Here is a 115343-nt window from a genome sequence, read left to right as displayed (position 1 = left end):
CAGTGGATAACCAGCATCTCTGGCAAGAATCAGCATTTTACGCATAAAATCTTTTCCATTCAGATCATCACGGGGGTCCGGCTCTGTATAACCTTTATCCTGAGCTTCTTTTACAATCTCATGAAAAAGGACATCGTCTTTAAAATTATTAAAGATAAAAGAGATCGTGCCTGACAGAATAGCTTCGATACTAAAGATATTATCACCACTCAGCATCAAATCTTTAAGTGTACGGATAATCGGAAGCCCTGCTCCTACATTTGTCTCATAATGAAAATCTACTCCATATTTACGAGCTGCTGTTTTAAAAGCATCATACTGCGCATATTCTGCAGAATTCCCGATTTTATTACAGGTAACCAGCGAAATACTGGACTCCAGGATCTCCTGATAAAAGTCTACCGGGCTGGCACTTGCAGTATTATCTACAAATACACAGTTAGGCAGGTTCATTGCTTTCATCTGCTTTACAAATAAGGCCAGATCTGCTTTTTCGGCATTGGTATTTAATTCATTTTCCCAGTCAGCAAGATTCATTGCTGTCTTACTCACATACATCTGACGTGAATTACTGATTCCCATCACTTTAACTTCGAGATCATTATTTTTAGCCAGAAGCGGACTTTGAACCAGTAACTGACGGAACAATGTTTTACCAATATTCCCTGTACCCAGACAAAACACATGGAGTGTTTTTTTCAGATCCTCAAAGAAAGCATCATGTACGGCATTTACTGCTTTTGAAAGATCAGTTTTTGATAAAATAACTGATATATTATATTCTGAAGATCCTTGTGCAATTGCCCGCACATTAACTCCGTTTCTACCCAGGGCATGAAATAATTTACCGGACATGCCTGGGGTATGTTTCATATTTTCGCCTACAATGGCCAGTACGGCCAATCCATTCTCCACTTGTGGATACTCCAGCTTTTTAGCCTGTAATTCCAGCTCAAATTCTTTACTGATAATCGCCAGTGCGCTTAAAGCATCTGCAGGTTTTACAGCGAACGTGATACTGTGTTCTGAAGATGACTGGGTAATCAATACTACATTAATCTGTTCTCTTGACAAAAGAGAAAATAACCTGCCGCTAAAACCAGCTTTTCCAACCATCCCGCTTCCGGACAGATTCAGAATACTGATTTCATCAATAGATGAAATCCCTTTAATAGGTAATGCTGAAGTATCTACCCCATGACGGATATAAGTCCCTTTAAAATCTTTATTGAAGGTATTCTTAATCACAATAGGAATCTTCTTTAGAAATGCCGGAGTCATGGTTGGGGGATAGATAACTTTTGCCCCAAAGTAAGACAGCTCCATTGCTTCAGTATAACTCAGCTCAGGTAACGAAAATGCTTTTTCTACCATCCTGGGATCGGCAGTTAACATTCCGTCTACATCAGTCCATATTTCAATCTCATTTACATTCAATGCAGAACCCCAGATTGCAGCTGTAAAATCGCTGCCACCGCGTCCCAAAGTTGTGGTTCTACCTTCGGCATTGCTGGCTATAAATCCGGTAACAAATAATAGTTTATCTCTATTATCTTCATAGAAATCCTGAATAAGGCTTTCTGTCAATGGTGTATTTACTTTTGCCTGTCCAAAATTACTGTCAGTCTTAATCAGTTCAGCTCCATCTACACACAATGCATCTGGAAAATCCTGTCTGGCAATATGACTAATCATAAAAGCAGAACAGCGTTCTCCAAAACTCAGGATTAAATCTCTGGTCTGAGGACTTAATTCTTTTAGATGATAGACAGATTGCAGGATATCCTCCAGTTCATTGAAGTATATTTTCAACCTGGTAAATACAGGATTTTGGGCAGAAGCAGGAAGCAGGGCTTTAATAACCCCGAAGTGCTTTTCTTCAATTTCCTTTAGCTCTGCAGCATATTCTTCTGCTACCTTTGCTTTTTCTGCCATGGTCTGAAGCAGATTGGTTACTCCGCTCATTGCTGAAAGTACAACTACCGGGTATTCACCCTGTTCCCTTTCTCTGAGAATACTGATCAGGGTTCGGATACCTGATGCTGAACCTACTGAAGTACCGCCGAATTTTAGAATGTTCATAGTTTTCAATTATTGGTCTAACGTTTCTTAGTCATATAGTTTTCGTATGAGCCTCTGAAAATTTCAGTTTTACCAGACACATACAGGTTTAGGCAAAAAAAAAGCGCCTTCCGGTTTAGAGGAAGGCGCTTTTTTATGGTTTCTTATTTTTCTTAATATACCAATATACACCTGCCTCCGGCTTTCCCGGTGGTGGTAATAATAATGGATGTAAGGGTTGAATTATTTATCATATGTCCATAGCAATATTGCTTCTTTATCGCTATGCCATAAAGTAAAGTTATATTTTCCTAATAAGCAAGTGAATGAGAAAAAAAAATATCTGAACGGCTTTTAAAGCTCTTTTAACCAACATCATTATCATAAAAAAAGAACGACATCAAGCCGGCAATTGTTAACCACCGTTAAACAGTGTTAACAAATGTTAATCCTTGTTAAAAATAGTTAAATAACATGTCCTTTATTTAAATTAATTATTAAACAATATACCTTGTATTACCAATTTAACATCCGATGAAAAGAAACACCAGCTTTTTCCATCAAACTGGGCTGTTAGTGCTGATCAGCATAACCACTACAGCAAATCTATTTGCCCGGCCAACCAGTCGTCAGGTAAGAAACATTGAAGCTTTTACAAGGTTATATGGATATGTACAGTATTTTCATCCCAGTGATGAAGCACCACAGGACTGGGCACTGGTTGCAATTTATGGTCACAGGAAAATGCTGACTATAAAAGATGATGATGAATTACTAAGTGAATTAAAAAATATATTTCACCCTATTGCACCTGCTGTTAAAGTATTCTTTAACAGCGAACCGGAATATTTTTCGCTCCGGGAACTTACCCCGGGAAATCCGGAATACTATCAAACCATAACCTGGCAGCATCTTGGATTCGGACTGCCAATGTATAATAACATCTATAAAAGCGTCCGTACAAACAGAAGTTCAGAAAAAAAAGTCCATCCGGGTGATGATATATTCAAAAAACAGGCTGTAGTTGGCGAGTTTCTCCAAAAACAAATTACTTCCGGAATTTCCTGTATTGTACCTTATGCTTTATACACAACCAGAGAAGGTACTTACCCTAAAGCGGACACGGTATCAACCAAACGGCTAACCGCAGCTATAAATAATGGTTTACCCAAAGATTTAAGCGGGAATCTAAAAATAAGCGGGGACAGCCTGGTCGTCAGACTGGCGGATATTACCATTGCCTGGAATATCTTAAAACATTCTTTTCCCTACTGGGAAGATGCTTCAAAACCTGCAGGGGATATTTTAACAGATGCTATTCAGCGTGCTTTTACAGATCAAACTACCGGCGATTTTTTAAATACACTGAAGTTAATGTGCGCCCCTTTAAATGATGGTCATCTATTTATTGAACTATCTGATGGAAGTGATCATACAAATGATGCTTCTGCTCCGTTGATTCTTACTAAAGCTGAAGGCAAAATTGTTGTAAAAGAAGTCCTGGATACCAATCTGGTCAAAGAGATATCAAAAGGTGATATTATAGATTCCATAGATTACCAGTCATCCCACAACGCACTACTATCCAGGGAAGGACTTTTATCAGGATCTGCACAATGGAAAGAATATAAAGGATTAACTACTTTATTGAATGGGCCCGGACAGACAACTATCAATTTAGTACTTAGTAGCAAAAGAGGCAGAAAATCCTTGAACATCTCCAGAAGTATTAAAGGAACCGGATATAGAAACGGCTCATTTAAAACCAAACCGGTACCTGCGGGCTGGATAGAACCGCATATATATTACATCAATTTATCAGAGGATTCTATCAGTGATATTCAATATAAAGTTGCACTGACCAGTGCCAGGGCTATTATATTTGATCTGAGGGGCTATCCTTTGAATGATAATGCTTTTAATGTGATCTCTCATTTACTGAAGAAATCAGTGAAAACAAATACTTTCTTTACTCCGGAAATTATCTATCCCGATTTTGAGAAGATCACTTATCAATCAAACGCTGAACAAATAAATCCTCTCTTACCACATTTAAATGCAAAGATCTACTTCCTCACCGATGCCAGTGCACAAAGTGCATCAGAAACACTGCTCAGTTCGATAAAAGATTTCAAACTCGCAACCATTATCGGACAACCAACTTCCGGAACAAATGGAAATATCAATATGATTTATCTGCCGGGGCGCTATCAGATAGGTTATACGGGACTGCTAACAAAAAATAATGACGGGAGTAAACACCATCTGGCTGGTATTATTCCTGATGTTATCGTTAACCCTACATGTAATGGTATCGGTATGGGAAAAGATGAAATTCTGGAGCAGGCTCTAAGAATGGCCAGATAGGAGACAGCGATACTAAATACCCTGATCTATATTTGATTCGCAGATAAGATGCCAGTATTACCTATACTTGCATTTATTTAATCTTACAATTAAATCCCGAATCAACATGAGAAAAAAATTACTATATCTTACAGTTTTACTACTATGTGGTTATTCTACCGTTTATGCGCAAAATCCTATATTCATATGGGGCCCGGGACTCGATGGATCTGATTTTCAAAAAACGGGCATATTTTCTGATGCTACGAACGGGCTGTTTTTTGAAGCTCCACAGGCGCCCAGCGGGTTAAAACTACCTATAGTATTTAGCTGGCGCGGTGGTGGACTTTCGGCTTTAAGAATACTCCCAAATGGCAACATTGGAATTGGTAATGAGAATCCTCAGGCCAAACTGGATGTTACTGGTGATATCAACAGTTATTATGTAGGGTTTGGTCAGAATGATTATAATACCAGCAGTAAAAACTTTGTCAATTTCAGCTCCAACAACCACGGATCTGTTTTGATCTCATCTAATTTATATTTTAAAGGAGATGATACCTTTTTAATTGCAAAATCACATCCTTCAATGGCAGGAGCCTCTATATTGATCCCTGGCAATTCCAGGGCAAATCAGGGAGGAATTTTATTTTACACCAACCGGCCCGCAATAGCAGTGGCAGATGCGAATTTCACAGGTAAACTAGCCATGTTAATTAAAAATGATGGAAACGTTGGTATCGGCACAGAAGAGCCCGGCGATTACAGACTGGCTGTTAACGGAAAAATACGGGCTAAAGAGATCAGGGTAGATACAGAATGGTCTGATTTTGTATTTAACGACACCTATCCGCTCAGAACTCTTTCGGACGTTGAGCTTTATATAAAAAAAAACAAACATCTACCCGATATTCCATCAGAAAAAGAAGTTAAGGAAAACGGTATTCCTTTAGGTGAGATGAACGCCAGGTTACTGCAAAAAATTGAAGAACTCACACTTTATATGATTGAGATGAAAAAAGAGAACATAATTCTAAAAGAAGAAATAAAAGATATCAGACAAACAATTAAGAAATAAGTATAAATACCAGGAAGATAAGATTCAGGAGTCTGCCACAATTTTAAGCACCCTCCTGTTTTTTATCTATCTTTACTGCGTAAATTATGCAGGGACTAGTAATAAAATCAACAGGTAGCTGGTATTTGGTTCATGGAGAAGATGGCCATGATTATCAATGCAGGATTAAAGGGAAATTCCGGATCAAAGGAATTCAAACCACCAATCCTATTGCAGTTGGAGATCAGGTAGACTTCGAAATGGAGCCTAATTCTGAGAATGGAGTTATTTATAATCTTCATCCAAGGAAGAATTATATTATCAGAAAATCAATCAACTTATCAAAACAGGCGCAGATCATCGCAGCCAATATTGATGAAGCTTTTCTGGTAGTAACACTCGCTTCGCCACGTACTTCATTAGGTTTTATAGACCGTTTTTTAGTGACTGCAGAAGCTTATAGTATCCCAGCGGTACTGATATTCAATAAACTGGACTTATACAATGAAGACGGACTTGAAGTACTGGCAGAGTATAAAAACATTTATGAACGTCTGGGCTATCCATGTTATGAAGTTTCCGCGATTGAAGGGACCAACATGCCGATGATTGAAAACCTGTTAAAAGATAAAACAACACTATTTTCAGGTCATTCGGGGGTAGGAAAATCCAGCCTGATCAACGTGCTTTTACCAGGCCGGAGTATTAAAACCGGAGAAATATCTGAAGCCAGTGATAAAGGCCAGCATACCACCACATTTGCTGAAATGCATACACTACCTTTTGGGGGCTACCTGATAGATAGTCCGGGAATCAGAGAATTGGGCATTTATGATATCAAACCGGAAGAGCTGGGACACTATTTCAGAGAAATACGTGACCTGATGCATAGCTGCAAATTTCATAACTGCCGTCATATTAATGAGCCTAGCTGTGCAGTTCTCGAAGCTGTTAAAACAGGAGAAATAGAAAGCAGCCGTTACGAAAGTTATCTGAGTATATATCACGGCAATGAAACTAGAGCTTAAAGATTTATGAGAGCAGTTATACAAAGAGTAACATCGGCCAGCTGCCAGGTCGATAACAACATAACTGGTGCTATTGAAAATGGATTACTGGTTTTACTGGGTATTGAAGATGCTGATGAACAGGAAGATGTTGAATGGCTGGCTGCCAAAATATTCAACATCAGAATTTTCAGTGATGAAAATGGCTTAATGAATAAATCTCTTGCGGATATTGGCGGCAATATTTTACTGATCAGCCAGTTTACGCTGTTTGCTGCAACAAAAAAAGGAAACAGACCTGGCTTTACCAGGGCGGCAAGACCAGATAAAGCAATTCCACTATACCAGGATATGATTAAACAATTGACTATGTTGCTGAATAAACCTGTACAAACAGGGATTTTTGGAGCTGACATGAAGATCAGTTTAATTAACGACGGACCGGTTACGATATTAATAGATACTAAAAATAAAGAATAAATGACTATACAGGAAGCACAGGACACGGTTGACCAATGGATAAATACAACCGGAGTCCGTTATTTCAGTGAATTAACAAATACGGCGATTTTAATGGAAGAAGTTGGCGAGGTAGCCCGTATTATGTCCCGCAAATACGGAGAACAATCTTTCAAAAAAAGTGACGAAGCTGTAGATCTTGGTGATGAAATGGCTGATGTATTATTTGTTTTAATCTGCCTGGCCAACCAGACTGGTATCAACCTTACTGAAGCTATGGAGAAAAACCTGATTAAAAAGAGTATCAGAGATGCCGACAGACATAAAAATAATGAAAAGCTAAAATAGCAAAAGAGCCAGTCTGAACTGGCTCATATATTTACAATTGTGCTTTAATTTTGAGTGCTGCTTCCTGCAGCTCTTCCTGTGTTGGGCTTAGCTTCGCTTTATTGAAGTTCATATCTCCAACAGCATTCATAGGAATCAGATGGATGTGTACGTGGGGTACTTCCAGGCCAATAACAGCCATTCCTACCTTGATACATGGAAAAGCCTTCTTTACTGCCACTGCTACTATCTTAGCAAATAAAGTAAGTCCGAAATAACTTTCTTCGTCCATATCAAATATATAATCAATTTCCTTTTTAGGGATTACCAGTACATGACCCATTGTTAAAGGACTAACATCTAAAAACGCCAGAAACTCTGTCGTTTCGGCAACTACATGTGCGGGAATTTCTCCTGCTACGATCTTAGAAAATATACTTGACATATAAAATGATTATCTGGTGATTTCCAATATTTCAAATTCAATTTTTCCAGCAGGAACTTCAATTTCCGTTTTGTCACCTACTGACTTACCGAGTAAGCCTTGTGCAATCGGTGATTTAACAGAAATTTTTCCGGTCTTAAGATCAGCTTCACTTTCAGCAACCAGCTGATAGGTCATTGTCGCACCGTTTTTGATATTCTTTATTTTAACAATCGACAGTGCCAGCACCTTGGTCAGGTCTAATTTCGATTCATCAATTAATCTTGCAGATGCAAGTGTACTTTTTAATTTAGATATTTTTGCCTCGTGCAGACCTTGTGCTTCTTTAGCAGCATCGTATTCTGCATTTTCGGACAGATCGCCTTTATCTCTTGCTTCAGCTATAGCTTTGGAGATCAATTGTCTCCCTGTAGTAGTTAAGTAATGTACCTCTTCCTTTAGCTTATCTAATCCTTCCTGAGTGTAATATGTTACCTCTGTCATAGCTTAATTTATTATTTGTAAAACCTTTAAAATACAAACAAGACTATATCGGCACTTAAGCCCACATAGTCTTGCTTCAATTAAAACGAAGATAACAGGCTATTCTTACAAAAGCAAATCTTTTGATTTGAATTGTTTGGAAACACCCTGATGCCTGTTTTAAATTCATTCAATAACTTGTTTAAAGACGTAAAACAATTACTTTTGAACGCCTGCACGCCAGGCATCATAAAAAAAATAGCTCCATAGCCACTAAAAAAATAGATGATGATGAAAAAAAACATTTTCAAAATAGCTGCCTTATTTTTAATGGGAACCGTTACTGCACAGGCCCAGGAATTGTATATGCCAAGAAATATCAAAACAGCATATGATAACGGCACGCGCTCAATGGATGGTAAACCCGGAAAAAAATACTGGCAGAACAAAGGGAAATATAACATGACTATCACAGTCACTCCCAATGACAAACTGGTTAAAGGAACAGAAACTATAACCTATACCAATAATAGTCCCGACACCCTTCATAAAGTTACCATACGATTTGTCAATAATATTCATAAACCCGAAGCGCCAAGAGCAGGTTATGTAAATAAAGACTTTTTAACCTCCGGTCTGGACATCAATTTATTTACTGTAGATGGTCAGTCTTACAATATGGACACCCGTGACTGGGGTACTACAGCAGATATTAAACTGAATAATGCGATAGCTCCTGGTAAATCAGCTTCTTTTAAGATCAACTGGAGTTATCCGCTGTCAAAATTAAGTGGCAGAGAGGGCCAGATTGACAGCACAACATTCTTCGTAGCCTATGCTTTCCCAAGAGTATCAGTTTATGATGACTATAACGGATGGGACAAAATACCGCATATGGACAGAGTGGAATTCTATAACGATTTCAATGATTACCTTCTTACAGTTAAAGCGCCTAAAAACTATGTAGTATGGGCTACAGGCGATTTATTGAACCCTGATGAAGTGTTACAACCAAAATTCGCCGAGAAGCTTAAAAAGTCTTATATCAGCGATGAGGTAGTTTCTATTGCAAATGCAAAGGAAATGACCAATGGCGAAGTAACCAGACAAAATGAATGGAATACCTGGAAATTCAAAGCTGATCATATCACCGACGTGACTTTTGCAATGAGTAACCATTATCTGTGGGATGCGGGAAGTGTAGTGGTTGATTCCAAAACAAAGAGAAGAACCAGCGTACAATCTGCCTATGATAGCAAGGCCGAAGATTTCTCACATGCGGCAACCTGGACCAGACAAGCTTTAGACTGGTTTTCTAATAACTGGCCGGGGGTACCTTATCCATTTTCTAAAATGACCGCAGTACAGGGTTTCGCTGATATGGAGTTTCCAATGATGGTCAATGATTCGAGTACTCCTGACCTGGAATTCAGTCAGTTTGTACTGAACCATGAAATTGCACATACTTACTTCCCTTTTTATATGGGCACAAATGAAACCCGTTATGCGCATATGGACGAAGGATGGGCAACTACACTGGAATACCTGATTGGACAGCAGCAGCTTGGAAAAGCCAAAGCGGATGAAAACTATAAAAAGTTCAGAGTAGAGAGATGGATAAAAGATCCTTCTACTGAAGAAGACCAGCCTGTTATTACTTTATCTACTCAGGTTTCAGGTTCGGGATATGGCAACAACGCTTATGTTAAACCTTCGCTGGCTTACCTTGCGCTAAAAGATATGTTCGGAGATGTATTATTCAAGAAATATCTGCACGCCTATATGGATCGCTGGAACGGCAAACATCCTATTCCATGGGATTTCTTTAATACTATCAATGATGTTTCCGGACAGAACCTGAACTGGTACTGGAATAACTGGTTTTTCAGCAATAATTATATAGATCTGGCTATTGATAAAGTAACCATCAAAGGGCTTACTTATAGTGTTTCGATCAGGAATACCGGTGGTTTCGCCATTCCTTTTGATATCAGGGTTACTTATGCTGATGGCACAACTGAAGTAATCCATGAAACTCCTCAGATATGGAAATTCAATCAGAAAGCAATCAATATTCAATTTGCAGCCAAGAAAATTGTTTCTTCTATTGTACTGGACGGTGGTATCTATATGGATGCCAAACCAGTAGATAACAACTGGAATAAATAAGTTTAAAACACAGAGAATCCCCGCTTTTAAAATCAGCGGGGATTTTCTTTATCTTCCCTTTTACCTACTTCCTGCGTCATTCTGAAAGTCAGAAAACCTAACAAGGCAGCAACTATGGCAATAGCAACCCATATCAGCCATCCGGGAATCAGCTCTTCTTTTACTCTCTTTTTAGTTACTGTCTGTTTGTAAAGCGGATTCTGGGAAATCGCTCCATGATCCAGTTGTTTTAAATCGCGCCGCAGGCTGTCTCCAAAAAATTTAAGGTCATAATCAGGTGTAATAGCATCCTTATCACCAAACAGAAGCACATAATCCTGTCCTTTTTCCAGATAGCTGATCAGGGACTGATTTAGTTGATAGGCAATTACTCCGTCAAATACCAGAGGGGGATTATCACCGTTTAGAATTTCCAGCTCCAGATACCGGGTTTTAGACGAAAAATATAGCTCCGGCTTTGCAGAAGAGCTGATTACAGTATCAGTAATCAATGTCTTTCCCTGGCAGGTAATCGCATAAACCCTTATATTTCGTTTATAAAATTTCTGTCCGGCTATTATCGGATGCAGCTTATTAACCTGGTAATTATCATTCAGACGGATTACAATACGACTTACCTGCGCACTGTCTTTCTGCTTAATCACTGCATCCTGAAGTTTCACATAAACCGCAGGAGTAAATTGCTGCTTGTAAATACCAGCCTGCAAAATAGCCACCGGTTCTTTATTTTCATTATTGATCTTTATTTTAAAATAACGGTAAGAACTGGAAGGAAAATTCAGCTGCTGCTGATAAGTTTCGTTATTGGTGTTTCCAGAACCTGCTGCTTCTAATAAAATATTTTCTTTAACAGCATACCACTTATTTAAATCATCACTTCCCGATAAATTTACTACCCGCTTAACAGAGGTATTACGCAATTGAAGACTTAACTGATTAATAATCAGACGAGCGGTATTTTCTGCGATGAAAGTAGTCACGGTATCTTCTGCTGCATCAATTTTTAATTTCGGAAAAGCAATAAAACTCTGCAGATCTTTAAAGACCAGTTGATTCCCAAAAATATAGGGAGAGAACTGCTTCTTTTGATTCAAGATCCTGATATCGTTCAGATTCACTGCGGATTTTGCAATAAGTTCCGGTTTTAAATCAATCCGGTAAAATCCATCTGCGTCAACCTTTGGCAATGCTGCCTGGTATCTGAATGTCTGCTGTGCAAATAAACAAGACAGACTTAATACCAGTATTACAGTTAAAAAGGCTTTCTTATTTTTCTTGAGTAGGTTCATCTGCTACAATTATTTTTTTAACTTTTTGATACATAAATGAAATGATGAGCAGCAATACACCCAGGAAAAAGAAAGCTGCAATTTTACCTGCAGGCGGAATATTGCGGATATCAAATATAAACAGCTTTAACAGTGTAACAGAAAACAGTGTCAGCGATATAATCCTTAGCGTAAGGAACTTATAACGCATCCCTAACCACATCATTGCAAAAGATAATAATCCCCATAAAACCGGAAGACCTGTCTTGATATAGATAGTTTCGACATAACTTACCGGGCTCGATGCCGAATAAAATAAGGCATTGCTGACTAAGCTGATTTCCAGACTTAAAAACAAGACAACAGCGCCTGACAATGCCCAGCTTGCCATTTTCCGCAGGGTTTCTGGTAATGATATTCTGGCTATCTGAATTAACTCATAAAATAAAACAGCTATAAATACTGCTCCTACCCAGTGAGCGATAAAATGAAAGGGCGCAACTCCATGATTCACCAGTATAGCTTCCTGAACATCAAAAAATTCAGTCATAAAGAACAGATAAACTGCGATACAAGCTGTAATCAGAGCAGCAGACACTCTCCAGTCCAGGCGAATACTCTCAAATCTTTTCGACAACAGAAGGAAAAGATAAATGAATACAGCAGCATAAAGTATGACATAAAGACTGTTTAAAGAAGTATGTGGAAAGTGATTGGAGAACTGATGATTAATCTCCAGCAATCCGCTTAGAAACAACAGTATTATTGCGGTATACTTAATAAACACCGGATTCAGTATATCTCCTTTGAGCGTATTATCTGTTCTTTCTTTAGTATACAGAACATATAACAGAAAGGTACTTACAGCAGTAAACAAGGTGGTAATAAATCCTTTATTTAAAAGAATATTCACTGCTATCGCCGAGTCTCCATAAATATTTGACCAGTCCATAAAAAGACTCAGTAACATTGCCGCCCACACTAACTGGGAAGCTAACTGCATCAGGTAAATACCGGATTTTTTATAAAGCCAGTACAGCAGCACAGTTTCTGCTGCCCAGAACAAGGTAATATAATGACCGTATAATTGTATAGGCCCTGCAACTGATATAAAAGTCAGTGTAATGCCTATCAGAAGATAAAGCACATTGGTATCGACTTTTTTATTTCTAAAAAGCAAATAGGATAAAAATAAATTGATTACTGCCAGACTTACGGTAAAAAGGCCCCGGAACTGCTCCAGATGCAATAAAGTAAGCAGGTATAATCCGGCACCAAAATACAAAGCAGTATTAGCCAGTAAGATGGTAAAATCAGATCCGATAAATGTTTTGTTTTCCCTGACATTATAAGCCACATTGATTCCAAAGAAAAGCAGGTACAAAATACTCGCATATAAAAACCCGATCCCGGAACTGGCAGCCGGCATGGTAAATAAACTTGCCGAGAACATCAGTACGGTCAAAACAAATGTTGAAATATTAAGTATACGCCATGATTTACGATAAGCAATGAATAGTAAGCCTGCATTTAAAATTACCAGGTACGTAAACAGACCATGATAATTGGCATGCCCGGTGCTCACCATTAAGGGACTGGTTAAACCACCTACCAAAGCTATTATAGCTACTTCCTGCCGGTCATAGAGCAGTGAAAGTGCTACGGCAAAACAGGTAATTCCAATAAGAATAAAAAAAGATGTTGTCTGATTAAACAGGTGAAACTGATGAAATGCCAGGGTAATGGTGAAATATAAGACGGCAATTCCTCCACCTACTAAAACAGAACTGAATGCTTTGTATGAATTACGCAACCGATGGGCAATACCTACCAGAATACCCCCGCAAAGTACACCAATTCCAACGCGTCCCACAGGGCCTATCCAGTTACTATCTATTGCAAATTTCACAAAATAACCAATAGCGAGTACCAAAATGGCAATACCAATCTTATTGATCAGATTCTCACCGATAAATTTTTCCAGGTCAGGATGTTTCTCAAAAAAAGACAACTCAGGTTCTGCGGGCTCCTGTTGAACCTGCTCTGCTCCTTTTTCTTCGGCAAGCAATTCAGTGTAAATCTTATCCTGAACAGGAAAAACTGTTTCAGGTTTTACAGTATTTTCAGGAGCAGTAGTCTCAGGAGACTCTTCTTTTACCGGACGGGGAATAAAATCAGGTACGGGATCCGGATTAAGATCGACCCTGGTTTTATAAGGAGGCGGAACAAAGGCCGGTGCAGGTGTTTGAGGAGCCTCAGTTTTCCAGGAGGCTGGTGGCATCCCGGGAACTTGCTGTTCATCTGCAGATGTACCAGGGGGTATATAACCAGGTCTGCTTTGTTTCAATAGTTCCTGAAATTCAAAAATCCGGTACTCAAGTCTTCCGATTCTTTCATTTATACTGCTTTTGGCAGTTGCAATCAAAATGATGATTACACCCAGTAATAAGATGTAGAGAAATTCCATTAGATATAGGTTTACCTATAAAGATAATTTTAATTTCCATGTACACTCATAAACAAAACTTATTCGAAGCACAAATTAACTGGATGTAATTCAAAACAGCTGATAACAAAAATGCCGCTCATAAATATGAGCGGCATTTTTGTTATTTATTTTAGCAGTTAAAGCTGTTCCAGTTTATCTGCAAGCACTTCTGAAATTTTCCTGTACGAATCAAAAGTCCAGCCTCCGACATGCGGTGTCAGGATTACTTTAGGTGATTCTTTCAGTTCAGGATACCAGGATTGTTCAGCCAGATTCGGGAACTTTTCTGCCTCCAGCACATCCAGTCCTGCTCCCAGTATTTTTCCTGAATTAATAGCAGCCAGTATAGCTTTGGTATTTACAATTTCTCCGCGCGCCGTATTGATAAAGAAAATATTCTTTTTGAAATGATACAGATATTCTTCATCCACCATTTGTCTGGTTTCTGAAGTAAGCGGAATATGCAAACTCAATACATCACTATGTTTAACAATCTCTTCCATGCTGCACTCTTGCGCATAAGCATCAGAGAAACCCGTTTTATATTTATCGTAGGCAATTACCTTCACGTCAAAACCCGAAAGTTTTTTAGCCATGCTGCTGCCCATAAAACCATAGCCAATGATTCCTACTGTTTTTCCTTTAAGCTCCCATCCACGGTTTCCCTCACGATCCCATATACCATTTCTGATCTCAATATCAGCCTTACGATGGTTGTTAATCAGTGAAAGAAGCATGCCCATAGCATGTTCTCCTACAGCATCCCTGTTTCCTTCCGGAGCATTGAGCAAGCGGATATGACGTTCTTTAGCGTATGCTTCATCAATATTATCCAGACCGGCACCTGCTCTGGCAACAAACTTAAGTCCTGGTGCGGCTTCCATCAACTCCCTGTCAATCTTAAATTTTGTCCGCACTGCAATACCATCATATTCAGCTATAACTGCCAGCGTTTCTGCCCTGGTAATTTCAGGACGGTCATCAACCTGATAACCTAATTGTTCTGCCCTGTTTTTAAATACAGGATGTAAGTCATCAACAATTAAAATTTTACCGCTCATTTGTCTTTATAATTATAACGCCAGCTTAGTTACCAGCTGCGTAAGGGTAATAAAATCTTCTACACTCAATTGCTCCGCTCTCTTTTCAAAATAGATATTATCATCCATTTTAACTTTAGGCAATACACCCGACAGGGCATTTCTTAATGTCTTTCTGCGCTGATTAAATCCTGCTTTAACTACAGCCCAGAACAGCTTTTCATCACAAGGCAAAGTTCCCCTGTCATTTCTGCTCAGACGGATCACACCCGAATTCACTTTAGGTGGCGGATTAAAAGTTCCTGGTTTTACAGTAAACAAATAATCAATATTATAATAAGCCTGGATCAGTACACTAAGAATTCCATACTCCTTGGTTCCGCTTTTAGATGCACAACGCTCGGCAACTTCTTTTTGAAACATCCCAACCATTTCCACCACATTCTCTCTGTGTTCCAATATCTTAAATAAAATCTGCGAAGAAATATTATAGGGGAAATTACCAATAACAGCAAATTTACCAGGAAACACTTTTCTAAGATCAAGCGCAAGGAAATCACCATTAATCAGCCTTTCACCCATTTGCGGATACTTATCCTTTAAGAAATTATAAGATTCCACATCAATGTCTATCATAAAAGTTTCCAGGTTTTCTCTTTCCAGCAGAATATCTGAAAGAATTCCCATCCCTGGTCCTACTTCGAGCACCTGACGATATTGATCGGTATGGATAAGACCGTCTACAATTTTTGCCGCTATTTTTTTATCGGTCAAAAAATGTTGTCCTAAATGTTTTTTCGCCCTTACCAAACTCATATGATTACTGTTATATTTTGTTAACCTGAAGAAGCCTGAGCTTCTAAAAGGTGCAAAATAACTAAAGTTTTATGAGTAAAGATCAACTTTTAGAAATCCAGTCAGATTAATTGGTTATAAAACGCCCGTTTTTACCTTAATGAGTTCAATAAAGTTGATTATCTTTAAATATCTAAAACAGCATCATGAAAAATATCTGTAAAATTTTATCGTTGCTTTTATTACTCTCTTCCTGTAAATCCACACAGAAATTATTTGATAAAGGTGAATACAGTAAAGCCTATTATGCAGCTGTTAATGATTTAAAAAAAGACCCTTCTAATGCAATTGCTTTAGGAATTCTACCGGTTTCCTACAGAGAAGCAGCTTCAAAATATGAACAGGATATAACCCTTGCAAAAAACAGCAAGGGTAAAAAGGGAGAAATTCTTGACCAGATATATCATGGCTATGAATCCTTACAGAAAATGTATGAGGCAGTAATAAATGCCAAAATTCAAACCAGTTCTTTCAGCCCGAAAGATTATAGTCCAGAATTAAATGCGGTTGCAACTGCTGCTGCTGCTGCCAATTATAACAGAGGGATAATTTTATTACAGCATCAGAATGATAAAACAAGTGCAAGAAAAGCATACGAGAGTTTCAAAACAGCAGACACTTATGTCCCCGGTTATAAAGACGTCATAGAGAAAAAACAACAGGCATACGATGCTGCCATTACCAATGTAGTGGTTAACAGACTCGATCAGCGCTTTGGATACTATACTATCAATGGTAATTTCCTGGAAAGCGATATTATCTGGAATCTCAATTCCATCGGGGACAGAAATTTTTACAAATTTTACAGCATAAATTCCGGGCAGCAAGCCGGTATGAAAGTAGATCAGTATATGGATATCAACATGTATGATATATGGTTCAGTAATCTGGCTACCAATACTTATTCTTATACCACCTCCAAAAATATCCCCGTAAAAAGTGATAAAATGGCTGGCAGCACAAGTAGTAAAACTATTTCGGCAACCGTTTATGTAACCAGACGTATTATTAATTCAAGGGCAGTAATGGATTACCGGATAACAGATGCTGCCTCACAAAAAATAATAGCTTCAGACCGTATTCCGGCCCAATACACCTGGGAAAGTCTTACTGGCAGATATACAGGTGATCCTGCAGCATTAAACGCAAGAGACCTCGCTGTTATAAATGGTGTGGCAGGTAACAGACCAGATTATAATGAGCTTTACAGAGAGCTGACCAGGCAAATCATGACGCAATTTAATTTCGCAATGCGCGACATCTATCGTTAAATCAGCCTTTCTGATCTCCATCCCCTTCAAAAACACCTTTTTTGCTAAGAAACGGTTGAAATTCTGTATTTTGCGCAAATTTTCATTTGAGCATGAGCAATAAAATCAAAATAGGTATCAGTATAGGTGATGTAAATGGCATTGGTTTAGAGGTCATTCTGAAAACCCTGGCTAATAATAGCATCCTTGATTACTGTACTCCTATCGTTTATGGACATACAAAAGTAGCATCTTATCATAGAAAGGCATTGGGTCTTGGAGATTTCAGTTTTAACGTCATCAATGATGCCGAAGCTGCTAATCCTAAAAAAGCAAATATGATCAACTGCTGGGAAGAGGATGTAAAAATTGAACTGGGTGTATCCAATGAAACTGGTGGAAAATACGCACTGTTATCTCTGGAAAGAGCAACAGAAGATCTGATCAGTGGAAATATCGATGCTTTAGTTACCGCTCCGATTAATAAACATAATATACAATCCGAGAATTTTAAATTCCCGGGTCATACAGAATATCTGCAGGAACGTACCGGAAGTTCCGATGTGCTGATGTTTTTATTAAGTGAAGATATCCGTGTTGGTGTGGTTACCGGTCATATTCCAGTTTCAAAGATTGCAGAAAGCATTACCAAAGAAAGTATCGTTAAAAAACTACTCCTGATCAATAAAAGTCTGAAAAAAGACTTCTGGATTGAGAAACCAAAAATCGCTGTACTGGGCTTAAATCCACATGCCGGTGATAATGGTCTGTTAGGTAGTGAGGAACAGGATATTATTATGCCAGCCATCCAGGAAGCATTTGATTCCGGGGTAATTTGTTTTGGTCCTTACCCGGCCGATGGATTTTTCGGTAAAGGTGCGTATAAACAATTTGATGCTGTCCTGGCGATGTATCATGACCAGGGTCTGATTCCATTCAAAACTATAGCTTTTGGAACGGGCGTAAATTATACTGCAGGAATGAAGTACGTACGTACCTCACCTGACCATGGTACCGGATTCGATATAGCTGGAAAAGACCTTGCAGATCCTTCATCTTTTATAGAGGCAGTTTTTGCAGCAACACATATTGTAAAACACAGACGTGAGCAGGATGATCTGTTAAGCAACCAGTTAAGAAGCGGTGGAAAAATTATCGAAACTGCAGCGGATGTGAAGGATGATGCAAACTAACGACAATAATATTTCTAAAACATTTCAGAAATATCAAATTAATTCATACATTTGCGGGCTAAAATTTTGTTACAATTGAAACCTTTAAAACAATTTTCAATCCCTTTTACCGGCTTAAAAATTGGCAAGCATCAATTTGATTTTGAGATTGATAACAGCTTTTTTGACGCATTCGAGTATTCTTTAGTAAAAAAAGGAGACCTGAAAGTAACTGTAGAATTGGATAAACAGGAGACAATGCTAATCTTAAAGATTCGTATTGCCGGAACAATAAAACTTGATTGTGATAAATGTTTAGCAGAATTTGATGCCCCTCTGGATATTTCAGAAAGGCAGATTGTAAAGTTCGCTGAAGACGACCTGGAGAGTGATGATTTAGAGATCATCATCCTGAATAAAAAAGAAAGTAGCATCGATATTGCTGAGATTCTTTATGAATTTATCACGGTATCGGTTCCTTACATAAAGATTTGTGAGCAGAATGGCATCAGTGGTGCCACATGCGACAAAGAGATGATTGACAGACTGGAAAGTCTGGCTAACCCATCTCAGCAAGAAGAGAATACAACAAGTGCTGACCCGCGTTGGGAAGCATTAAAAAAATTAAAATAATAATTAAATAAATCAGCAATGGCACATCCAAAACGCAAGATCTCTAAAAGTAGAAGAGATAAAAGAAGAACACACTATAAAGCGGTAGCTCCTTCTTTGGCTACTTGTCAAACTACTGGTGCAATCCACGTTCCTCACCACGCATACAACGTTGACGGTAATTTGTACTACAACGGTAAACTGGTTATTGAAAACACCACTATAGGTTAATTTTTTCGGAGAAATTGTTTGTGTTTTCAGCCTCATTAAGTTTAACTTAGGCGCTTGAAAAAAAGGCAATAATGCTTTACTCACAAACTGATTTTTTACTATGAAAATAGGTCTCGATATAATGGGCGGAGACTATGCTCCCAAAGCTAACGTTTTGGGAGCTATAGCAGCTCATGAGTTATTATCTCCAAACGAGCATTTAGTGCTAATTGGGGATACGCAGCAAATTAAACCTTTGCTCGCTGAAAACGGGTTTAATCCCGATCACTTTGAATATGTTCATACCGAAGAGGTAATTGGTATGGGCGAACATCCCACAAGAGCAATTGCTCAAAAACCAAATTCAAGTATTTCTCTTGGTTTCTCAATGTTAAAAAATGGGGAAATCGACGCATTTGTTGGCGCAGGTAATTCTGGTGCAATGATGGTTGGGGCTGTTTTTAGTGTAAAAACTGTTCCTGGCATTATCAGACCTTGTCTGTGTACAATTGTACCCAAGCTTGACGGAGGAAGAGGTTTAATGCTTGACGTTGGTGCAAATGCCGACTGTAAGCCTGATACTTTACTCCAGTTCGGAGTTTTAGGTAGTTTATATGCTGAGAATGTCATGCAGATAAATAATCCTAAAGTCGGTCTGATCAATATTGGCGAAGAAGATGAGAAAGGAAATATGCTGAGTCTGGCGACGTTCCCTTTAATGAAAGAATGTAATCTCTTTAACTTTATTGGAAATATTGAGGGAAGAGATTTATTCAATGAAAAAGCAGATGTAATTGTATGTGACGGGTTTACCGGAAACATTATGCTTAAATTGGCTGAATCGTTTTACATAATGACCATTAAAAAAGGGCTTAAAGATGAGTTCTTTGACAGGTTCAATTATGAGAATTACGGTGGAAGTCCGGTTCTTGGAGTAAATGCACCTGTGATCATAGGTCATGGAATCTCCTCGCCTACCGCTGTTAAAAACATGATCTTTCAGGCGAGAGACATGATCAATACAGGTCTGGTTGGAAAAATACAAGATGCATTTAAATAAAATCTGACAACAAATGAGTAAAATTCACGCTGCAATTACTGCGGTTCAAGGTTATGTTCCTGATTATGTCCTTTCTAATAAAGAATTAGAAACGATAGTTGACACAACAGATGAATGGATCACCTCACGAACGGGTATAAAAGAGCGAAGAATATTAAAAGGTGAAGGATTAGGTACTTCTGATATGGCGGTTCATGCTGTTAATGGCCTGTTGAAAAAAAGAGGTATTACTGCAGAAGAAGTCGATCTGATTATCTTTTGTACAACTACTCCTGATATGCCTTTCCCGGCCACTGCAAACATATTAGCTGATAAAATCGGTGCAAAAAATGCATGGGGTTTTGATTTACAGGCTGCTTGTTCTGGATTTATCTATGGGATTTCTACTGCTTCGCAATTTATTGAATCTGGAAAACATCAGAAAGTACTGGTAGTTGGTGGCGATAAAATGTCGTCTATCATAGATTATACAGACAGAACAACCTGCATCATTTTTGGTGACGGATGTGGTGCTGTATTACTGGAACCTAATGAAGAAGGTAACGGAATCATTGACTCTGTACTAAAGTCGGATGGTGCCGGAAGACAATTCCTGCATCAGAAAGCAGGTGGATCTGTAAAACCAGCTTCATATGAAACCATTGACCATCGGGAACACTTTGTTTACCAGGAAGGAAAAGCTGTTTTTAAATTTGCAGTTACCAATATGGCAGATGTTGCTGCCGAAATCATGGAACGGAATCAGCTTAGTGCTGAAGATGTAACGTGGTTGGTTCCACATCAGGCCAATAAAAGAATTATTGACGCTACGGCATCGAGAATGGGTGTAGGATCTGAAAAAGTAATGATCAATATCGAGCGTTACGGTAATACTACCAATGGAACTATCCCCCTGTGTTTGTGGGAATGGGAAGATAAACTTAAAAAAGGCGATAATATTATTCTTGCTGCTTTTGGAGGTGGATTTACCTGGGGATCAGTATACATAAAGTGGGCTTACTAACTTTATACAAATAAAATATTAACTTAGAGTCTTTAAAAGACCAATATCTTTTCAACAAAACACCAAAAAATGGATATCAAACAAATTCAGGAACTCATTAAATTTGTTTCTCGTTCGGGCGTCAATGAAGTTGCAATAGAACAAAAGGACTTCAAAATAACTATTAAAACTAATCAGACCCCAACAGTTATTACTACAACAGTTCCTGCTCAGGCAGTAGCCCCTCAGGTGTTGCCATCTGCTCCGGCAGTACAACCTGTTGCTGTAACAGCAAATAATGCTTCTGCTGCAGAAGCTGATGATTCTAAATATATTACCATCAAATCTCCAATGATCGGAACTTTTTACCGTTCATCAAGCCCTGACAAACCTTCTTTTGTCAATGTTGGTGATGAAATTGCTCCTGGTAAAGTTATCTGTATCATTGAGGCAATGAAGTTATTCAACGAAATTGAAAGTGAAGTTTCTGGAAGAATAGTTAAAGTACTGGTTGATAACTCATCACCAGTAGAATACGACCAACCATTATTTTTAGTAGAACCTATGTAATATTTGCTTCTGGCAAATTATCATCTTATCAATTATATGTTTAAAAAAATACTAATTGCCAACAGGGGCGAAATTGCGTTGCGTATTATTCGTACCTGTAAGGAAATGGGCATTAAAACTGTTGCGGTTTATTCAACTGCTGACAGGGAAAGTCTCCATGTTCGTTTCGCGGATGAAGCTGTTTGTATAGGCCCTCCTCCGAGTAAAGATTCATATTTAAGTATCCCGAATATTATATCCGCTGCAGAATTAACCAATGCTGATGCAATTCATCCTGGCTACGGATTTTTATCTGAGAATGCTAAATTCTCTTCTGTTTGCAGAGACTATGGAATTAAGTTCATTGGTGCTACACCTGAGCAAATCAATTCCATGGGTGATAAAGCTTCAGCTAAAGAGACAATGAAAAAAGCTGGCGTTCCTACTATTCCAGGTTCTGAAGGATTGCTGGAAAGCGTAAAAGAAGGTATTGTTTTAGCTAATCAGATTGGTTATCCTGTAATTCTTAAAGCAACTGCCGGTGGTGGTGGCCGTGGAATGCGTGTGGTATGGAAAGATGAAGATTTTGAGAACGCATGGGATAGTGCAAGACAGGAATCCGGTGCAGCTTTTGGAAATGACGGTTTATACTTAGAAAAATATATCGAAGATCCACGCCACATTGAAATCCAGATTATTGGTGATCAGTATGGTAAAGCCTGTCACTTATCTGAACGTGACTGTTCTATTCAGCGTCGTCACCAGAAATTAGTAGAAGAAGCTCCATCTCCTTTCATGACTCCGGAATTGAGAGAACGTATGGGTGAAGCTGCTATTAAAGGTGCCACTGCCGTACAATACGAAGGAGCCGGAACTATAGAATTCCTGGTTGATAAACACCGTAACTTCTATTTCATGGAAATGAATACCCGTATCCAGGTAGAGCACCCGGTTACTGAAGAGGTAATCAACTATGACTTAATTAAAGAACAGATTAAAGTTGCTTCCGGTGTTCCTATTTCCGGTAAAAACTATCTTCCAAATATGCATGCTATTGAATGCAGAATCAATGCGGAAGATCCCTTCAACAATTTCAGACCTTGTCCTGGAAAAATCACTAATTTCCATTCTCCGGGTGGACACGGTGTAAGGGTTGATACACATGTTTATGCAGGTTATCAGATCCCTTCCAACTATGATTCAATGATCGCTAAACTAATCTGTGTTGCACAAACACGTGAAGAAGCCATCAGCACCATGGAGCGTGCCTTAAGCGAGTTTGTAATTGAAGGTGTAAAAACAACAATTCCTTTCCACCTGAAATTAATGAAAGACCCTAACTTCAGAGCCGGGAATTTCACTACTAAATTCATGGAAACTTTTGTTTTTTCAGAATAGAGACATCTAATTATTATATTTAAAACGTAAATACCATTCTAATAAAATAGAATGGTATTTTTGTTTTACAAATAACATACATGAGTGATAATAAAGCGCAGGACCTTATAGAGGCCGTTAAGAATAAAGGAAAGAATCTGGAATCCGAAATGTCTTTCTTTGACCATATTGATGTATTAAGAAAACACTTGCTCAGGGCATTACTTGCCATTGTAATTTTTACCGGTTTAGCATTCTGGTTTTACGATTTCCTCTTTAACACAATCATTATGGGCCCTAAGAGCCCCGATTTCTGGACTTACCGGATGATGTGTAAACTGGTTAATATTTTTCCATCGCTCGGATCAGACTTCTGTATTACTGAAATAAAAGGTAAGATTATCAATACAGAAATGGCTGGTCAGTTTACTTTACAGATCAATTCCTGTATTATGACCGGGATTGTTTTTGGTATTCCTTATATCCTTTTTGAACTCTGGTTATTTATCAAACCTGCCCTTCATGAGAAAGAAAAGAAGGCAGCAAGCGGATTTGTATTCTTTTCTTCTGTATTATTTCTGATAGGTGTATGTTTCGGCTACTTTATCATCTGTCCGTTATCAATTAATTTCCTGACCAATTTCTCGGTAAGTCCGATGATTGAAAATACGTTTACTATAGACTCGTATTTATCATCAGTCGCGACTTTAACTATAGGAACGGGGATAATATTTGAATTACCTGTTGTGATTTATATCCTCTCTGTATTTGGTATTATGACCCCTGCGTTTATGCGTGCCAGCCGGAGATATGCTATCGTGATCATCCTGATTATCGCAGCTGTGGTTACCCCTACTCCGGATATGATGACGATGCTTGTAGTGGCATTCCCGCTCTTCATTTTATATGAACTGAGTATATTCATCTCTGCTAAAATTGAGCGCAGAAAAAACAAGGAACTTTACGGTACTACTAAAGGCAATAATTAAATAAAACCATGTCTACACAAATAAAAATCGCTATCGGAGCTGACCATGCCGGCTTTGCCTATAAAGAATTATTAAGAGATTTTCTGACCGACTATGAAGTACAGGATTTCGGAACCTATTCGGCAGCTTCAGTCGATTATCCGGATTTTGCACATCCGGTGGCCTCAGCTGTGGAGAACGGAGATTTCAATTTTGGTATCCTGATTTGCGGAAGTGCCAACGGGATTGCTATTTCAGCAAATAAGCATCAGGGAATCAGAGCTGCAATCTGCTGGGAAAATGAACTGGCATCTTTGGCCAGAATGCATAACAACGCAAATATCATTTGTATCCCTGCTCGATTTGTGACCGAAAACCTGGCTAAAGAAATGGTAATTACATTTCTTAACACTGCATTTGAAGGAGGAAGACACGCAGGACGCGTAGATAAAATATCCTGTTAATCATCAAATATTTAATGTTATTCTGAGCCTAACTATTAGAACAGAAGTAATAATAAAACCGGCCCGAACTTTTATGAAGCTCGGGCCGGTTTTATTTCAGCCCCATCTCTGCTGTAACATAATAGTGATACGGAGATTGTTTACAAAAGGATATAGTTAATTTCTTATCTTGATACCTTTTAAAATCCAGGGAAGTCATTTTATAAATTAGCCATGAGCAATCTGATGATATTGCAGCTAAAAAGAAAAGATTTGAATGCTGTATCTTAAAAATAATCCCTGATCAGTTAAACATAAACAGATTATAAAAACAGTATAAAACTAAATAATGAACAAACATTTTTTAAGTACAAGCATCGCCTTATTGCTTTGCTTAGGCGCATGTGCACAAGGACAGAACACTGTTAAGAATAAAACAGCAGTAAAATTCAGTGCAAGCATCGATAAGACTAATGCTTACAAACATCTTTCTGTACTTGCATCTGATGAATACGAAGGCAGAGAAACCGGTAAAAAAGGTGCCTGGATGGCAGCTGATTACATCAAAAACTATTTTAAAAGTATCGGTCTGAAGGGCCCCGTACAGGGCGATTATTTTCAGCCGATAGACATGGTAACCTATAAGCTGACCCAATCAGTTTTTACCATTGATGGTAACGCCAGAGAGAATGACAAAGACTTCGTTATCCCTGCAGCTAATGTATCCCTGCAAGGTTTTACGTTTAATGCAAAAGAAGTTGTTTTTGCAGGTTACGGTCTGGATACCGAAGGGTACAATGATTATGCGGGTATTGATGTAGCGGGTAAAGTAGTCATGATATTCGCATCCGGAAACCCGTCGATGAAAGAAGAAGCAGCTCCTGCTGACCGTGCAGCAAGAAGAAAAGCCATGTCGGCCAAAAGAGAAAAATTACAGTACCTGGCTAATCATAAAGCACTGGCCGTAATTCAGATAGACCCTGCAGTAGATACACTGAATGAAGAAATGAAAGTGATGTTAGCAGGCTCTGGACAGCTGTCTTTGAAATCCGAAGAAAACACAGCCAGGATGGCAAAGGTTAAAACTTTCCCTACTATTAACATTTCTACTTCCACAGCAAATGATATACTGAAAGCCGCAGGGACTACAGTAGAAGCATTACAGCAACAGATCAGTTCAACCGGCAAACCAGCTACACAGATGATCAATATTGCAGTATCCGGAAGTGCTCAGAAAGAAGAAGTAAAAGTAAGAGCAGAAAATGTCCTGGGTTTTCTGGAAGGATCTGATCCGGTTTTAAAAAAGGAAATTTTAGTGATTACCGGGCATTATGACCATATCGGCTTAACAGTTTCCGGCACTGATAAAGTAAACAATGGTGCAGATGATGATGGTTCAGGAACTACTGGCGTATTATTGATCGCCGATGCTTTTGCCAAAGCTAAACAAGCAGGGAAAGGACCAAAAAGAAGTATTTTGTTTATGACTGTTGTAGGAGAAGAAAAAGGACTATTAGGTTCTGAATGGTATTCTGAGCATCCTGTTCTGCCGTTGGAAAATACAATTACCAACCTGAATATTGACATGATCGGCCGTGTGGATAAAGAGCACGAAAACAAGCAGGATTATGTTTATATTATTGGATCAGACATGCTGAGTTCTGATTTAAACGCTGCAGGAATTAATGCAAATGAACAGTACCTGAACATGAACCTGGATATGAAATACAATAACAGGACAGATCCGAATCAATTCTACTACCGTTCTGATCATTATAACTTTGCTAAACACGGTATTCCGGTTATATTCTATTTCAATGGTGTACATGAAGATTATCATCAGCCAGGCGATGAGGTTAGCAAGATCAATTTCGATCTGCTGGCCAGAAGAGCACAACTGGTTTATTATACAGCATGGGATCTTGCTAACCGTAAAACCCGGCCCATTGTTGATAAAAACGAAGATGGTACTCCAAAAAAATAATTTCAAAAACCTGCATAACCTGCAGGTTTTTTCGTTTAGCAGTAAGAGTCTGTTTTAAAATTATCATCCAAATTTAAACAGACTCTAAGTCTAATTATTATATTTGAACATGACGAAGATTGCTGATGAGTTTTTGGTAAAGGCAGATGAGAAGGCATTTGATGTAGATCATCGTAACACGATCAACCATAACATAGGAAAATATAATGCTGCGGTTGAAAAGGGTTTAACGAAATTTGAGAATTTAGAAAACTCAAAAAAGAAGGCGCATGTAATCAAATGGAGAGTGATGGAAAATCTGGACAAATTCTTACCGGAATTTGAGGCCAATTTCCAGCGCCGTGGTGGAAAAGTAATCTGGGCAAATGATGCAGAAGAAGCACAAAAAGAAATATTAAATATCATTAATAAAAGTGGTGGTAAATCGGTTATTAAATCGAAATCCATGACTACCGAAGAAATTCATCTGAATGACTTTCTGGAAAAAAATGGAATTACCTCTCTGGAAAGTGATCTGGGTGAATTTATAGTTCAGTTACTCGGACAGGCTCCCTATCACATCGTAACTCCGGCGATGCATCTGAGCAAAGAGGAGATTGCCAAACTCTTTCATGAAAAATTTGGTACACCAATAGATTATACACCCGAGCAGCTTACACAAAAAGCCCGGGAATTATTAAGAGAAAAATATCTTACTGCTGATATTGGTATTACCGGTGGAAATTTTCTGATTGCAGATTCAGGCAGTATAGCATTAACTGAAAACGAAGGAAATGCCAGACTAAGCACAACCTTTCCTAAAATACATATTGCCATTGTTGGAATTGAGAAAATCATTCCTTCCATGGCAGACCTTGACCTCTTCTGGCCATTGTTATCCAGCCATGGAACAGGTCAGAACTTAACCGTATACAATACTATTCTTAGCGGGCCCAGACAGCCAAATGAAACGGATGGGCCGGAAGAAATGTATGTTATTTTGCTGGATAACGGCAGAACGAACCTGCTGGCACAAAAAGAACAGCGTCAGGGACTCTATTGTATCCGTTGCGGAGCCTGTCTGAACGCCTGCCCTGTTTATAAAAACATCGGCGGTCATACTTACAATACAACTTACAGCGGGCCTATAGGTTCAATTATCACTCCTCATTTAGAGGGGATGAAAGACTTCAAACATCTGAGCTATGCTTCAAGTCTTTGTGGTAAATGTTCAGAAGTATGCCCTGTAAAGATTGATATTCACAAAATGCTGTTGCTTAACAGAAGAGATGCAGCACAGCAGCATCAGAATACTAAGATGGAAGATATTGGATGGAAGGTATGGAATTCAGGGATGTCCAAAAGATCTAAAATGGATATGTTTGGAGGAAAAATAAAGAATTTCTTTATGAAGCTTTTCTTCAAAAAAATGTGGGGAAAGTATCGTGCTATGCCTGAAATTGCGTCTAAATCCTTCGCCAAACAATGGGAAGAAGAATCTAAAACCAAACCACAAACCTGATAAATATGCACTTCGACCGGAAAGAAAAAGACGATGAAACTTTATTGTCGCTTTATAAGCGTCTCCTTTATCCCAGAATGGTCGAAGAAAAAATGCTGATCCTGCTCAGACAGGGTCGCATAGGGAAATGGTTTTCGGGTATCGGTCAGGAAGCAATTGCTGTAGGTTCCACTTTAGCGATGAAAGCTGAAGAATATATCCTGCCTATGCACAGAAACCTTGGGGTTTTTACCAGCAGAGATATTCCACTGCGTAACTTAATGGCTCAGTGGCAGGGAAAAATGACCGGCTTTACCAAAGGCAGAGACCGATCTTTTCACTTTGGTACACAGGCCCATAAAATTATAGGGATGATCTCTCATCTGGGTCCTCAGCTGGCTCTGGCTGATGGAATCGCCCTGGCAGATCTTATTGCCGGAAAAGAACTGGCTACACTTGTTTTCACAGGTGAAGGCGCGACATCAGAAGGTGATTTTCATGAGGCAGTCAACGTAGCGTCTGTCTGGAATTTACCCGTTATTTTCCTGATCGAAAACAACGGCTATGGGTTATCCACTCCTGTTAATGAACAATTCAACTGTGAACATCTGGTTGACAAGGCCATTGGTTATGGAATTGAAGGCATTCAGATTGATGGGAACAATGTGCTGGAAGTTTTTGATGCCATTACTGAAATTACAGCAAGTATCCGTGCAAATCCAAGACCCGTTTTACTGGAATGTTTGACCTTCAGGATGAGAGGACACGAAGAAGCCTCAGGAACAAAATACGTCCCTCCGCATTTGTTTGAAGAATGGTCTGCCAAAGACCCGGTCAAAACATTTGAACACTATCTGTTTGAACAGCATATACTGACAGATGACCTTTTAGAGGAAATCAAAGCAGAATTTAAGACAGAGCTGGATAAAGAAACCGAGCAGGCATTCAATGATGCTGATCCGGAGCCTTCAGCAGCTACGGAGTTGACCGATATGTACTACCCCTATATACAACAGGTTACCGGTCCCGTTGATCAGGGCACAGAAATCCGCTATATTGATGCAATCAGTGACGGATTGAGAATCGGGATGCAGCAACATTCAAATCTGGTAATCATGGGTCAGGACGTAGCAGAATATGGAGGAGCCTTTAAAATTACAGCTGGTTTTGTAGAGGAGTTTGGGAAAGCCAGAGTACGCAATACGCCAATTTGTGAATCAGCAATTGTAGGTACTGGACAGGGTTTATCCATCAATGGCTATAAAGCTGTGGTAGAAATGCAGTTTGCAGATTTTGTAACCTGCGGATTTAATCAGATTATTAATAACCTGGCTAAAACCCATTACCGCTGGGGAGAAAAAGCAGATGTTGTAGTCCGGATGCCCACAGGCGCAGGCACCGGAGCAGGCCCTTTTCACTCTCAGAGCAATGAAGCCTGGTTTACCAAGACACCCGGACTGAAAATAGTATACCCTGCTTTCCCCTATGATGCAAAAGGTCTGCTGCTGGCAGCTATTGAAGACCCTAATCCGGTTATTTATTTCGAACACAAATATCTGTACAGAAGCTTGAGCGGGCCGGTTCCTTCAGGTTATTACACCATTGAAATCGGAAAAGCCAACTGGTTAAAAAAAGGTAATCAGCTCACTATTATCACTTATGGTTTAGGCGTTCACTGGTCTTTATCCTACCTGGAAGATCATCCTGATTTATCAGTCAGCCTGATAGACCTATGCAGCTTGCAACCCTGGGATAAGGAAACCGTAGCAGCAGCTGTAAAATCTACCGGAAGGGTAATTATTCTTCACGAGGACACCTTAAGCAGTGGTTTCGGAGCTGAGATTGCTGCATGGATAGGTGAACATTGTTTTACAGATCTTGATGCCCCTGTAATGCGCTGTGCAAGTCTGGATACCGCTATTCCAATGAGTAAAATACTGGAGGACCAGTTTCTGGCCAAAAACCGTCTGCATGAAACCATCCTGAAATTAATGGCCTGGTAACTCCTTGGCACGATAATGGCCTGTTGATAACGATGCCATTATTTACCAGAGTACTATGAGAGCCATTTATTTACTATGTTTAGGAATTTTACTGTTTACACTTCCGGGTTGTAAATATTTCAAATCAACCCACCCACAAGCCGGTTTACCGGAAGAAGGCACTACTGGTATGACAGATAAGTCTATACTGAATTTTGCCGCAGCTATTGACAGAAATCTCAATGATTATAAAAGACAGTACAGCCTGATCTATCAGTCCGGTGATCTATCTGTGTACGCAGAAAAATACAGTGCACATAATGATGGGATGTTATATAAAACCTACACAGCTAACGGAACAATAAGTAATACTGTAAAAAGCTATTATTTTAAAAATGACAGTCTGATTCTGGTTAAAGAGCGCATAAAACTGATGAATGAAGAAGGTGGGATTTATAAGGATGTCCGTACCTACATACGCAATAATGTCACATTTAAAATAGACAGCCGCACAGCAAGTTCAGCGGAAGCCCTGCGTACACTTCCCTATCTGCCGGTACAGGCTGCTGACAATAAATATCCTGAGGATAATTATGTCTCTGATATCAAAGGTATAAACGATGCGATCAACGGAACAGATAAGTTTGATATGGCATTTGATAATATCTCAACTTATCCCGATGCCCTCTATATTATGCTTAAAAGCAAAAAACAGCCCAGTTACAGAGCCAGTATACTCGTAAAAAATAAAGATGCTTATATCGACAGCCTGTTGAATTTCCCTTCCCTGTTTAAAGAAGGAAAGTTAAAATTCAAATGGAAAATAGAGGACAATCTTTCTATTTATGTTCCTGTAGCCGATAGTACCACTTCTGCAAGCGGGCTGAACAAATAGATATTTCCGTTATCCAGACATTCACATCTGAAACGTTTTCTGAGTTGCTCACCCTTCTTAAATCTCCTGCCGTCTTTAATAGTGAATATAGCGTGCTCAGGCAATTCTTCAAGACGGGAATGATCAATGGCTCCGTCATATTTTTTAAGTGCTCTGGAGAGTTTTAAATCCGTACAGCTTGAAGCAGAAGGATTACTTAAATAAGTGTTGATAGCCAGCTGCAGGTCTTCAGGAAAAACCTGCTGATCCAGAAAAGGCGTCATCATCCGTTTAAAATTATGCTTCCACTCACCACCATGAGGCTTAACCTTATTCTTATGGTCATTCCAGGTCAATAAATGCGCAAACTCATGCACGGTTGTAACAAGAAAAGCATAACGGTTCAGATTATTATTAACAGATATCTTATGCCCGGATTGTTTAAAGGGATGTCTGTAATCACCTAATTTAGTTGCCCTGCTCCTGGATATCTTAAATTCACATTGAAAATAGTCAATCCATTTAGCAATCACCGGGGCTGCCGCAGGGGGCATATACTGTGCTAAAACATCAACTTTTTCCACAGTACTAAGATAAAGAATTTACTTTAAAAACTGATAGGCTATTAAACTGGCAACATAGGCCATAGCAGTCATATAGACCATTTGTATAGCAGGCCATTTCCATGATTTGGTTTCTCTGTAAACTACCGCAACGGTACTCATACACTGCATTGCAAAAGCATAAAACAGCATCAGTGCAAATCCGGTAGCAAAAGTAAAGACAGGCAATCCTGTACCAGGATTTCTGGCTTCCCTCATTTTATCCCTTATCGTGCCTGTATTCTCTTCTCCGTTTTCCACACTGTAAATAGTCGCCATCGTACCTACAAATGCTTCTCTGGCCGCAAAAGAGGTAATCAGTGCAATACCTATCTTCCAGTCAAACCCCAGGGGTTTAATTACCGGCTCTATCGTGCGACCAAGGATACCTGCATAAGAGTTCTCCAGTTTTTCAGCCGACTTGTCTCTTTCCAGTGTACTGATCTGTACACTATCCTTCTTCAGCTCAATCTCCGCATATTTCTTTTCTATTTTTTCAAAACGGGACACAGGACCATAAGTGGACATTACCCATAGCACTATAGAGATGGCAATAATTACCTTACCCGCTTCCAATACGAAAGTTTTAGACTTCTCGAACATCGTGAACAGCACGTTACCCCACCTTGGCATCCTGTAAACAGGCAGTTCCATAATAAAGTATGATTTCTCCGTAGCTTTGATGATAAATTTCATAACAAAAGCCACTATCACCGCAGCAAAAATACTGATCAGGTACATTCCCATCAGTGCCAGGGCCTGCATACTGATAACCCCGAATAATTTAGTATCAGGAATAATCAGAGAGATCAGTAAAGTATAAACAGGCAGTCTGGCCGAGCAGCTCACTAAAGGAGAGACCATAATCGTGATGATTCTGTCTTTCCAGTTTTCAATGGTTCGCGCACTCATAATAGAAGGGACAGCACAGGCAAAACTACCTATCATCGGTACAACCGACTTTCCGCTCATCCCAAACTTCCTCATGATTTTATCCATCATAAAGGTTACCCTGGCCATATATCCGGTATCTTCCAGTATAGAAATCAGTGCAAATAAGATAGCAATCTGCGGGATAAATACGACTATACCACCTAATCCTGCCACTACCCCATCCAGTAAAAGATTAGTTAACACCCCATCAGGAAGATATTCATGTCCTGTTTTAGCTATCCATCCGAACAGGCTTTCGATAAGCTCCATTGGATAAGCAGACCATGAGAAAATGGCATTAAAAATAAAGAACAGAATAAAGATGAAAATAAAGAATCCCCAAAAACGATTAGTTAAAACGGAGTCAATCCTGTCACTGAATGCAAATTTCTTCAATGCTCCCGTATCCTCAATCACACCGGATAATACAGTACTTAAATATCTGTAACGGGCAATTGTTTCTGCAGCCTGTAATTTTGAAGATTCAAAACCATGTGTTTTTCTGATCTGCTCAAACTGACGGTGTTGCTCAGCAGTATAAATATCCAGATGTTCATGCTGATGAAGGACCTGCAACGCAAAATAATCGTTATCAGTGCCCAGAGCAGTTTTCGCTTCATTGATAGCGGCAGCTGCCAGTACGTTCACATCTGTTCCCTCTACCTGCGTAGGTATATTTGTTGTATTGGCAATTGCTTTTTTCAGTTCATCCAGCCCTGTTTTACTTCTTGCAGAGATGGATACAACCTGTACCCCAAGACGTGCAGAAAGTTCATCAATATGAATACTGATTCCTTCCTTTTTAGCCATATCCGTCATATTTAATGCTAATACTACAGGAATTTGCAAGTCAGCAACCTGTGAATAAAGCAATAAATTTCTGCGCAGGTTAGTAGCATCAGCAACCAGTACAACCAGATCAGGATGACTTATATTTTTCCGGTCAGCAAGTACCTGAAAGACGATACTCTCATCCTTGCTTTTTGGATATAAACTATAGGTTCCGGGCAGGTCAATTATTTCAGCCTGCTGAGTAGCAGAAACTTTGCAGAAACCAGTTTTCTTATCAACGGTAATACCCGGAAAGTTTCCAATCTTTTGGTTTAGCCCGGTAAGTAAGTTAAACAGCGTTGATTTTCCCGTATTCGGATTACCAACTAACGCAATTTTTAGTGTAGCAGCCAAGATTTATCTAAGAAATTATAATAACAGAAGCTTCGTTTTTACGCAAACAAAGTTGATATCCCGCAACGCGGATAGCCATTGGATCTCCCAGTGGCGCGAAACGCTCAACCTCCACAACTTCACCAGGTAAACAACCCATTTCCATTAATTTTACTGACATCTCTAAGTCCGTAAAAGCTACAATAGTACCACGTTCTCCTGGATTTAACTGCGAAAGGTTCATATCTTTAATTATGCCGCAATGTACCCTTTATCAATAATAAATCCAAATAAAGCCTATGTTGTGACACCTTTAATACATTATCCGGCAGTTTATACGTTTTCCATTTACTGAATTGATACTTAATCAATAGCACTATGACAAAAACGGAACTTAAAAACAGATTTACCGGAGCAGTATTATTTTCTTCTGTTAATCCTGACGACACTGTAAACACCACCATACAAAAAGCAGTTGAACAGGCAACTGATCTGAGTTTCGTCAACTTCAGTAATCTGAACCTGAGTGAAACAAATCTCTCCGAAGCAAATCTTAATGGTGCAGATCTGCTTCGTACAAACCTTAGCAATGCAAACCTCAGTGGAGCAATGCTGAGCTGTGCAAATCTGACTGACCCGGAAACTTATAAAAAAAACGGAAAAGCAAATTTCATTTATGCGAACCTCAGTGGTGCAAATTTAAGCGGTGCAAACCTTCGTAATGTTGATTTTCACGGTGCAAACCTGAGTGAAGCTAACTTTAACGGAGCAAATCTATCTGGTGCACTTTTCAGTAATGCAATTTTAAAAGACACAGACCTGAGCAGTGCAAATCTTTCTGAGATTAAAGAAGACGTATTCAGGCTTCTCTCTCTCACCGGTAATAAAATTGAGTGTGTTAAGACGGCTTTGTTAACCGGAAATTTTGATGAGCCCTCTTATATTGGAAACTATAGCTTTCTGATGGATGTCATTACTGGTGCAAGACAAGATAAACACCAGAATACACCAGCCAACATTTTCAATGCTGCACAATGCTGGCTGATGGGAATAAACAAAGGAGACACTCCGGAAAATAATCAGATTGCTAAAATCACTATCCGGTGGATTGACGAATATTTATCCAGATAAGTAAAAAAGCCTGCCAGTTTGAAAATACTGACAGGCCTTTTTTTTACTCCCCTCCTCTTCCTCTTCCGTAACCCCGGCCGCCGCCACCGCCGCCGCCCATTCCCGGCATCTGCATATCACTCTGCATCGTTTTTCCTCCCATCCGGCTTAGCGAATAAGTAAACGAGAACATATAATATCTTTTCAGTACATTATATCTCAAATCTGTAATTGTGTTATTACTTGAAGTTCTGGAGATCCCCTGATTCTGATTCAGCGCATCATTCACTGCAAACTTAAACGTTCCCCTGTTTTTGAAAAACTGTTTGCTCACATATCCGTTCATGATCGTAAAGTTCGTATCATAACCTTCCCCTCTTCCTGTGTTCTGAAAATAATCAACATTTACAGCAAGACGGATATTTCCCGGAAACATATAACTCACATCAATAGCAGGATTTAAAGTATAATAAGTCGTATTCGCGCTGGACTGTGCCGAATAAGTTGCCCTGTTCAGTGATCCCGCAATACTTGCTGTCAGATCCAGTTTATCCATTGAAGAAACCAGTCTGTATTTATTTGTGATCGATAAATCGTTCGTGATATTTTGAATGGAGTTAGTAAAATTCACACCTCTGGCATAACTGCCACCAAGATCTATGTTCAGATTCAGTTTGTTCTCTTTTATAATTGGCACCCCAAGTGAAGAGCCCAATGTACCCTGATAAACACCACCCACGTTCACCGGAACAACAGCGATCTTTCCGAAATTCGGGTCATTCGGATCATTAATCAGCATACTGTTATTTCCAAAAGCATTAAAAGTCTGGCTGATGTTGGCAAAGATGAACAGAGACCTGAATTTAGCAAAGTCAAAATTATTATATAATACAGTCAGGTTATTAGTGAACGAAGGTTTTAAACCAGGGTTACCGATTGGAATAGTCTGCGTATTGGTATTATCAGGTATAGGCTGAATCTGTGCAATTGAAGGCTGAGAGGTAGTTCCGCGATATCTGAATACCAGTCTTTTGCTCTTGCTGAACTTATAACGCAGCTGGGCTGTAGGAACTATATTATAGAAATTCTGATTAATGATATTACCTGTAGTCAGATTCTCGTTTCTTCTATCTGTATTCTGGACCCCTACCCCTATATTCCAGTTATATTTTTCGGTATTCTTATTCAAACTCGCGCCAACTGCATTTGTCAGTGTTCTGTTTTCGTAAGTATTGGTATAGGTAAGATCAGGTATATCATACTGAGAAGTAACCGGGTTAAAATTATAAGTATATCTTTCGCTGTTGCTGAAATTATACATATTCTGATAATTCACTTCCAGATTGAGTGTTTTGCTGACCGGCTCGGTATAAACCAATCTTGAAGTATTGCTGATGGCGTGACTATTCTGATTGTTCAGCTGGTTGGTCACATCATTGGTTACCAGGTCACCCTGAGTGGTGACATTATTGATCTCGTTATTGATTTTAGCGTCGTTATCATTGATATTCGTATTCACGTTCAATGATAAAGTACGCCCCTTTTTAGCGAACTTCTTCCTTAAAAGAATATTGTTGCTAATTACCGGCGAAGTAGATTTAGTATTATAACCCTGTGTTCCTACCGTCTGATAGGCACCATAATTATTTATATAATTACTATTCTGGTTTGTCCCGCTTTCCGTATAAGTAATGTTTGGCTGTACACGGATAGACGTCGTAGAGTCAATTTTGGTATCTATTAAAAAGTTAAAACGATGATTTTTACTATCAGTAGTGCTATTCAGATCCTGATTAAAAGTAGTCGTGCTGTTTCCCAGTAAATTTTGTCTGAAGCTGGTCTGATCGTTGAAAAGTGATGTTTTATTAAAGAAATAACTTGCAGTGATCTTTGTCTGGTCAGTATAAACATCTGCAAAGTTAACACCAAAAGCATTGGTCGTTGTTATCCCCTGCGGAGGAGCTCCCGATGCTGCACTAAAACGGCCACCGCCGCCACCACCGCCATTACCGATACCACCACCCCCACCAAAATTCTGCTTATTCACATTATTAAATTGTCCGATAACAGAGAACTGCTGTTCCTGGTTGAACTTATTGACATTCAGATTAACGTCATAACGATCATTAGAGCCGTAACCAACGCTCGAATTACCGAAATAACCATTTTTCTTATCCTTTTTGGTTGTTATATTGATAATTTTCTCCCTGTTACCATCATCAACTCCGGTAAACTGGGCCTGATCAGAAAGCAGGTCAATAACCTGTACTTTATCAATCATGTCTGCCGGCAGATTCTTTGTGGCCAGTAAAGGATCATTACCAAAAAAGTCTTTTCCATCTACACGTACACGCGTAACCGTTTCTCCCTGGGCTTTGATAGATCCATCTTTAGCCACATCAACACCAGGAAGCTTTTTCAGTACATCCTCTACTACGGCATTTTCCCTAACCTTATACGCTCCCGCGCTATACTCAACAGTATCAGTCTTGACTACGACCGGAGTTACCACCCCTTTAATGACTACCGTATTTAAGTTTAAACCGGTATTTTCCATAGCCAGCGTACCTACATTGACCGAGGGGGCCGAAGCCGTTATCGTAAATTCTTTACTGACATTGTTTAAGCCAAGATAGGCGACTGTAAGTCTGTAAGGTCCCGGAGCCAGTCCTTTAATAGCAAAGGAGCCGTCAGTTTCTGTATTAATGACTCCTGCAACACTGGAGTCTTTAAGACTTTTAACCGCTACTGAAGCATAATCTACGGGTAGTTTATCTTTTGCATTAACGACCTTTCCGCTTACGGAGCCGTTTTTCACTTGTGCATACGAAGAAACGCTGAAAAGGAGGAATACGATCAGCAGAAGGTTTTTTGTAAAAGTCATCATTTAAGGTAGCTTGTTTCTATTTTCTCCCTATCTGACTCTATAAATGTTAAATGGTTTGTTTTGCGTATTAAAAGAAGGGTAACATTTTAAATACATGCATTTATGCGGCTTAAAGAACCGATAAAATCTTTTAATATCTGGTATAAATCAGGAGTTATGTCTGTTCTTCTCCTGCATAGGAGCAGAATAACTCACTTTCGGGCAGTGGCACCCTGGTTTAAAAATACTGCAGCTGCTAAGCAACCCTATCGCTAATAAAAACAGAATACTAACTTTCCTTTTCATTATAGTTGGATTTATTTAAAAACACATAAGCAAATATACCCATAAATACCCCGATCATATCCGACCCCAGATCCCACCATTCTGCAGATCTGTAGGTAAAGAATCTGAGTTGTATCAGTTCAATTGCTCCTCCCAGTGCGAAAGTAAGCAACAGGATTTTGAAGACAGTTAAAATACCAAAATTATAGCTGCGCTGATTTTTGGTTTCACCGTAAAACAATAGAATAGTTAACACAAAGAAAAAGCCTAAATGGACCATCTTATCAAATCCTGTAAAGAAAAAGCCCGATTCACCAATTGAATCAGGCATTTTCATTGTACAAAGGATTAATATAAACACCGTCCATAAAAGGGCAAGGCGTTGTTGTGAAAATACTTTGATTTTATTCATTTATTAAGCACCAACTAAAGTCTGGTAAGCAGCAGCATCTAACAATTCAGCTACCTGAGCAGCATCAGTAAGTGTTACTTTTACCATCCAGCCTTCTCCGTAAGGATCAGTATTCACTAATTCCGGACTATCGTTCAATGCAGCATTAATTTCTAATACAGTAGCAGTAACAGGCATAAATAAATCTGAAACTGTTTTAACAGCTTCAACACTGCCAAAAACATCATCTTTACTTACTTCCTCACCTACAGTATTGATATCGATATAAACGATATCACCTAATTCGCGTTGTGCGAAGTCAGTTATACCAATAAAGGCTTCATTACCTTCAACTCTAACCCATTCGTGGTCTTTAGTGTACTTTAGTTCTGATGGAAAATTCATTTTTTATTCGATTTGATTGCTCAAAGGTAATTAATATCTGCTTTATACAAAACGTTAGTTTTTCATAAGTATTGTTTTGCTTTTCAATGGTCATGAATCTATCATGTGCTACTCTATTCAGTGCTTATTCGGCTGCTTTTTACTGCACATGATGGTTTCATAAGTATTGTTTTGCTTTTCAATGGTCATGAATCTATCATGTGCTACTCTATTCAGTGCTTATTCGGCTGCTTTTTACTGCACATGATGGTTTCATAAGTATTGTTTTGCTTTTCAATGGTCATGAATCTATCCTGTGCAGCCATATTCCGGTGAATATGGAGCTGCACAGGATGATGTTTAATTCAGCGTGATTCTCAGACTAAATCCAAAATTACTGAATGAAGTATTGAAAGACTGAGATGTATAAGGTTTGGTAATGTTTGAATCATAGAAAACCTTAATGTTGAACCGCTGGTTCAGGATATAATCCACACTCGGTCTGTAAGTGATATTCTTGGCTCCCGAAGAAATCTCAGCAGTAGAGATGTCCGCTCTGTAAATCACTGTTTTGTTATCCCTGATAGAAATATCCAGTTTGAAATCCATATTATTATCCATTTTCATTTGTTTGAACAAACCAAAAGGGAACCTGAATTTAGTAGTCCGGTAACCAATTCCAAAAACCAGGTTATTCTCAGATAACTGCGCAAGCTGACTGTTAGCCAGACTCAGTCCCAGTAAACGGGTTCTGCCCATCTCAAAATTGGCCGTAAGGTTATTTTTCAAACGGGTGTCAATTCCAATCAGCGGAGCAAACTGCTCGGCAATCGTAACCTGTGAATACTGATAAAAAGGAAGGAAGTTTTTATCGTCAGCCCTGCTGCTTACAAAGCCATCAGTTTCCTGATAACGAATCAGAGAATTAAAGCCATTCACACTATAGATAGAGCGGTATGAATGTCTTAAATCAATAGATTTAAAATAATCCCCAAGGAAGTTCCATCTGGTTAATCCACCATAATTAATCCGCCAGTTAGGCAATGGAATTTTAGGCAATGAATTCAGGCTGACCTTAGCCGCATCCTGCCCCGTATAAGCTGCAATGAATGAAGATATAATTACATCCTGAGAATTTTTATCGTAACCATCAGCAAAGCCGCCGGATACTCCCTGAGAGTTCGGGTTTAATGCACCTAAACGCTGTGAAATAACAGACCTGTTGGCCATAAACTGGCTGAACAGTTTAGAAAACGTAGTCCCTGGATTTTCAGAAAATGCTGTTCCCAGAGTGATAAACGAGATACTGTAATCTCCCATGGTAGAAGGGCTCAGATTACGGAAGGCCTGACTAGTATTATCATACCTGAAATTGGTAGAATAATTCATCGTCCTGTTTTTATTGGCCGTCAGTGTAATTCTGAAATCGCGGAAAGGCTCCAGCACACTGGTTATACTTAAGTCCTCTCTCATGGTATTTACATATAATTTGGTTTGCAGAGTATCCCTGGTAATCCATCCGTTATTGATAGCCATATCCCTGATGTCACGCTGACTGCCAAATACAAAACCAAGCCCCGGTGCACCAGAAAACTTATCAATTCCAAAATAATCAGTTGTAGGTAAATAACCCGGCAGGAATATCCCCTTGGTCTGTGTATAGGCCGCATTAATATTCTTGATACTGGTTAACAGACTTAGCAGGATACCCGGTCCCCCTTCATCATTTTTAGCTCTTCTTAACGCACCGAATTTATTATACAGACTCGTAAAATTCAGCGTCGGATTGATCTGAACTGTTCTTGCATTCTGAATTGTATTTCCAAGATTGATCAGTGGATCTCTCAGTGTGGAAAGCGGTTCTGTCTGCCAGCTGAAGTTGGTTCCATAACGTGTAGCCACATTAATCCAGTCCAGTCCCGGGATCTTATTGATTGGCAGCGCATAGGTAATATTCATATTATGGCTGTAATCAGTAGTACGTCCCAGACGCAGCAGATTCTGCCATACCGTATCTCTTTTCAGTCCATTAATACGACCTTCAGGTTCATCTATTATCGAGTAATTTGTTGCATCAAAATCAAGAGTCAGTGATTTGGTCAGGTTCCATGAAATTGCATAGACCCTGGTGATCAGAAAGTTTTTATTGTAGGTCGTATTGATCGGGATGGTATTGCCCGGATCATTATTTCTCAGACTGTTCTCTGAATAAAAACGGTTCACATCAATTCTGAAATTAATGGCTGTTGGCATCGGACTAAAATTAATATCCTTTAATATGGTCAGCAGATTCGATTTGATCAGTTTATCAAAAGGTCTGTAATTTTTTGACCGTCCGGAATAATTATAAGCCAGGGAACCAAAATATGTTTTCTGTATCGAGCTTTCATTGATAAAATCATGATGCAGGATTTTAGTATACGAGTACGTTCCGCTAAAGTTCTCTATATCCCAGAGCTTAGGTGTTTTTGTTGGATCAGTACGTTCTTTATGCACATTCGTAAAGTTGACACTATTACGCGTGGTATAATCCTGTGCATATTCCAGTATAGCTTTTTTCTCCTCAGCAGATGCATTCTTTAAGGAAGTTTTCAATTCTATATCCGGCATTCTCGGATCATACTGAGGGGTACTTACCTGTTTGGAATAACTGATATAGGTTGGAATTTTTATACCGGATTTTTTAGGGAAGAATTTACCCAGCTCCATACTTGAAGAAATATCAAAGAAAGTATTATCAGACCTGTTTCTTTCACTGACTCTTTTATCCAGTGAACCAAAACCTATAGTCGATTTACTTCCGGAAATATTAACCTCGGCAAAATCAGCAAGCTGTGCATTCATTCTCGCTGCCGCAGCCCAACCGCCCCGTTCATCAAATTCAGTTAACCTGAGCTCATTAAACCAGACCTGTCCGGTTTTATCCAGACCATCATCCATACCCGGAGCCGAAACAATCTTTAAAGGATTTTTCACACCGAGCATATATACCTTCACCTGACTCATATCCGGTTGTCCCTTGATGGTAATGGTCTTGCCATCGATCACATAAGAGAAAGGCTTGGTTATATCCCACATCCCCCCGGTTGGTCCGGTAGCTCTGTTACGGGCAAGTTTGATATCCTGGAAAAGAGATAGCTGAATATCTATTTTATTGGCATCCGGCCAGATCGCATAAGGATCACTGGTATTAGGCTGTGTAACCACCAGTGGCTGTGAATATTCATAATAGTTATCCTGATTATCAGTTCCGATACGGATAAATGCACTCAGGTCTCCATTATTAACCACCGTATTACCCAAAGCTTCCAGATGGACAAACATTTCAAGTCTCTTGTATGATCTGAAATCATTTAAGGCAGTTTTAAAAGTTGCACGCCCATAACCATCACGCAGATTTCTGACAATGAAAGACAGTGACTGCTCATTTAACCTGGTATTGGTTCTGTAATTATTGAAATCCAGTTCTCTCTGAATACCCGGCGGAACCACATAAGGAATAGGAGAACGTTTTCCATTTTCCTCAATATTTACCGTACTGATTTCGATAGTTGAGTTATCAGGAGTAACCGTATTATTCAGCGCCGGATCAGTGATCAGCTGAGTACCGATATTCTGATCATTATATTTTCTCCATTCCCCTCTTACCAGCTGAATTTTGGCAAATCTTAAAATGGTGGTATCCTCAAAATTAGTCAGGAACATTCTGAAAAATCTGATGGATTTAAAGTCCTGTATGTTTCCTACTTTTTGCTGATAATCTGACAAAGGGATACGGATCTGATACCAGGTAACAGGCTGTGTTTGTCCGTTAGCCAGTTTCACCTGTGAAGTTACCGCATCAGTCACATAGTTTTTTCCAACTTCAAGGTCACCTTTACGCATAGACACCTTGTACTGAAAATACTCATCAGACTGTGTCATGTTATTATCCCTGTTTACATCTTCACCATCCGGCAGAGAAGTAGATGCAGAATTATCAATTCCCAGTTCCTGTAAAGATTGCTGAGATGTTTTTGAGTTGCCGTCTGTTCCGTTATATTTCTCATAGCGCTTCAGGATTCCTGCATTTTCCTGATCCAGCTGAGGGCCTCTGAAATAAGTATAGTTATCAGAACTTGGGTCACCTCTTAATTCACCTGCTGCTGCCGGAGTCAGTTGCGGTACAATCTGACTGATCACCGGGGCAAACTTATTTTGCTCATCGTTATCACCCAATCCGTCCAAACCAACATCCTGCGCTCTGCGGGCAGCCGGATCATTATCAAATGCCTGAACTACGGGTTGTAACTTGGGAACTCTTCCCCAGGCTGTTTCATCAAATTTTGCCGGATCACCATCAGCCGGAAGACCATTTTCCAGTGATTTTCTTCCGTCTTTCAGAATATCTTCTGAGATATTACCAATGTTAAAATACAGATCCCCTCCAGTACCATTAGTCTTATAGATATTAGGGTCCATCACCCACAGCTCTATATACTCAATATTTAAGGCCTGGAAATCGTTGGTTTCAATTCTTCTGAATATTCCACCCCAGCGTGATCTGGGATTCAATAAATCACCATTACTGTTAAAACCACTGGTCGCATAATTATAAGGTCCGCGTTTAGTCGGATAAAATGCAAGATTCAGGGTAGGTAATGAAACCGCCTGACCTGTCGGAGTTTCTTTGAACGGAAAAACTTCCTGCTCTATAATCTCTCTGACATAGTGATTCGATAATTCTGTTTTGTTATTCCTTAAACTATTGGGAATATTCGAAGCCGTTCTGTTATAAAATGTAGGATCGATATTATAAAAAGCCAGTCTGGCCCTGTTATATCCATAAGCCAGGTTATTGGTTAACTCTGCTTCCTGAAAAAGCTGCGGCGTACCTGAAATCTGCCAGGCAATTGCACTCTTTAAATCAATTACAGAACGTGAAGCTTCAAAGTCATCCAGATAACTTACCCCGCCTTTATCTCCGGCACTGTTTAACGCTTTGGGATGGCCCGGTACCAGCTGGGCAAACTCTCCTGAGAAAGAGAATTTTGAAGGTGCCTTGGTTGAAATAAATGGCAGGCGATCAACCATTTTTGTTAAAAACCTTGAGGAAGTACTATAGTTCAGATCCATACCCCAGATCGTATTGGAGATTGGTTCTTCACCTATATTAACTTTTGGAGTTAACGGCTTCTCGGAAAGGTTCATATAAGTTGCCCCTAAATTCAGCTTGTTGTTAACCTTATAGTCCAGCCTGGTTCCAAACAAAGAACGCTGCTGCAAACCAAATAATTCATTGTTCTCTGTTGTAATCCTGATGGCCTGACCGGAAAGTAATACACCCGTATTAATAATTCTTACCCTTCCACCCTGATAATCCACGGTAAAATCAACACCTTCCTGAAGCGGAATAGTACCTGAAAACACTTTTACAGATCCTTCCGGAACATTAATGGAGTTCAGGCTGAACTCCGAGGCTACCTGTGACTGATATACCCCTTTAATAATATACCGGTTCTGTTTGGTGAAAAGCTGCTGCGCCACGACCTTTGTAGAGTCATATAATGCAGTATAAGTATACTTATCAATCAGGTTCTGTTCTCCCGGACTAAACTGAGCTGCCAGATCTCTTCCAAATGGCTCTATTACCGGAAATATAATACGTCCGTTCAGCGGATCTATCGTGATATAACCCTTGCTCATATTAGTTGCAAAAGCAGCCATTCCACCATTCCCGTTAGTGCCGGTATTGCCTATATTTCCAATACTGCCAACAGAAGTTGGTGCAATACCACTGGTTGTACTGGTAAACGGTTTATCTTCTGCCTGGAAATCAAATACTCCATCCGGTTTACGGTCATTCTGCTGGTTCAGCCTGTCTAACCCGGTCAGGTTGATCCACAATTTATTCATGGTATTCATTCCTTCTGACATGACAGGTCTTTCAATACCACTTTCATTATCCAGACGGAAGATATCCAGTTTAAAGTTTTGAGGGCTGATCTGGTAACCACCGATAGAATAGATGTTTTTCATCATCAGATTCCAGGTTGGCAGATTCGTTTTGGTCGTTTCGTTTTTTAGTAATTTTGCAAAAAGAACTTTTGGATTGGCCGGATCAAAAGGTACATCAGTTGAAAATTCACCCACCTGATATTCCACACCGTTGTAGGTATAACGGAAAACTACCGCCAGAACCTCATCAGAATTCAATGCATTGTTCAGGGAAACATATCCCAGCTGAGAATGAAAAGTATATTCCCTGTCCTGCAGTTTACGGGCATAGGTTAACTTGGCATAGTTATCCGTTCCTTTATTAGCCTGAAAATAAGAAATAACATCGTTTGAATTAGTTTGTCTGGCTCCCGGAGGTAACTTACTCAGGATATCGTTAGACTGTCTTACACCCTGAAGGACAAATCCTGATGGTGCTGCAGAATAGGCTGATCCGCCTGTGAATAAAGCATTATAAGGTTGATTTTCTCCAAGATCCATTAAACCTAAAACGTCTCTTGAATCCTGCGTATTTCCGGTCTTATTCGTAATCCACACCTCTACCTTGGTAATGTTTACACCCGATAACAGATTGGGTGCATTCATCATGGCTTTGTTATAGTTATCCCTGAAGAATTTTGCTAAGAAATAATGTTTGTTTGCTTCATAATTATCACCTCCCAGCCGGTACTCATTATGCTGGGCCCCATTACTGATCTGCAGTTCCCTGGATTGTGACTTCTGCTGGGTAAAGACAGTGGTTACATTCAGTTTTCCAAACTGTAATTGTGTCTTCACCCCAAAAAGGGCCTGCGTCCCGGTAATCAGTGAAGTACTTAAAGGCAGACTTACGTTACCAGCTTCTATTTTCTTGATAATATCATCTTCCCCACCTGTATAATCCAGCTTGATCTGATTCTCAAAATCAAATTGAGCTTCGGTATTATAATTCATATTGAGCTTTAATTTCGTTCCGATGTTTCCTACCAGATCCATCTGAATTCTCTGGTTGAAATCGAAATTGCTCTGCACTCTCTGCTGTTCGTTAAACAGCGGATTTTCATTTTTATTTCTGCGGCCTAAAAAGGTTAATTCTGCTTCACCTCTGGGCTGTATACTGATCTGATTGCCTCCGAATATTTTTTCAAATGCAGGATTATTGACAGTCAGACTTGGAATTACCCCTGTCTGACGTATCTCATTTGCCTCTGCGTTGGAAATTATACGCCAGTTATCCCTTTTAATTTCAGAATTGACCAGGCGCTGGTATTCTTCTATAGTCAGATACTGAGGAGGATTAAAATATCTGCCGCCTACTTTTTCTCTGATGATATAACGTTTATTTACGGCATCAAACTCCACTTCCCTTTTAATATTATCAGGTAGCGGAGAAAATGAATTATAGGGCTGACGAATCCCCAGCCGTTGTTTTTCTTTCAGCCCAAAGTTATTCCGGGTGGTATCCGCATTGCGGTCCTCCGGATTCACTTGTGAGAAAGCTTGTTGTCCCCAAAAGGAAAAAATCAGTAGAATGATTAATGTAAAAGTGTTTCTCAAAGGCCAGGTAGTTTTGTATTATAAGTTCTTTAAAGCTATTTTAATCATCTGTTCAACAGTTAAATCTTGTCCTCCATTCTTAATTGCATTGTCAATTGCTTTCTCTGCCGGTGCTTTCGCAAATCCAAGCATCGTTAATGCAGATAATGCCTCTTCTCTGACAGTATGATTCAGTGGTGCGGCTATCAGCGATCCCGTACCCTCTTTTTTCAATTTGTCCTGAAGCTCTAAAACTAAGCGCTGTGCTGATTTAACACCGATACCTTTGATACGTTGTATCAAAGGTAAATCAGCGTTTACTATAGCAGTTTGAATTTCGGCAGGCGTAATAGACGAAAGCATCATACGACCTGTATTTGGTCCGATACCGGAAACCGATATCAGGTGTAAAAACAGTCTGCGTTCTCCTTCATCTATAAAGCCGTATAAAGTATGTGCATCTTCTTTAACATGCAGCCAGACATATATTTTGCAACGCTCACTATCTCCCAGACTGCTATAGGTATTCAATGATATATTGATGTGATACCCAATACCACCAGCCTCTACCACAATATAAGCAGGACACTTAAAAGTCAGCCTGCCATCAATATAGTCATACATAATTTTTATTCTTTACTCGTTTTTCTTAATAATCCTGTTCTTTTGGGTTTTGCACCCGCCTGTTTTCCCTGTACATCCAGTACAGCGATAGTCACCATATTCACAATCTCCCTTACCGAACTTCCAAGCTGCACAATGTGCACCGGCTTTTTCAGCCCCAGTAATATTGGTCCTACAGCTTCGGCTTCACCTAATTCCTGTAATAATTTATAGGCAATATTTCCTGATTCCAAATTTGGAAAAACCAGTGTATTCGCCGGGCTTTCCGCTAATCTACTAAAAGGAAAGTTATCTTTTAATAATGAATTGCTAATTGCAAAATTTGCCTGCATTTCTCCATCTACAAGAATTTCAGGATGCTTGTCATGCAATATTTTTACTGCCTGTCTTACTTTCTGGGGAACAACACCATCATTAGAACCAAAGTTAGAGTAAGAAAGTAAAGCAATTCTTGGTTGTATATTAAATTTAGCTACAGAACGTTCCAGCAGCAAAGTCAGATCGACCAGTTCCTGTACAGTAGGATCAACATTTACGGTAGTATCTCCAAAGAAAACCGGCCCCTTCTTGGTCATCATCATATACATTCCGGCAACCCTGTTCACTCCTGCTTCAGTTCCTATAATCTGCAGTGCAGGTTTAATTGTTGAAGCATAGTTTTTAGTCAGTCCTGAAATCATCGCATCAGCCTCACCAAATTCTACCATCGAAGACCCAAAATAATTCCTGTCACGCATTAATTTAGTAGCCTCAAAAAGGGTAATACCCTTACGCTGTCTTTTCTGATACAGTGATTCTGAATACTTAGCCATACGTTCAGGCTCCTGGAAAGGATCGATAATCAATACGCCTTCCAGCTCCAGCGCTGTTTCTTCAATAATTTGCTGAATAACCTCTTTATTACCCAGTAAAATTGGGATAGCTATGTTTTCATCCTTAACAATCTGCGCAGCTTTTAAAATCTTATAGTTATCTGCCTCAGCAAAAACCACACGTTTAGGATCAGATTTAGCTTTATTCGTGATCGCACGCATAATGGCATCATCGCCACCCAGCCTTTGTTTCAGTTCTTCTGCGTAAGCGTCCCAGTCTGTAATAATTTTACGGGCAATACCAGAATCTATAGCTGCTTTGGCTACTGCCATGGATACGTTGGTAATTAATCTCGAGTCCATTGGCTTTGGAATGATATACTCCTTACCAAATTTGATATTTCTTTCATTATAAGCCATATTAACAGCTTCCGGTACAGATTTTTTTGCCAGTTCTGCAATTGCTCTGACCGCAGCTATCTTCATTGGCTCGTTAATTCCTGTTGCTCTTACATCCAGAGCTCCTCTAAAGATATAAGGGAATCCCAGTACATTATTCACCTGGTTAGGATAATCAGAGCGGCCTGTAGCCATAATCAGATCTTTACGTGAACTGACAGCAAGCTCATAAGCTATCTCCGGATTAGGATTAGCCATTGCAAACACAATCGGATTACGGGCCATTGATTTTAACATCTCTGCAGTTACACAATCAGCAGATGACAAACCAATAAACACATCAGCATCTTTCAGTGCTTCTGCCAGTGTCGACAGATTTCTTGCAGTAGCAAATTCAGCTTTTGTAGGATCCAGGTTTTCGCGCGTATTACGGATAACCCCGGATCTGTCACACATCACCAGGTTTTCTTTTTTAGCACCCAGGGAAATATACAGACGGCTGCAGGATATTGCTGCTGCACCTGCACCATTAACCACAATCTTAATTTGAGCTATTTTCTTCTTTTGCAGTTCGCAGGCGTTCAGTAAAGCTGCTGCAGAAATAATTGCAGTACCATGCTGATCATCATGCATAACCGGAATATTCATGACCTCTTTCAGTCTGCGTTCTATTTCAAAACACTCAGGGGCTTTAATATCCTCCAGGTTAACTCCGCCGAAAGTCGGTTCAAGCGCTTTAACGATACTGACAAACTCGTCTACGTTAGTTGCATCAAGCTCCAGGTCAAACACGTCAATGTCTGCAAAAATCTTAAACAATAAGCCTTTACCTTCCATTACTGGTTTAGAGGCTTCCGGACCTATATTGCCCAGTCCCAGAACTGCTGTTCCGTTACTGATTACCGCTACCAGGTTCCCTTTAGCAGTATATTTATAAACATCTTCTTTATGATCTGCGATTTTCAGACAGGGTTCAGCTACTCCCGGAGAGTAAGCCAGTGCTAAATCTCTTTGCGAATTAGTCGGTTTGGTTGGAATAACTTCTATCTTGCCCGGCCTGCCCTGCGAATGGTAATCTAATGCATCTTGCTTCCTGTTAATTTTGCTCATACGTTTGTTTTGGATAAAAGATTCAAAGTTACAATTCTTTTAATATGCCTATAAAATAAAAACACTATGGTGTTCATAAATTTAACGCAGATTTAAAACATCTATACAAGATAGCACAACCGCTTGAAAAGCAAAATTAAACCGCCTTAATCAATGCTTTTTTTTAAGATTGCACGAAACGAATATGGATAAATATTTTAGTAATAAGATATTCTGAACAGGAATGAACAAAAAGAACGGGGCTATATTATAACCTTTCTGATGCTCCTGAGCGCGATTTTCCTTTGGCTTTATAAGAAATGTATTTCTTCCCGGATTTGCCCTCATTCACTCTGGCAATTCCTGATTTTCTGGAAACAATTAAACGCTGACCAGGAACAATATTACTTCCCTTCAGCTTATTCCATACTTTCAGATCCTGAACTTCTACATTGTACCGATCGGCAATTGCACTTAAATTCTGGCCGGCGCCAACTTTGTGATATTTAATCCCATGCCCGCTTTCTGCAGAGGCTCTCTGCTTTTTATGCAGTCTTCTGTCATCATTGGAAGCAAGAATAACCCGGGTACTGGTTTCCACGACATTGTTATTCAGCACCTCATAAATACCTGCAAAATTTGCAAGACTTACCTTGGGTATGATAATACGCTTGGGCTGATCTGCTGATCCGTTAACGATTTTTTTCTTGTAGGAAGGATTCAGCGTACATAGATCACTTTCTTCCATTGCCAGAGCCTGAGCCAGTTCTGGTAAAGAGACGAATCTGCTCACCTGTATCGTATCGGTTTTAATGGCAAATAATGATTTTTGCGCTTTAATCTGATGTTTATCAGGACAGTTCATCACATAGATCGCTGCAATAAAAGCAGGAACATAATTGCGTGTTTCCTGTGGCAGGAAAGGTCTGATTGCCCAGAAATCTCTTGAATGTGCTTTGGCAATAGCCCTGTTGACATTACCGGTACCACAGTTATAGGCAGCAATAGCCAGTAACCAGTCACCCAGTTCACGATAAGCAGCTTTAAAATAGGCCGCAGCCGCATAACTGGCCTGAATAGGATCTTTGCGTTCATCTACAAAATTATCCATGTTTAATCCATAGTCTTTGGCTGTGGAGAACATAAACTGCCATAATCCTGTCGCACCGACCCTGGATATAGCATGAGAATTCATTGAAGATTCTATGATTGGCAAAAACTTAAGTTCCGAAGGAACATCATAAGCTTTAAGTGCATTTTCAAATATCGGGAAATAGTATTCAGAAAGTCCGAGCATTTTACCCATCATATCCTTTCTGCCGCTGTAAACATCAATATAACGCTGCACTGATTCATTATAGCTCAAAGGAATTTCTCTTTGAATGGAATCCAGGCGCTTTTTATAGGCAAAATTATAATTGTAAAACAGTGGGTTTTCCAATACCTGGGGAACTGCAGTAGTATCACCTGTATATGTAGTGGACAGAAAGCTGATCGGAGAAATGGAATCCAGCCTGTTGATCTTTTGTTGTGCGCTGCTGCTGAAAGCGGCGAAGGTTAATAGACAAAATGAGAGGATAAGTACATTTCTTTTCATAGGCGGTCCTTGCAATAATGCAATTATTATCTTTGGTTTATGATCCGGGTGGAAATAAATAAGTAAAACTCTGTGACAGCGAAAGCAGGCTTCCTTCGTCAAAGTGTTTACCCATTAACTGAAGACTTAACGGTAAACCCAGCTTATTATTGCCCAGAGGGATAGCTATTGCCGGAACCCCGGTTAATGAGGCCAGTACAGTAAAAATATCGGCCATATACATCACCAGCGGATCCTGTATATTTTCACCTATTTTAAACGGTGGCGTGGGTGCAACCGGTGTAAGGATAATATCGAAATCTGTAAAAAGTGTTTCAATTTTTTCTCTGATCAGGCGTCTTACCTGCTGCGCTTTCTGATAGTATGCATCATAATATCCTGCGCTCAGTACAAAAGTACCCAGCAGGATTCTTCTTTTCACTTCTTCTCCAAAACCTTCAGCTCTGGATTTTTTATACAACTGATTCAGGTTTTCTGCCTGCAGATTACGGTGACCATAATGCACCCCATCATATCTGGAAAGATTAGAAGATGCTTCTGCTGCTGTCAGTACATAATAAGTAGGGACAAGATAGTCCAGCAGATCAAAAGACACATACTCAATCGTGTGCCCCTGTTGTTTAAACTCTTCTATTGCCTGCAGAATCGCAGTCTTAATTTCAGGATCAAGAGCTTCACTTTCCAGTGTTTCTTTTAATACAGCAATCTTTTTTGGAGAAGAGGTATTTAGTGCTGACAGATAATCCGGAACAGGCAAACGCGATACTGTACTGTCATCCTCATCAGCTCCTGCAAGTACTTCCAGCAGTAATGCAGCATCACTCACCGAAGAGGTAACCGGCCCAACCTGATCAAAGGAAGAAGCGTAGGCAATGACACCATATCTTGAAATGCGGCCGTAAGTTGGCTTTAAACCAAAACAACCACAGAATGCTGCAGGTTGTCTGACCGAACCACCAGTATCGGTGCCCAGTGCAGCTAAACACATGTCAGCCTGTACTGCTACTGCAGAACCACCCGATGAACCACCTGCTACTCTTTCAGTATCTGCGGCATTCTTTACCGGGCCGTAATAAGACGTTTCATTAGAGCCGCCCATTGCAAATTCATCACAGTTGGTTCTGCCAATGATAATGGCATCCTGTTCAATCAATCTGCTGACAACGGTAGAAGAATAAGGAGAAATAAATCCTTCAAGCATTTTTGAAGATGCAGTAGTAATATGATCCTTATAAAGAATATTATCTTTTATACCAATCACCATCCCTGCCAGTTTACCGGCTGTACCATTATTTATTTTCTGCTGAACATGAACTGCCTGTTTACTGGCAGAATCAACAAACACCTCATTGAATACATTGAGGTGTTGCTGTGTTTTTATTTGCGTAAAATAATAGTCGAGTAAATCAGGAAGATCAAGCTTTTTTTGTGCAATAAGCGCTTGTATCTCTGACAGAGAGTTATACTTCTTCAATTATAAAAAGGGATTAAATCTGTTTAAATTCTGATAAACCTATTGTGGTTTATGTGTGTTGTTAGTATCAACAGGATCATTATCTGCTCCGTCTTTACCATCTTTAAATTCTTTAACGCCTTTACCCAGTCCACGCATTAATTCAGGAATTTTTTTACCGCCAAAAAGCAGCAAAACAACTACTAGAATAATAATGATCTCTGGGGTACCCAGTGCTGCTAATATTGTTGTGTTTAACATGGTTATTGAGTTAAATTTTGTTTTTTTCTATTTCCGATGGGGTTTCTGCAGCTGGAGTTTCCGCAGGTACTGTTACCGGTGCAGAAGGATCAACATGAGCAGAGTTGTTTGCATCATGAGCTTCTGTGCCTGTTTTTGGAGTTGAAGGATAAGCTGCGTCAGTAGCTTTGATTTCATCCTCAATATCCATTGCATTTATATTCCGGTGAATCTCTCTTTTCACTCCTTCCGAAGCGTCTTTAAAATCTCTTATTCCTTTTCCCAGTCCTCTTGCCAGTTCAGGTAATTTTTTACCTCCGAATAACAGCAATACAACTGCAAGGATAAGCATGATCTCACTGCCGCCCATATTTAAAAATTCTAATACTATTCCAGTATACATATCCATTCAATTATTATGGTAACAAATATAAACATTTTTCAGGCGCACCTCTTGTATTTTATGTCAGTTCTAATGGCTTTCTAATGTCATTAAACTGATACATTGGTCATTCTGCTGAAAATGTTCCGTTAATGTCCGTTCTTAATTATTTTGCAATCCAGGATTCAGGATTCAGTTTTGACTGTCCTCTCATAATCTCAAAATGCAATACAGCCCCATCAGACGTAGTGGCAACCGTACCGATACTCTGGCGGGTTTCTACTTTTTCACCCTTTGATACACCGGATGACTTTAAGCCCTGATAAATTGTAAAATAATCACCATGACGTATCGCCACCACATAAATACCCTGTATAACTCTGACAAACAATACCTCACCACCAAATACTGCACGTACATTTGCGCCGTCACTGGTCATGATATTCACCCCGTCATTACTATAGCTCGCCTGACCTTCAGTATGTCTTCCAAACCCTTCTGTAATAGATCCTGTTGCAACCGGCCACGGCAAACGTCCTCTGTTATTTTCAAATCCCGCCGATAATCTCGCTGCCTCAGGAGTTGAAGTCAGATAATTACTATTGGTTTTTGCTTTCTCAACAGGAGCTGGTTTACTTTCTGCCCTGGCCTTTGCAGCCGCAATTCTGGCCTCTTCTTCTGCTTTCTTTCTCGCTAAAGCAATCTCACGGTTAATCGCATTTCTAATCTCCCGGTCAATAGCGGACTGTTGTTTTTTTCTTTTGGCAATATCACGTCCAAACTCTTTTTCCTGTTTACTGAATTTATTCAGGACAGAAGCCTGTTCACTTTTGTTTTTTGCCAGTTTACTCTGCTCAGTCTCCTGCTCATGCAGTAAACTGCTTTTTGCTTTTAAACTCTTATCCAGTACAACAATTTTATAATTCAGATTCTTTTCCGTTCCCTGTATATAATCAGCCTGTTTTTTACGGTACTGGCCAAATTGCTGTAAATATTTTATTCTTTTATAAGCCTGATTAAAATCACGCGCAGCGAAAATAAACATCATCTTATCGTATGAATTTTTATTGCGCTGTGCAAACCTGATCATTCCGGCATACTCTTTTTTAAGCTGTGCCAGCTGTCCCTGCAATGAATGTACGGTGTTTTTATTCTCATGGATCTCGTTATCCAGGTTTTTAATTTCTGAATTGATCACCGTGATTTTATTCTGCATCAAACTGATCTTTGCACTCAACGCACGTATCTCACTCAAAGTAAGCTTTTTACCTTGAGACGCTTTATTCAGATTTTTCTGCAAAAGTTCAATTTCACGCTGGATAGCTTCCTTTTTTCTCTTTAACTGAGAACTGCTTTGGGCAAAGCCCGTTGACGCAAACGTAATAAACAGGAGAAACAAAAGTAATTTGTGTAGCTTCATTGCATCAAAAGTATAAAAAAATTAGTTTATTATCTCAAACCTCTTAGGAAGAGTAAACGGAAAATCAAGTTGAACATTGCGCTCTATTTTAGAGAAGTCAAAAGCCAGGTTGGTTATCTTAACACCCGAAACAGCATTGATTCTCACCACCGAAGGAAATAATGCATCAGTCACCTGCTGATAATCTGAATAGGCAACTTTCAGTGATTTTCCAGCTTTCACCTCATTCATACTCAGCTCTGAAGTCTTTAGCAGTGTATTGAACAGAACCTGATAGGCCAGTTCTCCCTGAGCACCTTTGATTTTAAATACACCAGTATCCGAATCAAGCGCATCCGGATCATTGGTAAATTCAGCAACGGTATTCCCCGAAAGGATAGATTGCAGCGTCTTAAAAGTAACCTGTTTGCTGGTAAAATTGTTCAGGTAACTGAATGGTTTTTTCACGCCTACTGACTGTAAATTGTTACGTAAAAGTACACTGTCCGGGGTGATCAATGCCCTGGCTACTTCAATTCCGGCAATAGCAGTCACACTTGCCCAGATTTTCTGATCTTTCTGAATCCGGATAGTCATGCTCACATTATTGACATTACCATTCATCTCCAGACTTACTTTTCCTTTAAGTGACAAAGTATTAAATGGAATGTCTTTCCCTTTCAGCAGCAAGAGATTTTCTGCCATGTGATTATTTACTACAGGCAGAGGGCGAACATCAGGTGCCTTAACCAGATTTTTCTTTGCTTTGCAGGCCATAACCGTGCTTAACAGCAAAAGAACCAGCAGATTATTTCTTAAAGTACTTTTTCTCATCTATTTTTCTTTTTAACAGGAGAGAGTCATTCCCGGCATCCCGGGATTTCTTCCATTGAATTAAGGCATCGTCGGGTGCTCCGGTATGAAATAAAATATCTCCGTAATGCTCAAGATACACACTATTTTCAGCTTCATTATTCTTCAGCGCCTTTTCTATCCATGTTCTGGCCAGCTCATACTGTCCCATCCTCAGCAAAATCAGGGCATAAGTGTCAGCTATAGAAGCATCCTGTGGTAAAGCCCTGGCTGCAACAGTAATCAAAGATACCGCTTTATCCAGATTCTCATTTCTTAACGCCAGGTAATAGGCATAATTGTTCATAATCAGATAATTTTGCGGGTCCAGCTTGACTGCCTTTTCAAAAGCAGCATCAGCAGCTGCGGCTTTTCCCTGATCAATGAGAATTTCAGCCTGCAAAGCCAGGATCAGGGCCTGTAATTCTTTATTCTCACCATCCAGTGCCATAGCAGACCGGATATGCTCCATTGCCGCCTGATTCTGATTTTCCCTGTGCAGGGCGAAGGCCATATAATAATATAAAATGGCCTGATTGGGATAGACAGACAGTGCATCTTCGCCAATAGCGATCATTTGTTTATACTGCCCCATCAGGATGGATATATTAAGCACTTTCTCCCATACGCCATAAAGCTGATCAGTTAATCTGAGTGCTTTTTTATAGTGATGGAGTGCTGCCGGCAGATTCCCTGTTTCATAGAGTACATCTCCATAAAGTGCCAGAAAAAGCGGATCATCCTGATGTGTGCCTGCAATACTTTCCAGCACAACGGATGCCGCCTGAAATTTCTTTTGTGAAAGATACAGCGTAGCTGTTGCCATAGCCTCAGTGCCATTTACTGCCGGAGCAGCCTCTTTCGGACCATCTGTAATTCTGCGGCGGGCTCTGTCCAGAGATTCTGATGGGCCATATTTTTTTTCCAGCAACGCATAAGCAGCCAGCGCCTCTTCTTTTCTGCCAGATATAGCAATGGCATTAGCTCTGTCAAACTGATAACTCTGCTGTCCCGGAACCAGACGGATCAGCTGGTCAAAAACAGGAATCAGGCGATCCATACTGCCGGTACTTTTATAAAGTTCGGCCAGTAGTTTCCAGTACCAGGAATTATTCTGATCAATCCTGACTGCATTTTTTATCGCCGTTTCTGCTTCAGGCATTTTATTCTGTCTGAAGTTTAACAAGGCTATTTCATACCACGCAGCTGCATTATCTGCATCAATCGCGGTTATTTTACTAAAACTATCATTGCTCTTTGCATAATTCTCTTTGAGTTTATCACTCAGACCTGCAAAGAAAAGTTGTTTAATGCGTACACTGTCTCTGGCAGAAACCGGTGTCCGCTGAGCGGCTGATTGCAGCGCCAGCAGAAGTATACTACATAAAACAACTATCCTGTTCATTTGATCTTCTATTTACCGGTATGTCCGTAACCACCTTCACCACGTGCAGTATCACTTAATTCTTCTGCACTTTCCCAGGTAATGGTCTCATGTTTTGAAATCACCATCTGTGCGATACGGTCACCATTATTGACTACAAAATCAGTATCTGAGAGATTGATCAGCAATACCTTGATCTCTCCGCGATAATCAGCATCAATTGTTCCCGGAGAATTTACAATACTGATTCCATGTTTATAGGCCAGACCACTGCGCGGACGGATTTGTGCTTCATAGCCTACCGGAAGTTCAATATGTAAACCAGTTGGTACTAATACACGCTGCATCGGCTTAATCACCAGCTCTTCGGTTACAAAAGCTCTCATATCCATGCCTGCTGCATGTGCAGTTTCATATTGAGGCAATGCCAGTCCTGATTTGTTGATAATGTTAATCTTCATCTTGTTATATTTATTTGTTATTAAACCTGCCCTGTTCCGGCAGGCTCTTGTTATTTTCCTTTGGAAAGAAGCACTTTAAGTTCATCTTTTTCTATATAAGCTATCCCTGCAAAGAACAGCAGCAGCAATCCGTTTCCGATAAAGATATTTCTGTTAAAAACCCAGAAAGACAGAATCACCAGGATTACCGAAGTAATTAAATAACCCGAGATCCGCTTTAACTGATATGGAATCGGATAATATTTCTGCCCCAGTATATAAGACATCACCATCATCACAAAATAAGCCAGCATAGAAACCCATGCAGACCCCATATAACTATATCTCGGGATCAGTATAAAATTAAAAACAATAGTAATCACCGCACCAATTACAGACAGATACAATCCGAAACGGGTCTGATCTGACAGTCTGTACCAGATGGAGAGGTTCATATAAATTCCCAGACAGACATACCCGAATAAAAGGTAGGGCACTGCCGGCAACCCTGACCAGTACTGGGCAGTATGTGCTTTATCTCCCTTGATGAAATACTTCAGGATCTCAATATTGGCTACTAAAGCAACAAACAATAAGGAAAGTGCAATTACAAAATAATGCAGAATTGTAGCATAGGTTTTTCTTGCATTCTCCTGTTTGGCGTGACTAAAAAAGAACGGCTCCGCTCCCAGTCTGAAAGCAGTAATAAAAATACTTAAGAAAATTGCAATCTTACAGACTGCCCCATAGATTCCGACATCAATATCAGCCACTGCCTTTGGTAACAATTTACTCAGTACAATTTTATCCAGATTTTCGTTGATAATAAAAGACAGATTGGCTACCAGTATAGGCCAGCTGTAAGAAATCATCTTTAAAAATAACTCTTTATCAAATTTAAACCTGATCTGCATAAATTCAGGCAGTAACAACAAAAAGGTCAGTATACTTGCAACCAGATTAGAGATAAAAACATAACCTACCCACTGATAATGATACCAGCTTTCAAACCAGGCCGACAGGGGCAGATGATGTTTGATGATTGCCGGAATAACATAAATAAAAACAAGATTCAGCCCAACAAAACTACCAATGTTCAGGAACTTGATCACGCTGTATCTGAATGCCTTATTATCTGCACGGATTTTAGCAAAAGGAATGACACAGATGGCATCCACAAATAAAATTCCCACAAAATATCTCACATACTTCTGATAGTCCAGTACCTGGGCCTGCTCCCCGTTATTAATCCAGGCAGCAATTGAATCAGCAAAAACAGATCCTGTAATCAGAAACAGCCCTGCAATAAAGGCTATACAGATAAAGGAGTTATTGTATACTGCGTCTTTTTTATCTTCATGTTTATTCAGATACCTGAAATAAGTACTTTCCATTCCAAAGGCCAGTACCGCATTAATCAGTGAGGCATAGCTGAAAAGTTTGGTCAAAATACCAAAGGTGCCGGGCAGATATGCCCTGACATAAATAGGAGTTAATATAAAATTGAGTAGTCTGGATAATATGGTACTGACACCATATACTGCAGTCTGACCTAAAAACTTTTTTAAAACTGACACTTGATATGGTTAAACGGATAATAAAGCGACTTATTTCTTAATGATTTCAAAATTACGATAGTTTTTCAGTTCTCCGGGTGTGATCTCTACCTTTTCTATCTTAGCCCGGTCCGGCCCTTCATTACACCATTCTTCAAAAATATCCAGCAGGGTATCGTCGCCTTCAGCTTCAATATATAAACTGCCGTCTTTTTCATTTTTGATGATTCCGCGAACCCCCATCTGATCGGCTACTACTTTTGTGGTATATCTGAACCCCACTCCCTGCACTTTTCCTGTTATTCTTATAATTATCTGCTTCATTTCTCTGTTTTATTTTTAATTCCGGCTGCTACGGCCAGCCGGGAGCCGGTTTAATAATTGAACTGACTGATCCTGTCTTTTTCGGTCAGAAATCCCTGCCATATTTCATTTAAGATAGCAGCCGCAGGCTTAATTTCTTTCAGCAATGCAGAAACCTGACCAATCTCCAGTTCCCCTTCTTCCAGATTTCCTTCAAACATACCTGATTTTGCTCTGGCACGCCCTAACAAAACTTTTAATGTTTCTGCATCTGCACCTTCAGCTTCGGCCGCAGCGACAGCAGATTCAAAAGAGTTCTTTAATAACCGTACCGGAACAAGTTTCTGCATTCTCAGTTTAGTATCTCCTTCTGCCGCTCCGATAATCCTTTGTTTGAAGGAAGGATGTGCTGATGACTCTTCGGCCACTGCAAAAGCAGAACCTATCTGAACCCCATCAGCCCCCAGGGCCATTGCAGCTAACATGCTGCGTCCTGAGGCAATACCTCCAGCTGCAATCACAGGAATTTTCACCGTATCTGCAATCATCGGAATCAGACACATCGTTGTCGTTTCTTCTCTTCCGTTATGTCCTCCGGCTTCAAATCCTTCGGCCACTATGGCATCAACTCCGCTGGCCTCTGCTTTCAACGCAAATTTAGTATTGGCCACCACATGTACCACGGTTATATTTTCGGCTTTCAGAAAGCTTGTCCATGCTGCCGGATTACCTGCAGATGTAAATACAATTTTCACACCTTCTGCAACCAGTATCTGCATAATCTCTTCAACATTCGGATAAAGCAGCGGCACATTTACTGCAAATGGTTTGTCTGTTGCTTTTTTGATTTTTTGAATATGCTCACGTAACACTTCAGGATACATAGAACCTGCCCCTATAATCCCTAAGCCACCAGCAGCTGATACCGCAGCTGCAAGTTTCCAGCCGCTGCACCAGATCATACCCGCCTGAATAATCGGATATTGAATATTAAATAAAGAAGTGATACGATTTGACATATATATTTATATTATTCTCTGAATACGCGTATTGTTGGTGATCAACCCATCTTCCAGCTGTTCAATCAAATTCACCCCCGGCCTCTTTCCTATTTCAAAACTGCCCAGCTCTGATTCCATCCCCAGGAACAACGCTCCGTTTTGTGTAGCCCAGCACAATAACTCCTCAAAAGGAATCTGCTGATATTCCTGCAGTGTCTTCATCTCGGCCAGGATACTTAACTGATGATTGCTTGCTAAACTGTCTGTTCCCAGAGTAATCATCACTCCGGCTGCCTGCAGCAAAGCGACATCGGGCAATCTGTTTTCAATATACAAATTCGCATTGGGACATAAACACCAGTAAAGATGCGGATGCTGTGCACCGGCAAATGCTATATCCTCATTGGTGGTAAAAGTATTGTGCACCAGTAATGTTTTTGCAGCAGCCGATAAAAGCGGCAGATAACATTGCAGAGAGGTTTTCCCTTTTGCCTGGAAGAAACTGATGTCTAAACCCAGGAATTCGTAGAGTTTCAGAAAATGCCCTTTTTTATATTCAAAAAACAAATTTTCATCAGCTGTTTCCTGATTATGGATAGAGACTGAGTCAGCTGCAGCTCCTGACTCCTGCGCAATCTCTTTAAACAGTTCTTCAGAAACTGAATAAGGAGCATGAGGAACAACCGTCGCTCTTAAAGGCTGAAAAGCAGCTCTGGTTTCTACTGCTTTCTGAATAATTTCCTTTGCACGTGCCGGATTAAAACCCATCACCTCAACAAAGGTATGATAGTAAATTTTACTGCTGAGTTTTACCGTTCTGGAATATATCTGGTTGGAAATATCGCCGGTGGCAACAATCCCATTGTTATACATTGCTGTATCTGCAAGCTGCATGGCCTGTTCAATTTCAAGCTCAGAAGCCTGTCTTTGCTGCATCACCTGCTGTACAAAACCCGGTAAACCGGTATGTTCAGGTATTTTTCCGACAAGATGTGATAATTCCAGATGACAATGTGTATTGACCAGTCCGGGTACCAGTACGCCATCGTAATACCTGATGTCTTTTATATTTAGCGTTTCTCCTTCCTGCGCAGTCAGCACAGCTGTAATGATACCGTCATCGCTGACCGCAATTATTCCATTTTTTAAAGGTGCGCTGCTGACCGGATAAATCCATGTTGCCGACAAATAAGAACTCATATTTACAAATTACGGTTATTCTGCCCAAAGCATAAAAGAATATACCGAGAATTTGGCTTTCGCCTGAAATCTGCCGGAGAGACCTGACCAGAAAAGGGCCTGATCAGGTGTTCTAAGGGCATTGAGAAGACATTAAAAGGGGGTTGGAAGGACCAGGGTCATTGCAAGGTCCTTCCAACGTCCTTCCAACCCCCTGTCAATGTCCTTTCAACACGGTTTTTAACCGCATTAAAAACACTGTTTACTGCGCCAACCGGGGTTTTCTGTTTTGCTCTCGCTGAGGCTGATTATTGCCGGTTCCCTGTCAAAAAAAAGAATGCTGATTTTTAAGGTTTATTCCTCCGGTGAGAGAATAAAAGGGGGGAAATCATCCACGTTTTTTAAAGAATAGCACGATAAACAATAATTTTGATAGTATATATGGGTATAAATTGATTACTTTGTAAAAAGAAATACTATTATGTCCGATTCTACCACCCGATTAAATAAATACATTAGTGAAAGCGGCATGTGCTCGCGCAGAGCAGCAGACAGATACATTGAACAGGGAAATGTGTTTATTAATGGCAAAAAAGCCAAAGTTGGCGACCAGGTTTATTTCGGTGACCTGATTACGGTAAACGGACAGACAATTGAGCCTAAACAGGTAGAAAACTCTATTTTACTTGCCTTCAATAAACCTGTAGGTGTTACCAGTACTACCGAAGCCGGTGTAAAAAGTAATATTGTTGATTATGTAAACCACAGTGAAAGAGTTTTTCCTATCGGAAGACTAGATAAAGATTCTCAGGGGCTGATCTTCATGACCAACAATGGTGATCTGGTTAACAAAATTCTTCGTGCGGGTAATAACCACGAAAAAGAGTACCTGGTAACGGTAAATAAACCACTTACAGACCAGTTTATTACCGGAATGGCCAAAGGTGTCCCTGTTTTAGGGGTAATGACCAAAAAATGTAAAGTAACCAAAGAGAGTCCTTTTATATTCAAAATCACCTTGATTCAGGGTTTGAACAGACAAATCAGAAGAATGTGTGAGCATTTCGGTTTTGAAGTGACCAAACTGGAACGTACCCGTATTATGAATATCAACCTTAAAGGTTTACCTGTAGGGGAATGGAGAGAATTAACTCCTGAAGAACAGGATGAAATCAATAAACTGGTTGCCAAATCAAGTTCTGCTCAGCATACGGCTCCAAAAAGAGTGGCTAAAAAAACAAAAGAGGCTCCGGAAGAAGCTAATGTCACTCCTAAAAAAGCCTTCAGAGCGAGACCATCGGGACCGTCTAAAGGAAAAACTCCGGGAGCAGCTTCGGCAAGAGGCGAAAGAACTGAAAAACCGGCAAGGGGATCTAAAGCAAAACCTGCTTCAGGCTCTTCTTTCAAGGCTCCTTCAGCTTCCAATGACTGGTTCAAAGGCAGCGGACCGAGCAGAAGATCGGTCAGACCAGCGAATGGAAAACCTGGTGCAGCAGGAGCAAAAACCAAAAGTCCGAAACGTTAGTTGAACTAAAATCAAACACATCAGGGTTATTCGTTCTGAATACCCATTCGATATCATTTGTATGACCTTAGCCGAATAACAGCGGCAAAAGGTCATACAAATTTCATAACTTACTAAAAACAAGTAAGTTCCAATGAAAAATTGGGTGGCTTATTATTTTTAGGTAACTTTGCATCAAATGCTAGTAATAACTAAAACTGATATCCGTTCTCTGAGTCTGATCCAGCTTCAGCAGCACTTTACTGAAATGAAAGAACCCGCTTACCGCGCCAAACAGGTTTACCAGTGGCTTTGGGAAAAATCTGCACGTTCTTTTGAGGAAATGAGTAACCTGTCTAAAGATCTGAGAAAGAAACTGGATGAGAATTATACCATCAATGCTGTTGAGGTAAATAATTCGCAGTTTAGTAATGATCATACTATCAAAAACACTTTTCGTTTGTACGATGGAAACATCGTTGAAGGGGTATTAATCCCGATGGAAGAACGAATGACAGCCTGCGTAAGCTCTCAGGTTGGTTGTAGTTTGACCTGTAAATTCTGTGCAACGGGTTATATGGATAGAAAACGTAATCTTAATGCGGATGAAATCTATGATCAGGTTGTATTAATTGATCAGCAGGCGAAAAAGAACTACAATGCTCCCCTGACCAATATCGTTTATATGGGTATGGGAGAACCACTGCTGAATTATGCCAATGTATTAAAATCCATAGAGCGGATTACTGCTCCTGATGGTTTAAATATGTCGTATAAAAGAATCACCGTTTCGACTGCAGGTATTGCTAAAATGATCCGGAAACTGGGTGATGACGGGGTAAAGTTCAATCTGGCGCTTTCACTTCATGCTGCTGATGACAAAAAAAGAAATGAAATTATGCCTATCAATGAACAGAACACCTTAAAAGTTCTGGCTGAGGCTTTAAAATACTATTTTGCCAAGACAAAAAATCCTGTTACCTACGAATATATCGTCTTCAATAATTTTAATGATGAAATTCAGGATGCAATGGATCTGGCCAAATTCTGTAAGCATGTACCCTGCAAAGTTAACCTGATTGAATATAATCCAATTCAGTTTGCAGATTTCATTAATGCTGAAGGAGATAAAATCGATGCTTTCTCTAATTATCTGAAAAGTCAGGGTATCAATACAAATATCAGACGCAGTCGTGGTAAAGATATTGATGCAGCCTGCGGTCAGCTTGCTGTAAAAGATCAGGCATAATTTAACTGATTCTGCTTAATCGGGATTACATTACCATATGTTCCTGATTAAACGTATTACTGCCGACTTTTTCCATTTACTGTTCCCGGACTATTGTAATGCCTGTGGAACAGCCTTATTTTATGGTGAAAAAACCATCTGCACTGGCTGTCTGTATGACCTCCCCTATACCGATTTTCATCTTTATCCTGAAAATCCTGCTGCCAGACTGTTCTGGGGGCGAATTCATTGTCATGAGGTCATCGCCCTGCTTTATTTTAAAAAAGGAGGAACAAAAGTTCAGCAGCTGATTCATCAGTTAAAATACAAAGGACAGAAAGATGCCGGATACTTACTGGGCTGCATGCTTGGTGAAAAACTCCTGAAAACCGGATCAGAAATGAAAGCGGACCTGATTATTCCGGTACCGCTTCACTGGAGCAAAGCATACAGCAGGGGCTATAATCAAAGTAAATGCATTGCAGATGGGGTAGCTAAAGTTTTACAGCTGCCGGTAAACACCAGGTTGCTCATCCGGCAGAAAAATACAGCTACACAAACTAAAAAAAGCAGATATAATCGTTTTGAGAATATGCAGACTGCATTTAAAATTCTTCAGCCCGGGCTTTTGAAAAACAAACATGTACTGCTGATTGATGATGTCATCACTACAGGTGCCACATTGGAGGCTTGCGGAAAGATATTGCTGGACAATGGGTTAAGCAGGCTATCTATTGCGGCAATAGCTTTTACAGCTTAAAATTATTTACAATAAAAATTATGCTGATGAATAACATTTTGATTTTATGCTCGTTTATATATTCGAGAGCGTTAATTTAGATGGTAAGGGTCGATATTTTCTTTATAGAAATATCGGCCCTTTATCTTTTAAGGCTTCCATAATTATCTTTTTTCGTCTGATTCAGACCCTTTTATAAAAAAAATCATTTGAGTTCAAACAAATCAGCTCCTAAACTGGTTTATTATCTGAGAGCGTTAATTTAGGGGTCGGAATTTCTGTAATAGATTTCCGGCTCTTTGTTTTTAAGGTTATCAGTAAGGGACTTGTCTACTCTTTTTTTCTGGACAGAAATCCAAAAAGCAGATGTTTGATTTCTTCGGGATTAAACGGTTTTAAAACATGTCCGTTCATACCGCATTCTTTAAACTTATAATGATCATTTTTAAGTGTAGAAGCAGTCAGTGCAATAATAGGAACGTTTTTATAATATGACCCGCTAATATCTCTGATAATACCGGTAGTCTCAAAACCATCTATTCCTGGCATCTTAATGTCCATAAAGATCAGGTCATAACTTTCGGTCATAATCTTCTCTATAGCTTCATATCCATTAATTGCTGATTCAATTTCCAGCCCCCACTTACTTAAAATGCGTTTGGCTATCAGGATATTAATTTCATTATCATCCACCACCAAAATTTTCCTGCCAATAAAAACACTCATTTCTGTACTGTTTCCGGGAGGTGCTGATAATTCTGCTGTTTTACTGAAGGCAATTTCAAATGAAAAAGTTGTTCCCTCACCTTCTGTACTGTCTACAATAATATCTGAATTAAACATCTGAAGCAGCTTCTTGGTAATAGCCAGCCCCAAACCTGTTCCTCCGTATTTCCTGGAGATATCAGTTTTTGCCTGGGTAAAGGTTTCAAAGATATAATTCTGTTTGTCTTTGGGAATTCCAATTCCATTATCGGCTATCTCAAACCGGATCACTGATTTTTCATCGCTCTCTCCTGCCAGACTCAGTTTAAGCTGTATCTGACCATTCTCTGTAAATTTGATCGCATTGCCCAGAAAATTCATCAGGACCTGGTACAAACGGTTTTTATCGCCCGAAACCAGTGCAGGTATCAGCGGATCAAAAACCAGATTTAACTGATTTCCTTTTTTTCTGACATTTACCTGCAAGGAATTCACTATATCATTGGCCAGTGTTTTCAAGTTAAAAGGGAAAACTTCCAGCTCCATTTTACCAGTCTCCATTTTTGTAAAATCCAGAATATCATTAATGATATGCAACAGATTTTCACCAGAGAACTTCAGAATATTCAGATCATCGATCTGTGATATTTTAGGGTCATTATCCAACAGTAAATGTGTCATACCTATTACGGCATTCAAAGGAGTCCGGATTTCGTGACTCATGACCGAAAGGAACATTTCTTTAGCTTCACTGAGCTTTAATGCCTGTTCTTTGGCCTCAATCATTTCTTTCTCTACCTGCTTGCGCTGTGTAATATCTGATATCAGATCTATCTGCCGTTCAACTTTTCCCTTATTATTGATAATAGGTGTATTGGAAACAGATAACCAGATCGGTGATCCGTCCTTTTTCTCTGCATGTACCTCTATGGTGTAAGACTGATTATTCCTGCTCTTATTTCTCGACGTGGCAATCAGCTCCTGATCATAAAAATTCGGAGAGAGAATGTTACCTAAATGATGTCCGTAAAGTTCTTCTTTTTTATATCCGGTTAATTTTTCAAGGGATTGGTTTACCCAGGTTGTAATGCCTTCATTATCCTGGATATTAACACCGGTATTGGTTTTACTGGCTACCATAGACAAGACCTGAAGCTCTTCTTCTGCCCGTTTTTTATCCGTAATATCAATAATAATTTCAACTTCGATGTCTACATTACCTCTGTCATCGAGCACGACTGTATTATAAACTGACAGCCAGATTTCCTTCTTATCTTTCCGGTAAGCAAGCATATCAATCGTAAAAGACTGACGTTGTTTAGTCAGTTTTCTTACTTCTGCAATTAATTCCAGATCAGTATTGGGCCCGATAATCAAATCTCCAAGACGCTTTCCCCTGACATCTTCCAGGCTAAAGCCGGTTATCTTCTCAAAGGCTGCATTGACCCAGGTTACATGGTTATCTGCGTCATTGATCACTACAGCATTATTGACTTTACTGGCCACAAAAGACAACCGCATCAAATCACTCTCAATCTTTTTATTATCGGTGATGTCTCTGCCATAGGTATACCAGCGGCGATTCTTGGACACCAGCGACCAGCTGATCCAGCGAATGATCTGATCCCGGCCAACTACACGGAAATCAATATGAAGTTCTTTATAATTGCTTTTCAGCCCCGATTCGATACTTTTGATAACCCGGGGAACATCTTCAGGATAACATACATCTAAAAGCCCCAGTTCCATTGCTTCGGCTACAGTATAGCCCAGCAAACGGGTCACAGCTTCATTAACAAACAAAACCTTTCCTCTGAAATCAAGAATACAATGAATTTCCGGTGAGACACCGGTAATATCCAGCAGCTCCTGACAACGCGTAACGCTCGAGCGGATCTGTTCATCTTTCTTTTTCAGAACCAGATGCACTACAACTTCTTCAGCTATACTCTTTAGAATATCTTTCTGATTATCATTCAGTTGACGGGGAACCTGATCAAACAGGCAGAGCGTACCAAGGGCATATCCATTATCATCAATCAGCGGTGCTCCGGCATAATATCTGACATTGGGTGTACCTGTGACTACGGGGTAATCAGCAAAACGGCTGTCCTGTAAAGTGTCGGGAATTTCGAATACACTATTTCCTCTGATCGTATATTCACAAAAGGATTGTTCACGGGGGAACTCTTTTACTTCGGTTCCGACAGCAGATTTAACCCATTGCCTCTCTTTATCCAGAAGAGAAATCAAGGCAATGGGCATATTAAATATTTGTGTTGCCAGTCTGGCAAGGTTATCAAAGCTTTTCTCTACGGGAGTATCGAGGATGTGATATGTGTACAAAGCACATAATCTTTCCTTTTCACTAGGTGATAATACTCCTGTATTTATTGGCATAATTGATTAACCCGTATTTGTTACTTGTATAATGGAAAACCTGCAACCAATTCAGTCACTTGTCTTCTCACTTCACTCAAATGGGCATCATCTTCCGGATTAGTTAAAACCTGATCTATTAAATCAACAATTTTCTCCATTTCCTGCTCTTTAAATCCTCTGCTTGTGATTGCAGCAGTTCCTACACGTATACCTGAAGTTACAAAAGGAGATTTATCGTCAAACGGCACCATATTCTTGTTCACGGTAATATCTGCTTTTTCAAGCGCATTTTCTGCAACTTTTCCAGTTATATTTTTATTACGCAGATCGATCAGCATTAAGTGATTATCTGTACCTCCGGAGATGATACCGTAACCTCTGTTCACAAATGCTTTTGCCATTGCCTGAGCATTAGCCTGTACCTGCTTGATATAAACAAGATATTCGTCACTTAAAGCTTCGCCAAATGCAATTGCTTTAGCTGCAATAATATGCTCTAATGGTCCACCCTGAGTTCCAGGGAAAACAGCCATATCTAAAACGGATGACATCATTCTGGTTTCCCCTTTAGGAGTTTTCAAACCAAATGGATTTTCAAAATCTTTACCCATCATGATCAGTCCGCCACGAGGACCACGCAGTGTTTTATGGGTCGTTGTGGTTACAATATGACAGTGCGGAAGCGGGTTAGCCAGCAAGCCTCTTGCAATCAGTCCTGCAGGATGTGATATATCAGCAAGAACCAATGCACCAATTTTATCAGCTACGCTACGGATAAATGCATAATCCCATTCTCTTGAATAAGCAGATGCACCGCAGATAATCAGTTTTGGACGTTCAGCCAAAGCCACTTCTTCCAGTTTTGCATAGTCAATCAGCCCGTCTTCTTTTTTTACTCCGTAGAAAAGTGGTTGATACAATTTACCTGAAAAATTAACAGGAGAACCGTGTGTTAAGTGCCCGCCATGTGACAGGTCAAATCCCAGAATCTTATCGCCAGGTTGTATTACTGCCAGCATCACAGCTGCATTAGCCTGTGCACCAGAGTGCGGCTGAACATTTACCCATTCAGCACCAAATAGTTTTTTTGCACGTTCAATCGCAATGTTCTCAACCTCATCAACTACCTGACAACCGCCATAATAACGTTTGCCTGGTAAGCCTTCAGCATACTTGTTAGTTAATACTGAACCCGCAGCTTCCATTACCTGTTTGCTTACGAAATTCTCTGAAGCAATCAGCTCAAGGCCATTTTCCTGACGGTCTAATTCCCTGTCAATCAAATCAAAAATTAAAGTATCTCGTTCCATTTATCAAAGTATATTTTTGTAAAAATAATCATTTTCACCAGAAGCTGTTGAAATTTAGATGCTCAAATTGTTTATAGTTTATTTATGGGTTTAAATAGCTTAAATGCCCTATCCCTCAAACCAAAAACGTTCCTGTTATTTGAATGACTATTATTTTGTGTTTATCTTAACTAAAATCCCGTACTTTGTATATTGTTGTCTATTAAACCCTGCATGGAAAACTTCAAATCTCCATTACTACCAAACATAAATTATCCTGCTGACTTAAAGCAGTATAAAGAAGATGATCTGGAACAAATCAGCCAGGAATTACGTCAGTACATCATTGATACTGTTAGCGTAAACGGGGGCCATTTTTCTTCCAGTCTTGGTGTTGTAGAGCTTACTGTTGCTTTACATTACGTTCTGAATACTCCTTATGATAAATTAGTCTGGGACGTGGGCCATCAGGCTTACGGCCATAAAATTCTTACCGGCAGGAAATCTGTCTTTCATACCAACCGGTTACTTAATGGTATAAGCGGTTTTCCGAATATCAGTGAAAGTGAATACGATACCATGGGTGTTGGTCACTCTTCTACCTCAATTTCTGCAGCATTGGGTATGGCTGTAGCTTCACAGTTAAAAGGTGAAAAAGACCGTCAGCATGTAGCCGTAATTGGTGATGGTTCAATGACTGCCGGACTTGCTTTCGAAGGACTTAACCACGCTGGAATTGAAAATTCAAACCTGCTGGTTATTCTGAATGACAACTGCATGTCTATTGATCCGAATGTTGGTGCACTTAAAGAATATTTAACAAATATTACCACTTCTAAATCTTATAACCGGTTCAGGGATGATATTTCAAATGTACTGATCAAACTTTCTGAACTTGGTCCTAATGCACATAAATTCGTCAAAAAGATAGAGAAGAGCATCAAAGGGACTTTATTGAATCAAAGCAACCTTTTTGAATCGTTAAATTTCAGATATTTTGGCCCGGTTGATGGTCACGACGTGAAAAAATTAGCTGCTGTGCTGAAAGATCTTAAAGATATTCCCGGCCCCAAGCTATTACATTGTGTAACTGTTAAAGGAAAAGGCTTTGCATTAGCAGAGAAGGATCAGACCAAATGGCATGCGCCAGGTCTTTTTGATAAGATCACCGGTGAAATTAAAAAGTCTGTAACTGATAAACCGCAGCCACCAAAATACCAGGATGTTTTCGGACATACACTGGTTGAACTTGCTGAGGCTAATAAAAATATTGTAGGGATTACCCCTGCTATGCCTTCGGGATCATCGATGAACATCATGATGAAAGCAATGCCTGACCGCGCATTTGACGTGGGTATTGCTGAACAGCATGCGGTTACTTTCTCTGCCGGATTAGCAACGCAGGGCATGCTGCCTTTCTGTAATATTTATTCCAGTTTTATGCAGCGCGCTTATGATCAGGTGATCCATGATGTGGCTATACAAAACTTAAATGTTGTTTTTTGTCTGGATCGTGCAGGTTTTGCAGGTTCTGACGGCGCAACGCACCACGGTGCTTATGATCTGGCTTACATGCGCTGTATACCTAACATGACTGTTGCTGCCCCAATGAACGAAGAAGAGCTCAGAAACCTGATGTATACGGCACAGCTGGAAAACATGGGGCCTTTTTCTATTCGTTACCCCAGAGGAAATGGAGTGATGGTAGACTGGAAACGTCCTTTCAAAACTATTGAGGTTGGAAAGGGCAGAAAAATTTGTGATGGAGAGGAAGTCGCTATTCTGACTATCGGAAACGTGGGTAACTTCGCTGTTGAAGCTTGTAAAGACCTAAATACGGAAGGTATTCATCCGGCACATTATGATATGCGTTTTGTTAAACCTCTGGATGAGGCTTTGCTGCATGATGTTTTTAAACGCTATAAAAAAATAATCACTGTAGAAGATGGCTGTCTGCAAGGCGGGATGGGTTCAGCAGTTCTGGAATTTATGGCTGATCACCATTACCAGGCCAATGTAATCCGTCTGGGTATTCCGGATAAGGTTGTTGACCATGGGGAACAGAGTGAGTTATGGGCAATCTGTGGTTATGATAAGACCGGAATTATAGAAACGGTAAAAAAGATGGTGGTGGGCAGAACAACTGCTACTATCGCTTCTTAAAACACATTTCTCTTCAGAGAGAAATTGTTTTGATATCAATTACAGGAAAATAAAAGGCCCCCGGTTTAAATAAACCGGGGGCCTTTTGTATAGCAGAAAAACTCTTATTCTTATTCTACAGTTACGGATTTTGCCAGATTTCTTGGCTGATCCACATTACATCCTCTTAACAAAGCAATATGATAAGAAAGCAACTGTAATGGTATAGTAGCCAGTAATGGTAAGAAAGCCTCACTTGAATCAGGAATCTCTATACAATAGTCTGCCATTTTACGAACTTCAGTATCACCTTCAGTTACAATAGCCAGAACAATTCCTTTTCTTGCTTTTACTTCCTGAATATTACTGATTACCTTCTCGTAAGAAGAGTTTTTAGTAGCGATCACCACTACCGGCATTTCTTCGTCAATCAGTGCAATCGGGCCATGTTTCATTTCAGCTGCCGGATATCCTTCAGCATGGATATAAGATATCTCTTTTAATTTCAATGCACCTTCAAGAGCTACAGGAAAACCACTTCCTCTACCCAGGAACAGACAGTTTCTGGAATCTTTAAATTTATGGGCAATCTCTTTGATCAGCTCATTAGATGCTAAGGCTTTGGTGATTTTCTCAGGAATACAATCCAGTTCAGTTAACAACTCTACCAATTTGGCTTGTGTCAAAGTACCTTTCTGCTGTGCCATATAAAAAGCCATCAGTGTAAGTACAGTTACCTGAGCGGTGAATGCCTTTGTAGAAGCAACTCCAATTTCAGGACCGGCATGGGTATAAACACCTGCATGAGTAAGTCGTGGAATAGAAGCTCCGACAACATTACAAACTCCAAAAATAGTTGCCCCTTTTTCTTTGGCCATTTCTATCGCGGCCATAGTATCTGCTGTTTCTCCGGATTGAGAAATTGCAATAACCACATCCTTTTCGGTAATAATCGGATTTCTGTAACGGAACTCTGAAGCATACTCAACTTCAACCGGTATCCTTGCATACTCCTCTATTAAATACTCTCCAACCAATCCCGCATGCCATGAGGTTCCGCAGGCAACAATAATTATCCGGTCTATATTTTTAAGCTTATCAGCATATTCTTTGATTCCACCCAGCTGTACTCTTCCTTCGTTAGGATATATACGACCTCTCATACAATCTCTGATAGATCTGGACTGCTCAAAAATCTCCTTTAACATGAAGTGCTCATAACCACCTTTTTCAAGCATCTCAAGCTTAAGTTCCAGTTCCTGGATATAAGGGGTCTGTATGATATTATCCAGTCGCTTAATCAGTAACTCATCACGTTTCAGAAAAGCAATTTCATTATCATTCAGATAGATTACATTTTTTGTATACTCAATAATTGGTGTAGCATCCGAAGCAATAAAATATTCTCCTGTACCAACACCAATCACCATAGGACTACCTTTTCTGGCTGCTATAAGCTGATCAGGATGATCATTGTCCATAATTACAATAGCATAAGCACCACTAACCTGATGTAATGCCAGACGCACAGCTTCCAATAAGTCTGTATTCTCTTTTTTATAGATTTCTTCAACCAGATGAATCAGTACTTCTGTATCGGTATCACTGTTGAAGATATGGCCTCTTGAAAGCAGTTCTTCTTTCAGTGTAGCATAATTCTCTATAATTCCATTATGAATAATGGTTAATTTACCATCATTGGAAGTATGAGGATGTGAATTCCGATCAGATGGTTCACCATGGGTTGCCCAACGGGTATGTCCCATACCTATAGTCCCTGACTGATCTTTTCCTTCAGCAAAATTTTCAAGCTCCTGAACCTTTCCTGCTTTTTTGTATAAATGCAATCCATCAGGATTAATCAATGCAATTCCTGCACTGTCATACCCACGGTATTCTAATCTTTTTAAGCCCTTCAGCACAATTGGCCACGCTTCTCTATAACCTATATATCCTACTATTCCACACATATTATTCTAATATAAAGGTGTAAATCTAGTCAATAAATGAATTATTTATATTAAAATAAAATTTGGACTCTCCATTTGGGACAATTGTCTCAACACCACACATTGGATAATTTCCCGTTTAACAAAGGGTATACATGCATACTGATGTCATTAATTCGTTTTAGCTTAGAAAAATGAATCTGATTGATTCTACAGGCACCAGATTGTGGAGTTTCTCTACACTAAATTATGTACAGTAAAAAACTAAAATACTCATTATCAATTAATTAAATAGATAAAAATCATTGGCATCATTATCTAGTATGTGTTCATACGAATCGTCGTATAAAACATTTTTAAAATATAGAAATATGAAAAATTTAATTTTAGGTGCAGCCATATTAGCATTCGCAGGAGTTTCAACAGTTAAAGCAAACGATATTAAAAACCCTGTTGCTATCGTATCTCAACAAGACAGTACAACTAAAACTCCGGTTAAAATTGAGGAGTTACCTGATGCAGTAAAAGCGACTTTAACTTCAGATAAATATAAAGACTGGGCGCCAATTGCAGCATTCAAAATAACTGATGCTAAAAAAGCTGAATATTATCAGGTTGATGCTAAAAAAGGTGAAGAAACAGCTTCATTAAAAATTGGCAAAGATGGCGTTGTAATTCAATAACAACACCTCAATATAAAGAGAAAAAACCTGCCCTTTAAAAGGGGCGGGCTTTTTTATGTCTAATAGTCTGATTTCAATGCTGTCATTACCCATAACACCTTTGAGTTATCCACATTTTCATGTGAATAACTCAATAATTGAAACTTATCAACGCCTGCTATTTCTGGTCTTTATAGTTAACTCAGCAAAAACCACTAAAACAAACAACTGATAAACAAATAGTTAAAATTAAATTATTAAGACACGTCTCCGAATACAAAAAAAAAGTTATTGACAGTTATAAACATCACCCGGTTAAACCAAAATAAGATATCAGTTAACGAATGAGCTTACTGAGATAGATTGGAAAGAACAATGGCAGTTTTCAATTGTTTGTGTTAAACAGATAATAGGTTAATTATGGAACACAAAGAGAATGAACACGAGATAAAAAATCTAAGCGCATTAAGCAGCAGTGTTTTTGCGGTTAAAGATGGCCAGCCAGATATTATTAAATGGAAAGTTGTCAATTCAGCTCAGCAATTCATAGGTACAATCACTGATTTATTATTTGACAGGGAGCAACAAAAAGTACGCTACCTGGTACTCAACCTTAAAGGAAATGTATGGCATATTGAAGAACGCGAGGTTTTAATTCCTGTCGGTGTAGCAGAACTGAATAAAGATACTGAACAGGCAACACTGCCAAATATTACGGCACAACAGATTAGTGTACTGCCAGATTATAAAAAGGGAAATAGCATCGTATCGACTGATTCTGAAGTATACGGACATAAAGATTTTGACGAGGCGAGTGAAGACGCTAAAAAATCTCATGGAAGTTACACTGATCACATCCCCTATCAGATAATCACAAAGGTCTATCAGGAAGAAAATAAAGCAGAAACTGCTTACAGATTGCTGATCAGCAATGGTTTTACAGAAGGTGATATAAAAATCACCATTTACAACCCATTGAATGGCGTCACCGATCTTCTGGGTAATAAAAATACTGATTATACAGGAGATGGCTCCAGAGATGAATATATCTTAAGCCTCGCTGCAAACACAGCTGCAGAAGCAACACTTGCACATCTGTTATTAAACAACAATGATGCATAATCAAAATAAGCTGGGCAAATCTTTACCATGATTCGGTTTTTGAATAAAGTATTGCGTTACACATATAGCCATAATACTGATAAACAGACAACTACATTACATAAAAGAAAAAACGGTATACCAGGTCATAAGCGCTGATTATTCCTAATGGGAGTAAAATCAGACCGCTCAGCGCGCCTTTTTAATCAGAGTATGGCAAGATGTTTGTCTGATAGCTGACATCTCCAATGAATTTAAACTCATGTCAACTCAATTGAAGGACACTATGATTAAAAACTCAGACTTTAGTGCATTGGCGACTAATTTTCGCGATTATATCACCCGAAATAAAATAATCTACGAGAGAGATCAGCTGATAGAAGATCTGACTACCAGAAATCAGGATCTGAATCAGTTTGCCTATATTACTTCACATAATCTCCGTGCCCCTTTATCTAATCTGATCGGCCTCATTGATATTCTCAATTACGACCATCTGGATGAATATAATAAAACAATTGTAGACATGTTCAGGGATTCAGCTTCCAAGCTGAATGAGACTATTTATGACCTGACACAAATGCTAAGTATTAAAAGCAATAAAAAAGTAATCGTAGAAGACGTTAGTGTTTCCTGTATATTTAAAAAAGTCTGCAATTATTTCAATAAACAAATCCTCAAACTGGGAATTAATATGCACACTGATTTCCTGTGTGAGATGATTCCGTTTCCCAAAAGCTATCTGGAAAGTGTACTCATGAACCTGATGTCCAACTCCATAAAGTATAGTTCGGCCGGCAGACCACTGAGAATCGAAATTATTACCAGGAAAAATGAGGATGGAAATGTAGTGCTTATTTTTACTGATAATGGTATAGGAATCGACCTCACCAGATATAGTGATAAAATTTTCGAACTCAATCAGCGTTTTCACAGCCATGTTATCGGAAGTGGCGTCGGCTTGTTTATTACCAAAACCCAGGTCACTTCAATGGGGGGCAGAATCACTGTTGATAGTGAAGTGGACAAGGGCACTGCTTTCACGATTACGTTCAAATCAATATAATTTATGTGACATCAACATGTGTCATTATTTTAGCGATTTAGTATTCCTTTTAGCTATATTTTTGTAATTAACGTATTTCAAAGCTCATGAAAAAGATTCTACTCCTCATCGCCGCACTGCTGGCTGTCATCACTCTTTTCAACCTGAAAGCCAGTGCTCAGACTGTAACTGCAAATGTACCACTTAGCATCGTACTGGCAGACGCTTTCTCCATTACATTGGGGCCAACTCCTGACGTAGTTTTCAATTATTCAACTGCAGCTGATTATGCAGGAAGTAAAACGGTGGCTAAAGCCAATCATTTTACTGTTGTCAGTAACAAATCATATAGTGTAGCTGTAAAAGCTACTGCCGAATTCAATACGATTGTAGGTAATGCAACGCCGGTACCTTTAAGTGTTGTACAGGTCAGCATAGATCCAAGCACACCAACTACCGGTGCAACTTATGCTACTCCTGCACTGACCACAACTAATCAGGCACTGATTACTGCTGCCTCTCCAACTGTTGCTACAGCCTTTAATGTAAATTATTCTATTCCAACTGCTGCCGCCCTTATTGGCAAACAGAGCGGAACTTATGCGACAAATGTCGTCTATACAATTACACAACCATAATCATCTTGATGAGGTTATTAACTGCTCTATTCACCTTAGGCCTTGCTACTCTGCTGCTAAATACAGCTAGTGGACAAGGCTTTTCTATTTCTCCTTCCAGAATTTTTTTTAGTGGAAACCCAGGCGAAACTGTCAGTCAAACTGTAACATTTGGTAATACCTCGAAAACAACGCTTTCCTTTATAACCAGAATACAGGACTGGGACAGAGACTCAGTGGGTACCAAAATATATTACGACAGCAATACAAAACCCTTATCGAATGCTAAGTGGATAACGCTCTCTTCAAATGCTGTTTCTGTACAACCAGGAGAAAATAAACAGGTAATTGTGTCATTAACTATTCCGCCAGACGCAAAACAGCTAACGCACAGCATGCTTTTTTTTACACAGGTAAAAGAACAGGAAGCACAGCAGAAAAATGCAGCCAAAATTGGTCTTAATGTCTTAATGGAGGTTGGTGTGCAGGTTTATTATGTCCCAAGAGGCTTAAATGCCGGGGAACTGGAATTCCTTTCGTTCGACGATCGCGGAATATATGATAATGGTAAAAACAAAAGCCGCAGACTGGCGCTGAAAATACATAACAAAGGGAATCTGAATAAAGATGCCTTTATCCGTTTCGAATTAACCAATAAAGAAACAGGAGAAGAAATTAAAATCAAACCTGAAGTCATTGCTATGCTCCCCGATGCAACACAATGGGTTATTGTTGATTTACCAACTGATTTAAAGGGCAAATTCCTTGCCGTTGCTTTGCTTGATGCCGGATCTACTTATGATTTAAAAGTTGCTGAAAAAGAGATTATATATCGCCCTTAGTGTTGTTTTTTACTGTTTTATAGTTGGAAATGCCAATGCGCAGTTGACGATCGACCTACCTGAAGCAAATATTTCGGGACAAACCAGCTATCTGGTCAATTTAAATAGTGGTGCATCTCCTTTTTTAAGCTTGCTGTCTGCAATAAATGCTAAAGCAAGCGGAACAACTCTTACTCCTACGCCCGGTACACTGCCTGCTATTCCTTTAGCTCCAAACCTGATCAATATGAAGGTAACTTCAATTGGTGGTGTAAATCTCCTTTCTGGTACAAATCAGATTATACTTTCCAGTGTATCACAAAACATTTATTTTGTCGCCGTTGGCCTGCTAAGCGGCACCATGCTTGTAGATTATACCGTTTCTCCTGTGGGGGTTGCCTGGGCGGCCGGAAGTTATGCGACAACTTTAACTTTTACAGGTGGGATTAATCCGGCTACGCCAACGCTTACACTTAATGTACCAGCTTATATCACTTTAAACACACTGGCACCGGCAACAATACCACTTAACGTCACTTCATTTGCCACCTTCAGAAATGCCCTGGGTATAAGCAGCAATGTAAACAATGATTATTTTACCACAGTACCCACATTAGTAGATCTAAAAGCCAGCAGCAGTACATTTTCATTTTCTACTACCCAGCCATATAATCAGTTACCCGCGGCAAATAATGTTAACCTGATGAGCTCTGTACTTACCGGACCCTATGGCGGCGCCGCACTCAATCTTTCTGCCAGTGACCAGTTACTAACTGTTGCTGCTGGTATACCAGTGGTTGCCACAAATAAAAGCAGTCTGACTTCAACATTAAGTATTAGCGGGGCTAACCTTAAAAGTAATTTTGTACAGGCTGGCACCTATACTGTTCCTGTAGTCTATACGATTTCTAAAACGGCTTCTTCTTTCCCGGCTTCCCTGCCATCAAAAACCATGAACAGTTCTGTTCAGGTGAATGTCAGTAATATCATGGAAGTGGTGGTCCAGGATCCATCTGTAACGCTCACTGTAAACACAGTGACAAAGTATCAGCAGGGAGTTACCACTACCATGCCAAATCATGTTAAGGTAAGCAGTACTGTACCTTACAATGTAACAGTGAAAGCAAGCAGTTCTTTTTTAAATTCTTCGGGCGGAGTACAGATACCGGTTGGCGTGATTACTATTGAGGGAATGGCAGGTCAGACCGGGGTTACGCCTGTTGTTTTATCTGCAAGCCCGCAACTCATTATTTCTTCTGCCAATCCTGTTATAGACCGCTTACTTAATCTTCAATACAGGATTCCATCAACGCAAACTTCCAATTTATTGAATAAAGCTGCAGGGAGTTATGATACAACAATTACTTATTCTATTGTAGCGCCCTGAGGAACGTGTTCTAGAATCTGCTTATACTAACTTTCCGGCGTTCATCATGATAAAGGAAGGTTAACATCCCCACAGGAGCTCCCTGAAGTGAAACTTCTTCTTTCTCATTCTCAATAGAAAAAGGCATACCGGCAGTTTCAATATATACTGTATAATTATTTCTTGGCAGATAAAAGCAGAAATTCCCCTGATCATCTGTTAAGGTCTGGTGGACATGACCATTGGGGTCTATTGCATTAATTTTTATTCCTGCCAGAACTGGTGCTCCGTCTATATATTTCGCAGCTTTTAATTTCAAACATCCATTCAGTGCCTGTGTTTTTACCAGCGGCACTTCTATCTTTTTACTTTTATCCAGAAAGACTACCGTTGGTTCCTGTAAGCTCCAGCCTCTTGTATTGGTTACTGTGGCGGTATAGGCCTCCTTCTTCATATCTCTGAATTCAACCACCCCCTTGCTGTTGGTCAGCGCAGCTTCTCCGTTTATCTTCACCAGGACTCCTGCTACCGGGTCTTCGCCCGCATCCCGCATTCCGTTGCTGTTATGATCTTCATAATAAGTCAGTACCAGTTTTTTTGAACCGGACCTTCCTTGTGCTCCGAACTGTTTTTCTATTCCTACCCGCAATTGTCTGTTTTCAAAATAAGGATTTTCCACATTGACAGGGGTATTCTGAGCAATGGGGATCAGTGATTTCTGTTTGGTTATTGTGTATAAAAACTCCCCGGTAAGCGCCCAGTTCCCCTTCATCATATATCTCAGATTACCGTTAACGGAGTAGTTATTACTGTGGGTAAAACCATAGTAATTATACATCCCCCCAAAGCGAAGATTAAGACTGTTTTGTAAAAGATCAAAGTGCACATTTGGCCCGAATGAATATAATCTGTACTGGTTATTTGCTGTCGCTGACAAAACATCCGAAATATAAAATGGATTTAACTGTATATAACTGCTGAAACCAAGGAATGGCATATTATAACTGGTATTGATCTTTACAGAGTGAAAAGGAGCCAGAGGTCTTTCTGAGGTATTAACGTAGGTATATCCATAGTCTGCTGTCAACGAGAAGCTGTGTATCCGCCCGCTGTAAGCCATATTCGCTGCAAAGCGCATAGATGATGATTTCCAGTCTGCATTAGCACCTGATATGTCAGTTATTGCGGAAGTTATCACCTGCTGATTCATAAAATATGGCCCGAAACCAATGAAAAGATTCCCGGCCCTGGTATTATATCCCAGTTCATAGATATACACCGCATTTTTATTAATTCCGGTATTAAATATCTGATTCAGATTATACTGATACCTGGGGTTATTGACCTGCATGCTTACATGCCCGGTCAGGGATTTATTATCTTCAAATTTCCGGGTTAAGCGAAGATCTCCCAGCAGCAGGCCCCGTCTCAATCCTGTATAATAAGGACTACTGTAATATCCGCTTCCCGAAAACTGATAATCTATATGATCCACCCCATAGTTTATTCCCGCAGAAATACCCTGTCTGGGGCTAAAACGCATCGCATTCTGTTCTTCCAGCGAATAGCCAGCTTCGAAAGAAAGAGACTGCCCTTTTTTTAACTTAACCCCTGCTTTAAGACTCAGCTGATCTGCATCAAGTCCTGTAAATGAATCATGACTATGGACATAAGTAAGTCGCCTGTCGCCCTTACCTTCCCGGGTAACCAGATTATAATCGACTGCCAGGATTTTTGCTCCGGGAATAGTTGTATTAATCTGATCATATAAAAGGAAGTTATTCTGAACACCATATACGGATAAAACTTCATCGGGGGTAAATTTCAAACTCGCCTTAACTCCTCTTCCGCCTAAATTAAAATCAATGTTCTCATATATATTTCCCATTTTAAGACCCCAGTCCTTTGTCTGGTAATCCAGATAAGTATTATAGATGTTCATACCGTCAACCCCGGGCTGATGATACTGATCTGCATTTAATCTGTACTCCAGTGATCCGTTATCTCCGGTTTTAACTTTGCCATTAGCCTGTAGCTGATAGAAAGATGAATTACTGCTCATACTTGCGTAGCGAAAGGCAATAGTATTAGCCAGTGTACCGCTATACTGATCTCCGCCCATACTTAACCTTCTGGCATTGGTTACATTCACGATACGGATTATTTTTACCGCAAGCTGGTTATTGCTGGCATCTACGGCTTGTATGGTAACTGTAAAATCTGCTGGTATACGGTTATTAATCTTATTCCTGGCCAGGAAAGGTAATAACTGCTGTGTTCCGGGCTGTAGGGTGAGATTCATAGTCTGCCCGGTAAATTCCAGTCCATCCGGGATACCGGATAGCAATAATCTAAAGGTGATGGGGACAAAACCGTTATTTGCACAGCGAACTACAACTTGTGCCTGGTTAGTCAGCTGGCTTAAATAGACTTCATTTTCTTCTGTACCAATAGTTAAACCACCAACATCGCTAAGTTGCGTCAAAAATCCGGCAGATTTCTGTACTGCAATACCTTCTTTCTGAGCAATCAGATGAAGTGCAAAAAGCTGGCTGTTACTGTTGATAGTTTGTCTGTCAGCGATATATTTTAATGGAAAGACCCGGCTTTCACCTGCTTTAAGGACCAGACTGTCGGGTAATGAGATTAAGCCTTTATACAATGATTTTTCTTTTCTATCCTGTCTGAGAATTATTGTTTCTTTTTCAAAATTTGTAATCTTCAACAAGTTGGAAAAGGTCTCGCCGCCTTTAATTTCCAGGGTATCACGTGTAAAATTATATTTTACCTGAGCGGATACACTGAGCCCGGTCAGACAGCACATAATCAGACAAAATATCTTCAAATAGCCGATTTTATGCATCATAGCAGAATGATAAAAGCATAGCTGCCTTGCAAAACAAGGAGTACCGCCTATTGAACCTATTTGAATTGAGCAAGCAATTCGCCTTTACTATTAATATTTAGCTTTTTATAGGTTCTTTTGATATACTGACGAACAGTATCCAGGGAGATTCCATACTTATAGCCTATTAATTTATAGCTAAGTCCATGCTGCAGGCCTTCAACTATCTGACGTTCTCTATAGCTCAGCTTAGATTGATAATCTACTGTATGCTGTACCTGCTGAATTACATTTCTGGAAATTGAAGGACTAAAAACAGACCCTCCACGATAGGTGGTAACTATGGTTGAAATAACATCATCCACACAGGTGTCTTTGGTCAGGTACCCCATTGCACCAGCCTTAACGCAGGCAAGCACACTGCTATGGTCCTGTATATTACTATAAACGACTACATTGGTATTTGGAAATTTACGATAAATGTCAGGAATGATATCAATTCCATTGACTTCTATGTCCAGTAAAGTGACGTTGGGTTCCTGTGATGGCTGTACTTTTTTACATTCACCCATAGACCCGATGTCAAGGGTTACTTTTAAATTATGCTGATGCTGATGATCCAGCATCACACGCATCATATTTCTGCTCTGTTGATTAGTATCAATAATTCCAACCTTAATCATAGTTTTCCCCTCCTTTACTTCATTTCGTAAATAACTTAAAATGATATGAAATAAAGTTAAGAAATACTTTAGGCGCTATTCCGTTCATTCTGTTCATTCACAGCGACAGAAGATCCACTAAAATAAAAGCTATTTTAATACGTTGCTAATGAGAGGTATAGTCCCTAAAGAAGATGGATTCAGAAACGAATCTCTTAGTTCTCTGCCCAACGTAACATGTGCTCGGATACTCTCTGCTCTGGATTGATAATATGCTGTGAATGCAGCACTTAAATCTGAATAGTTCAATATGCAATGGGACAAAGTCTTCGCATCAAGCATCGCATTGGTCGTGCCTGCACTAGTGAAAGGTAGTGCAACATGTGCAGCATCTCCTATCAGTACAACATTTTGATAGTGAAAGTGGGGAAGCAGGTCAAAATCTCTGGTATTCCAGATATAACTAGTCTGAAAATCATTATGTTTCAGGACTGTTTGCACCTCAGCAGGAAAGTCTCTTAAAAGATTGTGGCATAACTCACTGAGCCGTTCATGATATTCCCCTGATGTCCGCTCACTGATTCCTTCAGAAATATCATCCAGTAATGGATCGTACTGCATAAACCACACCATTTCTATTCCTGTTGTAGGGATAAGCCCGAATGACAGTCCCTTATTTTTTTGCTGAAACTTAGTAAACCTACCCTGAAGAGCCATAGCCAGTTCAGCATGTTCTACAATTCCAACAACCTCTTTCACTTTACCTGATTCAAACTTCACTTCTCCGAATATCTGATGACGAACAACCGAATTCGCACCGTCGGCACCGATAAAAACGTCTCCATATTCCCGTTCTCCATTCAGAAACTGAGCTGCTACGATTTGATTCTGCTCATATATAAAGTGAGAAAACACGCGGTTATTGTTTAACCTGGATTCAGGCAGGAACTGATTTAAGCAGGCTAACAGATCTGTCCGCTTAAAACACTGCCAGTCTTCCAGTGGTGTTTCAGTAATTACATACCCATTTGGATCTCTCAGTATAAAAGAATATACCGGTTTACCAGGAAGCGGATGATTACTGTTTGCTGCAAGTTCGTTCAGCACCGTAATCCCATCGTGATGCATCAGAAAAGCATGTCCGCCAACAGCTGTAAAACGCTGTCTTTCATTTACGCTTACATCAACATCATGCTGATGCAGATAGATTCCCATACATAATCCAGCAATTCCCCCACCTAAGATGACTACCTTCATAAATTATTTACCGTAGTTTTTATATTAAATAATGCTTCTCCCAGAATCTCTTCTGAAGTGGCAAAACTCATTCTGATAAATCCTTCCGCTCCTTCTCCAAACCATTCTTTAGCACCTGGTACTACCGCAACTTTAGCCTTATCCAGTAAAAGCTGATAAATTTCCTGACTACTTTTTCCGGTTCCCGTAATATCTGTAAATGCGACATAACATCCTTCCGGAGAAATACATTTAAACCCTTGTGTTGCATTTAGTTCTCTGACTGCCAGATCTCTCATTTTCTGAAGATGCACCAAAAAACCATCAAGCCAGTAGCCGCATTCATTCAATGCCGTAGTAGCCGCAACCTGCGAAAGTATATTGGCGCCATGGATAGTAGATCCATGAAGCGAAACTTCAAACAGACGATCATAATGCGCCTGATTGGAGGCCATCACCGCCCCAATCCTTAAACCAGCCAAACCATAAGATTTGCTGAAACCAGTAACGGTTACAGTCTGGTTTCGTATCTCTTCACTTAATGAAGCTATACTTGTATATTGATAAGGGGTATAAACAATATCACTCCAGATCTCATCTGATAAAATAATCAGACGGTGTTTACAGGCTATTTCACCTAGTTTAAGTAATTCATCTCTTTTAAAAACCTTTCCGGTAGGATTTAATGGATTACAAAGACAGATCATACGGGTCTTACTGGTAATTAACTTTTCCAGAAGATCAAAATCTACGTGATCAGACCCAGGTGGAATAGCAAATGGAACAGCAACACCACCCACTGCTTCAGTCGAATATCTGAAAAGAAAGTCTACAGGATCAAAAATAATTGCTTCATCACCCGCCGAAAGAAAAGCCTTACAGATTAAATAAATACCAAAAGCAGCGCTGTCTACCGGAAATATAAAATCTGCCTGAGCAGGAATCTTACGCTTGCCGGAAAAATAAGCAGCGACACTTTCCTTGAATTCAGATAATCCAGCGGGAGGACCATAGGAGAGATATCTATCTTTAGTAAATCGAATTATTGACTCAGCAATCTCAGGTGCACTCGGAAAATCCGGATCGGCTGCTGTTAATGGTATAATTCCCTCTGGGACAGTAGCCCAACGCAAATTAAATGCCCGTTTCTTTAAAAGATCCAGGTTGACAGAATGGGATTCAAACATCCTCTAAAACTATAAATTTTCCAGAATTTCCAGAAACTTTTCTTTGACCAGTGGCTTAATTATAAATTCACAAACTTCACTTATATTTTTTGATCGTTCCATCTCATGTGGGGAGATTGATGAAGAGACGATATACAATTCATTTTTCTTTACAAAAGAAGAATATATTTCCTGATATTCAGCAAGAAACTCCCAGCCATCCATAACAGGCATGTTCAGATCAAGAAAGATAATATCAGGTAATAATTCCTTTTTATCCTGAATTTCTTTAAGATGAGTAATTGCCTGTAATCCGTCTGAAAAAACTTCAACTTCTACATTTTCAGACACTTTAAGCATCGTTTTTTTTGTAAGAAATACAAAAATATCATCATCATCAATGAGATATACTTTTTTCATCAGAATGTTATTGTTTTTTAAAGGTTACGAAGCTATCATTTGCTAATATTCCTGTTCTTATTGTAATGCACAAATAGTTTCCTCACCAATTCATATTTTGATTTACAAATTCTATAGAAAAAATAGATCCCTGATCTGGAAAACTCTCCACCCAAATCTTTCCTCCCATTGCTTCTACCTGCGTTTTGGTCATAAATAACCCCAGTCCTTTGGCATCAGGATGACGGTGAAATACCTTTCCAATTTTAAAAATATTGTCTTTATGCTTAACAAGATCTATGCCCAGTCCATTATCCTGAACTGTCAGTACAATATTACCTTCTTTAACTTTAGAAGCAAGATTCAAAGACAACTGTCTTTCAGGTGATTGATATTTGATAGCATTACTGATCAGATTATAAAATATACTGGCCAGATATTTATGTGGATACAAGACTGCGGGAGCATCTTCAAAATCAACCTTAATTTTTGCTTTTGCCTTTTGAATTTCGACATACAATCCATCAAGGGCTTCCTGCAGACAGGTACTGAAATTAAGTCTGTCTAATTTAATATCTCTGTCCAGTCTGATCTGTATAGATTCTACCAGTTCATTAAACGTGCTCTTCAGATTTTCGATTACAGGTTCCAGTTTTGAAACCAGCAACTTCTGTTCTTCAGCATCTTCAGCTTCCTGTATAAATTCTGCAAGCATAGCCATATTAATTAATGGCCCCCGCAAATTATGCGAAACTACATTACAGAAATCTATCAGCTGAGTATTCTGAATAGCAAGCTGTTCCATGATCATGGTTTGTTTTTCTTCCAGGAGTTTACGTTCAGTGATGTCTATTCCAAAACCAATAACCATGATAAAATTTCCATTCTCATCATGCATTGGGAACATTCTACGTAAAAAAGTGATCGTATTTCCGTCCGGATCTTTCTGGCTTTCTTCCCAGCCAATGGCTTTTCCTGTATTTTTCACTTCCAGGAACTGCTCGCGTCTGGCTTCAGCGATCTTTGGATCACGGTTTCTGAAAGCACCGTATTCAAAATCATCTTTTCCGATAATGTATTTCCTGTATTCTTCGTTCTTAATCGCCATAGGATTAGCGAAAAGATACTTATGATCGGCATCAAAAACCACGATATCCTGGGGAATATTATTCAGGATACTTTCATAAAATTCTTTGATACTATTATTAATTACCGGGAGTTTCAATTGTAGCAAACTGGTAACCTGCTGCGCCAGCAATGCAAGACCTTTATGCTGCTCCTGATTTAATGTGACCTGTACTGGACCTGCGACACTTAAATGCCCGATAACCAGATTCTTGTTGACGACTATAGGAATAGCCACAAAAAAAGGAAAGGTATCAGTCGCAGAATTATCTCTTGATGTTTCTTTCAGCTCAATACCAAGTTTTGCTTTATACCAGATCCTGTCTTTATCTACAAAAGTAATAGCAGAAACCGGTGCCTGCGCTATAATAGCAGCGAGTTTGACGATATTATCAAACTCCTGTTCTTCACCAGTATCCAAAATTTCCAACACATAAAGCGCAGCAATTCTGTCAGCTTCATTCCTAAGTGATGGGATATTAATCATATGCAGGTTTCAGTCAACAATTTTGACGATACAAAGCTACTTATTAGATTTATTCTTTTGTCAAAAAGAAAAAGCCTTGTGATCATTTATCCAAGATAGAATTTTTTCTCCACATTCAATCCTGCTCAAAAGTAAACAGTTGTTCTTTTTATTCATCATCTCTATAATTATGTGAATAAAGCTCGGTCATTTTATTCATTATCTACAAAAAAATTAAGAAATTGTCAGGATGTTTGAATATTTTAGAGTTTTAAATGGTTATGAGACAAAACTTTAGATATGATACAGGATATAAGACCAAGCATATGATAGCTTACGCTGAGATGAACGAAAACTTTCTCTCTATCATTGAAAAGTGCAACGATTTAATATTTTTCACCAAAAAAAACGGAGATTTTATTCACGTAACTACAGCTGCTGAACAACTATTTGGATTTAGCAACGATGAGTTCCTTCAAACTAATATTACAGATCATATACACCCTGAAGATTTAAGTAACGTAAGAGAAAGATTTCATCTGTTACTCTCCAGTCCGGGTTCAACTGTAAATTTAAAATTGAGGAACAGAACCAGTCACGGGGAGTATCTCTGGATAGAAGGCACCGCGACAAATATGCTGGATGATAGCATGCAGGCTCTGATGATAAGATTCAATGATATCACTGAGCGGATAAACAGCGAAAACGAACAAACTTTACTTATTCAGGAGTTTACAAAAAGGAATCAGGATCTTAATCAGTTTGTTTATATCATCTCTCATAACCTGAGGACACCATTAGCCAACCTGATCGGCCTCATTAATATACTGGAAATTGATCTGCTTGATGATTATAATAAAGGAATAGTTGATCTGTTTAAATGCTCCACGGACAGACTAAGTGAAACAGTTTTTGATCTCACACATATCCTGACACTTAAAGATAACCAGGGTGTAAAGGTCACAAAAGTTAATGTACAGAAGATATTTGAAAAAGTATGCCATTCATTCAATGAGCAAATCAAACAGCTTGGCGTGATACTAACTTCCAATTTTGATTGTAATCATATCCTTTTTAATAAGAGTTATCTGGAAAGCATATTAATGAATCTTTTGTCAAATGCGATTAAATATCGCCTGCATAGCAGACAGCTAGAGATTAAAGTATCCTTAACCAGAGATGAGCAGAATACCTGCACATTAACCTTTTCAGATAATGGGATGGGTATTGATATGAAGAGTAATAAAGATAAGCTATTTGGGCTCCATCAACGTTTCCATAATCATATTACCGGAAATGGTGTAGGTCTGTTTATTACGAAATCTCAGATCACATCTCTGGGGGGCAGTATAGATGTCACCAGCAAAGTTAATCATGGAACAACCTTTATTATTACTTTCAGAGGTGAAGCTCTTAACTTGTTAAACCAGATCCGCCAGCCTGCCCAACAATAGATTTTATGGCCATATTTAGCTTCTGAGATGAATCATTCAGAAAATTTAAGGTTTCTTGTGTGTCTTCTCCCGGATATTTGATTAAAAATTCTGTCAAACTCATAATATTTGCCAGAGGAGCTCTAACCATGTGGCTTTGTATCCATGCAATTTCTTTAAGATCCCTGTTCTGACGTTCAATTTCTTTAATATAATTTATCCGCTCAGATACATCCGTAGCTAATACCAAACGGGCTTCTCTTTCTTCAAAACGAATTGTATTCGTTTCTATTTCTACCGGAAAAACTTCTTTATTTTTATTAATATGAATTAATATCCCAGAATAATCCCTGTTCTTAATCATACTATGCAAATCCATCAATTTGCTGCTTTCAGATTGTGGTCTTATATCCACAATATTCATCTGAAGGAATTCTTCTTTAGTATAGCCGTATTTATTACATGCAGCTTCGTTTGCATGAAGGAAATTACCGTTCTCCATATCAAATACATACATTGGAACAGGGTTCGCTTCAAAAGTATTCCGAAAATAACGCTCTGATGCATCGAGTCTGGAGATCAGACTGGCCTCTTTTTTTATGGTTTGCTCTAAACCATTTAAGACCTTGCTAATCAACATCACGCTAATCAGACTTACAAAGATAAGGTTACCGGAATAAGAAGCCCATAAAGGGAGATCATAACTCTGCAGCAGAGGGCTCTCAAATAGCTTATACTGGATCACAGCACCAAAACCGGCACATATCAATACATTCAACCCCACAAGCCAGTAAGCAGCCGGACGTGGAAAAATCATTGCAGAGAATATGGTAATAATAATCAGATAAAGGACGCCTGGGCCCTCAGAACCCAAAACAGCTATATAAATGATCGCCAGCACGTACAGAAGAAAAAGTGCTAATATTTTCCTGGTATGAATCATGATTTTCTTGTTGAAAATAATAGATAATAAAGCAAATACAAAAACAATGTTGAACCACTGTACAATAGTGCTACCTGCAAAAAAGCCGAAAGTCACAGAAGAAACAAATGCTATGATACTAACGACAAACCCATAGCTGATTATATTCGTAAAAAGTCGTTTGCGCCAAAAAACATGTTCCTCTTCTGAAGGATCAGAATTCCTCAGTACCGCCTGCTCTATCTGACGTTTAACTCTCCACCAATATTTTCTAAGTGAAAACATACCTTTCTATGCCCAAAGATTAACCGGATAAACTCCTTCGTCTGCAAGCTTCTGCAGCGCTACCTTAACTACTGGTGCATCTTCTTTGAAGGTTACCCCAAACCATTTAGCTTGTGTTGGAATCATCTTAACAACTCCCTGACCAGATTTAATCAGTATGTCTGCCACCTCAGGAATAAGGAATTCAGCTTTAAGATTATTTGTATTCTCATCCAGGAACTTATAGTACTCTGCTTCAGACCAGTTCACAAAATCGGGTGTAAAACAAAAAAAGTTCATACTTACCTTGGTATCCAATGGCAATTCTGTAACAGTGTCCCCGGTTTTTGTATAGGCTTTACCAGCTTCCTTATAAATCTCCCTGCGTTCGGTAATACCTGTAATTTCGTTCTGATCATTTACATTAATTTCACCACGGGTCACCGATCCATTATCACTTAATGTATTCTTCAGCTCATAACCGATACAAGCATATTTATCTTCCTTTATTTCTGTAGTCAGAAAGTTATAGGCTTGTTTAAAGGCATCGAAACCATAGAAATCATCCGCATTGATTACTGCAAATGGTCCGTCCAGTATATCCTTGCAACATAATAATGCATGTGAGGTTCCGAAAGGTTTTGTTCTGTCCGCAGGAATCTGTCTCCCACCGCTAAAACTTTCCAGTGACTGATATACATATCCGGTTGAAATTTTACCATTTAATTTTGGTTCTATAACTTCTTTAAATGCAGCCGAGAATTCTTCTCTTATAATAAAGATAACTTTCCCGAATCCCGCTTTTATTGCATCATAAATAGAATATTCCATTATGGTTTCTCCCGAAGGACCAAAAGATTCAGTTTGCTTGTTTCCTCCATATCTGCTGGCCATGCCTGCAGCTAAAATGACAAGAGAAGTTTTTTTTATATCCATAGAATTTTAAATAATTGAATACAAAACAGCAAAAGTTACTCCATCTTTTTTCATGAAGCTTAATCGCATTAATAAAATTACGCTGTACCTTTGTTAGTGGCAGAAAATTATTATGATTGACAATTTTTCAAGCGATACAGCATTTGATAGTTTATACTCACTGAGAGCCCAACAGTTGTCTTCTATTCACTGGACTCCCATTGATATTGCAATAAAGGCTGCTACACACCTTACAGGTGGTATCACTGGTAAAAACATTCTTGATATTGGAAGTGGTGTTGGTAAATTTTGCATAGTGGCTGCCCATATTTTTCCTGATTACATTTTTCATGGTGTGGAGCAGAGGAAGGCGCTCGTAGACGAGGCAATTATTGCCCAAAATGCAACAAAGACTACTAATGTAAACTTCATTCATGCTAATTTTAATGAACTGGATATGAAAGATTATGATCATATCTATTTCTACAATTCTTTCAGTGAAAACCTGTTTCACTATAAACCAATAGATAATCTGATTAATATCTCTGAAGAGATCTACAATGAATATCTCTCCCAGTTCTATGAGCTGCTGGAACAGAAGCCCTCAGGCACACGTCTTGCGACCTATCACTGCAACAATGAATATGTTCCACCATCTTATAAAAGAGTGCAGCATATTACAGGTGAAGCATTAAAACTTTGGATTAAAAAATAGATACAGAGCTGATATCTTATTTTTAAGATTTCACATCCAAATCCTCAAAAATAGAATTCTTACTCTTATACTCTTTGACTAATTCTTTCATGAGTGTAACTACCTGGAGGTCATCACATCTTTTAGCATGCTCTATAAGAGCATAAATCTGAAGCTGGATCTCATCAAACGCATATTCTCTTACTTTACCTATCATAATCTTTTCATGATGTGTAGGCATCGTATTTTCATTATCATTTAACAATTCTTCAAATAATTTTTCTCCGGGCCTTAATCCTGAGTACTCAATCTGGATATCCTGATTTGGAACAAGGCCAGCCAATTGAATCATCTTTTTAGCGAGGTCCACGATTTTCACCGATTTCCCCATATCAAAGATAAAGATCTCACCACCATCACCCATACAGCCTGCTTCCAGTACCAGACGACAAGCCTCCGGGATAGTCATAAAATAACGGGTTATTTCAGGGTGAGTAACAGTAACCGGCCCTCCTTTTTCAATCTGCTGCTTGAATCGTGGGATCACAGAGCCATTGGAACCTAAAACATTCCCAAAGCGGGTAGTGATAAATTTAGTAATCGGCTTAATATCCAATTCGTTGATATAACTTAATCCGTTACTGAAAATATGATTATTGTTATGCAGAGAATTGTTAAGAGATTGAACATAGATTTCAGCAATTCTCTTTGAGGCTCCCATTACATTAGTAGGATTTACAGCTTTATCAGTGGAAATCATTACAAATTTCTGAACCCCGTATTTAACCGCCTTATCTGCGATCGTTTTTGTACCTAATACGTTAGTTTTAATAGCCTCACAAGGATTATCTTCCATCAGCGGTACATGTTTGTATGCGCCGGCATGGTAGACGTAGTGAGGCTTAAAAGTACTGAACAGGTGTTCCATCCTTTTTTCATCTCTAACGTCCCCTATAAAAGCATGGAAATTTTGATTTTTGGCAGTTTCAGTTAATTCAAGATATAACTCATGCAAGGCAGTTTCAGACTGATCACAAAGAATAATCAATCCTATCTCAAACTTAGTCAGCTGACGAACAATTTCACTTCCTATTGAACCTGCTGCTCCGGTTATAAGTATTCGTTTGTTTTTAAGCTGATGTCCGATTCCTTCAATATCAATATGAATAGACTTACGATCCAGTAAATCTTCGATGTTTAATTTCTTAATCTGAGTTGGTTGTAACTTCCCGTCCGTCCATACATTCGGCGGAGGAATGTTTAAGACTTTTATTCCATTTTCAAGACAGACGTCTACGATTTGGTTTTTTCTTTCTTTAGGGATCGTGTATGAAGCGAAAATGATTTCATCGAGCTGATGCTCTACGATCAGATTTACCAGATCTTTAGCATCAAGGATTTTGATCCCGTCAATGGTCTTACCCATTTTTCGTTGATCATCATCTACAAAGGCTATAATATTTTTATTGACATTAGGATCATGATCAAAAGTTCTTTTGGTAGCGACACCTGCTTCTCCGGCACCATATATCATTACTCTGATCTTATCAAGCTTTAAATTTTTGATATAGATAAAGAAATACTTGATCAGAACACGATAGGTGATTAAAAGCAGAAAGCTGGAAAGACCATTGATAATAAGAATACTATTTGGAATTATTGCCAGATTACCAGTAGCAACGAATGCCATATTAACCAGAAAAAATGTACTGTTAATTACAATAACTGCATATAAGATACGGAAAGTATCCTGAGCACTTGTATATCTGATAATACCAGAGAAGGTTTTCACCTTTAGGAAAACTAATGTACTGATGACAGTAGTAACCAATACATTTCTGCTAAACTCTAAATAATCTAAAGTAGATAAATCAAAATTTCTTTTGATTAGATATGCCAATGTCAACGATATAAAACATATCGTTAAATCAAGCGTAAATATTATCCATCTGGGTACTATGTTTATCTGACTGAACAAGATTTTATATTTTAATAATCTACAAATTTAATCAAAAAATCATACCAAGTTCAAATTATCCAATTTCATTTATCCCGTCACCAATCTGAAAATTACCAATAAGTTATAATTCAAATGAAACAAAGTACAAAAAGATCAACTATAGATTACAAAAAGCATCATTTGACAAAAAACTCAAATAAACACCAATAATTTCATTTTTTAAATAAAGCGGGGGAGTTCAGAATTCCATCTGACCTAAATAATGAACAAGTATTTGTCCAGTGTATGTAAAATCAGTATATAAAATTGGAATAATTTCCATTTCCTCTAAGTATTGCGCACTATTGCATTTTAAGTACACAACCGCCCCAGGAATATCCGACGCCAAAACCAGCCAGCAAGATATTTCCACTTAAATCACCGGAATTTATAGCTTCTTTTAATGCTATGGGGATCGTAGAAGAAACAGTATTACCACAGTCTTTCAAAAAATAGAAAAACTTTTCTTCTTCTATATTTATCTTTTTCCGGAGATGATTAAGCATGTATTTATTAGCCTGATGAAAAATATACATACTAATATCTGAAGGCTGTAAACTATTACCAGATAAAACATTCTGAACTAATTTTGGCACTGCGCCAGAAGTGAAACCAAATATTTCCCCTCCGTTCATATATAATTTCCCAGGGTTATTTACATTTCCAAACTCGTCAGTAATGTCGTCTTTTTCATTACTTAAACCTGGAAATCTAATTCCACCTTTTTTCACAATTAAATTTTCAGCTCCTTTACCATCAGTTCCGAAATTGAACTCTGCAATTTCAGCGAAACCATCATCAGCACAAATCAGAGTTGCTGATGCTCCATCACCGAAAATAGTCAGATTACTTTTATCTTTAGGATGTATAAATTTACTATAGGTTTCTGCAGTCAGGAATAAAATATTCTTCGCTATCCCCGAAAGCACCAGTCCTTTAGCTAACCCTAACCCATAAATATAGCCAGAACACCCAAGATTAAAATCCAGGGCCCCGCATGAAGTTGGAATCCCCAGTTTATTTTGAATGATACAAGCTGTGGTAGGTAAGATATAATCCGGACTTTGTGTACAAAGAAGAATAAAATCAATAGTATTCCGATCGATATCATAATCTGAAAACAGCTTTTCGGCAGCCTTAATAGCCATATCTGATGAAAATTCATCAACCTCAGCAATGTGACGGTTATATATTCCGGTTTTACCCGAAATTTTTTCTACTGACCATTCAGGAAAAAGCTCGTTTATTTCTTCGTTCCCTAAATTAGTCTCAGGCAGATAGTAAGCTATCGCTTTTATTTTTGCTTTCATCAGTATTATTTCAGCGTTAAGCCTCCATCTAAAATTAACTCAGACCCGGTCATCCATTTGCTCGCATCACTCAAAAGATAAATAACTGATCCAGCTACATCTATTGGTGTCCCATATCCAAGAGGATAGGCCTTTTCAGCATCATTAACAGAGGCATCAGAAATCACTTCAATAGCCTTTTCAGTCATCTTCGTTACAATTATCCCTGGAGAAATACTATTAGATCTGATTTTTTGATTTGCCAGTTCCGATGCTATAACTTTCGAATATGCATTTATTGCTGCTTTCGAAGAAGCATATAGTGCTGTACCGGATACACCTAGTTTTGATGAAACTGAAGAAATAAACACTAAAGAGCCCATTTTATTAATCAACTTATTTTTAATAAGCTGCTGGCTTAGAAATACGACACTTTTAAAATTAAGATCAAATATTTTAATCATTTTCTCTTCAGTAATGAATTTGACCGGTGTATAATCTATTACACCTGCATTAAAGACTATTCCGTCAAATTTTATGGAATTACTTACAAATTCACATATTTCCTTATAACTGGATAAATCGAAGAGATGATAAGAATGTCCTTCTCCTTCAAGGAGATCTAATGTTTCTTTGATACGATTAATATCACGACCAACGGCCACTACTTTACCCCCAAAATTTGAGATAGAAATAGCTATTTGCCGTCCTATACCAGAAGAGGCCCCAGTAACAAGAAATGTTTTACCTTGTAGTGAGAACATAATTTAGACTTTCGAATTAATTATGTTTAATAAATCTGTTAAAGTTGTTGAGTTTTTAAGGTCCTCTGCAGTTATATTAACTCCATACTCCTCGTCAACCATTGCCATTATTGATAATGCAGTTAAAGAACTCCATTCATCAAGATCTTTAAATTTAGTGTCCATCTGAATTAATTCAGAATCCGTTTCATCAAATTGAAGTGCAAAATTATTCACAAATTTTTGTTCTTCCATATACTTATCTTGAGCTTTCTTTAAATAAATTTTATTGAGTTACTTATTCTAATCATGAAATTTAACTGGTTTCGCAGGAATACCAACTGCCGTACAGTTTGCAGGGAGAGATTTATAGACAACAGCTCCTGCACCCACAATTGTATTTTCTCCTATTTCCAGTTGATTAATAATTTTCGCACCAGTCCCTACATAAACAGACTGTTTTATCTTAACCTCTCCGGAGACATTAACAGATGGCATGAACGAGCAATAATCTTCAATTATGGTATCATGGCCAACAGTACAACCAAGGTTAAATATTACATGCCTGCCGATATTAATGTTCACTGTTATAATACTTCCGGCACAAATAATAGATCCTTCACCTATAGTGACATCGTCACTGCCAATTATAACATTAGGGTGAATTAATGTCGCATATGATATAAATGGATTATCTATTATACTCAGTAACTTCTTTTTTAAAGATGGTAATCCAATTGCAGCTACAACAAATAATTCTTCGTCAACTTTATTCAGGTTCTCTATCGGACCCAGAACAGGATACCCGTTGATCAAGGTAGAAGGAGTTACGCCATCAGCATAATAACCTAATAAGTTATATTCTTTCGACTGATTATTTATCTGGTCTATTAACATCTTAACTTCTCGTCCAAATCCTCCAGCACCTATTATTGCAATATTTTTCATTTTTGTTTATGTAATAAATCTACGAGATAAGTTATCTTCTCTACTAATACTATAGCTTACTTCTTAATGTGATAATGCTCAAATTTAACAAAAATTTGAGGCTTTTAATGGAGTATACAATATATTTACGTTACAAAAGAGCCGTATTAGTCTTCTGACAAGGCTTAATTCATTACTATAACCGAAACTGATAAATGAATAATATATATTATCAATCCCTAGAAATCACTATAAAGATTTCTAAACGTGCTGCGTAATCCAATAGTAAACATTGCTGTTCCGGTTTTAGAAATCGAATTAGTTTCTCTTCTTAAAATCCCACCTAATTCAAGTCTTAAATTATATTTCGGATTAAGTACATAAGCAACCTTACCTTCTGAATAATATAAATCCGTTCCTATTCCCTGCCCGATCCTATTTCCGTAGTCTAATGTCCTGGTATCGTAGCTTTTGAAAATATCTCCGCCATAATTCATCCCGGCAGGATCCAGACCATAACGTGCATACATCAGCTCTAAATTAAAGTCAAATCTTTTATATGTATAATTCAGCATCCCTATCACCTCTCTGAAATTAGCACCTAATTGGTTTGCAAGAGGTTGATTATAGGCGGCATAATTAGAAACCCTATCGTTATGGGAATAAGTAAAAGGTCTTGCGCTATTAAATTCAGCCAGATAATTCAAGCTCTTAACCTTGAAAAGGTCTGATCCTCTTATCCCAATCTGAAAAGCCGATTTATTAGCCCAGAAACCGTTGCCGGAAAAAAACTCTTTGGCAATAAACTCATCAAACATAAATTGACCATATATAGCTGTTTTATCCAGGATTTCATATTTCAGGTTAAAACCCAGACGCATTTTATCAGGAGAAGTACTATTAGCGCTTTCAATTGATCGCAGAAAAACAAATGGATGTACATAATTAAAATCGAATCCTCTCTTTCCTTCCGGCTCAGCATCTGCCCACGTTACTGCCTGAAAAAAGCCTGCTGAAAATCTTTTGGTCACATTCCAGTCAATATAATGAGCAGCCATCCATTTCCCTCTATCGCCCAATCTTCTGTCGGTAGTCAGTTTCGGTGCTCCCGGATCAAGCATATAAGCGAATATAGTCTGATACTGAACATTTCCCAAAGATGCACGTACTCTTAAAAATGAGTATGGCGCTGTATTATCGCTTAGCAACATCGAACGATATCCATCTCCGATAAAATTCTTATCGTATCCTAAAGCAAAGTTTAAATACTTATTTGGTGTGTAAGAAAGTAATGCTGTTGCATAAGAATAATCCCTGATTTTATTATTAACCTTGTATCCTGAAGACTGCCCCGGGACAACTTGATTTTTGTCAATAAACTGCGTATAATAATCAGAAAAAACTCCCTGATTCTCATATGCACTGGCATAGAAAGAAAATTGCTTACCTACATTACCACCAATCTGAAAACCTCTTGTATTTAGCCATGTATTCTTTTTCCCCTTAAAATCACGTCCAAGCTGCAGATCAGGTAAAAAATCGGCGTACACACTATAATCATCAGCCGTAAAATTTAACAAATGTTCCTGTGTGAGTTTTCGTCTTACCCAGCTTCTATGATTAACAGAATCAACACCCATATTCATTAATTCTTTAAATCGGCCAACCAATATAGTATCATCGCTATAATACCCTTTAATTGAACTATGAAATCTGGAATTCACATCATAAACAGATTGATTGAATTTCTGATAGAACTGAAAAGAATAAGGCATATTCTGATTTGGGGTATGCTCCTGTGCTGAGACAGTATAAACCGAAAATACAAAAACAAGATAAAGGAGATATTTTTTCATAAAAATCTATACAATATGTGGTCAAGCAAATCAATGCCTTTTTAAACAATAATTTAAGTTATTTAAACAGCCTTCTAATTACTGTTACAACTCTTTCCAGGTCACTTTCTGATAAGTTAGATCCAGAAGGCAAACATAAGCCTGTATTGAACAAAGTTTCGGCGATCCCATTTCCATAATACGGATAGTTCATAAAAACAGGCTGTAAATGCATAGGTTTCCATAACGGCCTTGATTCAATATTTTCAGCATTTAATGCCAGGCGAAGATCCTCTCTCTTTACTTTATGCTTTGGGTCAATCAAAATGCAGGATAACCATCTGTTTGAGTAAAACCCTTCCGGTTCCAAAAGAAACGAGATAGCACTAATATCACCAAGTTCTTTCATATAATAATTATGAACAGCTCTTCTCTGATTAACCCTATCATCTAAGACCTCCATTTGACCACGGCCAATTCCTGCACATATATTACTCATACGATAGTTATAACCAATATGCGTATGTTCATAATGTGGCGCATTATCTCTTGCCTGCGTGGCTAAGAAACGTGCTTTTTCTATATCGGCCATATTATCGGAAAGTAATGCACCACCACCACTGGTAGTTATAATCTTATTGCCATTAAATGAGAGTACCCCAAATTTACCAAAGGCCCCTAAAGGCTTACCTTTATATTTTGAACCAAGACCTTCAGCAGCATCCTCAACAATAGCAATATCATATTTCTTCGCGATAGCACATATCTCATCCATCTTTGCTGGCATACCATATAGATGAACAGGAATAATAGCTTTAACTTTTCTCCCCTGAGCAAGACGCTCTTTAATCGCCTCTTCAAGATGAATGGGGCACATGTTCCAGGTATCTGATTCACTATCCACAAATACCGGAGTAGCATTACAATAAACTATAGGATTTGCAGAAGCTGAAAACGTAAAGCTCTGGCAAATTACATCATCTCCTTCACCAACACCTAACAAGATTAATGCAAGATGCAAAGCAGCAGTACCGGAACTTAGCGCTGCTGCATGTGCAACACCTGTGTACTTTTCTAAATCTGCCTCAAAACCGTTTACATTCGGACCTAGTGGGGCAATCCAGTTTTCCACAAAAGCATCATTCACATATTTTTGCTCAGTACCTCCCATATGGGGAGATGAAAGCCAGATTTTATCATTCATTTTTAAAATATTATATTTTTAATTTTCAAAGGTTATCAACTACAGCAGAATAGCTGGGTTTAATTCCCTGTAAATTTTTCCATAGTGGCAGACGTATCAGAAGAAATTCCTTCCTTCACAATTACCTTTTTAATCGTTAACAATATGATTTTCAAATCTAGCCAAAAACTAAGATTATTAACATACCAAACATCCAGAGTAAATTTCTCTGTCCAGCTGATTGCATTCCTCCCGTTAACCTGAGCCCAACCTGTAATTCCCGGACGAACTTCATGTCTTCTATTTTGTTCTTTCGAATACAAAGGCAAATACTCCGGTAATAAAGGTCTTGGTCCGACCAGGCTCATATCACCTTTAATAACATTTAATAGTTGTGGCAGCTCATCTAAAGAAGTCATACGAACGAAAGCTCCAACAGCCGTTAAACGGGCAGAATCAGGCAAAAGAACGCCATCACTTCCACGTTTATCATTCATCGTCTTGAATTTGATAATTTTAAACAAATTTCCATTCTTCCCCGGTCTGACCTGAAAGAAGAATGGTTTGCCATTATTTGCAAAATATAGCAATAACAGCACAATAATAAATACAGGAAACAATATGACCAGCCCAACCAAGGCGATAATTATATCCAATGTTTGTTTAAAAAATAGCTTATACATTTCTTATCTCCATATTATATTCTTCCAAAATGGCATCCCATACTATTTCCTGAGTAAAACGCTCGATAATTTCTTTTCTTGCATTCTTCTTCATAGAATCTATAATAGACGGACTTCTAATCAATAGTTCCATAGCATCTGCAATTGCTTTTTCATTCTTAACTTCGATGATCAATCCATTTTCACCATTAGTAATGATCTCATTACTACCATTAATATCAGTTACAATACTTGGTAAGCCCATTGCTCCAGCCTGTAAAACGACATTTGGGAACCCCTCTCTATAACTAGGTAAAATCAGAACATCACTTATGGCAAGATAAGCTCTGACATCTGTAACAAATCCTGCTGCTATAATTGACTTATTATTTTTAATCTCTTCGATAGTCTCCGGATAGAGAGGATCAAGATCATCTTCAGTCAAACCAAGCAATAAAAGCTTTACCTGAGGAAAATCAGCATTACATTTTTTGAATCCGGCAACCAGTTCATTAACCCCCTTATCCCTAACTAAGCGGCCAACAAAGATAAATAACATCTCATCTTTAAGAATATTTAATGATGATCTCAACGATTCATTTTGCTCTTCATTAAATTTTTCAGGGTTAAAATAATCAGGATTTATACCATTAACATTGCCATTAGCAAGAATTTTTAGTGGTTTATTAGTGATTCCATATTTCACAAGATCGTTTTTAACACCCTGTCCTTCCGGATAAATTTTACTCGCAAATAAACATAAAAGCTTATCCATTCCAATCAATATCCGGCGTTTGAACCCTGTGTGGGTTGGGAAAATTAATCCGGTGAATGTGTGCATCCGAATTGGTACCCCCGCAAAATAAGCAGCCGACATACTGAGCAAACCAGCTTTGGGTGTAATAGAATGAACGATAAGTGGTTTCTCTCTTATAAAGGTAAAATATAAGTTAAAAAATGATACAATATCTTTGAACACCGATATCTTTCTCTCCATTTTCACCGGGATAACCCTTACATCTTCTCTTCTTTGAACTTCATCCAGATCACTCCCACTACCCGACACGGCTACAATCTCAAAATACTGATTAAGAAATCTCAACTGCCCTTTTAAGAGATAATTCAGAGATAAGGCAACGGTACTTGATCTGATAATCTTTACTTTTTTATTTAACAAGCTCATTCCACTTCCGGGGTTTACTATTCAAGGACTTAACTATTAATCCTCCTAACATTATTATATTATAAATTTGTTTCTAATGTCGCCGAACTTAAATTATTTGTTCTTTTCACTTTGTCAATCTCTACTTTACTCTTTGCTTTGAACTTCAGAATTCTAATTCCTTTAAATGAATCGTTAGCGGGGATTGAATTAGAATAATTATTATATAGAATCGGGTATTTCAATTTTTCCGGTTGCCTAACCTCATATTTATTATTTCTGATTACAAGACCATCTGCCTTTATATTGACAATGGTATTTGAAAAATAATCATAATTACCTGATATAATAAAGGTATTATTCTCAATTAAGCTCCCTGCCCGGCTATTATTTGCAGCCTCAAAATTTAATAAAGAACGATCACTGATTGCCTGGATATCCCGTGTTCTTTTTAACCCGTTTAAGCGTGGAAAACCATCATTCGACACGGTATTGCCAATAATTTTAACCGGCTTATTTTGTCCGGGAATACTACTGTTAAACAGGACAATCCCCATATCAGATCCCGAGATCACATTTTGACTGATTGTATGATTGCCATAATCAGCTTCAAGATGTATCCCTCTGTCATACCCAAAGATTTTATTACCTGATACAATACAGTTTTCAGCCATGAATTCAATAACAATTCCACAACGTCCGAGTTGCTTGGTTACACTAAAATTATTCTGAATCAGGTTATTTTTTATAATAGCAGAAGAAACATCTGCAATGTAAATACCATCGCCATAATCGTCGGATTTCGGATTGTAACCCCAGCAATTAATGACCTTGCAGTCTAATACACTAACATTATTGAATCTTGCTTTCAATGGAATATCAACTTGTTTAGTCGTGCTGATGTATAACCCTTCTCCATAAATGTCAGAAATATTAACGTTCTTAACTATTGCACTTTTCTTATCTGTAACAGAGATACCACTATACCACTGATTTCCATTTACAAATCTGTTAGATTTACTATATGGGAACTTACCAAATGCCCCTTTTATATTCAGGTTGTTAATTGAAACTGTTCCGATAGATTCAGGCTCCAGATAGCCCCTGATACTTAAAACCGAAACAGGATTAATACAGGAGACAGTAGGATAGATATTATTTTGCACCTGTCCTGAGATTTCCAGATCATTAGCTATATAATGTGCAACCAATCCCTTGGAAATTATATATTTTCCAGGCGGGAATATCACTTTGGATTTTTGATTCTTCAACGCCTCATCGATACATTTCTGAATAGGAATATAATCATCGGTAATACCATTACCCCTTGCGCCAAAATCCTTAACATTTAACACTTTAGCTACTGATTGCTGACCAAAAGACAATTGATAATTTAACAATTGACAAATAATCAGAAGAAGAAATTTATATCTGCACATTTTTATAACTGTTTATAATCTGACTTACCATATTTTTTAAATCAAACTTATCCGCCCTATCCATACAAAGTTTTGCCACCTTTTGATAAAAAAAGTCATCATCCAGCAAATTAATAACATGGGCAGCAAGTGCTTTTTCGTCCCCCTTTTGAAAAAGTAGTCCGGCGCCCTCTACAACCTCTTTAAGTCCGGGAACATTTGATGCTATCACTGGCCGCCCTGCCGCCATTCCTTCAACAGCAGCTAATCCAAACCCTTCCCAAACTGAAGACTGAATCACAATATCACTGGTTTTCAGCAATTCAGGCACGTCCATTCTCACACCAAGAAATCTAACTCTATTAGTCAGATTTAGCTCCTCTACTAATTTTTCACATTCTTTCTGAAACACCCCCTCACCCACAAGAAGCAATTTAACATCAGGTGGGAGTAAATCCAATGCTCTAATAAGAGTTTTCTGATCTTTTTGTACACTAAACCTGGAAACCTGTATTAAAATTTTTGAGTCTTCCTGTTTGAAAAATTCAGATTTCGGAATTCCAGCTGCACTGATTATTTTATCCGGATTTACACCATTGTAGATCACTACGATCCTATTTTTGAGCTTTAGCTTATCTTCCAGCATATGCTTTACTTCTGGTGTAATAGCAGTAATTAAGGAGTAGTTTTTATATATTATTCTGTCAAATATGCGAAAAAAGACAGAGTCTACCCTTCTGTTGTTTGTACTGTGTTCAGTAAATATCAGTTTAGTTTTACTTCGTGTCAGAAACTTTGCAATACTAACAAAATAAAGAGCTGGAAACAGATGCACATGAATTATATCATAATTATTCAGATACTTAAATAAGCCAAAAACATGTAATGGATTATATACAGACCCAGTTCCAAGAGAAAAGATCTTCCCTGAGAATTTTTCCAGCAATAAATTCTTAAAGGGGGTTTTCGTCCCATTTAAAAGTAAAAGATCAACACTAATCTCACTATCCTGCTCAGCGTACTGGGGCAGAGTTTCAACCAGAAGTTTCTCCGCGCCTCCTGTACCTAAACTATTTATTACATGAAGAACTTTTATACTCATCAAATTTTACTTGTTGTATAATATTGTTGGGCAACAAACGTACCGCTCAAATGTTATTTTTTCCTGTCTGAAAGGATATAAAGCACATTAGATAATAATTTGGCCAGCGTATTTAACAACCAGCCACCTCCAGGAGTCATTATCTTCTTATCTGTATATCTGTAAAACCTGTAAAAGTTTATACAGGCTTTTAATCTTTCTTTAATTGGGATATCACATTCAGATAATTCAGAATAGCAAAGACAAGCATTTACAGGGCTATCCTTTCTGATTTTAAATATTCTGGCAGACAACCCGTCTGGCAGATACTCACAAAAATAGACATCCTTATTAAAGTATCTTAACTTATATTCCTTCAATCTGTTAAAAAATAATGCTTCCGGACAGAATTTCTCACCCTTAGTCTCAGGGAAGGGATATTTACGAAATAAAGATGTACGTATTACTTCAGCCTTATCACCTTTTTCATGACGTTTATATCTGAAATCGATGGTGCTGCAATCCAACTGATCATATTGCGGATTACCTATAGAAGTTCCACCTATAATACATTTATTTGGCACCACTCCTCCGTATAACTCATTATCACTGATTTTATCCCATTCTTTGCTAATAAAAATCAATGCATCATCAGCTAGATAATCATCACTGTCTACAATAAAAAACAATTCCCCGGTTGCTTCTTTAACACCTCTGTTAATCGCAATATGTTTTCCCTGATTTTCTTGTTTAATATATTTCAGGGGGAAGGTAACTCCTGCTTTAATGAAACCTTTAACAAGCTCCTCAGTATCGTCAGTGCTACCATCATCAACAATAATCCATTCAAAACTATCAAAGTTCTGCTTCTGCAAACAAAGGAACAAACGTTCTAAAAGATAAGCTCTATTATATGTCGGCGTGAATAAAGTAATTTGCATCCTTAATTTATAGGTTTTCGGGTGATTGTTTTTAATAGCAAGGCCAATACGCTATTATATAACTTGAATCTGTTTACTATAACAATCAAAAGCCGTTTAAGCAGGCCGCTCCTTGAGTACAAAAAGTATGCCTGAAATAGGTCTATCTGACTCTGATTTAGTTCATTTTTGAACCCTTCATAAAATGACTCATACGCTTCTTTATGTCGGCGGTCTATTACAGGTATATCACTTATAAATATGGATTTCAACCGTTTAGCAAAACTATATTCTATATTGGCGGTTACTTTATTCACATGAAACTGACGATAAAGCATTAAGGATTTATCAACATATCTAAGCTCTCCAAAACATAATACACCTAAAGTGATAAAATGATCATGCATAACGATAAACCCTGAAAATGGCAATAATTTTTGCTTTAGCATACGATTAAACATCAATGAACAACCCTGAATACCTGCATTCAAGAATAATTGCTCATTTAGATCTTTTGGAAAAACATTTGTTATTTTATCACTAATAATACCTCTCTGTTCTGAATATGCGTATCCATTACAAAAAACAGCAAGCGGCTTATCAAATTCCCCGTTAAACCCTTCTACAAGTTGCATCAGCTTATTCTCAAACCAGATATCATCCTGATCGCAAAACACTATCAGATCAGACTCAGACAGTGACAAAAGATGCATAAAGTTATAGGCAGCACCATTTCCTTTTATTTCATCTTCGATTAAAATAATACGGCTGTCTATCTTTTGATATTTATAAATGATTTCAAGTGTATTATCATTCGAACCATCATCATGAATAAGGAGTCTCCAGTTTTTATATGTTTGACTTAATAGTGATAATAACTGGTTCTCCAGGTATATAGAACCATTATAAGTTGCAAGTAGAATATCTACACATTTCATTGTTTGTAATAATTAAAAGTAGGGTCTGATTAACGTTGGTGCTATTAATTTGATTCCGTAATAAACAAAGAAACAGTTAAATAGAAAATGTAAAAGAACAAAATAATATTTATCCTTCATTTTTTGCAGTTCGGCTAACATATTGGGGAGGAAGAGGACACAAAACTGAAAAAACAAATATGAAAATCGCTGAAAAATAGAGGCCTGAATAAATAATAAATTAAGAGAGACACCAACTGCCAATAACCGGTAATACATATCGAAATCAAAATTCTCAGATTTAACTTTGGTATAGAATACAGCATAAATCATCATAATTGCCATTCCAATTACTGAAACAACCATACCTCCGCCACCTTCTTCATTGAAATAAATCTGCATATGTTCTGGTACGCCGCCCAGCGAAAGTAATATTGGAAATGGGTTTATAAATAACCCTATTAAACACACAAATGGTGCTATAAGATATACATATCTGTTCTTGAAAAAATAGCAGAGTGGTAATAATATAATTATAATAAGTGCCGTATTATGCAATAAGAAAGCAAGAACAAAACTAAAAGCAAATGCAAAGTATCTCTTCTTGGTAAAGAAATAAATAGCCCAATAAACAATTGAACAACTTAGCCCATATCGTATCTGCGTAAAGTCTCTGTACAAATAAAAAAAACTCAGATAAATTAAGAGGGCTGTAAATGGGAATCTGCAAATCTTATAAATTATTGTATAATTTAATAAACCTGTTAATAAGGCAACAATAAAAAGTACGCTATTAAAATCTCCCCCAAATACATCCACAAGTTTATTCAGCAACATAAAACCTCTCTCAATATTACTTTCGTAATTTCCTGAGATAATTTGGCCTATGGAATAATTATTAGTTGATTTGAATATTTCACTATAGCTGAGACTATCATTATCAACACCTATTTCTCTAAATGCCGGCAAAGAAATCAGGACCATGCAAAACAGAACATAAAAAAAAAGCTTTATATTCTTTTCTTTAACGTAGTCCAACCCACATAATAAGAATGCTAAAACGAATATCAGGTAATAAATAAACATTTGTTAATCAGGATTCAACATTTTCCATTAAAAAAGATCTAATATTTATCTTGTCACATTTATCTTTTAATTCTGCTATTATAGACTTATTCTTTTTACTTTTTCCCACGCGGATAGTTTCCACATTAAAATCTTTCACATCCAGATATTCATAACCAAGATTATAAAAGTCACCAATATTTTTACTCTTCACAATTGGAATTAATCCATAGTGCATATACTCGACAACTTTTGTCGGACAAGCTACGTTATTTACAGTTATATCATCACGTAATATAAAACCATAATCGGCCTTGCTGTAGTATTCGCCAAGAAACTCCGGCAATACAGAGAAAACGAAAACATTATTCTCTTCTTTTAATCCATTTTCTGTCAGGACCCTTGTCATTGCTGTCGGATTACCGGTTAGGATCGTATACTTTACATGAGGTGATAAATTATTGGAAATAACGTTAATCATCAGGTCTATATTTTGCCATGCCTGCAGATTGCCACTATAAATAACATTAACAAAATTCCTGTCATCATTCTCTTTTAAATCGTATGTATCATTTCTAATATTTGACGGGAGAATAGGATAGGTCATCATTTTAACCTGATTATCTGGATATTTAGTTTTAAAATGCCTGGTCATTGCATCTGTCACAGATATAGCTAAGTACAACCGGCTAAAGAGATATTTTTCAGTTATACTGTATAACTTAGATTTAAAACTCTGACCTGCAAGTATATGCTCTTCCGGAACCACACCATGTATATCTAAAATCATCCGCTTATCTGACTTAAGAAATAGCAAACATGGAAGAATAGGGAGGGCATTCTGAATTGAATGGAAATATATAAACTTACTATTTACCAATAATTTAAGAATAAAAAAGAAATGTAAAAACAAATTACATTTATATTGTTTGACACCATTTGCAATCTGAGTAATCTCTTTTTTCAGAAAGAACCGGTGAGATACAAATAAATAAGCACGTTGGTCGTTAAGAAATTGTCCATCAATAGCAATCATCCGTTGAGACATTCCCTCTTTAATAGTACTCTCATTCGGGTACTCAGCGACAAACAGAATTCCCCCTTTATTATTTGTATTCATCTTTCAGCATAGTTACAATTCTTGATGAAGTAAGACCATCTCCATATGGATTATGTGCCTTACTCATTTTAGCATACTGTTCCTTATTATCCAGTAACAAGCTTGCTTCACTTATGATTCTTTCTTCATTAGTTCCAACCAGTCTGACCGTACCGGCATCAACTGCTTCAGGCCTTTCTGTATTATCTCTCATAACCAGAACAGGTTTGCCTAAACTAGGTGCTTCTTCCTGAACACCTCCGCTATCCGTTAAGATTAAATAGCTTTTTTCCATTAACCAGACAAATGCCGGGTATCCCAGCGGATTTATTAACTTAATATTTTCTGTTTTTGATAATAATTCATAAACAGGCCCCTGCACATTAGGATTCAAATGGACCGGATAAATGATCTGAACATCTTCGCGATCTGCCAGATGTCTGATTGACTTACAGATATTGATAAATCCGTCACCAAAATTTTCACGTCTGTGTCCGGTGACCAATATTATTTTCTTTTCAGGATCTATAAGCTTTTTCAGTGCAATTATTTCATCATCTTCATATGTTTTTAGTTTTTCTGTTGCCCAATACAATGCATCAATAACTGAGTTACCAACAACCTTAACATCTTCCCTTTTGCAACCTTCATTAAGCAAATTTTGCTCAGAAAGATGAGTTGGTGAAAAATGAAGATCTGTTAACCTACCTGTTAACTGTCTGTTCATTTCTTCCGGAAATGGAGATAATTTATTAAAAGTTCTAAGACCTGCCTCAACATGGCAGATTTTCACCCCTGCATAAAATGCTGATAATGCAGATGCCATTGAAGTAGTAGTATCACCATGAACAAAGACAAAATCCGGCTTAAACTCTTCTAAAATTGGTTTAAGACCACTTATAAGATCAGCTGTTAACTGAAACAGATTCTGCCCTGGCTTCATCAGATCCAAATCGTAATCCGGCTCAATTTCAAAAAAATCAAGTACCTGATCCAACATCTCTCTATGCTGGGCTGTCACACATACTTTAACCGTAAAATCCTGACTATAAGTTTTAAACGATTTCACTAAAGGAGCCATTTTTATAGCTTCAGGACGGGTGCCAAAAATCAATAGTATTTTTTTCATTTTCACAGTATCAACTAAACTTATTCTTTAAATCACCAAACAGAATCTCTCTAAACACATACACCATAATTAAAAAATATATAATGTAATTAATGAAGAAAGCAATTGTAATGCCTTTTAGTCCAAAAAAATCAACAAACAGACTACCTAAAACGACCCAAATCACAGCAAAAAAAGTTTCTGTAAACATAGCCGTCTTAACCATCGCTTTTGCGATAAGTAAATATCCCAGAATCAAAGAGGCAACCTTCATAATATCACCAAGCAATTGGTAAATAAATAAATTCTCCATCTGTAAGAATTCGGGAGTATATAACGTTTTTATAATAAAAAACCTCATAAAATAGATTAGCACACACCCCAGAGTAGTTACGGGTAAAATTATCTTAAACCCATAAAAGATCTCCGTTCTGATATCAATATCATTTTTCAGGGAAGATAATTTTGGCAAATAGTAAATACTAATCGAAGTATTTATCAATAATAGATATCCATCAGAAACTCTCATCATAGCCTGCCAATAACCAGCACTATCAACACCAAGCTTCTGAATAAGCATATTCCTTAATAAGATCTGAGAAACCGGCATTGTTAAGGCAGAAACCAGTGCAATCATACCATAACCCCCAAGTTTCTTTGCCAGATCCAGATCTATAGCTCCTCTGAAGTAGTCTAATGAAACCCAATCAAGTTTACGGATTAAGAAAAAAGTAATTATTAATAACAGAGTCTGGGTAGTTACCAATGCATATAATGCACCGTCAATTTTAAAAAAAACGACTAGTAATATTGTTAAACCGAGTCCAAATAAAGCTCCTAATGTATTAACTAACGTATATAATTTTATTTCTTTCATCCCATTCAGGATCGAAATCATTAAAACATTAATTGAATAAAATGCCACTGTTAGCCCTAATGTCCTGAAAACATTCACATAAGAAGTGCTATAGAGTATCAGATTCGATATGGGAGAGGCAAACAACACTAAAATCACACCAATGATCAATGCAGCATACAGAGATATGCGACACGATGTTCTGAAAAGTGACTTTAATTTTTCTTTATCATTTTCATATTCTGCAGTGTACTTGATAACTCCATTACTGATTGCCCCGTTGGAGATAGTAAATATAATTGCTAAAAAACTTGTAAACTGTCCCAATAAGGCGACTCCTGAAGGTCCTGTTATAGTTGCAATAACCTTTGCAGCAACAAATCCGGCAGCAATCTTTATAAATGTAATAATTCCAGAAAATACCGATGTCTTAATTAACTTCATATTATCTATTCATGAGTTAAGAACATCTTGAAAATTCTCCTGAAAATTAACACCAAAATGATTAAAAAAGATCCGATTACTGCTCCAAAAACAATTCCACTAATCTTTCCAAGCCTTGCTTTTTCCAGCGGTAGCACCGGTTTGTCAATGATTTGAATTAAAGGTATCTCCTTTCTCAAAGCGATCTTTGACATTTCAAGATTTTTGACTAATTCTATTAAAATAGCTTTATTAGTTTCAGCAGAAAATTGAGATTTTTGAGCGGGGACTCTTAATGCCTGACGACTTGGATTTAAATTAGGAGTAGCATCTATTATCGAAGCGGCGGAATATATAGAATGGTTCATTACTGCCATCACAGAATCCGTTTGCTTCTGCAAAATATTTACATTAAATAATGATTTTTTAGTTTTGGTTTGTACATAAAAAGCATTCACATTTGATACGATTTGCTCTGCAAATGCCTTTGCGAAAGCTTCATCCTGTGATTTCACCTTAACTTCGATTATACTTAGTTTTTTATCAGGTTTGCTTACCGTGAGGCTTCTGGTATTTAGATCTTTAACAATTTGCCCAATAATACTATCATGTTTAACAGTAAAATGAGCGGAATCTGAAAAATCAATCCCCTTCAAATCAGGCTGTTTACTCCACAAATCTCTTAATTTGTTTGATTCAATATATCTATCTATTAACAGCTGTTTCTTACCCTGTATAATCGCAGCGGTTAAAAGAGTCTGTTCAATCATTGACCGTGATTTATAGAGCTCGACTATATTATCACCTTGAAATAATCCGCCGCCTCCTCCTAAATCTACTCCGGCAATAGATGCCAGCCCCGAAAGAGAGCCCATACCACCACCACCTTTCTCTTCTTCCAGAACAAAGGAAGTAGTCGCTGTATAAATTGTCTTTTTAATTGAAGTATAAACAAAACCCAAACCACCACCTAATAAAGCAAAAAGGCCAATAATCAGCCACTTACTTTTAAGATAGTGAAACCATTCGATACATTTAACAATAATATCCCTTAAAGAAATTTCATCTTTATTTTCAACTGTATTTTCTTCCATATTATGCCATTGCAAGCTTCTTTCTCAAATAACTTATGAACTATAATTAGACCTTGCCTATTTACGCAAAATAAGTACAAGTGCTGTAATGAGTCCGGACAAAGCAGCAGAAACAGCAGCTATTCCTGCAACGCCAAATTTTTCTCTTGGTGCACGTTTAGGGACAAAGATCTCAGCACCAGGTTTCACCCTCGGATAATTATTGAAAAACAAAAATCTACTCCCCGCATCTACTGACCCATTTGCATACTGGATATATGCACTTTTTTTATTTGCATTATAAGTAAATCCTCCTGCACCATTAATATATTGCTTCATACTTTTATTTGGACTATAAACAATATTTGTTGGTCGTAGAACCTCTCCTGTAACTTTAACGGTTTGCAATTGCTTAGGTACCCTGATAATATCTCCATCCTCCAATAACAAATCATATTTTGAATTAGGATCCTTTAATATTTTAATCAGATCAATTCCTACTAAATCACTGCCTAAAATCTTAACCTCTCTGATTAGCTGCGCGGTATCCTGTACGCCAACTCCCTGTAAACGTTTCAGATTCGCCATCTTCTGCATCTCTTCTTCCTGCTTATCGCTAATATTCTTACCCGAGGAAACAATTTTTCCATTTTTATCTACCACTTCCGCTTTCTCAGCACCAGGTCTTTTTAAGGATGCCCCTTCAGCAAAAGAAAGGATAGTTAATCCACCAGCTCTTTTAATCACATCTGAAATTCTTTCATCTTTTCTGGTAATTGTATAGATACCAGGATAAAGGACTTCTCCTTCAACCCTAACTTGTTGCTGGATCTGAAACCCTTCAGAACTTCTTATAGATACTATATCAAATGGCTGCAATACAAAGGTAGTATCCTGCAATTTCAAGTCCCTTGATACATTCACATTTAATATTTCGGCAGTCTTGGCAGAAATTGAGTTTACATTACTATTTTTTATTCTCCTCGCAATCTCAATACGACTAGGGGTAGCACCTTCTTTAAAACCACCAGCCATTTGAATCAATGCTTCCAGAGTCATTCCCTCTGCATAATCAAAAACTCCCGGTGCTCTCACTTCTCCCTTAATATCTACTTTATATTCTTCCCGTAAGTCAAATATTGAAGATATAGTTACCTTATCTTCTCTTCTTAAAGGCACATCCTGTTCAGTCCCTTTTAAAATCTTATCCAGATCAAAAGATATTAATGCAAGACTATTGTCTGAATTTAATCTGGAAATATATCCTCTGTTTAAAAATGCATCTTCTTTAATCCCATCGGCTTTTTGAATCAGTTGTTTCAGTGTTAATCCCTTTTCAAGTTCATACTCTCCAGGGCGAAATACAGCACCGGCAATCTCAACTTTGTTGGCATACCGATCCAAAATAGTTTCCACCACATATTTGTCTCCGTTTAATGGATTATATCTGGTAAAATCATCTGCATTTACATCGATGATGCGTCTCTCCTTATTTGTATTCTGCAAAACTTTAATCTTTGCCGTATATGCTTTATTGGAGAAACCACCAGCAAAGTTAATTACATCCTCCAGTGACTCGTTATTCAAAACTTCATAAAGAGCCGGTCTTTTCACCTCTCCTGCCATTTCTACCCTTGTCTGATATACTGGAATATTAATAACATCCTGATCCTGTAAACGGATATTTCCCATTTGTATACCCTTTAAAAGGAAGTTATAAACATCTATTGTAGAAACGACTTTATTATTACGAATTACTTGTATTTTTCTAAATGACCCGTTTTCATTAGGTCCACCAGAAGCGTTTAATGCATTAAACACAGTCGATAAAGAAGATAAGGTATAAGAACCAGGCTTAACCACTTCACCCAGTAGTGTAACTTTGATACTTCTGATATTACCAAGATTCACTGATACAGTTGTTCTTCCCGTTTTTAAGCCCGGGTAAGTTTTGGACATTGCAGCCCTGATTTTATTAATAGCCTGGTCTATAGATAACCCGCCAACAGAAACCAAACCTACATATTGTAACCGGATAGTTCCTTCGGGACTTACCTGTAACTTATAATTTGCCTCATTATCACCATTCAAATCAATTAACAACTGATCATCAGGGCCAATAATATAACTTTTAGGAGTTGCCATCCGCATATTTGGCTCAAACTTCATATCGTTACTTTTGAATAACTCAGCACCAAAAATTTTCGGGATCAGGTTACCAAAAGCATCTTTTAATTCAGTCCTGGCATTCTCAGACTGATTACGTTTTTTATTGCTTGTAGAATCAGCATTTTCATAAGTTCTACCTGAAAAGTCTTCAGCTGACATCTGATCAGTCACCTTATTCTCGGTACCATTACCCTTTCTGATTTTTGTCACCCTTGCCCTTAGCTTCACCACTTCGCCCGGTTGCATTCCCTGGGCAGCGGCCATTTGTTCCAGCTGAGCATCATTATAACCAACAGATTCTGCACGTTGCATTAACTGACGCACCTGTAAATCTGTCAATTCATCAACCTTTACATCAGAATAATTTGTTTGTGCATAACTGCTATGGCAAATCATTAAACTGCTAAAAAACAAGAATACAGCTATTATTTTTTTTAAATTCATAAGGGTAACCTATAGTAATATTTTTTGGTCTATTCAAAATGGTTCAGCGTATTAAAACCGCCTTCTTTCAAATACTCATCTTTTTTCATTAGTTGCAGATCAGAATGAATCATTTCTTTAACCAGCATTGGCAAATCATATTTTGGTTTCCAGCCTAGCTGAGTCTTGGATTTCGTTGGATCACCAAGCAATAAATCAACTTCAGTTGGTCTGAAATATTTAGGATCTACCTGTACAACTGTAGTTCCGGGTTTTAAGTAGGTATCATTTAAGCCGAGAGACAAAACAAGATTCTGATCAACATCAATAATGACACCTTTCTCATTCTCATCTTTACCGCTAAACTCTATTTCTATACCCAGTTCTGCAAAGCTCATCTTCACAAAATCACGAACAGTTGTTGTCACCCCGGTAGCAATAACAAAGTCTTCAGCCTTATCCTGCTGAAGAATTAGCCACATAGCCTCAATATAATCTTTAGCATGCCCCCAGTCTCGCTGTGCAGAAAGATTCCCTAAATATAGACACTTCTGCAGGCCCAAAGCGATTTTACTTGCTGCTCTGGTAATTTTACGTGTGACAAAAGTTTCACCTCTCAGTGGACTTTCATGATTGAATAAAATTCCATTACAGGCAAACATGCCATATGCTTCTCTATAATTTACTGTTATCCAATAACCATAAATTTTAGCAACGGCATAAGGCGATCTCGGATAAAAAGGCGTAGTTTCACTTTGAGGAACCGCCTGTACCAAACCATACAATTCGGATGTAGAAGCCTGATAAACCCGGGTTTTCTTTTCCAGCCCCAGAATTCGTATAGCCTCCAATAATCTTAGAGTTCCGATACCATCCGCATTTGCTGTATATTCCGGCATCTCAAAACTCACCTGTACATGACTCATGGCTGCCAGATTGTAAATTTCATCTGGCTGTGTTTCCTGAATAATACGGATCAGATTGGTAGAATCAGTCAGATCACCAAAATGCAATTTAAAATTAACCCCATGTTCGTGCTGGTCCTGATACAGATGATCGATCCGCTCAGTATTGAACAACGATGATCTTCTTTTAAGTCCATGAACAAAATATCCTTTTTTCAAAAGAAATTCTGCAAGATAGGCTCCATCCTGGCCTGTAACACCGGTTATTAGGGCAACTTTCATTTGGTTAATATTTTTTTATGTAGGGGTCAAAGATAAGCGAATTATTTGATTACTGGGAAATATCTAACATTACAAACACTCTAAAAATTTTGTATACAGAAATTTAAACTATCTCTCCAATATGGTATTTCAACCCCCATTATTGTCTTAATTTTCGTCTTATCCAACACTGAATAATGCGGTCTCTTTGCTCTGGTCACAAAGGCCGAAGAAGCAACAGGCAAAACTTTCATATCGATTTCAGCAAACTCAAAAACTGCCTTTGCAAAATCATACCAGGAAGCAATCCCTTCATTACTATAATGATAAAGACCATAAGATTTCTGGTTACTTCGTACGATATAAATAATAACCCTGGCCAGATCCATTGCATAAGTTGGTGTACCTATCTGATCATATACAACATTTAGTTCATCTCTGTTTTGGGCAAGTTTCAGCATTGTTCTGACAAAATTATTAGCCTTTTCAGAGTACAGCCAACTGGTTCTGATAATAAAATAATGATCCATAATTCTCTGGATCTCTCGTTCCCCTTTCAACTTGGATAAACCGTATACATTGACAGGACTGGCAATCATGCCCTCCGACAGAGGAACACTTGAGCTGCCATCAAAAACAAAATCTGTGGAGATGTGTATTAACGTGGTGTGATATAACAAGCAATTTTCCGCAAGCCTTTTCACTGCAAACTCATTGATCTCAAAAGCACTATCAGCATCTTCTTCTGCATGATCAACCGCTGTATAAGCGGCGCAGTTTATACAAAAAACAGGATTATATTCCTGAAATAATTTTGAGACTTCATCAGCATTCACAAAATCCAAATCACTTTTAGAAAGGAATACATAATTAAACGATTGCTCTTTCCCCGAAACAACCTCAGAAAGGCATTGTCCTAATTGCCCGTTCCCACCAATTACGATAATATTTCTTTCCATTAATTTTTACTCCCGATATGAAATTGAACGCCCACCGAAACAGGATTAAACAAGTATTCTGTTTTATGAAATCTATTTAAAGAACGTACATTCGATATATCCTGAGATACAGATTCCTGGCGTTCATAAGAATAAAAGAATTCCAGATTACTTTCCACGAAAACAGAGATCTGTTTAACAGGACTGATTTTTATCCCGATAACAGGGGTAATTGTAAAGCCTTCTTTTGTTGCGATTATCTGATTTGGTGGAATCACCGTATTTGCCTGATCTGCCTGAGCATTTAATATCGGATTGATATTTCT

At 38.5% G+C, this 115343-nt stretch carries 94 protein-coding genes (2 of these 94 running past the window's edge); 33 read left to right on the top strand and 61 right to left on the bottom strand.

The features are described from left to right. Positions 1–2082, bottom strand: partial view of a bifunctional aspartate kinase/homoserine dehydrogenase I gene (thrA, locus tag PL_RS17570; RefSeq protein WP_041879796.1) — the 5' portion only. 366 nt of this gene lie to the left of the window's left edge; only the first 2082 of its 2448 coding nucleotides appear in the window; the start codon lies at positions 2080–2082; the stop codon falls past the left edge of the window. Positions 2083–2595: 513 nt separating this feature from the next. Between thrA and PL_RS17565 the strand changes: the two genes are divergently transcribed. The 5 genes from PL_RS17565 to PL_RS17545 all read left to right on the top strand — a co-directional run bounded on the left by PL_RS17565 (position 2596) and on the right by PL_RS17545 (position 7278). After that, positions 2596–4428 (top strand): S41 family peptidase, encoded by a 1833-nt coding sequence (locus PL_RS17565; RefSeq protein ID WP_041879799.1) that lies wholly within the window; start codon positions 2596–2598, stop codon positions 4426–4428. 106 nt (positions 4429–4534) lie between these two features. Further along, the gene (locus PL_RS17560) at positions 4535–5485 is read left to right on the top strand and encodes a hypothetical protein (protein ID WP_348620003.1); all 951 of its coding nucleotides are present in this window, start codon (positions 4535–4537) and stop codon (positions 5483–5485) included. An 86-nt stretch (positions 5486–5571) separates the two neighbouring features. Next, the gene (gene rsgA / locus PL_RS17555) at positions 5572–6492 is read left to right on the top strand and encodes a ribosome small subunit-dependent GTPase A (RefSeq protein WP_041879802.1); all 921 of its coding nucleotides are present in this window, start codon (positions 5572–5574) and stop codon (positions 6490–6492) included. A 6-nt stretch (positions 6493–6498) separates the two neighbouring features. Beyond that, a complete protein-coding gene (gene dtd, locus PL_RS17550; RefSeq protein ID WP_041879804.1) occupies positions 6499–6951 on the top strand; it encodes a D-aminoacyl-tRNA deacylase in 453 nt (150 codons plus the stop codon). Further along, positions 6952–7278 (top strand): nucleotide pyrophosphohydrolase, encoded by a 327-nt coding sequence (locus tag PL_RS17545; RefSeq protein WP_041879806.1) that lies wholly within the window; start codon positions 6952–6954, stop codon positions 7276–7278. It abuts the gene before it with no gap. A gap of 31 nt (positions 7279–7309) precedes the next feature. On the opposite strand, the gene PL_RS17540 is transcribed toward PL_RS17545, so the two are convergent. After that, the gene (locus tag PL_RS17540) at positions 7310–7702 is read right to left on the bottom strand and encodes an HIT family protein (protein ID WP_041879808.1); all 393 of its coding nucleotides are present in this window, start codon (positions 7700–7702) and stop codon (positions 7310–7312) included. 9 nt (positions 7703–7711) lie between these two features. Continuing rightward, the gene (gene greA / locus PL_RS17535; RefSeq protein WP_041879810.1) at positions 7712–8185 is read right to left on the bottom strand and encodes a transcription elongation factor GreA; all 474 of its coding nucleotides are present in this window, start codon (positions 8183–8185) and stop codon (positions 7712–7714) included. Positions 8186–8449: 264 nt separating this feature from the next. Here greA and PL_RS17530 point away from each other — a divergent pair, with 264 nt between their 5' ends. Continuing rightward, complete coding sequence (locus PL_RS17530) at positions 8450–10333, top strand: M1 family metallopeptidase (RefSeq protein ID WP_348619999.1); 1884 nt, start codon at positions 8450–8452, stop codon at positions 10331–10333. 32 nt (positions 10334–10365) lie between these two features. Here the strand turns inward: PL_RS17530 and PL_RS17525 are convergent, their stop codons facing one another. The 4 genes from PL_RS17525 to rsmA form a co-directional block, all read right to left on the bottom strand. Further along, a complete protein-coding gene (locus PL_RS17525; protein WP_041879813.1) occupies positions 10366–11622 on the bottom strand; it encodes a hypothetical protein in 1257 nt (418 codons plus the stop codon). Then, positions 11600–14068, bottom strand: coding sequence for a DUF2339 domain-containing protein (locus PL_RS17520; protein WP_041879815.1), 2469 nt, complete (start codon positions 14066–14068; stop codon positions 11600–11602). The genes PL_RS17525 and PL_RS17520 overlap by 23 nt, the downstream gene beginning before the upstream one ends. A gap of 158 nt (positions 14069–14226) precedes the next feature. Next, the gene (locus PL_RS17515) at positions 14227–15150 is read right to left on the bottom strand and encodes a 2-hydroxyacid dehydrogenase (RefSeq protein WP_041879818.1); all 924 of its coding nucleotides are present in this window, start codon (positions 15148–15150) and stop codon (positions 14227–14229) included. Positions 15151–15162: 12 nt separating this feature from the next. Continuing rightward, positions 15163–15945, bottom strand: coding sequence for a 16S rRNA (adenine(1518)-N(6)/adenine(1519)-N(6))-dimethyltransferase RsmA (gene rsmA, locus PL_RS17510; RefSeq protein ID WP_041879820.1), 783 nt, complete (start codon positions 15943–15945; stop codon positions 15163–15165). A 185-nt stretch (positions 15946–16130) separates the two neighbouring features. On the opposite strand from rsmA, the gene PL_RS17505 reads away from it, so the two are divergent. The 14 genes from PL_RS17505 (at position 16131) to PL_RS17440 (ending at position 30948) form a co-directional block, all read left to right on the top strand. Continuing rightward, on the top strand, positions 16131–17255 hold the full coding sequence (locus tag PL_RS17505; RefSeq protein WP_041879823.1) for a hypothetical protein: 1125 nt from the start codon (positions 16131–16133) through the stop codon (positions 17253–17255). 92 nt (positions 17256–17347) lie between these two features. After that, positions 17348–18427, top strand: a complete 1080-nt coding sequence (gene pdxA / locus PL_RS17500) for a 4-hydroxythreonine-4-phosphate dehydrogenase PdxA (protein WP_041879826.1) — start codon at positions 17348–17350, stop codon at positions 18425–18427. Between the two features lie 75 nt (positions 18428–18502). After that, positions 18503–19039 (top strand): YceD family protein, encoded by a 537-nt coding sequence (locus tag PL_RS17495; protein ID WP_041879828.1) that lies wholly within the window; start codon positions 18503–18505, stop codon positions 19037–19039. A gap of 18 nt (positions 19040–19057) precedes the next feature. Then, complete coding sequence (gene rpmF, locus PL_RS17490; RefSeq protein WP_082035853.1) at positions 19058–19249, top strand: 50S ribosomal protein L32; 192 nt, start codon at positions 19058–19060, stop codon at positions 19247–19249. A gap of 100 nt (positions 19250–19349) precedes the next feature. Then, complete coding sequence (gene plsX / locus PL_RS17485) at positions 19350–20288, top strand: phosphate acyltransferase PlsX (RefSeq protein ID WP_041879831.1); 939 nt, start codon at positions 19350–19352, stop codon at positions 20286–20288. Between the two features lie 13 nt (positions 20289–20301). Next, positions 20302–21291 carry a beta-ketoacyl-ACP synthase III gene (locus tag PL_RS17480; RefSeq protein WP_041879834.1) on the top strand — a complete coding sequence of 330 codons (990 nt, stop codon included), beginning with the start codon at positions 20302–20304 and terminating at the stop codon, positions 21289–21291. 69 nt (positions 21292–21360) lie between these two features. Then, positions 21361–21840 (top strand): acetyl-CoA carboxylase biotin carboxyl carrier protein, encoded by a 480-nt coding sequence (gene accB, locus PL_RS17475; RefSeq protein WP_041879837.1) that lies wholly within the window; start codon positions 21361–21363, stop codon positions 21838–21840. A 36-nt stretch (positions 21841–21876) separates the two neighbouring features. Next, on the top strand, positions 21877–23217 hold the full coding sequence (accC, locus tag PL_RS17470; protein ID WP_041879839.1) for an acetyl-CoA carboxylase biotin carboxylase subunit: 1341 nt from the start codon (positions 21877–21879) through the stop codon (positions 23215–23217). Between the two features lie 80 nt (positions 23218–23297). Next, the gene (gene tatC / locus PL_RS17465) at positions 23298–24185 is read left to right on the top strand and encodes a twin-arginine translocase subunit TatC (protein ID WP_041879841.1); all 888 of its coding nucleotides are present in this window, start codon (positions 23298–23300) and stop codon (positions 24183–24185) included. 8 nt (positions 24186–24193) lie between these two features. Further along, positions 24194–24628: a ribose 5-phosphate isomerase B gene (gene rpiB, locus PL_RS17460; protein ID WP_041879844.1), complete on the top strand. Its 435-nt coding sequence runs from the start codon at positions 24194–24196 to the stop codon at positions 24626–24628. 328 nt (positions 24629–24956) lie between these two features. After that, the gene (locus PL_RS17455; RefSeq protein ID WP_041879847.1) at positions 24957–26591 is read left to right on the top strand and encodes a M28 family peptidase; all 1635 of its coding nucleotides are present in this window, start codon (positions 24957–24959) and stop codon (positions 26589–26591) included. Positions 26592–26700: 109 nt separating this feature from the next. Further along, positions 26701–28092, top strand: a complete 1392-nt coding sequence (locus tag PL_RS17450; protein WP_041879849.1) for a LutB/LldF family L-lactate oxidation iron-sulfur protein — start codon at positions 26701–26703, stop codon at positions 28090–28092. A 5-nt stretch (positions 28093–28097) separates the two neighbouring features. Next, entirely contained in the window at positions 28098–30074 is a 1977-nt protein-coding gene (locus PL_RS17445) for an alpha-ketoacid dehydrogenase subunit alpha/beta (protein ID WP_041879852.1), read from the top strand. Between the two features lie 55 nt (positions 30075–30129). Then, positions 30130–30948: a hypothetical protein gene (locus tag PL_RS17440; RefSeq protein ID WP_041879855.1), complete on the top strand. Its 819-nt coding sequence runs from the start codon at positions 30130–30132 to the stop codon at positions 30946–30948. Here PL_RS17440 and PL_RS17435 read toward each other — a convergent pair. Genes PL_RS17435 through PL_RS17425 form a run of 3 tightly spaced genes read right to left on the bottom strand, consistent with a single transcriptional unit; the run spans position 30897 to position 33870 of the window. After that, complete coding sequence (locus PL_RS17435) at positions 30897–31511, bottom strand: SprT-like domain-containing protein (protein ID WP_235324463.1); 615 nt, start codon at positions 31509–31511, stop codon at positions 30897–30899. The two genes, PL_RS17440 and PL_RS17435, sit on opposite strands and share 52 nt — an antisense overlap. Before the next feature lie 18 nt (positions 31512–31529). Next, on the bottom strand, positions 31530–33647 hold the full coding sequence (feoB, locus tag PL_RS17430) for a ferrous iron transport protein B (RefSeq protein ID WP_041879858.1): 2118 nt from the start codon (positions 33645–33647) through the stop codon (positions 31530–31532). A 7-nt stretch (positions 33648–33654) separates the two neighbouring features. Continuing rightward, entirely contained in the window at positions 33655–33870 is a 216-nt protein-coding gene (locus tag PL_RS17425; protein WP_041879861.1) for a FeoA family protein, read from the bottom strand. Between the two features lie 134 nt (positions 33871–34004). Between PL_RS17425 and PL_RS17420 the strand changes: the two genes are divergently transcribed. Further along, positions 34005–34757, top strand: a complete 753-nt coding sequence (locus PL_RS17420) for a pentapeptide repeat-containing protein (RefSeq protein WP_052496128.1) — start codon at positions 34005–34007, stop codon at positions 34755–34757. 43 nt (positions 34758–34800) lie between these two features. Here PL_RS17420 and PL_RS17415 read toward each other — a convergent pair whose 3' ends face one another. The 18 genes from PL_RS17415 to PL_RS17330 all read right to left on the bottom strand — a co-directional run bounded on the left by PL_RS17415 (position 34801) and on the right by PL_RS17330 (position 60905). Next, positions 34801–37623: an outer membrane beta-barrel family protein gene (locus PL_RS17415; protein WP_235324465.1), complete on the bottom strand. Its 2823-nt coding sequence runs from the start codon at positions 37621–37623 to the stop codon at positions 34801–34803. A 268-nt stretch (positions 37624–37891) separates the two neighbouring features. Continuing rightward, positions 37892–38299, bottom strand: coding sequence for a VanZ family protein (locus PL_RS17410; protein WP_052496129.1), 408 nt, complete (start codon positions 38297–38299; stop codon positions 37892–37894). Positions 38300–38302: 3 nt separating this feature from the next. Beyond that, positions 38303–38683, bottom strand: a complete 381-nt coding sequence (gcvH, locus tag PL_RS17405) for a glycine cleavage system protein GcvH (RefSeq protein ID WP_041879866.1) — start codon at positions 38681–38683, stop codon at positions 38303–38305. A 339-nt stretch (positions 38684–39022) separates the two neighbouring features. Continuing rightward, complete coding sequence (sprA, locus tag PL_RS17400) at positions 39023–46195, bottom strand: cell surface protein SprA (RefSeq protein WP_041878117.1); 7173 nt, start codon at positions 46193–46195, stop codon at positions 39023–39025. An 18-nt stretch (positions 46196–46213) separates the two neighbouring features. Next, a complete protein-coding gene (gene ruvA, locus PL_RS17395) occupies positions 46214–46798 on the bottom strand; it encodes a Holliday junction branch migration protein RuvA (RefSeq protein WP_041878115.1) in 585 nt (194 codons plus the stop codon). Positions 46799–46803: 5 nt separating this feature from the next. Then, the gene (locus tag PL_RS17390) at positions 46804–49119 is read right to left on the bottom strand and encodes an NADP-dependent malic enzyme (protein ID WP_041878114.1); all 2316 of its coding nucleotides are present in this window, start codon (positions 49117–49119) and stop codon (positions 46804–46806) included. A gap of 247 nt (positions 49120–49366) precedes the next feature. After that, entirely contained in the window at positions 49367–50695 is a 1329-nt protein-coding gene (locus PL_RS17385; RefSeq protein ID WP_082035796.1) for a lytic transglycosylase domain-containing protein, read from the bottom strand. 37 nt (positions 50696–50732) lie between these two features. Continuing rightward, a complete protein-coding gene (gatA, locus tag PL_RS17380; protein WP_041878112.1) occupies positions 50733–52169 on the bottom strand; it encodes an Asp-tRNA(Asn)/Glu-tRNA(Gln) amidotransferase subunit GatA in 1437 nt (478 codons plus the stop codon). A 39-nt stretch (positions 52170–52208) separates the two neighbouring features. Next, positions 52209–52409 carry a twin-arginine translocase TatA/TatE family subunit gene (gene tatA, locus PL_RS17375; protein WP_041878111.1) on the bottom strand — a complete coding sequence of 67 codons (201 nt, stop codon included), beginning with the start codon at positions 52407–52409 and terminating at the stop codon, positions 52209–52211. 10 nt (positions 52410–52419) lie between these two features. Then, the gene (locus PL_RS17370; protein ID WP_082035798.1) at positions 52420–52791 is read right to left on the bottom strand and encodes a Sec-independent protein translocase subunit TatA/TatB; all 372 of its coding nucleotides are present in this window, start codon (positions 52789–52791) and stop codon (positions 52420–52422) included. 145 nt (positions 52792–52936) lie between these two features. Further along, positions 52937–54190, bottom strand: a complete 1254-nt coding sequence (locus PL_RS17365) for a murein hydrolase activator EnvC family protein (RefSeq protein WP_041878109.1) — start codon at positions 54188–54190, stop codon at positions 52937–52939. Between the two features lie 21 nt (positions 54191–54211). Next, a complete protein-coding gene (locus tag PL_RS17360; protein ID WP_041878107.1) occupies positions 54212–55003 on the bottom strand; it encodes a DUF4292 domain-containing protein in 792 nt (263 codons plus the stop codon). Beyond that, positions 54978–56426: a tetratricopeptide repeat protein gene (locus PL_RS17355; protein WP_041878106.1), complete on the bottom strand. Its 1449-nt coding sequence runs from the start codon at positions 56424–56426 to the stop codon at positions 54978–54980. The genes PL_RS17360 and PL_RS17355 overlap by 26 nt, the downstream gene beginning before the upstream one ends. Positions 56427–56434: 8 nt before the next feature. Then, complete coding sequence (gene dut, locus PL_RS17350; RefSeq protein WP_041878104.1) at positions 56435–56866, bottom strand: dUTP diphosphatase; 432 nt, start codon at positions 56864–56866, stop codon at positions 56435–56437. Between the two features lie 50 nt (positions 56867–56916). Beyond that, on the bottom strand, positions 56917–58422 hold the full coding sequence (locus PL_RS17345; RefSeq protein WP_082035795.1) for a lipopolysaccharide biosynthesis protein: 1506 nt from the start codon (positions 58420–58422) through the stop codon (positions 56917–56919). Positions 58423–58452: 30 nt separating this feature from the next. Then, entirely contained in the window at positions 58453–58725 is a 273-nt protein-coding gene (locus tag PL_RS17340; protein WP_041878102.1) for an acylphosphatase, read from the bottom strand. A gap of 50 nt (positions 58726–58775) precedes the next feature. Further along, positions 58776–59723 carry an NAD(P)H-dependent flavin oxidoreductase gene (locus PL_RS17335; RefSeq protein ID WP_041878100.1) on the bottom strand — a complete coding sequence of 316 codons (948 nt, stop codon included), beginning with the start codon at positions 59721–59723 and terminating at the stop codon, positions 58776–58778. Between the two features lie 6 nt (positions 59724–59729). Next, on the bottom strand, positions 59730–60905 hold the full coding sequence (locus PL_RS17330) for an amidohydrolase family protein (RefSeq protein ID WP_041878099.1): 1176 nt from the start codon (positions 60903–60905) through the stop codon (positions 59730–59732). 460 nt (positions 60906–61365) lie between these two features. Here PL_RS17330 and rluF point away from each other — a divergent pair, with 460 nt between their 5' ends. From rluF to PL_RS17315, 3 genes are all read left to right on the top strand, one after another. After that, the gene (gene rluF / locus PL_RS17325; protein ID WP_041878097.1) at positions 61366–62409 is read left to right on the top strand and encodes a 23S rRNA pseudouridine(2604) synthase RluF; all 1044 of its coding nucleotides are present in this window, start codon (positions 61366–61368) and stop codon (positions 62407–62409) included. A 178-nt stretch (positions 62410–62587) separates the two neighbouring features. Further along, positions 62588–63637: a 23S rRNA (adenine(2503)-C(2))-methyltransferase RlmN gene (gene rlmN / locus PL_RS17320; RefSeq protein ID WP_041878096.1), complete on the top strand. Its 1050-nt coding sequence runs from the start codon at positions 62588–62590 to the stop codon at positions 63635–63637. Between the two features lie 37 nt (positions 63638–63674). Then, positions 63675–64376 carry a ComF family protein gene (locus tag PL_RS17315; RefSeq protein ID WP_041878095.1) on the top strand — a complete coding sequence of 234 codons (702 nt, stop codon included), beginning with the start codon at positions 63675–63677 and terminating at the stop codon, positions 64374–64376. Between the two features lie 309 nt (positions 64377–64685). On the opposite strand, the gene PL_RS17310 is transcribed toward PL_RS17315, so the two are convergent. Further along, entirely contained in the window at positions 64686–67460 is a 2775-nt protein-coding gene (locus PL_RS17310) for a PAS domain S-box protein (protein ID WP_052496031.1), read from the bottom strand. Between the two features lie 20 nt (positions 67461–67480). After that, positions 67481–68752, bottom strand: coding sequence for a serine hydroxymethyltransferase (gene glyA / locus PL_RS17305; RefSeq protein WP_041878094.1), 1272 nt, complete (start codon positions 68750–68752; stop codon positions 67481–67483). A gap of 213 nt (positions 68753–68965) precedes the next feature. On the opposite strand from glyA, the gene dxs reads away from it, so the two are divergent. Continuing rightward, positions 68966–70894, top strand: coding sequence for a 1-deoxy-D-xylulose-5-phosphate synthase (gene dxs / locus PL_RS17300; protein WP_041878092.1), 1929 nt, complete (start codon positions 68966–68968; stop codon positions 70892–70894). Between the two features lie 110 nt (positions 70895–71004). On the opposite strand, the gene glmS is transcribed toward dxs, so the two are convergent. Continuing rightward, a complete protein-coding gene (gene glmS / locus PL_RS17295) occupies positions 71005–72843 on the bottom strand; it encodes a glutamine--fructose-6-phosphate transaminase (isomerizing) (RefSeq protein WP_041878090.1) in 1839 nt (612 codons plus the stop codon). Positions 72844–73193: 350 nt separating this feature from the next. Between glmS and PL_RS17290 the strand changes: the two genes are divergently transcribed. From PL_RS17290 to PL_RS17265, 6 genes are all read left to right on the top strand, one after another. Further along, positions 73194–73505, top strand: a complete 312-nt coding sequence (locus PL_RS17290) for a hypothetical protein (RefSeq protein ID WP_041878088.1) — start codon at positions 73194–73196, stop codon at positions 73503–73505. Positions 73506–73904: 399 nt separating this feature from the next. Beyond that, entirely contained in the window at positions 73905–74606 is a 702-nt protein-coding gene (locus PL_RS17285; RefSeq protein WP_348619989.1) for a PRC-barrel domain-containing protein, read from the top strand. A gap of 241 nt (positions 74607–74847) precedes the next feature. Further along, positions 74848–75651, top strand: a complete 804-nt coding sequence (locus tag PL_RS17280; protein ID WP_082035793.1) for a sensor histidine kinase — start codon at positions 74848–74850, stop codon at positions 75649–75651. Positions 75652–75737: 86 nt separating this feature from the next. Continuing rightward, positions 75738–76268 (top strand): hypothetical protein, encoded by a 531-nt coding sequence (locus PL_RS17275; RefSeq protein WP_041878084.1) that lies wholly within the window; start codon positions 75738–75740, stop codon positions 76266–76268. An 8-nt stretch (positions 76269–76276) separates the two neighbouring features. Continuing rightward, positions 76277–77089 carry a hypothetical protein gene (locus tag PL_RS17270; RefSeq protein ID WP_348619987.1) on the top strand — a complete coding sequence of 271 codons (813 nt, stop codon included), beginning with the start codon at positions 76277–76279 and terminating at the stop codon, positions 77087–77089. Next, the gene (locus tag PL_RS17265) at positions 77058–78455 is read left to right on the top strand and encodes a hypothetical protein (RefSeq protein ID WP_041878080.1); all 1398 of its coding nucleotides are present in this window, start codon (positions 77058–77060) and stop codon (positions 78453–78455) included. The genes PL_RS17270 and PL_RS17265 overlap by 32 nt, the downstream gene beginning before the upstream one ends. 10 nt (positions 78456–78465) lie before the next feature. Here PL_RS17265 and PL_RS17260 read toward each other — a convergent pair whose 3' ends face one another. The 6 genes from PL_RS17260 to PL_RS17235 all read right to left on the bottom strand — a co-directional run bounded on the left by PL_RS17260 (position 78466) and on the right by PL_RS17235 (position 86354). Next, on the bottom strand, positions 78466–81300 hold the full coding sequence (locus PL_RS17260; protein ID WP_152620254.1) for an MSCRAMM family protein: 2835 nt from the start codon (positions 81298–81300) through the stop codon (positions 78466–78468). A 56-nt stretch (positions 81301–81356) separates the two neighbouring features. Next, the gene (locus PL_RS17255) at positions 81357–81962 is read right to left on the bottom strand and encodes a LuxR C-terminal-related transcriptional regulator (protein WP_052496029.1); all 606 of its coding nucleotides are present in this window, start codon (positions 81960–81962) and stop codon (positions 81357–81359) included. A gap of 129 nt (positions 81963–82091) precedes the next feature. Further along, positions 82092–83198: an FAD-dependent monooxygenase gene (locus PL_RS17250; protein ID WP_041878077.1), complete on the bottom strand. Its 1107-nt coding sequence runs from the start codon at positions 83196–83198 to the stop codon at positions 82092–82094. Continuing rightward, a complete protein-coding gene (locus PL_RS17245) occupies positions 83195–84364 on the bottom strand; it encodes a pyridoxal phosphate-dependent aminotransferase (protein WP_041878076.1) in 1170 nt (389 codons plus the stop codon). Before PL_RS17245 ends, PL_RS17250 begins: the two co-directional genes overlap by 4 nt. Positions 84365–84373: 9 nt before the next feature. Further along, positions 84374–84763 carry a response regulator gene (locus PL_RS17240; protein WP_041878074.1) on the bottom strand — a complete coding sequence of 130 codons (390 nt, stop codon included), beginning with the start codon at positions 84761–84763 and terminating at the stop codon, positions 84374–84376. An 82-nt stretch (positions 84764–84845) separates the two neighbouring features. After that, the gene (locus tag PL_RS17235) at positions 84846–86354 is read right to left on the bottom strand and encodes a sensor histidine kinase (protein ID WP_052496028.1); all 1509 of its coding nucleotides are present in this window, start codon (positions 86352–86354) and stop codon (positions 84846–84848) included. A 260-nt stretch (positions 86355–86614) separates the two neighbouring features. Here PL_RS17235 and PL_RS17230 point away from each other — a divergent pair, with 260 nt between their 5' ends. Further along, positions 86615–87787, top strand: a complete 1173-nt coding sequence (locus tag PL_RS17230) for a sensor histidine kinase (protein WP_348619984.1) — start codon at positions 86615–86617, stop codon at positions 87785–87787. Here the strand turns inward: PL_RS17230 and PL_RS17225 are convergent. Both PL_RS17225 and PL_RS17220 read right to left on the bottom strand, forming a co-directional pair. Next, complete coding sequence (locus PL_RS17225; protein WP_052496026.1) at positions 87747–88973, bottom strand: PAS domain S-box protein; 1227 nt, start codon at positions 88971–88973, stop codon at positions 87747–87749. The genes PL_RS17230 and PL_RS17225 overlap by 41 nt on opposite strands. Positions 88974–88979: 6 nt before the next feature. Next, on the bottom strand, positions 88980–89888 hold the full coding sequence (locus PL_RS17220; protein ID WP_348619982.1) for a nucleotidyltransferase family protein: 909 nt from the start codon (positions 89886–89888) through the stop codon (positions 88980–88982). 112 nt (positions 89889–90000) lie between these two features. Between PL_RS17220 and PL_RS17215 the strand changes: the two genes are divergently transcribed. After that, entirely contained in the window at positions 90001–90582 is a 582-nt protein-coding gene (locus PL_RS17215; RefSeq protein ID WP_041878070.1) for a class I SAM-dependent methyltransferase, read from the top strand. Between the two features lie 22 nt (positions 90583–90604). Here the strand turns inward: PL_RS17215 and PL_RS17210 are convergent, their stop codons facing one another. The 22 genes from PL_RS17210 to PL_RS17105 form a co-directional block, all read right to left on the bottom strand. Next, positions 90605–92539, bottom strand: coding sequence for a polysaccharide biosynthesis protein (locus tag PL_RS17210; RefSeq protein WP_041878069.1), 1935 nt, complete (start codon positions 92537–92539; stop codon positions 90605–90607). A 323-nt stretch (positions 92540–92862) separates the two neighbouring features. Next, the gene (locus tag PL_RS17205) at positions 92863–93870 is read right to left on the bottom strand and encodes a 3-oxoacyl-ACP synthase III family protein (protein ID WP_041878068.1); all 1008 of its coding nucleotides are present in this window, start codon (positions 93868–93870) and stop codon (positions 92863–92865) included. A gap of 5 nt (positions 93871–93875) precedes the next feature. Then, positions 93876–94613, bottom strand: coding sequence for an SDR family NAD(P)-dependent oxidoreductase (locus PL_RS17200; protein ID WP_041878067.1), 738 nt, complete (start codon positions 94611–94613; stop codon positions 93876–93878). A 3-nt stretch (positions 94614–94616) separates the two neighbouring features. Then, positions 94617–94847, bottom strand: a complete 231-nt coding sequence (locus PL_RS17195; RefSeq protein WP_041878066.1) for an acyl carrier protein — start codon at positions 94845–94847, stop codon at positions 94617–94619. A 48-nt stretch (positions 94848–94895) separates the two neighbouring features. Next, positions 94896–95540, bottom strand: a complete 645-nt coding sequence (locus PL_RS17190) for an acetyltransferase (protein WP_041878064.1) — start codon at positions 95538–95540, stop codon at positions 94896–94898. A gap of 218 nt (positions 95541–95758) precedes the next feature. Then, positions 95759–97375 carry a hypothetical protein gene (locus tag PL_RS17185; RefSeq protein ID WP_041878062.1) on the bottom strand — a complete coding sequence of 539 codons (1617 nt, stop codon included), beginning with the start codon at positions 97373–97375 and terminating at the stop codon, positions 95759–95761. Positions 97376–97433: 58 nt separating this feature from the next. After that, entirely contained in the window at positions 97434–98558 is a 1125-nt protein-coding gene (locus PL_RS17180) for a DegT/DnrJ/EryC1/StrS family aminotransferase (protein ID WP_041878060.1), read from the bottom strand. Between the two features lie 59 nt (positions 98559–98617). Beyond that, positions 98618–99220: a sugar transferase gene (locus tag PL_RS17175; RefSeq protein WP_041878059.1), complete on the bottom strand. Its 603-nt coding sequence runs from the start codon at positions 99218–99220 to the stop codon at positions 98618–98620. After that, complete coding sequence (locus PL_RS17170; RefSeq protein ID WP_235324421.1) at positions 99213–100196, bottom strand: glycosyltransferase family 4 protein; 984 nt, start codon at positions 100194–100196, stop codon at positions 99213–99215. Before PL_RS17170 ends, PL_RS17175 begins: the two co-directional genes overlap by 8 nt. Before the next feature lie 245 nt (positions 100197–100441). Then, positions 100442–101800, bottom strand: coding sequence for a glycosyl hydrolase family 28-related protein (locus PL_RS17165; protein ID WP_082035792.1), 1359 nt, complete (start codon positions 101798–101800; stop codon positions 100442–100444). Continuing rightward, entirely contained in the window at positions 101787–102881 is a 1095-nt protein-coding gene (locus PL_RS17160; protein WP_052496025.1) for a glycosyltransferase, read from the bottom strand. The genes PL_RS17165 and PL_RS17160 overlap by 14 nt, the downstream gene beginning before the upstream one ends. Before the next feature lie 53 nt (positions 102882–102934). Beyond that, a complete protein-coding gene (locus PL_RS17155) occupies positions 102935–103801 on the bottom strand; it encodes a glycosyltransferase family A protein (RefSeq protein WP_082035791.1) in 867 nt (288 codons plus the stop codon). Between the two features lie 2 nt (positions 103802–103803). Further along, positions 103804–104718, bottom strand: a complete 915-nt coding sequence (locus PL_RS17150) for a glycosyltransferase (protein WP_052496023.1) — start codon at positions 104716–104718, stop codon at positions 103804–103806. 12 nt (positions 104719–104730) lie between these two features. Then, positions 104731–105783: an EpsG family protein gene (locus PL_RS17145; protein WP_348619976.1), complete on the bottom strand. Its 1053-nt coding sequence runs from the start codon at positions 105781–105783 to the stop codon at positions 104731–104733. Between the two features lie 7 nt (positions 105784–105790). Then, complete coding sequence (locus PL_RS17140) at positions 105791–106882, bottom strand: hypothetical protein (RefSeq protein ID WP_041878048.1); 1092 nt, start codon at positions 106880–106882, stop codon at positions 105791–105793. Then, entirely contained in the window at positions 106869–107990 is a 1122-nt protein-coding gene (gene wecB / locus PL_RS17135; protein WP_041878046.1) for a non-hydrolyzing UDP-N-acetylglucosamine 2-epimerase, read from the bottom strand. The genes PL_RS17140 and wecB overlap by 14 nt, the downstream gene beginning before the upstream one ends. Before the next feature lie 10 nt (positions 107991–108000). Continuing rightward, on the bottom strand, positions 108001–109269 hold the full coding sequence (locus tag PL_RS17130) for an O-antigen translocase (protein ID WP_348619974.1): 1269 nt from the start codon (positions 109267–109269) through the stop codon (positions 108001–108003). A gap of 5 nt (positions 109270–109274) precedes the next feature. Next, positions 109275–110342 (bottom strand): Wzz/FepE/Etk N-terminal domain-containing protein, encoded by a 1068-nt coding sequence (locus PL_RS17125; RefSeq protein WP_041878045.1) that lies wholly within the window; start codon positions 110340–110342, stop codon positions 109275–109277. A 57-nt stretch (positions 110343–110399) separates the two neighbouring features. Beyond that, positions 110400–112934, bottom strand: coding sequence for an SLBB domain-containing protein (locus PL_RS17120; RefSeq protein ID WP_348619972.1), 2535 nt, complete (start codon positions 112932–112934; stop codon positions 110400–110402). 29 nt (positions 112935–112963) lie between these two features. After that, positions 112964–114100, bottom strand: a complete 1137-nt coding sequence (gene gmd / locus PL_RS17115) for a GDP-mannose 4,6-dehydratase (RefSeq protein ID WP_041878043.1) — start codon at positions 114098–114100, stop codon at positions 112964–112966. Positions 114101–114180: 80 nt separating this feature from the next. Further along, positions 114181–115038 carry a dTDP-4-dehydrorhamnose reductase gene (gene rfbD / locus PL_RS17110; RefSeq protein ID WP_041878040.1) on the bottom strand — a complete coding sequence of 286 codons (858 nt, stop codon included), beginning with the start codon at positions 115036–115038 and terminating at the stop codon, positions 114181–114183. After that, positions 115038–115343, bottom strand: partial view of a hypothetical protein gene (locus PL_RS17105; protein ID WP_235324419.1) — the 3' end only. It continues 369 nt past the right edge of the window; only the last 306 of its 675 coding nucleotides appear in the window; the start codon falls outside the window, past its right edge; its stop codon occupies positions 115038–115040. Before PL_RS17105 ends, rfbD begins: the two co-directional genes overlap by 1 nt.

Source organism: Pedobacter lusitanus, assembly GCF_040026395.1.
Taxonomy (GTDB): domain Bacteria; phylum Bacteroidota; class Bacteroidia; order Sphingobacteriales; family Sphingobacteriaceae; genus Pedobacter; species Pedobacter lusitanus.
Note: the sequence above shows the minus strand (reverse complement) of the source record. Positions and strands in the feature narration are given on the sequence as shown.

Coding starts and splice junctions, on each gene's coding strand:
- PL_RS17450 (WP_041879849.1), top strand. CDS start 26,701: ATGACGAAGATTGCTGATGAGTTTTTGGTAAAGGCAGATGAGAAGGCA.
- PL_RS17455 (WP_041879847.1), top strand. CDS start 24,957: ATGAACAAACATTTTTTAAGTACAAGCATCGCCTTATTGCTTTGCTTA.
- PL_RS17445 (WP_041879852.1), top strand. CDS start 28,098: ATGCACTTCGACCGGAAAGAAAAAGACGATGAAACTTTATTGTCGCTT.
- greA (WP_041879810.1), bottom strand. CDS start 8,185: ATGACAGAGGTAACATATTACACTCAGGAAGGATTAGATAAGCTAAAG.
- dtd (WP_041879804.1), top strand. CDS start 6,499: ATGAGAGCAGTTATACAAAGAGTAACATCGGCCAGCTGCCAGGTCGAT.
- plsX (WP_041879831.1), top strand. CDS start 19,350: ATGAAAATAGGTCTCGATATAATGGGCGGAGACTATGCTCCCAAAGCT.
- PL_RS17285 (WP_348619989.1), top strand. CDS start 73,905: ATGGAACACAAAGAGAATGAACACGAGATAAAAAATCTAAGCGCATTA.
- PL_RS17140 (WP_041878048.1), bottom strand. CDS start 106,882: ATGAATACAAATAATAAAGGGGGAATTCTGTTTGTCGCTGAGTACCCG.
- rlmN (WP_041878096.1), top strand. CDS start 62,588: ATGCTAGTAATAACTAAAACTGATATCCGTTCTCTGAGTCTGATCCAG.
- PL_RS17125 (WP_041878045.1), bottom strand. CDS start 110,342: ATGGAAGAAAATACAGTTGAAAATAAAGATGAAATTTCTTTAAGGGAT.
- PL_RS17230 (WP_348619984.1), top strand. CDS start 86,615: ATGAGACAAAACTTTAGATATGATACAGGATATAAGACCAAGCATATG.
- PL_RS17335 (WP_041878100.1), bottom strand. CDS start 59,723: ATGTCAAATCGTATCACTTCTTTATTTAATATTCAATATCCGATTATT.
- PL_RS17180 (WP_041878060.1), bottom strand. CDS start 98,558: ATGAATGATAAAATCTGGCTTTCATCTCCCCATATGGGAGGTACTGAG.
- tatA (WP_041878111.1), bottom strand. CDS start 52,409: ATGTTAAACACAACAATATTAGCAGCACTGGGTACCCCAGAGATCATT.
- rsmA (WP_041879820.1), bottom strand. CDS start 15,945: ATGAGTTTGGTAAGGGCGAAAAAACATTTAGGACAACATTTTTTGACC.
- PL_RS17520 (WP_041879815.1), bottom strand. CDS start 14,068: ATGGAATTTCTCTACATCTTATTACTGGGTGTAATCATCATTTTGATT.
- PL_RS17330 (WP_041878099.1), bottom strand. CDS start 60,905: ATGAGTTCTTATTTGTCGGCAACATGGATTTATCCGGTCAGCAGCGCA.
- PL_RS17370 (WP_082035798.1), bottom strand. CDS start 52,791: ATGTATACTGGAATAGTATTAGAATTTTTAAATATGGGCGGCAGTGAG.
- ruvA (WP_041878115.1), bottom strand. CDS start 46,798: ATGTATGACTATATTGATGGCAGGCTGACTTTTAAGTGTCCTGCTTAT.
- PL_RS17530 (WP_348619999.1), top strand. CDS start 8,450: ATGATGATGAAAAAAAACATTTTCAAAATAGCTGCCTTATTTTTAATG.
- PL_RS17440 (WP_041879855.1), top strand. CDS start 30,130: ATGAGAGCCATTTATTTACTATGTTTAGGAATTTTACTGTTTACACTT.
- PL_RS17250 (WP_041878077.1), bottom strand. CDS start 83,198: ATGAAGGTAGTCATCTTAGGTGGGGGAATTGCTGGATTATGTATGGGA.
- rfbD (WP_041878040.1), bottom strand. CDS start 115,038: ATGGAAAGAAATATTATCGTAATTGGTGGGAACGGGCAATTAGGACAA.
- dut (WP_041878104.1), bottom strand. CDS start 56,866: ATGAAGATTAACATTATCAACAAATCAGGACTGGCATTGCCTCAATAT.
- PL_RS17340 (WP_041878102.1), bottom strand. CDS start 58,725: ATGAAGCAGATAATTATAAGAATAACAGGAAAAGTGCAGGGAGTGGGG.
- PL_RS17565 (WP_041879799.1), top strand. CDS start 2,596: ATGAAAAGAAACACCAGCTTTTTCCATCAAACTGGGCTGTTAGTGCTG.
- PL_RS17260 (WP_152620254.1), bottom strand. CDS start 81,300: ATGATGCATAAAATCGGCTATTTGAAGATATTTTGTCTGATTATGTGC.
- accC (WP_041879839.1), top strand. CDS start 21,877: ATGTTTAAAAAAATACTAATTGCCAACAGGGGCGAAATTGCGTTGCGT.
- tatC (WP_041879841.1), top strand. CDS start 23,298: ATGAGTGATAATAAAGCGCAGGACCTTATAGAGGCCGTTAAGAATAAA.
- PL_RS17175 (WP_041878059.1), bottom strand. CDS start 99,220: ATGTATAAGCTATTTTTTAAACAAACATTGGATATAATTATCGCCTTG.
- accB (WP_041879837.1), top strand. CDS start 21,361: ATGGATATCAAACAAATTCAGGAACTCATTAAATTTGTTTCTCGTTCG.
- rsgA (WP_041879802.1), top strand. CDS start 5,572: ATGCAGGGACTAGTAATAAAATCAACAGGTAGCTGGTATTTGGTTCAT.
- wecB (WP_041878046.1), bottom strand. CDS start 107,990: ATGAAAAAAATACTATTGATTTTTGGCACCCGTCCTGAAGCTATAAAA.
- PL_RS17185 (WP_041878062.1), bottom strand. CDS start 97,375: ATGAAAAAATATCTCCTTTATCTTGTTTTTGTATTTTCGGTTTATACT.
- PL_RS17225 (WP_052496026.1), bottom strand. CDS start 88,973: ATGTTTTCACTTAGAAAATATTGGTGGAGAGTTAAACGTCAGATAGAG.
- PL_RS17355 (WP_041878106.1), bottom strand. CDS start 56,426: ATGAACAGGATAGTTGTTTTATGTAGTATACTTCTGCTGGCGCTGCAA.
- gmd (WP_041878043.1), bottom strand. CDS start 114,100: ATGAAAGTTGCCCTAATAACCGGTGTTACAGGCCAGGATGGAGCCTAT.
- PL_RS17155 (WP_082035791.1), bottom strand. CDS start 103,801: ATGCAAATTACTTTATTCACGCCGACATATAATAGAGCTTATCTTTTA.
- rpmF (WP_082035853.1), top strand. CDS start 19,058: ATGGCACATCCAAAACGCAAGATCTCTAAAAGTAGAAGAGATAAAAGA.
- PL_RS17410 (WP_052496129.1), bottom strand. CDS start 38,299: ATGAATAAAATCAAAGTATTTTCACAACAACGCCTTGCCCTTTTATGG.
- PL_RS17205 (WP_041878068.1), bottom strand. CDS start 93,870: ATGAAAGCAAAAATAAAAGCGATAGCTTACTATCTGCCTGAGACTAAT.
- PL_RS17245 (WP_041878076.1), bottom strand. CDS start 84,364: ATGTTTGAATCCCATTCTGTCAACCTGGATCTTTTAAAGAAACGGGCA.
- PL_RS17360 (WP_041878107.1), bottom strand. CDS start 55,003: ATGAGAAAAAGTACTTTAAGAAATAATCTGCTGGTTCTTTTGCTGTTA.
- dxs (WP_041878092.1), top strand. CDS start 68,966: ATGGAAAACTTCAAATCTCCATTACTACCAAACATAAATTATCCTGCT.
- PL_RS17505 (WP_041879823.1), top strand. CDS start 16,131: ATGAAAAATATCTGTAAAATTTTATCGTTGCTTTTATTACTCTCTTCC.
- pdxA (WP_041879826.1), top strand. CDS start 17,348: ATGAGCAATAAAATCAAAATAGGTATCAGTATAGGTGATGTAAATGGC.
- PL_RS17545 (WP_041879806.1), top strand. CDS start 6,952: ATGACTATACAGGAAGCACAGGACACGGTTGACCAATGGATAAATACA.
- PL_RS17220 (WP_348619982.1), bottom strand. CDS start 89,888: ATGGATATAAAAAAAACTTCTCTTGTCATTTTAGCTGCAGGCATGGCC.
- PL_RS17200 (WP_041878067.1), bottom strand. CDS start 94,613: ATGTTCTCACTACAAGGTAAAACATTTCTTGTTACTGGGGCCTCTTCT.
- PL_RS17145 (WP_348619976.1), bottom strand. CDS start 105,783: ATGTTTATTTATTACCTGATATTCGTTTTAGCATTCTTATTATGTGGG.
- PL_RS17275 (WP_041878084.1), top strand. CDS start 75,738: ATGAAAAAGATTCTACTCCTCATCGCCGCACTGCTGGCTGTCATCACT.
- PL_RS17240 (WP_041878074.1), bottom strand. CDS start 84,763: ATGAAAAAAGTATATCTCATTGATGATGATGATATTTTTGTATTTCTT.
- glyA (WP_041878094.1), bottom strand. CDS start 68,752: ATGGAACGAGATACTTTAATTTTTGATTTGATTGACAGGGAATTAGAC.
- PL_RS17420 (WP_052496128.1), top strand. CDS start 34,005: ATGACAAAAACGGAACTTAAAAACAGATTTACCGGAGCAGTATTATTT.
- PL_RS17150 (WP_052496023.1), bottom strand. CDS start 104,718: ATGAAATGTGTAGATATTCTACTTGCAACTTATAATGGTTCTATATAC.
- PL_RS17215 (WP_041878070.1), top strand. CDS start 90,001: ATGATTGACAATTTTTCAAGCGATACAGCATTTGATAGTTTATACTCA.
- PL_RS17270 (WP_348619987.1), top strand. CDS start 76,277: ATGAGGTTATTAACTGCTCTATTCACCTTAGGCCTTGCTACTCTGCTG.
- PL_RS17310 (WP_052496031.1), bottom strand. CDS start 67,460: ATGCCAATAAATACAGGAGTATTATCACCTAGTGAAAAGGAAAGATTA.
- PL_RS17290 (WP_041878088.1), top strand. CDS start 73,194: ATGAAAAATTTAATTTTAGGTGCAGCCATATTAGCATTCGCAGGAGTT.
- PL_RS17415 (WP_235324465.1), bottom strand. CDS start 37,623: ATGATGACTTTTACAAAAAACCTTCTGCTGATCGTATTCCTCCTTTTC.
- rpiB (WP_041879844.1), top strand. CDS start 24,194: ATGTCTACACAAATAAAAATCGCTATCGGAGCTGACCATGCCGGCTTT.
- PL_RS17195 (WP_041878066.1), bottom strand. CDS start 94,847: ATGGAAGAACAAAAATTTGTGAATAATTTTGCACTTCAATTTGATGAA.
- PL_RS17280 (WP_082035793.1), top strand. CDS start 74,848: ATGTCAACTCAATTGAAGGACACTATGATTAAAAACTCAGACTTTAGT.
- PL_RS17365 (WP_041878109.1), bottom strand. CDS start 54,190: ATGAAGCTACACAAATTACTTTTGTTTCTCCTGTTTATTACGTTTGCG.
- gcvH (WP_041879866.1), bottom strand. CDS start 38,683: ATGAATTTTCCATCAGAACTAAAGTACACTAAAGACCACGAATGGGTT.
- PL_RS17390 (WP_041878114.1), bottom strand. CDS start 49,119: ATGAGCAAAATTAACAGGAAGCAAGATGCATTAGATTACCATTCGCAG.
- PL_RS17160 (WP_052496025.1), bottom strand. CDS start 102,881: ATGAGTATAAAAGTTCTTCATGTAATAAATAGTTTAGGTACAGGAGGC.
- PL_RS17120 (WP_348619972.1), bottom strand. CDS start 112,934: ATGAATTTAAAAAAAATAATAGCTGTATTCTTGTTTTTTAGCAGTTTA.
- PL_RS17315 (WP_041878095.1), top strand. CDS start 63,675: ATGTTCCTGATTAAACGTATTACTGCCGACTTTTTCCATTTACTGTTC.
- PL_RS17130 (WP_348619974.1), bottom strand. CDS start 109,269: ATGAAGTTAATTAAGACATCGGTATTTTCTGGAATTATTACATTTATA.
- PL_RS17560 (WP_348620003.1), top strand. CDS start 4,535: ATGAGAAAAAAATTACTATATCTTACAGTTTTACTACTATGTGGTTAT.
- PL_RS17255 (WP_052496029.1), bottom strand. CDS start 81,962: ATGATTAAGGTTGGAATTATTGATACTAATCAACAGAGCAGAAATATG.
- PL_RS17425 (WP_041879861.1), bottom strand. CDS start 33,870: ATGAACCTTTCGCAGTTAAATCCAGGAGAACGTGGTACTATTGTAGCT.
- PL_RS17190 (WP_041878064.1), bottom strand. CDS start 95,540: ATGAAAAATATTGCAATAATAGGTGCTGGAGGATTTGGACGAGAAGTT.
- glmS (WP_041878090.1), bottom strand. CDS start 72,843: ATGTGTGGAATAGTAGGATATATAGGTTATAGAGAAGCGTGGCCAATT.
- PL_RS17170 (WP_235324421.1), bottom strand. CDS start 100,196: ATGGAGAGAAAGATATCGGTGTTCAAAGATATTGTATCATTTTTTAAC.
- PL_RS17540 (WP_041879808.1), bottom strand. CDS start 7,702: ATGTCAAGTATATTTTCTAAGATCGTAGCAGGAGAAATTCCCGCACAT.
- rluF (WP_041878097.1), top strand. CDS start 61,366: ATGTCCGATTCTACCACCCGATTAAATAAATACATTAGTGAAAGCGGC.
- PL_RS17515 (WP_041879818.1), bottom strand. CDS start 15,150: ATGAGCGGTAAAATTTTAATTGTTGATGACTTACATCCTGTATTTAAA.
- PL_RS17385 (WP_082035796.1), bottom strand. CDS start 50,695: ATGAAAAGAAATGTACTTATCCTCTCATTTTGTCTATTAACCTTCGCC.
- PL_RS17480 (WP_041879834.1), top strand. CDS start 20,302: ATGAGTAAAATTCACGCTGCAATTACTGCGGTTCAAGGTTATGTTCCT.
- PL_RS17525 (WP_041879813.1), bottom strand. CDS start 11,622: ATGAACCTACTCAAGAAAAATAAGAAAGCCTTTTTAACTGTAATACTG.
- PL_RS17235 (WP_052496028.1), bottom strand. CDS start 86,354: ATGATTAATATCCCATCACTTAGGAATGAAGCTGACAGAATTGCTGCG.
- PL_RS17165 (WP_082035792.1), bottom strand. CDS start 101,800: ATGTGCAGATATAAATTTCTTCTTCTGATTATTTGTCAATTGTTAAAT.